At 41.6% G+C, this 105,596-nt stretch carries 107 protein-coding genes, 2 tRNA genes and 4 pseudogenes; 78 read left to right on the top strand and 35 right to left on the bottom strand.

Annotated elements, in window-relative coordinates:
• Positions 1–191: 191 nt before the first annotated feature.
• Positions 192–1,475: a bifunctional oligoribonuclease/PAP phosphatase NrnA gene (locus tag RM368_RS11500; RefSeq protein ID WP_322694188.1), complete on the bottom strand. Its 1,284-nt coding sequence runs from the start codon at positions 1,473–1,475 to the stop codon at positions 192–194.
• Positions 1,476–2,101: 626 nt separating this feature from the next.
• Positions 2,102–2,599, bottom strand: a complete 498-nt coding sequence (locus RM368_RS11505; protein ID WP_094349059.1) for an HNH endonuclease — start codon at positions 2,597–2,599, stop codon at positions 2,102–2,104.
• Between the two features lie 424 nt (positions 2,600–3,023).
• Between RM368_RS11505 and alr the strand changes: the two genes are divergently transcribed.
• The 8 genes from alr (at position 3,024) to RM368_RS11545 (ending at position 15,424) form a co-directional block, all read left to right on the top strand.
• Entirely contained in the window at positions 3,024–4,211 is a 1,188-nt protein-coding gene (gene alr, locus RM368_RS11510) for an alanine racemase (RefSeq protein ID WP_322694189.1), read from the top strand.
• A gap of 178 nt (positions 4,212–4,389) precedes the next feature.
• Positions 4,390–4,471 (top strand) — tRNA-Leu (locus RM368_RS11515).
• 882 nt (positions 4,472–5,353) lie between these two features.
• Positions 5,354–6,421 (top strand): response regulator, encoded by a 1,068-nt coding sequence (locus RM368_RS11520; RefSeq protein WP_322694190.1) that lies wholly within the window; start codon positions 5,354–5,356, stop codon positions 6,419–6,421.
• Positions 6,422–6,483: 62 nt separating this feature from the next.
• Entirely contained in the window at positions 6,484–6,861 is a 378-nt protein-coding gene (locus RM368_RS11525; RefSeq protein ID WP_322694191.1) for a response regulator, read from the top strand.
• Positions 6,862–6,865: 4 nt separating this feature from the next.
• Positions 6,866–7,363 (top strand): chemotaxis protein CheW, encoded by a 498-nt coding sequence (locus RM368_RS11530; protein ID WP_322694192.1) that lies wholly within the window; start codon positions 6,866–6,868, stop codon positions 7,361–7,363.
• A 61-nt stretch (positions 7,364–7,424) separates the two neighbouring features.
• The gene (locus tag RM368_RS11535; RefSeq protein ID WP_322694193.1) at positions 7,425–10,235 is read left to right on the top strand and encodes a methyl-accepting chemotaxis protein; all 2,811 of its coding nucleotides are present in this window, start codon (positions 7,425–7,427) and stop codon (positions 10,233–10,235) included.
• Between the two features lie 175 nt (positions 10,236–10,410).
• The gene (locus RM368_RS11540; protein ID WP_322694194.1) at positions 10,411–13,431 is read left to right on the top strand and encodes a hybrid sensor histidine kinase/response regulator; all 3,021 of its coding nucleotides are present in this window, start codon (positions 10,411–10,413) and stop codon (positions 13,429–13,431) included.
• Between the two features lie 871 nt (positions 13,432–14,302).
• Entirely contained in the window at positions 14,303–15,424 is a 1,122-nt protein-coding gene (locus tag RM368_RS11545; protein WP_322694195.1) for a hypothetical protein, read from the top strand.
• 141 nt (positions 15,425–15,565) lie between these two features.
• Here RM368_RS11545 and RM368_RS11550 read toward each other — a convergent pair whose 3' ends face one another.
• Complete coding sequence (locus tag RM368_RS11550; RefSeq protein WP_322694196.1) at positions 15,566–15,850, bottom strand: DUF427 domain-containing protein; 285 nt, start codon at positions 15,848–15,850, stop codon at positions 15,566–15,568.
• A 556-nt stretch (positions 15,851–16,406) separates the two neighbouring features.
• On the opposite strand from RM368_RS11550, the gene RM368_RS11555 reads away from it, so the two are divergent.
• The 9 genes and pseudogenes from RM368_RS11555 to RM368_RS11595 all read left to right on the top strand — a co-directional run bounded on the left by RM368_RS11555 (position 16,407) and on the right by RM368_RS11595 (position 22,283).
• A complete protein-coding gene (locus RM368_RS11555; RefSeq protein WP_322694197.1) occupies positions 16,407–16,643 on the top strand; it encodes a hypothetical protein in 237 nt (78 codons plus the stop codon).
• A 256-nt stretch (positions 16,644–16,899) separates the two neighbouring features.
• On the top strand, positions 16,900–17,301 hold the full coding sequence (locus RM368_RS11560; protein ID WP_322694198.1) for a hypothetical protein: 402 nt from the start codon (positions 16,900–16,902) through the stop codon (positions 17,299–17,301).
• A 242-nt stretch (positions 17,302–17,543) separates the two neighbouring features.
• Positions 17,544–17,744 (top strand): annotated as a pseudogene (locus RM368_RS11565) (hypothetical protein); the annotation flags it as partial.
• Positions 17,745–17,840: 96 nt separating this feature from the next.
• Positions 17,841–18,056, top strand: coding sequence for a hypothetical protein (locus RM368_RS11570; protein WP_322694199.1), 216 nt, complete (start codon positions 17,841–17,843; stop codon positions 18,054–18,056).
• A gap of 7 nt (positions 18,057–18,063) precedes the next feature.
• Entirely contained in the window at positions 18,064–18,489 is a 426-nt protein-coding gene (locus RM368_RS11575; protein WP_322672214.1) for a type II toxin-antitoxin system VapC family toxin, read from the top strand.
• Positions 18,490–18,686: 197 nt separating this feature from the next.
• Positions 18,687–20,255 carry a metallophosphoesterase gene (locus RM368_RS11580; RefSeq protein ID WP_322694200.1) on the top strand — a complete coding sequence of 523 codons (1,569 nt, stop codon included), beginning with the start codon at positions 18,687–18,689 and terminating at the stop codon, positions 20,253–20,255.
• A 156-nt stretch (positions 20,256–20,411) separates the two neighbouring features.
• Positions 20,412–21,170 carry a YebC/PmpR family DNA-binding transcriptional regulator gene (locus tag RM368_RS11585; protein ID WP_322694201.1) on the top strand — a complete coding sequence of 253 codons (759 nt, stop codon included), beginning with the start codon at positions 20,412–20,414 and terminating at the stop codon, positions 21,168–21,170.
• Between the two features lie 314 nt (positions 21,171–21,484).
• Positions 21,485–21,661 (top strand): hypothetical protein, encoded by a 177-nt coding sequence (locus RM368_RS11590; protein WP_322694202.1) that lies wholly within the window; start codon positions 21,485–21,487, stop codon positions 21,659–21,661.
• Between the two features lie 220 nt (positions 21,662–21,881).
• The gene (locus RM368_RS11595) at positions 21,882–22,283 is read left to right on the top strand and encodes a DUF4440 domain-containing protein (protein ID WP_322694203.1); all 402 of its coding nucleotides are present in this window, start codon (positions 21,882–21,884) and stop codon (positions 22,281–22,283) included.
• Between the two features lie 94 nt (positions 22,284–22,377).
• Here the strand turns inward: RM368_RS11595 and RM368_RS11600 are convergent, their stop codons facing one another.
• Entirely contained in the window at positions 22,378–22,689 is a 312-nt protein-coding gene (locus RM368_RS11600) for an RNA-binding protein (RefSeq protein WP_322672219.1), read from the bottom strand.
• Between the two features lie 627 nt (positions 22,690–23,316).
• Between RM368_RS11600 and RM368_RS11605 the strand changes: the two genes are divergently transcribed.
• Both RM368_RS11605 and RM368_RS11610 read left to right on the top strand, forming a co-directional pair.
• Positions 23,317–24,765 carry an efflux RND transporter periplasmic adaptor subunit gene (locus RM368_RS11605; protein ID WP_322694204.1) on the top strand — a complete coding sequence of 483 codons (1,449 nt, stop codon included), beginning with the start codon at positions 23,317–23,319 and terminating at the stop codon, positions 24,763–24,765.
• Between the two features lie 75 nt (positions 24,766–24,840).
• Positions 24,841–28,143 (top strand): efflux RND transporter permease subunit, encoded by a 3,303-nt coding sequence (locus RM368_RS11610; protein ID WP_322694205.1) that lies wholly within the window; start codon positions 24,841–24,843, stop codon positions 28,141–28,143.
• Between the two features lie 79 nt (positions 28,144–28,222).
• On the opposite strand, the gene RM368_RS11615 is transcribed toward RM368_RS11610, so the two are convergent.
• Complete coding sequence (locus RM368_RS11615) at positions 28,223–28,699, bottom strand: NAD(P)H-quinone oxidoreductase subunit N (protein ID WP_322694206.1); 477 nt, start codon at positions 28,697–28,699, stop codon at positions 28,223–28,225.
• Between the two features lie 998 nt (positions 28,700–29,697).
• Between RM368_RS11615 and rplC the strand changes: the two genes are divergently transcribed.
• The 31 genes from rplC (at position 29,698) to prfA (ending at position 47,917) form a co-directional block, all read left to right on the top strand.
• Positions 29,698–30,330, top strand: coding sequence for a 50S ribosomal protein L3 (rplC, locus tag RM368_RS11620; RefSeq protein ID WP_322694264.1), 633 nt, complete (start codon positions 29,698–29,700; stop codon positions 30,328–30,330).
• A 96-nt stretch (positions 30,331–30,426) separates the two neighbouring features.
• A complete protein-coding gene (rplD, locus tag RM368_RS11625) occupies positions 30,427–31,065 on the top strand; it encodes a 50S ribosomal protein L4 (RefSeq protein WP_322694265.1) in 639 nt (212 codons plus the stop codon).
• On the top strand, positions 31,058–31,372 hold the full coding sequence (locus RM368_RS11630; protein ID WP_069070779.1) for a 50S ribosomal protein L23: 315 nt from the start codon (positions 31,058–31,060) through the stop codon (positions 31,370–31,372). The genes rplD and RM368_RS11630 overlap by 8 nt, the downstream gene beginning before the upstream one ends.
• A 154-nt stretch (positions 31,373–31,526) precedes the next feature.
• Positions 31,527–32,390, top strand: a complete 864-nt coding sequence (gene rplB, locus RM368_RS11635; RefSeq protein ID WP_292864134.1) for a 50S ribosomal protein L2 — start codon at positions 31,527–31,529, stop codon at positions 32,388–32,390.
• Positions 32,391–32,496: 106 nt separating this feature from the next.
• The gene (gene rpsS / locus RM368_RS11640; protein ID WP_012410721.1) at positions 32,497–32,775 is read left to right on the top strand and encodes a 30S ribosomal protein S19; all 279 of its coding nucleotides are present in this window, start codon (positions 32,497–32,499) and stop codon (positions 32,773–32,775) included.
• 108 nt (positions 32,776–32,883) lie between these two features.
• Positions 32,884–33,240 (top strand): 50S ribosomal protein L22, encoded by a 357-nt coding sequence (rplV, locus tag RM368_RS11645; protein ID WP_069070777.1) that lies wholly within the window; start codon positions 32,884–32,886, stop codon positions 33,238–33,240.
• Between the two features lie 46 nt (positions 33,241–33,286).
• Positions 33,287–34,069 carry a 30S ribosomal protein S3 gene (gene rpsC, locus RM368_RS11650; protein WP_322694207.1) on the top strand — a complete coding sequence of 261 codons (783 nt, stop codon included), beginning with the start codon at positions 33,287–33,289 and terminating at the stop codon, positions 34,067–34,069.
• 73 nt (positions 34,070–34,142) lie between these two features.
• Positions 34,143–34,568: a 50S ribosomal protein L16 gene (gene rplP / locus RM368_RS11655; RefSeq protein WP_069070775.1), complete on the top strand. Its 426-nt coding sequence runs from the start codon at positions 34,143–34,145 to the stop codon at positions 34,566–34,568.
• Positions 34,569–34,571: 3 nt separating this feature from the next.
• Positions 34,572–34,802, top strand: a complete 231-nt coding sequence (gene rpmC / locus RM368_RS11660; RefSeq protein WP_322679494.1) for a 50S ribosomal protein L29 — start codon at positions 34,572–34,574, stop codon at positions 34,800–34,802.
• A gap of 6 nt (positions 34,803–34,808) precedes the next feature.
• Positions 34,809–35,057, top strand: coding sequence for a 30S ribosomal protein S17 (rpsQ, locus tag RM368_RS11665; protein WP_094349093.1), 249 nt, complete (start codon positions 34,809–34,811; stop codon positions 35,055–35,057).
• 46 nt (positions 35,058–35,103) lie between these two features.
• On the top strand, positions 35,104–35,472 hold the full coding sequence (gene rplN / locus RM368_RS11670; protein ID WP_099101129.1) for a 50S ribosomal protein L14: 369 nt from the start codon (positions 35,104–35,106) through the stop codon (positions 35,470–35,472).
• Entirely contained in the window at positions 35,472–35,825 is a 354-nt protein-coding gene (gene rplX / locus RM368_RS11675) for a 50S ribosomal protein L24 (protein ID WP_292729115.1), read from the top strand. The genes rplN and rplX overlap by 1 nt, the downstream gene beginning before the upstream one ends.
• 119 nt (positions 35,826–35,944) lie before the next feature.
• Entirely contained in the window at positions 35,945–36,493 is a 549-nt protein-coding gene (gene rplE, locus RM368_RS11680; protein WP_322684763.1) for a 50S ribosomal protein L5, read from the top strand.
• A gap of 20 nt (positions 36,494–36,513) precedes the next feature.
• The gene (gene rpsH / locus RM368_RS11685; protein ID WP_094349096.1) at positions 36,514–36,915 is read left to right on the top strand and encodes a 30S ribosomal protein S8; all 402 of its coding nucleotides are present in this window, start codon (positions 36,514–36,516) and stop codon (positions 36,913–36,915) included.
• A gap of 65 nt (positions 36,916–36,980) precedes the next feature.
• Complete coding sequence (gene rplF / locus RM368_RS11690; protein ID WP_322694208.1) at positions 36,981–37,529, top strand: 50S ribosomal protein L6; 549 nt, start codon at positions 36,981–36,983, stop codon at positions 37,527–37,529.
• 2 nt (positions 37,530–37,531) lie between these two features.
• Positions 37,532–37,894 carry a 50S ribosomal protein L18 gene (gene rplR / locus RM368_RS11695; RefSeq protein WP_322694209.1) on the top strand — a complete coding sequence of 121 codons (363 nt, stop codon included), beginning with the start codon at positions 37,532–37,534 and terminating at the stop codon, positions 37,892–37,894.
• Between the two features lie 93 nt (positions 37,895–37,987).
• Positions 37,988–38,515, top strand: a complete 528-nt coding sequence (gene rpsE / locus RM368_RS11700) for a 30S ribosomal protein S5 (protein WP_322665907.1) — start codon at positions 37,988–37,990, stop codon at positions 38,513–38,515.
• A 125-nt stretch (positions 38,516–38,640) separates the two neighbouring features.
• Positions 38,641–39,084 carry a 50S ribosomal protein L15 gene (rplO, locus tag RM368_RS11705; protein WP_322694210.1) on the top strand — a complete coding sequence of 148 codons (444 nt, stop codon included), beginning with the start codon at positions 38,641–38,643 and terminating at the stop codon, positions 39,082–39,084.
• A 74-nt stretch (positions 39,085–39,158) separates the two neighbouring features.
• Positions 39,159–40,469: a preprotein translocase subunit SecY gene (secY, locus tag RM368_RS11710; protein WP_322679500.1), complete on the top strand. Its 1,311-nt coding sequence runs from the start codon at positions 39,159–39,161 to the stop codon at positions 40,467–40,469.
• Positions 40,470–40,471: 2 nt separating this feature from the next.
• Positions 40,472–41,026: an adenylate kinase gene (locus tag RM368_RS11715; protein WP_322694211.1), complete on the top strand. Its 555-nt coding sequence runs from the start codon at positions 40,472–40,474 to the stop codon at positions 41,024–41,026.
• 222 nt (positions 41,027–41,248) lie between these two features.
• Positions 41,249–41,473, top strand: coding sequence for a translation initiation factor IF-1 (infA, locus tag RM368_RS11720; protein WP_006276978.1), 225 nt, complete (start codon positions 41,249–41,251; stop codon positions 41,471–41,473).
• A gap of 118 nt (positions 41,474–41,591) precedes the next feature.
• Positions 41,592–41,705, top strand: a complete 114-nt coding sequence (rpmJ, locus tag RM368_RS11725; RefSeq protein ID WP_015129703.1) for a 50S ribosomal protein L36 — start codon at positions 41,592–41,594, stop codon at positions 41,703–41,705.
• A gap of 108 nt (positions 41,706–41,813) precedes the next feature.
• The gene (gene rpsM, locus RM368_RS11730; protein WP_104906411.1) at positions 41,814–42,194 is read left to right on the top strand and encodes a 30S ribosomal protein S13; all 381 of its coding nucleotides are present in this window, start codon (positions 41,814–41,816) and stop codon (positions 42,192–42,194) included.
• A gap of 54 nt (positions 42,195–42,248) precedes the next feature.
• Positions 42,249–42,644 (top strand): 30S ribosomal protein S11, encoded by a 396-nt coding sequence (gene rpsK / locus RM368_RS11735; RefSeq protein WP_069070761.1) that lies wholly within the window; start codon positions 42,249–42,251, stop codon positions 42,642–42,644.
• 393 nt (positions 42,645–43,037) lie between these two features.
• Entirely contained in the window at positions 43,038–43,985 is a 948-nt protein-coding gene (locus tag RM368_RS11740) for a DNA-directed RNA polymerase subunit alpha (protein ID WP_322694212.1), read from the top strand.
• Between the two features lie 31 nt (positions 43,986–44,016).
• Positions 44,017–44,367 carry a 50S ribosomal protein L17 gene (rplQ, locus tag RM368_RS11745; protein ID WP_322694213.1) on the top strand — a complete coding sequence of 117 codons (351 nt, stop codon included), beginning with the start codon at positions 44,017–44,019 and terminating at the stop codon, positions 44,365–44,367.
• 109 nt (positions 44,368–44,476) lie between these two features.
• On the top strand, positions 44,477–45,346 hold the full coding sequence (gene truA, locus RM368_RS11750; RefSeq protein WP_322694266.1) for a tRNA pseudouridine(38-40) synthase TruA: 870 nt from the start codon (positions 44,477–44,479) through the stop codon (positions 45,344–45,346).
• Between the two features lie 107 nt (positions 45,347–45,453).
• Positions 45,454–45,909 (top strand): 50S ribosomal protein L13, encoded by a 456-nt coding sequence (rplM, locus tag RM368_RS11755; protein WP_322672303.1) that lies wholly within the window; start codon positions 45,454–45,456, stop codon positions 45,907–45,909.
• Positions 45,909–46,325, top strand: coding sequence for a 30S ribosomal protein S9 (gene rpsI, locus RM368_RS11760; RefSeq protein ID WP_190935522.1), 417 nt, complete (start codon positions 45,909–45,911; stop codon positions 46,323–46,325). Before rplM ends, rpsI begins: the two co-directional genes overlap by 1 nt.
• A 147-nt stretch (positions 46,326–46,472) precedes the next feature.
• Complete coding sequence (gene rpmE, locus RM368_RS11765) at positions 46,473–46,715, top strand: 50S ribosomal protein L31 (protein ID WP_322694214.1); 243 nt, start codon at positions 46,473–46,475, stop codon at positions 46,713–46,715.
• A 104-nt stretch (positions 46,716–46,819) separates the two neighbouring features.
• Positions 46,820–47,917: a peptide chain release factor 1 gene (gene prfA, locus RM368_RS11770; protein WP_322694215.1), complete on the top strand. Its 1,098-nt coding sequence runs from the start codon at positions 46,820–46,822 to the stop codon at positions 47,915–47,917.
• A gap of 9 nt (positions 47,918–47,926) precedes the next feature.
• Here the strand turns inward: prfA and RM368_RS11775 are convergent, their stop codons facing one another.
• Positions 47,927–48,373 carry a hypothetical protein gene (locus RM368_RS11775; RefSeq protein WP_322694216.1) on the bottom strand — a complete coding sequence of 149 codons (447 nt, stop codon included), beginning with the start codon at positions 48,371–48,373 and terminating at the stop codon, positions 47,927–47,929.
• Between the two features lie 240 nt (positions 48,374–48,613).
• Here RM368_RS11775 and RM368_RS11780 point away from each other — a divergent pair, with 240 nt between their 5' ends.
• Both RM368_RS11780 and RM368_RS11785 read left to right on the top strand, forming a co-directional pair.
• Positions 48,614–48,976, top strand: coding sequence for a helix-turn-helix domain-containing protein (locus RM368_RS11780; protein WP_193945773.1), 363 nt, complete (start codon positions 48,614–48,616; stop codon positions 48,974–48,976).
• Positions 48,977–49,071: 95 nt separating this feature from the next.
• Complete coding sequence (locus RM368_RS11785; RefSeq protein WP_322694217.1) at positions 49,072–49,530, top strand: DUF29 domain-containing protein; 459 nt, start codon at positions 49,072–49,074, stop codon at positions 49,528–49,530.
• Between the two features lie 94 nt (positions 49,531–49,624).
• Here RM368_RS11785 and RM368_RS11790 read toward each other — a convergent pair whose 3' ends face one another.
• Together RM368_RS11790 and RM368_RS11795 are read right to left on the bottom strand one after the other, a co-directional pair.
• Positions 49,625–50,299 (bottom strand): hypothetical protein, encoded by a 675-nt coding sequence (locus tag RM368_RS11790; RefSeq protein WP_322694218.1) that lies wholly within the window; start codon positions 50,297–50,299, stop codon positions 49,625–49,627.
• A gap of 104 nt (positions 50,300–50,403) precedes the next feature.
• Positions 50,404–50,550, bottom strand: coding sequence for a hypothetical protein (locus tag RM368_RS11795; protein ID WP_322694219.1), 147 nt, complete (start codon positions 50,548–50,550; stop codon positions 50,404–50,406).
• A gap of 98 nt (positions 50,551–50,648) precedes the next feature.
• Here RM368_RS11795 and RM368_RS11800 point away from each other — a divergent pair, with 98 nt between their 5' ends.
• The 6 genes and pseudogenes from RM368_RS11800 to RM368_RS11825 all read left to right on the top strand — a co-directional run bounded on the left by RM368_RS11800 (position 50,649) and on the right by RM368_RS11825 (position 56,654).
• On the top strand, positions 50,649–51,146 hold the full coding sequence (locus RM368_RS11800; RefSeq protein WP_322694220.1) for a hypothetical protein: 498 nt from the start codon (positions 50,649–50,651) through the stop codon (positions 51,144–51,146).
• 152 nt (positions 51,147–51,298) lie between these two features.
• A pseudogene (locus RM368_RS11805) lies at positions 51,299–51,817 on the top strand (Rpn family recombination-promoting nuclease/putative transposase); the annotation flags it as partial.
• Between the two features lie 155 nt (positions 51,818–51,972).
• The gene (locus RM368_RS11810; RefSeq protein ID WP_322694221.1) at positions 51,973–53,667 is read left to right on the top strand and encodes an ABC-F family ATP-binding cassette domain-containing protein; all 1,695 of its coding nucleotides are present in this window, start codon (positions 51,973–51,975) and stop codon (positions 53,665–53,667) included.
• A 221-nt stretch (positions 53,668–53,888) separates the two neighbouring features.
• Entirely contained in the window at positions 53,889–55,487 is a 1,599-nt protein-coding gene (gene gpmI / locus RM368_RS11815) for a 2,3-bisphosphoglycerate-independent phosphoglycerate mutase (protein WP_322694222.1), read from the top strand.
• 116 nt (positions 55,488–55,603) lie between these two features.
• A complete protein-coding gene (secG, locus tag RM368_RS11820) occupies positions 55,604–55,837 on the top strand; it encodes a preprotein translocase subunit SecG (protein WP_109011945.1) in 234 nt (77 codons plus the stop codon).
• Positions 55,838–55,847: 10 nt separating this feature from the next.
• Positions 55,848–56,654, top strand: coding sequence for a peptidase (locus tag RM368_RS11825; protein ID WP_322694223.1), 807 nt, complete (start codon positions 55,848–55,850; stop codon positions 56,652–56,654).
• A gap of 68 nt (positions 56,655–56,722) precedes the next feature.
• Here RM368_RS11825 and RM368_RS11830 read toward each other — a convergent pair whose 3' ends face one another.
• The 6 genes from RM368_RS11830 to RM368_RS11855 form a co-directional block, all read right to left on the bottom strand.
• The gene (locus tag RM368_RS11830) at positions 56,723–57,166 is read right to left on the bottom strand and encodes a DUF29 domain-containing protein (RefSeq protein ID WP_322694224.1); all 444 of its coding nucleotides are present in this window, start codon (positions 57,164–57,166) and stop codon (positions 56,723–56,725) included.
• A 221-nt stretch (positions 57,167–57,387) separates the two neighbouring features.
• On the bottom strand, positions 57,388–58,536 hold the full coding sequence (locus tag RM368_RS11835; protein ID WP_322694225.1) for a glycosyltransferase family 4 protein: 1,149 nt from the start codon (positions 58,534–58,536) through the stop codon (positions 57,388–57,390).
• A gap of 355 nt (positions 58,537–58,891) precedes the next feature.
• Positions 58,892–60,541, bottom strand: a complete 1,650-nt coding sequence (locus RM368_RS11840; protein ID WP_322694267.1) for an MFS transporter — start codon at positions 60,539–60,541, stop codon at positions 58,892–58,894.
• Positions 60,528–61,544 (bottom strand): DNA repair protein RecO, encoded by a 1,017-nt coding sequence (gene recO, locus RM368_RS11845; RefSeq protein WP_322694226.1) that lies wholly within the window; start codon positions 61,542–61,544, stop codon positions 60,528–60,530. Before recO ends, RM368_RS11840 begins: the two co-directional genes overlap by 14 nt.
• Before the next feature lie 119 nt (positions 61,545–61,663).
• Positions 61,664–62,344, bottom strand: a complete 681-nt coding sequence (gene deoC, locus RM368_RS11850; RefSeq protein WP_322694227.1) for a deoxyribose-phosphate aldolase — start codon at positions 62,342–62,344, stop codon at positions 61,664–61,666.
• Positions 62,345–62,514: 170 nt separating this feature from the next.
• On the bottom strand, positions 62,515–63,693 hold the full coding sequence (locus RM368_RS11855; RefSeq protein WP_322694228.1) for a DNA cytosine methyltransferase: 1,179 nt from the start codon (positions 63,691–63,693) through the stop codon (positions 62,515–62,517).
• 360 nt (positions 63,694–64,053) lie between these two features.
• Between RM368_RS11855 and RM368_RS11860 the strand changes: the two genes are divergently transcribed.
• From RM368_RS11860 to RM368_RS11885, 6 genes are all read left to right on the top strand, one after another.
• Positions 64,054–65,328, top strand: coding sequence for a glycosyltransferase family 4 protein (locus tag RM368_RS11860; protein ID WP_322694229.1), 1,275 nt, complete (start codon positions 64,054–64,056; stop codon positions 65,326–65,328).
• Between the two features lie 732 nt (positions 65,329–66,060).
• Positions 66,061–66,519, top strand: coding sequence for a ribosome silencing factor (gene rsfS / locus RM368_RS11865; RefSeq protein WP_322694230.1), 459 nt, complete (start codon positions 66,061–66,063; stop codon positions 66,517–66,519).
• Positions 66,516–67,016 carry a CGLD27 family protein gene (locus RM368_RS11870; RefSeq protein WP_322694231.1) on the top strand — a complete coding sequence of 167 codons (501 nt, stop codon included), beginning with the start codon at positions 66,516–66,518 and terminating at the stop codon, positions 67,014–67,016. The genes rsfS and RM368_RS11870 overlap by 4 nt, the downstream gene beginning before the upstream one ends.
• A 124-nt stretch (positions 67,017–67,140) precedes the next feature.
• A complete protein-coding gene (locus tag RM368_RS11875) occupies positions 67,141–68,094 on the top strand; it encodes an asparaginase (RefSeq protein ID WP_322694268.1) in 954 nt (317 codons plus the stop codon).
• Positions 68,095–68,141: 47 nt separating this feature from the next.
• Positions 68,142–68,218, top strand: a tRNA-Met gene (locus RM368_RS11880).
• A gap of 103 nt (positions 68,219–68,321) precedes the next feature.
• Positions 68,322–69,779, top strand: coding sequence for a YcjF family protein (locus RM368_RS11885; protein ID WP_322694232.1), 1,458 nt, complete (start codon positions 68,322–68,324; stop codon positions 69,777–69,779).
• 304 nt (positions 69,780–70,083) lie between these two features.
• Here the strand turns inward: RM368_RS11885 and RM368_RS11890 are convergent, their stop codons facing one another.
• On the bottom strand, positions 70,084–71,133 hold the full coding sequence (locus tag RM368_RS11890) for a sugar transferase (RefSeq protein WP_322694233.1): 1,050 nt from the start codon (positions 71,131–71,133) through the stop codon (positions 70,084–70,086).
• 198 nt (positions 71,134–71,331) lie between these two features.
• Between RM368_RS11890 and RM368_RS11895 the strand changes: the two genes are divergently transcribed.
• Positions 71,332–72,129, top strand: coding sequence for a 7-carboxy-7-deazaguanine synthase QueE (locus RM368_RS11895; RefSeq protein WP_322694234.1), 798 nt, complete (start codon positions 71,332–71,334; stop codon positions 72,127–72,129).
• 143 nt (positions 72,130–72,272) lie between these two features.
• Here RM368_RS11895 and RM368_RS11900 read toward each other — a convergent pair whose 3' ends face one another.
• Together RM368_RS11900 and RM368_RS11905 are read right to left on the bottom strand one after the other, a co-directional pair.
• A complete protein-coding gene (locus tag RM368_RS11900; protein WP_292729213.1) occupies positions 72,273–72,917 on the bottom strand; it encodes a DUF3318 domain-containing protein in 645 nt (214 codons plus the stop codon).
• A gap of 78 nt (positions 72,918–72,995) precedes the next feature.
• Positions 72,996–73,553: a hypothetical protein gene (locus RM368_RS11905; RefSeq protein ID WP_322694235.1), complete on the bottom strand. Its 558-nt coding sequence runs from the start codon at positions 73,551–73,553 to the stop codon at positions 72,996–72,998.
• Positions 73,554–74,247: 694 nt separating this feature from the next.
• On the opposite strand from RM368_RS11905, the gene RM368_RS11910 reads away from it, so the two are divergent.
• Complete coding sequence (locus tag RM368_RS11910) at positions 74,248–75,174, top strand: LysR family transcriptional regulator (protein ID WP_322694236.1); 927 nt, start codon at positions 74,248–74,250, stop codon at positions 75,172–75,174.
• A 51-nt stretch (positions 75,175–75,225) separates the two neighbouring features.
• On the opposite strand, the gene RM368_RS11915 is transcribed toward RM368_RS11910, so the two are convergent.
• Entirely contained in the window at positions 75,226–76,569 is a 1,344-nt protein-coding gene (locus tag RM368_RS11915; RefSeq protein ID WP_322694237.1) for a deoxyguanosinetriphosphate triphosphohydrolase, read from the bottom strand.
• A 210-nt stretch (positions 76,570–76,779) separates the two neighbouring features.
• Here RM368_RS11915 and RM368_RS11920 point away from each other — a divergent pair.
• Positions 76,780–77,010, top strand: a pseudogene (locus tag RM368_RS11920) (type II toxin-antitoxin system HicB family antitoxin).
• Positions 77,011–77,038: 28 nt separating this feature from the next.
• Here the strand turns inward: RM368_RS11920 and RM368_RS11925 are convergent.
• From RM368_RS11925 to RM368_RS11940, 4 genes are all read right to left on the bottom strand, one after another.
• Positions 77,039–77,656, bottom strand: a complete 618-nt coding sequence (locus RM368_RS11925) for a Uma2 family endonuclease (RefSeq protein ID WP_322694238.1) — start codon at positions 77,654–77,656, stop codon at positions 77,039–77,041.
• Positions 77,657–77,840: 184 nt separating this feature from the next.
• Positions 77,841–79,544 carry an ABC transporter ATP-binding protein gene (locus RM368_RS11930; protein WP_322694239.1) on the bottom strand — a complete coding sequence of 568 codons (1,704 nt, stop codon included), beginning with the start codon at positions 79,542–79,544 and terminating at the stop codon, positions 77,841–77,843.
• A gap of 296 nt (positions 79,545–79,840) precedes the next feature.
• Positions 79,841–80,971 (bottom strand): aldo/keto reductase, encoded by a 1,131-nt coding sequence (locus tag RM368_RS11935; protein ID WP_322694240.1) that lies wholly within the window; start codon positions 80,969–80,971, stop codon positions 79,841–79,843.
• A 190-nt stretch (positions 80,972–81,161) separates the two neighbouring features.
• Positions 81,162–81,659 carry a bifunctional nuclease family protein gene (locus RM368_RS11940; protein ID WP_322694241.1) on the bottom strand — a complete coding sequence of 166 codons (498 nt, stop codon included), beginning with the start codon at positions 81,657–81,659 and terminating at the stop codon, positions 81,162–81,164.
• 340 nt (positions 81,660–81,999) lie between these two features.
• Here RM368_RS11940 and RM368_RS11945 point away from each other — a divergent pair, with 340 nt between their 5' ends.
• A complete protein-coding gene (locus RM368_RS11945) occupies positions 82,000–82,680 on the top strand; it encodes a riboflavin synthase (RefSeq protein WP_322694242.1) in 681 nt (226 codons plus the stop codon).
• 72 nt (positions 82,681–82,752) lie between these two features.
• Here RM368_RS11945 and RM368_RS11950 read toward each other — a convergent pair whose 3' ends face one another.
• Positions 82,753–84,330 carry a M23 family metallopeptidase gene (locus RM368_RS11950; RefSeq protein WP_322694243.1) on the bottom strand — a complete coding sequence of 526 codons (1,578 nt, stop codon included), beginning with the start codon at positions 84,328–84,330 and terminating at the stop codon, positions 82,753–82,755.
• Between the two features lie 196 nt (positions 84,331–84,526).
• Positions 84,527–85,345, bottom strand: a complete 819-nt coding sequence (locus tag RM368_RS11955; protein WP_322694244.1) for a biotin--[acetyl-CoA-carboxylase] ligase — start codon at positions 85,343–85,345, stop codon at positions 84,527–84,529.
• 77 nt (positions 85,346–85,422) lie between these two features.
• Between RM368_RS11955 and pgeF the strand changes: the two genes are divergently transcribed.
• Positions 85,423–86,208 (top strand): peptidoglycan editing factor PgeF, encoded by a 786-nt coding sequence (gene pgeF / locus RM368_RS11960; RefSeq protein WP_322694245.1) that lies wholly within the window; start codon positions 85,423–85,425, stop codon positions 86,206–86,208.
• Position 86,209: 1 nt separating this feature from the next.
• Here the strand turns inward: pgeF and RM368_RS11965 are convergent, their stop codons facing one another.
• Both RM368_RS11965 and csaB read right to left on the bottom strand, forming a co-directional pair.
• Positions 86,210–86,662 carry a retroviral-like aspartic protease family protein gene (locus RM368_RS11965; RefSeq protein WP_322694246.1) on the bottom strand — a complete coding sequence of 151 codons (453 nt, stop codon included), beginning with the start codon at positions 86,660–86,662 and terminating at the stop codon, positions 86,210–86,212.
• A gap of 25 nt (positions 86,663–86,687) precedes the next feature.
• Positions 86,688–87,725 (bottom strand): polysaccharide pyruvyl transferase CsaB, encoded by a 1,038-nt coding sequence (csaB, locus tag RM368_RS11970; protein WP_322694247.1) that lies wholly within the window; start codon positions 87,723–87,725, stop codon positions 86,688–86,690.
• Positions 87,726–88,269: 544 nt separating this feature from the next.
• Between csaB and RM368_RS11975 the strand changes: the two genes are divergently transcribed.
• The 6 genes from RM368_RS11975 to RM368_RS12000 all read left to right on the top strand — a co-directional run bounded on the left by RM368_RS11975 (position 88,270) and on the right by RM368_RS12000 (position 92,786).
• Positions 88,270–88,980 carry a TVP38/TMEM64 family protein gene (locus RM368_RS11975; protein ID WP_322694248.1) on the top strand — a complete coding sequence of 237 codons (711 nt, stop codon included), beginning with the start codon at positions 88,270–88,272 and terminating at the stop codon, positions 88,978–88,980.
• A 209-nt stretch (positions 88,981–89,189) separates the two neighbouring features.
• Entirely contained in the window at positions 89,190–90,188 is a 999-nt protein-coding gene (locus tag RM368_RS11980; RefSeq protein WP_322694249.1) for a glycosyltransferase family 2 protein, read from the top strand.
• A 248-nt stretch (positions 90,189–90,436) separates the two neighbouring features.
• On the top strand, positions 90,437–90,772 hold the full coding sequence (locus tag RM368_RS11985; protein ID WP_322694250.1) for a DUF2499 domain-containing protein: 336 nt from the start codon (positions 90,437–90,439) through the stop codon (positions 90,770–90,772).
• Positions 90,769–91,065 (top strand): DUF3593 domain-containing protein, encoded by a 297-nt coding sequence (locus RM368_RS11990; RefSeq protein ID WP_322694251.1) that lies wholly within the window; start codon positions 90,769–90,771, stop codon positions 91,063–91,065. The genes RM368_RS11985 and RM368_RS11990 overlap by 4 nt, the downstream gene beginning before the upstream one ends.
• A gap of 104 nt (positions 91,066–91,169) precedes the next feature.
• Positions 91,170–91,943, top strand: coding sequence for a 1-(5-phosphoribosyl)-5-[(5-phosphoribosylamino)methylideneamino]imidazole-4-carboxamide isomerase (gene hisA, locus RM368_RS11995; protein ID WP_322694252.1), 774 nt, complete (start codon positions 91,170–91,172; stop codon positions 91,941–91,943).
• Positions 91,944–92,381: 438 nt separating this feature from the next.
• Positions 92,382–92,786, top strand: coding sequence for a hypothetical protein (locus RM368_RS12000; RefSeq protein WP_322694253.1), 405 nt, complete (start codon positions 92,382–92,384; stop codon positions 92,784–92,786).
• A 186-nt stretch (positions 92,787–92,972) separates the two neighbouring features.
• Here the strand turns inward: RM368_RS12000 and RM368_RS12005 are convergent, their stop codons facing one another.
• The 3 genes from RM368_RS12005 to RM368_RS12015 form a co-directional block, all read right to left on the bottom strand.
• On the bottom strand, positions 92,973–93,164 hold the full coding sequence (locus RM368_RS12005; protein WP_322694254.1) for a hypothetical protein: 192 nt from the start codon (positions 93,162–93,164) through the stop codon (positions 92,973–92,975).
• Between the two features lie 583 nt (positions 93,165–93,747).
• Positions 93,748–95,292, bottom strand: a complete 1,545-nt coding sequence (locus RM368_RS12010; RefSeq protein ID WP_322694255.1) for a hypothetical protein — start codon at positions 95,290–95,292, stop codon at positions 93,748–93,750.
• Between the two features lie 125 nt (positions 95,293–95,417).
• Positions 95,418–96,020, bottom strand: coding sequence for a DUF3318 domain-containing protein (locus RM368_RS12015; protein ID WP_322694256.1), 603 nt, complete (start codon positions 96,018–96,020; stop codon positions 95,418–95,420).
• 229 nt (positions 96,021–96,249) lie between these two features.
• Between RM368_RS12015 and RM368_RS12020 the strand changes: the two genes are divergently transcribed.
• Positions 96,250–96,510 carry a hypothetical protein gene (locus RM368_RS12020; protein ID WP_322694257.1) on the top strand — a complete coding sequence of 87 codons (261 nt, stop codon included), beginning with the start codon at positions 96,250–96,252 and terminating at the stop codon, positions 96,508–96,510.
• A 72-nt stretch (positions 96,511–96,582) separates the two neighbouring features.
• On the opposite strand, the gene RM368_RS12025 is transcribed toward RM368_RS12020, so the two are convergent.
• The 5 genes from RM368_RS12025 to RM368_RS12045 all read right to left on the bottom strand — a co-directional run bounded on the left by RM368_RS12025 (position 96,583) and on the right by RM368_RS12045 (position 102,279).
• Positions 96,583–98,262, bottom strand: a complete 1,680-nt coding sequence (locus RM368_RS12025; RefSeq protein ID WP_322694258.1) for an iron uptake porin — start codon at positions 98,260–98,262, stop codon at positions 96,583–96,585.
• A 132-nt stretch (positions 98,263–98,394) separates the two neighbouring features.
• On the bottom strand, positions 98,395–99,024 hold the full coding sequence (locus RM368_RS12030; protein WP_322694259.1) for a Crp/Fnr family transcriptional regulator: 630 nt from the start codon (positions 99,022–99,024) through the stop codon (positions 98,395–98,397).
• Positions 99,025–99,456: 432 nt separating this feature from the next.
• Positions 99,457–100,125 (bottom strand): phosphate signaling complex protein PhoU, encoded by a 669-nt coding sequence (gene phoU, locus RM368_RS12035; RefSeq protein WP_322694260.1) that lies wholly within the window; start codon positions 100,123–100,125, stop codon positions 99,457–99,459.
• Between the two features lie 28 nt (positions 100,126–100,153).
• A complete protein-coding gene (locus tag RM368_RS12040) occupies positions 100,154–101,473 on the bottom strand; it encodes a PAS domain-containing sensor histidine kinase (RefSeq protein ID WP_322694261.1) in 1,320 nt (439 codons plus the stop codon).
• Between the two features lie 53 nt (positions 101,474–101,526).
• The gene (locus tag RM368_RS12045; protein ID WP_094349166.1) at positions 101,527–102,279 is read right to left on the bottom strand and encodes a winged helix-turn-helix domain-containing protein; all 753 of its coding nucleotides are present in this window, start codon (positions 102,277–102,279) and stop codon (positions 101,527–101,529) included.
• Between the two features lie 513 nt (positions 102,280–102,792).
• Here RM368_RS12045 and RM368_RS12050 point away from each other — a divergent pair.
• The gene (locus tag RM368_RS12050) at positions 102,793–103,776 is read left to right on the top strand and encodes a hypothetical protein (protein WP_322694262.1); all 984 of its coding nucleotides are present in this window, start codon (positions 102,793–102,795) and stop codon (positions 103,774–103,776) included.
• A 53-nt stretch (positions 103,777–103,829) separates the two neighbouring features.
• Positions 103,830–104,909, top strand: coding sequence for a hypothetical protein (locus tag RM368_RS12055; RefSeq protein ID WP_322694263.1), 1,080 nt, complete (start codon positions 103,830–103,832; stop codon positions 104,907–104,909).
• A 356-nt stretch (positions 104,910–105,265) separates the two neighbouring features.
• Here the strand turns inward: RM368_RS12055 and RM368_RS12060 are convergent.
• Positions 105,266–105,596 (bottom strand): annotated as a pseudogene (locus RM368_RS12060) (hypothetical protein); the annotation flags it as partial.

The following is a 105,596-nucleotide window of genomic DNA, read 5'->3' on the forward strand; positions in this document are numbered from 1 at the left end:
GTGCAATTTATCTGGCTGCTTCTGTCATTTGGCTCAATTGATGACACGCCCTAGTGTAAATAACCTAGTTCAGCCTTCGTCATAAAACCCAAATTCCCGACTTTTATCAAAAATCGGGAAGGGATACTATCTGAACAAACACTTTAACTGCTGTATTAGTTAGGAGTTCTCCGCGTCTCCTTGAAATCTCTCTACTCCGATTGAATCGGGTTGTCTCTGGGGTTAACTAACCTCAGCAGTTTTTGCTTAATTTGAGCGTCGAATACTTCCCATTTCATTTTCGCATAGGCGGAATTTTCGTTACTGCCAGATAAGAAGCCCATCGGGATTTCAAAGCCACCTGCGCTTGTTCTTCCACCGCCGAAAAAGCGCCCTGTGCTATCTTGCCCAAAAGCTTCTTTGATGAATTCATCGGGGTCAAGGGTAAGTTTGCTAGTTCTCAGGGAGCCGATGACTATTTCCAGTTCTTCGTCTTCATCGTGAACAATGCCGTAAACTACGGCGGTGTGGACGTTTTCTTCGGTAACCAGAAAATCAGCCGCTTGGGGGATGGCGTCACGGTCTTCGTAGCGTAAATAGCCAACACCAGCAATGGAAAAGTTATTTTGGACGATGCGGTTTTTTAGCGATCGCTCGATCACATCCATTACCCGCTTGGAACGGTTCGCCTGTAAAATAGCATTCAACAGTTGAGCGTCATAAAATCGGCTTAAATACGCCGCTGCCATAAAATCTTCTTCTTGCGCTTGCATTAGCCGATCTGTATCCGATCGCAAGCCATGCATCAAGGCAGTAGCACATTTGACGTGTTGATTTATGCTGCTATCTAATGCCAATAATCCTGTTTGGAGGTATTGAGTAAAAATTGTTGCCGTTGCTCTTACATAAGGACGGATATCCTCAAACTCTGATTGCAGATCGCCTTGGATGCTGTGATGATCGACGAGTACCACTAAAGGAATTCCAGCCTGCTGCACCGTTGACAGTAGTTGTGAAGTGGTTCCCTGGTTGTCAATTAATACAAAACCTTGATAAGATGACAAATCTTTTGTTTTCAAGGTTTGGGTTGTCCAGCGTTGGATAGGTAAATTAGTCAGCCTTACCAAGGCAATATTTTCTTGATGGCTCAATGCACCAGCATAAATGATTTCACACTTGATATCATATTGCTGGGCGATTAACTGATAAGCCCAGGCGCAAGAAAGGGCATCAGGGTCAGGAAAATCTTGCAGAATTACCAGTTGGCGATCGTGTCGGTGTGCCAAAAGGGTTTTTTGCAGTTCTTCTGACTTTTGTTGTGCCAGAGAATTACTACGCTGACTGAGATATATCGCTCCATCACCTACCGATGGCGGTAATGACGGACTTTTAAATGCAACTTCCACTGGCGCTTTCTCGATTTCAGGTTCCTCTGGGTTTGGCTCTGTGGTCAACGACAAACTCTCAAACTGAGTAACGGGAGAATTAAAGTACATAGGGAACTTTTTTTAAGTGTGAGGCTCCTTTAATTCAGAAATACTACGAGCAGCAATTACCTGAATTTAGCCACATTAATTACGATCTTCGCAAAAATCTCAAGACATTGCACTATACATCTAAGTATATTTCTTGTCAGTAACAGCGCTCAACAATCAACTAACTTCCACTAAAGGGCATACAGCAAAGAAGTTTAGGATATTGGGCTGTATCTGGCAGCATAATGTTTTAGGAGTTTTGTTCTCTTTCGTAAATTCAATCAGCGAGATTTGTATCTAACTTAGGGTAGACTTACTATCTTATACTTGAGAATTAGTCCTTGATATTTGAAATATTCTTATGCTTAATATTCTCATTATTGTGACTATTGAGCAATTAACAATTATTTTTGTATCTCCTTTGAAGATTTTGCAAATTTAGACTAAAGTCCAAAGACTAAAGTCCAATGGAAAAAGCAAAAGACAGGGGGAGTAAAGAGCAAAAAGGAAACTCTATATACATACAACAAATTTAAAAGCTTGATATTTGATGCAATCGCCTTTGTTGCAAGCCACATAGCCACCAATTGGTTATCTCCCAAAGAAAGAGGTATTTCTTCTTTTTCCTTTGCTCCTCTGTTTTTTGCTCAAAGACCTATAACATATTTTTGCCACTCTGTATGCAGTCCACTCTTAAGATGTTTGCTGACCTCGAAATAGAGACTGCTATAAGGTTGGCGCGGGGGATGACGCAAAGGCATGTGAGCTTCGTGGGGAGTCCGACTGCCTTTTTTGACATTACAACGGACACAAGCGGTAACAATATTCTCCCAAGTATCGCCTCCGCCGCGCGATCGCGGTATTACATGGTCTAGTGTCAATTCATCCCCTGTGTAACCACAGTATTGACAGGCATGACCATCACGGTGCAATATATTTCGGCGAGTTAGAGGGATTTCTTTATAAGGAACGCGTACATAATGACGCAACCGGATCACGGTCGGCAACGGGAAATCCGTGTACAGAAATTTACCGTTGTGTTCCACGCGTTCTGCTTTGCCCTTGATTAAAAGAACTACAGCACGACGCCAACTCGTTATATTGAGAGGTTCGTAAGAGGCGTTTAAGACTAAAACCTTCCCCATTATTTGCGCTCAGGGTATGAGTTTTACAATATATTAACACAAATACACCCTGCTAGGGAGATGAGAAGAAATTATACTTTCGGAAGAATTTGAAAATTAAGTTATGAGTAAAAAGTTAGGAGTGAGGAGTGAGGAGTTAGGAGTTGTAAAGTCAAATTTATTACTTAATTAAAATTATTACTTAGACTGACGCAATCGCGCAGCGTCTCGTAGACAAGAACAAAGTGAAAAGTTGACCTGTAAGATTTACTTCTAACTCATAACTCATAACTCATAACTCATAACTTTTACTTTAGCACCGTAACATCTTGTATCAATTCCAATCTGAAGGTTAAACTTCCTATTTAATCTGATCTCGCTTTTAGGAGCGTGTATAGATAGATAATTTGCAAGTTTAGCCGTGGCGGGATAGGAGTCAGTACAAATGTTAAGTCGCAAACAAATCCCTGGTATAGTTCCTAATCAGCAGTGCGATACCTACGCGTGGTTTTCGCAACGAGCTTGGGTTGAAATTGATTTAGAGGCGTTGTCGTCCAATGTAAAGCAACTGGTGCAGTTTTTATCGCCGCGTACTCAGTTGATGGCAGTAGTAAAAGCTGATGCTTATGGACATGGAGCGGTAACAGTCGCTCAAATTGCCATCCAATCAGGAGCTAGTTGCTTAGGAGTGGCTACAGTTCCAGAAGCTATTCAATTGCGAGAAGGCGGGATTCAAGCGCCCATTTTGATTTTAGGGGCAACTCATACACTCGAGCAGATTCATGCGATCGCCCAATGGAAACTTCAGCCTACACTCTGTAGCCCTAAACAAGCTTTAGTATTTTCTGATACCTTAGAATCGATGAATCATGGTTCTCCAGTGCCCGTACATATTAAATTAGACACGGGAATGTCTAGATTGGGGACTGATTGGCGGCAAGCAGGCGAATTTGTGCAATTAGTGCAGCGCTTACCACATCTATCTATTGCCAGCATTTATTCTCATTTAGCGACAGCAGACGATCCCGATACCACGGCAATGGAAGAACAGCATAAACGATTTGAGGATGCGATCGCTCAAATCAAAACAATGGGAATTGAACCGCCTTGCTTGCACTTGGCAAACTCAGCCGCCACACTTACAAATCCAGCATTGCACTACGATATGGTGCGTGTAGGTTTAGCTGTTTACGGACTCTATCCAGCACCGCATTTACAAAATGCGATCGATCTCAAGCCTGTTTTGCAACTTAAGGCAAGAGTTACCCAAGTTAAAACAATTGCCGCAGGAACAGCTGTTAGCTATGGTCATAAATTTATTGCCCCGCGCGAACTTCGCCTTGCTGTTGTGGGAATTGGCTATGCTGACGGTGTTCCTCGCAGTCTTTCCAACAAAATGCAGGCATTAATTCGCGGTCAGCGCGTGTCACAAATTGGGACAATTACAATGGATCAGTTGATGCTGGATGTAAGTGCCATACCCAATATTCAAGAAGGAGAAATAGTCACCTTATTAGGAGAACAGGGAAAAGAACAAATTTCAGCGGATGACTGGGCAAAACAATTAAACACTATTTCTTGGGAAATTCTCTGTGGATTCAAGCATCGTCTGCCTCGTGTTGCAATTATGTAATTGGGCATGGAGAAGAGGCAGAGGGGTAGAAAGCAGGGAGCAGAGGGGAAAGATGTAATTTTTTATTCTTTCCATTGCCCCCGATAAGAATTTATTTTTAATCTATCCCTGCCTCCCCTGCTTCTTCCCCATTCCTTATTCCCAAAAATAATTTCTTATGGTATGATACTAAACTGATGCGGATGTGGCGGAATTGGCAGACGCGCTAGATTTAGGTTCTAGTTCCGAAAGGAGTGAAGGTTCAAGTCCTTTCATCCGCACTTTTGATAAATTAAATTGCCTTATCTAGGCTGGTACTTATACTTGAGTTAAAAGTTCAAGAATAGTTACCAGCCTATTTAAATATCGCTTAAATAAAAATATGTTTTGCCAGCATAGCTTCAAATACAAGAGGATATTTGAAAATTTGTTTGTGGTAAAATGCGCCTGTGAACAAGACAGGGAAAGACTTTTAACTCAATAAGTCTGTTCTCCAAATGATAGTAAACGTGTCAAAGTGCATAAGTCCTAATGAATTTAATAACCTACAATTTTCGTAGGTAGGATGTGTTAGGGACATAACGTACCATTCTGAGAACTTTCAGTACCTATTCTCGGCGGTAAAACACTCTGCAAAAAATAAGTTTTGCATTCTGTTTCACCTAAGTTATTAAATACAACTAACAAAAAATACATTTATTGCTTTCAATAAATAAGTGTTATTACTGTGGTCAACTTGAAGTTGCTCGATGCAAAGTGGCTTCATTCAGTCCTTACTTGTTTAAAAAATAAATTTTAACTAAGTGTAAATACAGAAGCTCAAAGAGATCGCCATTAATAAAATCAGTATTATTCCTGTGGTCAGATTGGGGTTACTCAATGGAAAGTGGCTTCATCTAGTCTTGACATTTTTATGTCTTATTTCTCGAAAGATGTTGATAAATCTCAGTAACACTAAGTAGATTAATCACAATTTACGAATTTACTAAGATTTGCTCATCTAAAATTAACGCTACTCTCGTTGAGTTTCACCACAAACCTAGATGTAAACTGATGTACTTTAAAATCCAAAAGTTTAATGCTTTTTACTTGATTTTGATTGTGGAATAACTTTACACGAATTTAGCTTACACGTATCGAATTTTAGCTGAAGTAAAAGCAAAATGAGCACAACTCCTATAGGTAGCTACAGGTTGTTCCAGAAACTACATCCGCTATCTCTGTTGGCACAATTAACAAGTCGGCGTGCTACGGGTTGCTTAAGCGTATTTACCGGGATAGTTTCTTGGTCAATCTATCTAGAGGACGGTAAACTTACTTATGCCTCCTATTCAGATAAACTCTTTGAGCGCCTTGACAGTCACTTACGGCGCTTGAGTCAGCAAATTCCTGCTCTCAACAGCGCCACTCGCGTACAGATGCGGCTGATGTTTGAGACGAAAAATGAACATCAATCAATACCAAATGCAGATTACCAAGCTATTTGTTGGTTAGTAAATCAGGACTATATTACCTCTGTGCAAGCAGGAAGCCTGATAGACGAATTAGCAAAAGAAGTAATGGAATCATTTCTATGTTTAAAAGAAGGTAGCTATGAATTCAGTCCAGAAAGCTCTTTGGATGAACTACCAAAGTTCTGTCAGCTGGATTTAAGGTTGCTTGTTGAACACTGTCAAAAACAGTTACGAAATCGGCAAAATATTCAGTCATCAATTCCGGCTGGTGGGAGTTCTCAAGTTTTTTCTACAACACAATCGTCTCAAGTTCAGCCACAGTTGCAAATAAAGATTGGGCAAAACTTGCCAATTCCAATCAATTTTGAGATTCCGGAAAATAATAAAACTCCTCAGTCATCTGTTGGCAAAAAACTATATACAATTGCCTGCATTGATGATAGCCAAACTGTTTTGAATTCTATCAAACACTTTTTAGATGAAAACACATTTTCAGTTGTAACGATCAACGATCCGGTAAAAGCTTTAATGCAAATTCTCCGGAGTAAGCCCGATCTGATTTTGCTAGATGTTGAAATGCCAAGTTTGGATGGCTATGAGCTATGTTCCTTATTACGTAAACATTCAGCTTTTAAAAATACACCGATTGTTATGGTGACTGGTAGAACAGGGTTTATCGACAGAGCAAAAGCTAAAATGGTCAGATCGTCAGGATATTTGACTAAGCCTTTTACACAATCAGAATTGCTAAAAATGGTTTTTAAGCATCTTGGTTGATTGAAATAAGGCAAATAAAAATAACAAAATATGTTTAATTTATTTTTTTAGGAGATTTGATAGTGAGCCTGACTTTGCTTGGCACAATTTTGATTGTAGAAGATTCTCCCAGTGAATTGGAATTAATGAGCCATTATCTTAAAGAGAGTGGTTACAACGTAATTAAAGCAAGTGGTGCAAAAGAGGGTTTAGAAAAAGCTGTGTTAGAAAAACCAGATGCGATCGTTACTGATGTAGTAATGCCAGAAATGAGTGGATTTGAATTGTGTCGTTCTCTGAGAAGAAATCCAATTACTGCAAAAGTGCCGATTGTGGTTTGTAGTTCCAAAAATCAAGAAATTGATCGTTTGTGGGCGATGAGACAAGGTGCAGATGCCTATATAACTAAACCTTACACCCGCGATCATCTCCTACGTACTATTAAATCAATGGTAATTTGAATCAATGACTAGTACAAACATTACTCTTTCTTCAAAACCAATCCCGAAGAATTTAGCAGATAGTTATCTGAAGTTTCAGCTAAATCAACAAACTACTGCTGTTTTATCAATGAAGCATACGCAAGAAGCAATTCTTGTCCCTGTTGAATCGATTACGTCAATACCGAATATGCCATCCTGCATATTAGGATTAATGAATTGGCGGAGTCGGATAATTTGGGTAGTTGATTTACCAAGAATGCTCAATTTAGAATCCCTAGACTATCGACTGCGACAATACAATGCGATCGTTATTCAAGTGGAATCATTGGTGTTGGGATTAGTTGTACAAGAAATAAAAGGTACAACGAAGTTCATAGTTGATGATATTCATTCTCCTATCGGACAAGTGACATCCAGTTTAGTTCCTTATTTATGTGGGTGTGTTGTGCAACAGGAAGAAATATTACTGGTATTAGATGCACAGGCGATTGTGCAATCTTCTATTCTCCGCAGTGATTAGGGTGTACTACTAAAAAAAGATTTTTAGTGTTCTTATTCACATACTTAGGAGAACTACTTTTATGTTTAATAAAACTAACACGAATCAAGGTAATAGCGGTCAAAATCGAGCATCGCTGATTTCATCTCAAAAAGCCATTGGAACTGTAGTAAAGCTACCAACTAAGCTGACTACTGAAAGTGCTAATAATTCTGCTTGGAATCAGGGGATTGCCTATTTTACCAGGCTGGGATTGGTTAAGAAAGCGACTATTTTAGCGATCGCAATCGGTACAATACCAGTTTTGGGCATCGGTGCGATCGCTTTTGGTTTTGCTAACAAATCTATTACTAAGCAAATTACCCAATCTCAACAAGCCGAAGCCACTGGATTGAGTGATAAAGTTAACCGCTTCATGCTGGGACGCTACGGTGATATTCAGGTAATATCAAACTTGCTATTTTTGACAAATTCTCAAGCTAGTATTAGTACTCAAGAAAAGCAAGCAGTTTTAGATCGGGTTGTCGAAGCCTACAAAGCTTATGACAGTATTGCTGTTTTCGATCGCCAAGGTAACTTGATTGTCCAGTCTACAGGCGAACCCCTGGAAAATCAAAAAGACCGCACCTATTTTCAAGACGCTTTACAAAAAGATACTCCTGTCATCAGCCAACCGGAAGCAGCAAAAAATACTGGTGTCGTAAGTATTTATCTAGCTGCACCTGTGAAAGAGACAAGAACGGGCCAAACTATTGGCGTGGTACAAGCACGTATGCCCGTAAAATCTTTAGAGGAAGTTACCAAAAACTACGCAGCCAACGGACAACAATACTATTTGCTTGATGCTTCGGGAACAGTTTTCTTGAGTCCCCAAAAGGAATTATTGGGGAAAGAGGCCAAGGCAGAGTATTCTAATTTACCTAAACTGTTAGCAGCCAAAAAGGTAAATAGTTTTATAGAAGTTCCGAAAACTCACAAAAAACAAGAACTAGTCAGCTATGTACCAGCTAGTACCTTAGATGGCTTACCCGATCTAAATTGGCAGGTACTTTTAGCTACAGATACCGCAACTGTATTTGAGCCGCAAAGACAATTGTTGTGGACTATAGCCATCGGTACAGCAGTGACAGCATTGATTGTAGGTGCGATCGCATCTCGGTTAGCTAAACTGACTACACTACCAATTCTCAATGCAACTGCGGCATTAGCAAAGTTAGGTCAAGGTAAATTTAATACCCGTCTGGAAATTGAAAGAGAAGACGAATTAGGGGTATTGAGTGCAAATATCAACCTGATGGCCGAACAATTGCAGGTCTTAGTTAAAGAACAGCAGCAAGAACTAGACGTTGAAGGGACAAAATTACTAGCAGATATTACCCTACGGATTCGGAAAGTTCTTAAAACTGAAGATATTTATCACGCAGCAGTCAAAGAAATTCAGCGAATCCTCAAAACAGACCGGGTAATCATTTATAGTCTGAATCCAGGTACTTTGACTGGCGTTGTCGTTGCGGAATCGGGAACTGATAATTGGCCCAAAATGCTGGGAGTGCAAATTGACGACCCTTATTTTAAGGAACATTATCTAGAAAGCGATCGCAATGAACAAGTGCAAGCAGTTGCCGATATTCATCAAGACCAAAGCCTGAAAAATGCCGACAGTTACATCCAACTGTTGGAAAAATTTGCTGTCAAAAGTCATTTAATTGTACCGATTCTTGCCCAAGAAAAACTTTTAGGTTTATTAATTGCTCATCATTGCGAAACTCCTCATGTTTGGCAACAGCCGGAAATTGACTTGTTTCAACAGATAGCAACTCAAATCGGCTATGCCTTAGAACAAGCCAAGTTATTAGAAGAGATAGAAAAAGTCAGAAATGTAACTATAAGTGGGTCAGACGAAACACTGCAACAACAACTTTTACAACTACTCAACGACGTAGAAGGTGCAGCCAGAGGCGATTTGACAGTGCGTGCAGATGTAACTGCTGGGGAAATTGGTACTGTTGCCGACTTCTTCAACTCCATTGTAGAAAGCCTCCGGGATATTGTTACCCAAGTTAAACAAGCTGCCATCCATGTAAATAGTGCCATTGGCTCTAACGAAGGAGCCATCCGCCACCTAGCAGAAGAAGCGCTAACCCAAGCTGCCGAAATCAACCGCACCCTTGATGCTGTTGACCAAATGACCCAATCCATGAAAGCCGTAGCCGAAAGTGCCGAAAAAGCCGCCTTCATTGCTAACCATGCTGCTCACACCGCCACCAATAGCGGACACGCGATGGATTTGACAGTACAAAATATCCTCTCTTTGCGAGAAACTGTGGGTGAAACTGCTAAGAAAGTGAAACGTTTGGGAGAGTCTTCGCAACAAATTTCTCGCGTGGTTTCCTTGATTAACCAAATTGCGATTCAAACCAACTTGCTTGCCATTAACGCCGGTATTGAAGCAGCACGTGCGGGTGAAGAAGGTCAAGGTTTTGCCGTAGTTGCTGAAGAAGTCGGCGAATTAGCAGTTAGGAGTGCCGCCGCAACCCAAGAAATCGAACAAATTGTTGAAAATATCCAACGAGAAACCAGTGAAGTGGTGCAAGCAATGGAAATAGGCACTACCCAAGTCGTAGAAGGTACTCGAATTGTGGAGGAAGCTAAACAAAGTCTGAGTGAAATTTTGGATGTATCTTCTCAAATTGACTCCTTAGTGCAGTCGATTTCTACCGCGACTGCATCTCAGGTTGAAACATCCCAAAGTGTTAGCCAATTGATGAAAGATATCGCTGCTATATCACAACGTAGCAGCGATTCTTCTCGCCAAGTTTCTGAATCTCTGCAACAAACTGTGGATATTTCCCAGCAGTTGCAAGAGACTGTCGAGGCTTTCAAAGTTAGTTAATGTTTGTCATTTGTCATTTGTCCTTTGTCCTTTGCGATTTGCTAGTGATGAATGATGAATGACTTTTGTTATTTGTCTGTTGTCATTTGTCCTTTGTCTTTTTACTAATGACTAATGACTAATGACTAATGACCAATGACCAATGACCAATGACCAATGACTAAGGACAAAAACCATGCTACAAGACAAAGAATTAGAAATCCAGATGCAGTTTCTGGAAGAAGCAACAGATTACTTAAATACCTTAGAAGGGGTATTGCTGGAAATTGATACTAGTAACCGCATCGATTTGGATAAAATCAATGCTGCACTCCGGGCCACTCATTCTATTAAAGGTGGTGCGGGGATGATGGGATTTAAATCGCTAAGTGATTTATCTCACCGTTTGGAAGATTCTTTTAAAGTTTTAAAAACTAAAAAAAATTCTTTAGAAATCGATACTCAGTTGCAAAGTTTATTGCTATCTGGAGTTGACTGGCTGCGTCAAATTGTAGAATTGCTTGCAGAAGGGAATGTTGTCGAAGATCAGTGGTTAGCAACTTTTTGTTATCCCATCTTCGATGAGTTGCACGATCGCTTGGGCGACCCCACCCCAGAAGATGCCTCAACTATGCTATCCCCAGAGGACGGGCAAGACGTTATTCCTTTGCTATTTGCCACAGAAGTAGAAGAGTGTTTGCAACGTCTAGAATCTATATTGGCAGATAGCGAACAAGCCGGATTGCATGAAAATATTGCGATACTAGCAGCTGAATTAGGCGGTTTGGGAGAAATGCTTCAGTTGCAAGCTTTTAGCAAGCTTTGTGAGTCGGTAACGCAGCATTTGGAAACTGTTAGTAGAGAACGCATTCCCGAAATTGCTCAGTTAGCATTGCAAGCATGGCGGCGATCGCAAGCTTTGGTGCTGACAAATCAGCTAGATAACTTACCTACAGCCATTGACTTGGTAACTTCGCAATCTCTACCGCTATTACCAGCAGAAGTGATACCACAACTTCTCCCTACAGATGTCCTCGATACAGAAATAGCGTCAACAGCTGTTTGGCAAGCAGAGATAACTCCAGAAACCTGGGTGAAAGATGAAGCAATTGCAGCCAATTTTACATTTGTAGATGCAGAATTTGCTGAGGATGTAAATGCTGTCAATGTCACCGAGCATAATACAATCTTTGCTAAAGAAGAGAATTCTCCAGATGGCAAATTTAGCGAAGGTAAAGGAGAGGCAGTTGCCGTTGCTAAAGAACGAGAAATTCATGAAAATAGCGTCCGAGTTCCTAGCAAACAGTTAGAGCAAATTAATGATTTATTTGGCGAACTGATTGTTCAGCGAAATGGCTTAAACTCACAACTAGAAAGATTACGCAAACTCGTTCGCAACCTTAACCAGCGAGTTCAAATTCTCGACCGCGAAAACCAAGAATTACGTATAGTCTCTGATAAGATTTCCACTCAAGCTACCATATTTAATGGGACGCATCTACCAGCTGAAAATGCCCACCAAGTACAAAATACAAACACAGAATTTGATGCTTTAGAAATGGATCGCTATAACGAATTAAACCTGCGATCGCAGGAAGTTATGGAAACCATTGTTCAGGTACAGGAAGTCACAACAGATGTGCAACTCAGTGTAGATGATACAGACCATATTGCTCGTAAACTAAACAAAACATCAAAACAGTTACAAACCAAGCTAAATCACATCCGAATGCGACCGCTGTCTGATTTAATCGAACGTTTTCCGAGAGCTTTACGCGATTTAAATGTCGAGTATGGCAAAAATGTTCAGTTAAAAATCGAAGGTGGCAACACTTTAATTGAACGCAGCATTTTAGAAGCTTTAAACGAACCTTTAATGCACCTATTAAGAAACGCTTTCGATCATGGTATCGAAGACTCTGCCACGCGTCGCCTTTTAGGAAAACCAGAACAAGGATTAATTGAAATTACAGCTACTCATCGCAGTAATCGCACCATCATCACCATCCGTGATGATGGTTGGGGCATTTCTCTAGAGAAAATTCGCACCCGCGCCCTAACTATGGGATTGGATGCTTCTTTACTCGCTAATGCTAGTGATGAAGAACTATTATCACTAATTTTTGAACCAGGTTTTACCACCTCTGAGCAAGTCACAGCATTATCTGGCCGCGGTGTCGGTATGGATGTGGTTCGCAATAATCTCAAACTAATTCGAGGAGATGTGAAAGTTGATACCGAACCAGGAGTTGGTACTACCTTCACCTTATCAGTACCGTTTACACTTTCCGTTGCACGAGTTTTGCTGGTAGAAATCAACAAAATTCTATTAGCATTTCCCACAGATGTGATTTCAGAAATATCTTTACTCCAAGACGAGCGAGTTTTTGAAATGGCTGGTAGCGAAGTTTTAAATTGGCAAGGAACCATGCTGCCACTGATTCGCTTAACTCGTTATTTAGAGTTTAATTGCCTACGCTACGATAGCGCAGAGTTGGAAATTCCGGCAGCCATTAGTACTAACAGTGTGTTAATAGTCAAAGGTAATAATCAGCCAGTCGCAATCCAAATAGATCGTTGCTGGGGCGAACAAGAAGTTGCGATTCGCCAAGTTGAAGGAAATATACCTTTACCTGAAGGCTTTAGCAACTGTACAATTCTCGGTGATGGTCGAGTAGTACCACTAGTTAATGTTAATGAGTTGCTGTATTGGATTGCTACAAATCAGCGGACTCCCAGAGGTACTCAATTACCATCAGCAAGGTTAAAAACACCATTCCTGATATTTGATGAAGAGAAAATATCAGCAGCATCTATTAAGCAAAAAGGTACAATTCTAATCGTAGATGATTCGATTAATGTACGCCGCTTTTTAGCTCTGACTCTTGAAAAAGGAGGGTACCAAGTAGAGCAAGCTAAAGATGGTCAAGATGCTTTAGAAAAACTCCATAGTGGATTAAAAGTTGAGGCAGTAATTTGCGATATTGAAATGCCTCGCCTTGATGGTTATGGCTTTTTAGGTAAGGTAAATTCAGACGCGGATACAAAAAATATTCCAGTAGCAATGCTGACTTCTCGTAGCAGCAATAAACATCGACAACTAGCTATGCAATTGGGAGCGCGGGCTTACTTTTCTAAACCTTATAACGAGCAAGAGTTACTGCAAACGCTGGAGGAAATAATTCATTCGGTTGCAGAACAGGCAGCTTCTAATTAAAAATTGTTAATTCATAATTAGGTTTTAGATATTTTTTTAGGTGCGTTATGCCAAAGGCTAATGCACTATTTGTTTTAACTTTTGGTGCCTTGGTGACTATAAGTCACGACTACACAGACTTGTGTTGAGCAGAGTCAAAATACAAAACCCGCCTGCGCGGGTTCAAAAACTGAGTTATATCAGTAATCATCGTCCAGCTTTTGCGTCATACTATTGGTGTGAATTGAAATAATTTTTACATAAACTCAATTTGTAGTGAATTTATGGTAACTGTAAGATTAACAGCTGTTGCTACTGCGTAGGCGTAGCCCGTTGTAGATATTGCAACTACACTTTAGACTAGAGTACAGGAAAAAAACACAGAAGCTGTCGTTATAAATAAAGTTGTTATCTTTACCAAGCTTGTCTCTTTGTTACCAACACAACTTGTTTTGTTACGAATGCTATCCGTTGGTAACGATAACTTATGCGTTCGTTACTAACACAACTCGTTTCGTTACGAATGCTTATCCGTTGGTAACGACACAACTTGTTTTGTTACCAATACAACCTGTTTCGTTACCAAAGCTTATCTATTTGTGCAAACACTTATGCGATTGTTACTACAACTTAAGCAAAACTTATCAATACAAATTCTAACCAAAGCTTAGAGCTATTTTCAGGTAAGCAGCAACATCAAGGAAAATGGACTTGCTACCTAAAATTTTAGGACAGAAAATGCTAAGATTCCAATCAAATAAGTTACGCAGGTTTTTGTATGGCTAAAACCAACAAAAATTAATTTATAAAGATGATTAGTATTCAGTTAAAAAATATAAGGCTAATATCCCAGATTTTTTGAATTTTTAAAAATTAATCCGAGGAGTTTTAGGTGACACAAAACAATAAAAAAAAGGCTATTGCTCAAGCTATTTCTACAGCCGTTGCTCTGGGTTTGGTGATAATGCAAGTGGAATCAGCACAAGCTGCTACCTTGGTGGTTAATAATCTCAATGATAGTGGCGTTGGCTCGTTGCGAGATACGATCGACATTGCAAGTAACAATGACGTGGTAAAGTTCTTATTGGGCAGTAATCCTAGTACAATTACCCTGACAAGTAGGGCACTTGCGATTGCCAAAAATCTCACTATTAATGGCCCAGGTGCTAACTTACTTACCATCAGTACCAGTAATCACTTACCTGTGTTTGACATTAACGCCGCGAATGTTGAACTTTCTGGGCTTGCGATCGCTGGTAATATCAATGCTTACAATTCTAATAACCTAACATTTACCAATACCACCATCAGCGGCGACAATTTTAAGATAGATAGTAACTTAAAACTTATCAATACCACTATCAACAGCGAGAATTTGGAGATCAATGGTGGACTAACAGGAATCGGTGATAATAATGTAACGACTCTCAGTAGGATCACCATTGGCGGCAATTTAACTAGTCCTAGCGGCAATTTAACTATCTCTACTAAGAGCCTGCGAATTAACGGTGGTAACATTATTAATTCAGAAGCAGGAGGCAACATAACTGTTACAGCCAAGAGCCTTGTCATCACAGGTGGTAGTCAGGTAACAATTCCTAATAGCACCGTAAATGGCAATGCTGGGCAAATTAACAGTGGTAGCCATAATTCAGAAGTAGCAGGCACCCTAACTCTTAACTCTGATACTTTGATATTGAATCCTGGTGCTATTATATCAAAACCAGTACCCGAACCAAGCGCGATCGCTGTTGGTAGCAATCATTCAGGAGCAGGAGGCAACATAACTCTTACAACCTCTAACCTGATTCTGAGAAGAGTACCCGAACCAAGCGCGATCGCTGATGATAGCAATAATAATTCAGGAGCAGGAGGTAACATAACTCTTACAACCTCTAACCTGATTCTGAGAAGAGTACCCGAACCAAGTGCGATCGCTGGTACTATACTTGCTAGTAGTCTGGCTTGGCTGGCGAAGACAAAGCAAGCAGCATTTCGCAAGGTGAAGGTATAATTACATATTAGAATAAATTCGCAAATAATTTAAATACGAAGCCCGCTCAGACTTCTATCTGCGCGGGCTAATTATTTTATGGGCAATTAGCCAGACGTAATATTAATGTCCCTGAAACTAAAATACTTCCAGGAACCTTTATTAAGCCTCAACCTTTACACCCTTCCAGAAGGCTACATAACCTTCAATATTCTTAGCCTTCTCCTTAGCGCTGGGATAATACCAAGCAGCATCTTTGTTGACTTGCCCATCAACTTCGATACTGTAGTAACTGGCAACACCTTTCCAAGGACAAGTAGTGTGAGTGTTGCTTTCAGTAAAGTACTGTTTGTTAATGGTGTCAACAGGAAAATAATGGTTGCCTTCCACAACTACAGTATTATCACTCTCGGCTAAAGTAGCTCCATTCCAAATTGCTTTCGGCATAAATGACTTTGTAAATAAACTATACATATAACATTTTGACACTATCAGCTTATTTGTAGTGAATTTCTGGAACCGTGACGCTGCCAAAATAGTTCAGATGTCACGAAGAGGCGATGAATTACAGGATTTTCCTCTAGATATTAATTGCAATCACTTTTATTTATCAATTTGAAAATTAAAAGCATTTGCTTACATCATAAAGATTTTCTAGCATATTGCTATGGAAAGTTTATTAGCCCAAACAAAGTTATATTTCGGTTGCTAGCCTTGAGCAAAAAATATCTAAATATGTAAGCGACGCTAACCACCTTAGATAAATGCTTGTCAGCTAAAGATTTTATTTAGCATATCTTTGCATTTTTTAATTTCTGAATAAACCTACTTTGAATGTTCAATTTGTCCAATTTGGGTTAATTAAACTCACGCGTTTAAGTAATTAAAAAAATCAGCCTATCAAATGAACTGATCCTAAAAGTTTGATATTAATAAAACAGTTGACTTTATTACTAGAGAATACTGATTCCAATTGCATTTTGTTCTAATTGAGGATAACTCTATGAAATTCACCAACTCGCTAAAATCTGCACATATTATTGCCTGGATTAACTCTATGCCTAAAATCACTTGCTTTCATCAAGTCAAGAATCACAATAGTCTATCAATAAACACATCTGTCAACTCTGAAACTTCCCCTAGCTATTCTACTAATGTCAATACTAATGTCAATTATCTCAAACCTTTTGATACTGCTTCTATTGCCTATTACATAATGGGTTTTGGTAATTTTGAATGAGCTAAGTTACTTCTGTGCTTTTGAGGTGTAGCTTATATCATTTTATCAATTACATTTTTGTTTACAAAATACTTAATTTTTATCCTGTCCAATTCGCTTAAAAGCTTATTTATTAAGCCTTGAAAAAATTATCTCAGTCAAATATGTGAGTAATAAATAAACAAATATGATGAGCTAATTACCAGATATTTAAATTGCTAAAAAAGAAGAATTTATTACTTAAAAACACTAATTAATTTCTACCGAGGATAAAATAATGAAATTCACGACTTTGCTCAATTCTGCACTTATCATTGCTTTTATGGCTTTTATGCCTGGAATTGCTGGCGCTCAAACAGTTAATACTAATAATGGTGGTGGACAAATAAATACAGATGTCAACTCTAATACTTTAGATAAAAATCCTACAGATACTAAATATCTGCAACCCTTTAATATTGCCTTTCTCGCTTATCAAGGTTATTTAAAAGAACAGGGTATTCCTAGTTATGGCACTTTGTTATTCAAATACCAAACTGGATACTTGACTGGGAAAGATGTGGTTCAGGCTGCTATTAGAGCTAAGAAGTTACCAGCGGAAGTTTTGAACGATCGAGGTTATGTCAACGCAGTTGAGTTACAGATGAAATCATTTGGCGATACTAATGATTCACAATAGACAATTTAGGAGTCCTGTAATCAATTTCCACATTTCCCTATAATTTTAGACACGATAAATCGCCGTCTCTACAATCATCAGCCTTTTGTCTTGACGGTGATTTATCGTGTCTGGGATAATACTTTTGTGACTTTCTTAAATACTTTGTTTGCAGCTATTGGTCGATTTATTCCGCTTTTGAGTTGATTAGGTTTGAAAGAAAGTTGCACACAGCGTTAGAATAACTGAAAATATAAGGAAAAACTGACATCGCAGATATAGTTTGTTATCTACTGATGCCAATGGTAGCTCTACACACCCTAAAGTTAGAAGTAGCAGTTGATTTAAAGCCAGAAGTTATTGAGAAAGTAGCAAAATCTGACTCTTCTTGGTTGACAAATGGACAGTGGGGTGTAATTCAGTTGGTAGTTTGGCAATTTTTGAAAAATCGAGATAATTTGTAAAACAAGTATACGTATCTTCACTACTTATAGGGTCGTTTACTCTACCAGTATTACCATAACCAGCTTAGGATAGACTAGAAGAACTTTCTAAGGAAAATGGTAGAAAAAATCACAGCTGTGTTTAATGGCCAAGTGTTCTATCCAGCTGAACCGATCGCACTGCCAATCAATACCCGCGTGCGAATCAGTATTGAAATTTTACCGCCCAGCGAACATGAAACGGTATCATTTTTGCAAACAGCGCGATCGCTCAACCTCGAAGGGCCGCCTGATTGGTCTGCCAATATAGATAAATATTTATACAGTAAATAAACTTTTCATGCATTCTGAAGTCTTTCTTGATACATCATTTGCCATTGCCTTATCTGCACCGAGCGATCGCTTGCATGACCGAGCCTTACATCTGGCTAAAATGTTACAAGCAGCAGAAACTCGTTTGGTGACAACACAGGCGGTGATGTTGGAAATTGGCAATGCCTTATCCCAACAACCTTATCGTCAGGCGGCAATCATATTATTAAATTCTCTAGTAGCAGACTCTAAAGTAGAAATTGTCCCCCTTTCTCAAGAACTTTACGAACGCGCTTTCCAGCTATATCGCGAACAAACAGAAAAAGAATGGGGATTTGTCGATTGCGTATCTTTTATTGTTATGCAATATAGCGGCATCACTGAAGCACTGACCGCTGATGAGCATTTTCAACAAGCAGGCTTTCGAGCATTACTGCGAGAAAATTTACCTTAAAGATTGGGCATTGGGCAAAACAGTTCCGAGTTGCGAGTAAAAAAAGTGAGATTCCCATTCAGCAAGCGCTAAACCATAGCTATCTGCTAACAGCACTCATTAAGGGCATTGGTTATTCACAAATGACAAATGACAAATGACAATTAAATATTTCGTTACAATCGGTGTGTGCGTTAGGCATTCAAGAGTTATCAGCCATGAAATTGATTTCCGATCCACCGATTCCTGTGAAAATTCAAAAGATGAAGGAACGGGTGCGGTGGATGCATCCAAGTTTTGTGCAACGGGGAATTGACCAAACCAGTCTAGTTATTGACGATCGCAGGCAAGATAATCCAGAATTTTCCTTTATGGTTATCGGCGATTCTGGTACTAAATCTCATTCTCGACACCACCCCCAACGAAAAGTTGCCGAACTGATGCTGACTCACCGCGATGATTGCAGCTTTGTGTTGCATACTGGCGATGTCATCTATGTGGTGGGTTCCCAAGAATATTATTCAACAAACTTTATTGAGCCTTACCGGGAATTTCTTGTCGGTGGTGACAACCCGAACAGCATTCCTTACGATCGTATGGTGTTTAATCTGCCGTTCTTGCCAGTACTTGGTAATCATGATTACTACGATGTACCGTTGATGTACCGTTTATTTACTGGCACAACATCGTCACTGCGTCGCCTGTTCCGCTACAAAGACATTGAGATTGGTTGGCATGGATCGTATCAAGGTAATGCTTATGCACGGGCATTTATGGACTACACTCAAGCGATGTCTCCACAAGAGTTAGAACGTCATTTAGATCGGCACTACACCGCAAAGACCGACAAAGGGCGCTGTTTGCGTTATGAACCCGGACAGTTTACCCGTTTACCCAATCGCTATTACACTTTTTGTTACGGCGGGATTGACTTTTTTGCACTGGATTCTAATACCTTTAATACACCATCACCATTACCTGCAACTCAAGAGGGAGAAATTTCCCGTCGGGAATTACAAAAGCGTCGCCAGGAAATAGATCGAGAAGAATTGGAGATTTTGGGAATATGCGATCGCCTCAACCCAGATAAACCCACGGAAGCGGAACAACTCGATGACCTTAGTGCCAAATTAGACCAAATCAACGAAATCAAAATCGATATTGAAAAACAACTAGCATCTCATCAAATGCCTGCGATCGATTTTGAACAACTTGAATGGTTGCGAAGCAGACTAATCGAATCTTGGAATAACTCACAGGTGCGCGGACGTGTAATCTTTTTCCACCATCCTCCCTACGTCACAGAAGCTACCAAGTGGAATCAGGCACAAACCTTGGCGGTTCGTCACCGTTTGCGCTGGGTCTTTGAACAAGTAGCAGAAACTCTTGGTACTCTAATTAAAGAACGTCCCATAGTCGATTTGATTTTAAACGGTCACGCTCACTGTTTGGAGCATCTTTGCACAACTGACACCGGATTTGCAGACTCGCATATTAACTGTATTATCTCTGGTGGAAGCGGTCATCGTCCCCGCTATCAACGGCGAGAAGGGACTGAATTAATGGAAACTTTTGCTGAGATTGCAGGTAAACCCACTCGGAAAGTTGCGGATTCAACGTTATTTGTGGGCCGTCATAACTACAATTTCCAGAACCGACTGCCTTATTCATGTGTGCGGATTGATGTTCAAGATGGTAGCCCGCCCAAGTTTATCATCAGACCGTTGATTACTGAACGGTTTGAACAAGAGTGGCATAACACGGAACTGGAACCTTTTGCGATCTAAACGGGATGCGAAGTAATTGAACTACACATTCCTCATCTCACTTGAAAATCAAATCTCAGCGCTGCATCTTAGCGAACTTTTACCAAATGCACCTTTGCATTCAGATAAAAGCTAGGTATATCCTAATCTTGAATAGAGTTACGATCGTCGCAAATTATGGCAGGACATAGTAAATGGGCAAATATTAAGCGCCAGAAAGCGTTAGTAGATGCAAAAAAGGGAAAAACCTTCACTCAGTTATCCAGGGCGATTATCGTTGCGGCTAGAAGCGGCGTCCCAGATCCGGCGCTGAATTTTCAACTCCGAACAGCAGTTGACAAGGCTAAGGCTGCAAGTATTCCCAATGATAATATTGAACGAGCGATCGCTAAAGGTGCAGGCACTTTTGGCGGCGATAGTGCTACTTTTGAAGCGATTCGCTACGAAGGTTATGGCCCTTGTGGTGTAGCGATTTTAATCGAAGCCCTCACAGATAATCGCAATCGCACTGCTGCTGACTTGCGTGTAGCTTTTAGTAAAAATGGTGGCAATCTTGGTGAAACAGGTTGCGTTAGCTGGATGTTTGAACAAAAAGGCGTTTGTGTTGTGCAGGGTGTACTTGACGAAGAACAGCTTTTAGAAGCATCACTCGAAGGCAGTGCCCAGTCTTATGAGATGACTGAAGATGAGATGGCTGAGGTTTTTACTGATATTGGAAATTTAGAAACCCTTAGTCAGACACTCAAAAATCAAGGCTTTAAAGTAACTGATGCCGAATTGCGCTGGATTCCTAGTAATAGTGTAGAAGTTACCGATCCCGATCGGGCGCGATCGCTTTTCAAGTTAATTGATACTCTAGAAGGCTTGGATGACGTGCAAAATGTCACAGCTAACTTTGAAATATCAGAAGAATTGATGTCTATTACCATTTCTTAATCAAAATTAACCCAAGTATCATAACTAAATTACAGCTATTTGGATGATGTCCAGATTGTTACATTTAAGATTGAAATACCAGCAAGTATTTTTTAGCTAAGTATTCCACGTCAGCCCATAGGATTCAATTAAGCTTTTTTGAAGAAAATTCTAGCTTGTAGAGACGGCGATTCATCGCGTCTCTTGCCTTAACCGAGTAAATCCTATATTTGACGAATCTAAAAATAGACATGAAAGATTCATATCAATTACAAACTTATGACATACCTCTATCAGATAGTTAAATTGTTGATTACCTAATGAGGATTTTTCAAGTGAATAAGTTCGCTAAAGCTTTACTTTTGGCTCTAATTTTGGCTGCACCTGTAACCGCTTTTGCATCTCAAGCTCAAGCTAAAACTATCCATCATCCTAGCGTAAAATCTGCTAAAGTTCATCACATTAAACATCACAGACATCATGCTAAAAAACTAGTTCATAAACACTTATAAATAGTTACTATTAGTCGTAAAAGTTTCTAGTAGTTCTGTAATCAAGTTTAGTGTTGGTTTCTCTGAAAAGATAACTGTATTATTTAACCCCGCTGGAATCCCTACCAATCAGCGGGTTTTTTTTATTAACTTGCTCAAGGGTACGATCGGATAAAAATCAAAGTTCAAAGCGATCGCCTAATCCTATCTGCTACCATTCAATTTAGTCTTCAAAACATATATGAAAGCAGACTATTTAGAAGAATCACTTTTTCGTGAGTTGGAGGAGCGTTTGCTTCAACCCAATGTCCGAAAGTCAGCGATAGATATCATAGATTTACTTGCTGACGAGTTCATTGAATTCGGAAGTTCAGGGCGTGTTTTTAATAAACAGCAAATTATCGAGAGCTTGCAGAATGAATCCATCCAACCTCTGACTCAAAGATTGATAACAGAATTCAAAATATTAGTTTTAGCAACAGGGGTTGTTTTAGTAACTTATCGTATAGTCAGACATATATCTGGGAAACAACCTGTTCATTCGTTGCGAAGTTCCATCTGGAAATTAAACAACGATCGATGGAAAATGATCTTTCATCAAGGCACTTTAGTTAGAGAATCATCAGTCCAGTATAATGAGTAATTGGCCAAAATTATTTAGAATCAAAGAGAATCAAAGTTTTGCATAAAAAAAGCTCAAGCATTCCTGCCTGAGCCTTTTCTAAATTCAATTAACCTTAGTAGCGGTTGTTGCTACGGTTGTAGCCGCCGCCACCACGGTTCCCAAAGGAACCACCACTTCTGTCTTCTTTGGGCTTGGCTTTATTTACTTTGAGGTCGCGACCAAGCCATTCAGCACCATCAAGAGCTTCAATAGCTTTCGCTTCTTCATCTTCTGAACTCATTTCCACAAAAGCAAAGCCGCGTAAACGACCTGTTTCACGGTCAGTGGGTAGTTGAACGCGCTTTACAGCACCATATTCTGCAAATACAGCACTCAGCGCATCTTGTGTAACATCATAGGAGAGGTTACCAACGTAAATTGACATCAAATGTCTCCAAAATCATAAGTTTGTAGAGATTTAGATTTCGGAGAGAAGTCTGTAATACCAAAAGGAAAAAGCCTGTCAATACTAAAAACAAACACTGTCGCCGAATTAATTCTCATTTCACTTGTCATGATGACATAGCAACCAACTTTCTGGGTAAAAGTTTGAAAAACTGTTATAAAAAGTTATATAAGCGGTTAATAGCTAGATGCTGGCTATTCTAAAAACGGGTGAGGCTAACTGAACCGCACCCACGAAATTGCTACATTAAATCTAGGGCGTGTCAGCCTAAGTCTAGTTACTTAATACTGCTCAGATTAGAAGTAGGGGTGTGAAAGTCTCGTATCTTCAGTAAATACAAGTCTTCTACTAAGGGCAGATTGCAAGAAATTTAAAAATATTTATACTAAGTTAAGCATTGCATCGTCAGCTAAAAAGCGGACGACTCAATTTAATGAGTTAAAGTGGTGAGAAATTTTTTCAAATAAAAAGTAATTTTTGATACAAAATTCTGCAAGAAGATAGCCAATTGACTCTCGCCGCTTTTCACTATTCATAATGTCTCAAAATTACTTGGTAATGCACGGCTGTTTAACCCAAAAAGCTCACCAAATACGCGAAAAATAAATGATTTTGGACAGAAATAAGCCGCACAAGCAGGCGAAAATCTCACCTTTGGCAGCCGCTAACCAGGTAATTAATACCCAGTTAAATTCAGTTATGAAGACTGATGTGGCTGTTGCAGATGTAAAAAATAGTTTTGACACAAAGGTGTCTTTTCCTTTTGCATCCAAATTATTGATTCCCTGTCTGCTGGGCATAGGACTGCTGACAGCGAATTGTGGAGCGCTACCCAAGGAAGAAGCGGCTGACGCACAATCTCAGAGTCCTGGTAGCGGACAACGTGGTGGTGCAACGGCTGTAGATGCGGCGATCGCTCGAACTGATACGCTACAAACACAACCAGAATACACAGGTAATACAACACCCTTCCGAATTGTGTCATTGCGATCGCAAGTAGAAGCTCGGTTGTTGGCTTTAAACCTTGATGTCGGCGATGCAGTCAAGCTTGGGCAAAACGTCGGGCGGTTAGATGATGCCATACTTTCGACCGAATTAAAGCAAGCAGAAGCAGAGCTAGCGGCCCTTAAATCAGAAGTAGCCAGGGCCACCAATCAGGTAAGCAATGCTCGTGCAGACGTTGAACGGGCGCGCCTAGAAGTAGTACAAGCTCAAGCAGACTCAGAGCGGCAGCAGAGGTTGTTCAAAGCTGGAGCGATCGCTGAACAAACTGCCCAGCAAGCACGTACCCAGGCACAAACAGCCGCCCAGGCACTCCGGGCAGCCCAAGAACAAGTTCGGACAGAACAGCAAGCCGTTGCTGCCGCCCAAGGTAGAGTACTTGCTCAACAGGCATTGGTTGCCCAAACCAAAGAGCGCAGGTCTTATACTCGGCTGGTATCTCCGATCGCTGGCGTAGTCACAGAAAAGGTGACAGAACCAGGCAACCTGCTGCAAGCAGGTAACGAAGTCTTAAAAATTGGCGACTTTAGCCGTGTCAAAGTCGTCGTCCAAGTTTCGGAATTAGAACTGGCACAAATTCAAGTTGGGCAATCTGTACAAGTCCGTTTAGATGCCTTCCCCAAAGAAACATTAATTGGCAGAGTTACCCGCATTTCCCCTGCTGCCGACGCTACAGCTCGCTTGATACCTGTAGAAGTAGTGATTCCCAACACTCAAGGTAAGATTGGTAGCGGATTACTGGCGCGAGTCAACTTTCAAAACCAGACTCAACAGCGGGTAGTAGTACCGCAAACAGCGATTCAAAAACAAGCAGGGGCAGCAAAGGCAGCACAGAAAGAGCAAGAAAACTCGTCGGGGACGCTATTTGTGGTGAAAGACACAGATGGTAAGACGAAAGTAGCGACGCGTGCAGTTACTTTAGGAAAAAGGGCTGATGGCAGAGTGGAAATTTTATCCGGTTTGCAAGCAGGAGAGCGCTATGTTGTTCGTAGTGGTAAGCCGTTAAAAGAAGGTGACACTGTAAGTCTTTCAATTCTTTCAGAAAAGCAATAGTAGGGTGGAGAGTAACCACCATATTAATGAAAAAAGTACTCAGTAGTCAGCACTTAGCACTTATCACTTAGTATCATGCAGCAGGCAAATAATAATAGTGGCAATAGCGGATTTAGCCTGAGTGCGATCGCTATCCGCCAACACATTGGCACACTCATGCTCACCGTGGCAGTAATTGTCATTGGGGTATTTTTTCTCACAACGATCCAAGTCGATCTCCTACCATCAATTACCTATCCTCGAATTGGGGTGCGGCTAGAAGCCCCCGGTATTTCGCCAGAAGTAGCAGTAGATGAAATCACCAGACCCTTAGAAGAGGCTTTAAGGGCAACTGAGAATGTAGTGCAAGTTTTTTCCCGCACCCGTGAAGGACAAGTCAGCCTCGATTTATACTTCCAACCAGGGGGCGATATTGACCAAGCTCTAAACGATGCAACTGCTGCTTTTAACCGAAATCGAGGACAACTACCAGATACGATAGAGGAGCCGCGCTTATTCAAAGTCGATCCTTCTCAATTGCCGGTTTATGAATTGGCGCTGACATCTGCCTCGTTACCAGGGAAAGATTTACGCGTATTTGCTGATGAAGAGTTAACGCGTGAACTCAGTGTAGTACCAGGAGTCGCTTCTGTTGACGTATCCGGCGGTGCAGAAGAAGAAGTACGAGTGCTTGTTGACTTAAACCGATTGCAAGCTTTGGGTGTCGGGTTAAATGATGTCTTAGATGAATTAACAGCCCGTAACCAAGATACTTCTGGCGGTCGGATTCTGGGGCAAAATTCTGAGCCATTGACTCGGACTGTCGGACGCTTCCAAAATGCTAAGGAAATTGAAAACCTTTCCTTGGAAGTTTCTTCCCCTGCCTCCCCTGCTTCTTCTGCTTCCCCTGCTTCCCCTGCTTCCCCTACACCTTCCCGCCGCGTCTACTTGCGAGACTTTGCAGAGGTAATTGATGATACAGAAGAACAGCGAGTATTTGTTTACCTCAACCGTCAGCCTGCGGTGAAATTTTCAGTCCAAAAGCAGCCAGAGGCCAACACGATCGCAGTTGTAGATGCTGTTAAGCGGCGAATCGAACAATTACGGCAATCAGGTTTAATTCCAGCAGACATGACTTTGAGTCCCACCACAGATGAATCTGTCTTCATCCGCAATTCTTTAAATGATGTGATCTTTTCGGGGATTTCTGGGGCATTGCTAGCAGCAGCAGCAGTATTGTTATTTTTGGGATCGTTCAGGCAAACATTTATTATCAGTTTGACGATTCCACTGTGTACTCTAGCAGCGATCGCTTTAATGAAAATCTTTGGTTTAACCTTGAATGTATTCAGTTTGGCAGGTCTGACATTAGGAGTCGGTCAAGCAATTGATACATCGGTTGTGATCTTAGAGAACATTTCCGAAAAAGCGGGGATGACTCCCAATCAGAGGGAGATGCAGGCAGGGGAGCGGGGGAGCAGAGGAGCAGAGGAGAAGGGGAGAAATTCCAAATTCTTTATAGACAGTGCGACTACTGCTTCCCAAGAAGTAGAATCTGCTTTAGTTGCTGCTACGGGTGCCAACTTAGTTTCTGTAGTGCCATTCCTCTTAATTGGCGGCTTTATTGCACTGCTATTTAATGAACTGATTCTGACAATTAGCTTCGCAGTCGCAGCATCTCTTGTGGTTGCGATTACAGTAGTGCCGATGCTGTCTTCTCGACTTTTGGGAATCCGCTGGTCTAGTCGGATTAGTGAATTTTGGCTGCTTAGACAGTTTAATCACCGATTTGAAGATGCGACGCGGGGATACGGTAACTTCTTAACCAAGGTCTTACGCTATCGCTTTTTCGTAGTAACTGCTGCTTTGGTAATTTTAGGCGGCAGTAGCTTCTTCATGTTTGGTCAAATTCCCCAAGAAATTTTACCCCGCATCAGTACCGGACAAGCTACCTTGAGAGCGCAGTTTCCTCCCGGTACACCTTTAGCAACTTCTGAAAAAGTTATGCAAATTGTCGATGACATTTTGCTCAAACAACCGGAAACCGAGTCTGCTTTCACAACTGTGGGTGGTAATTTATTTGGCAGCAGTACTACAGAAAATCCTTTACGTGCCAGTAGCACTATCAATTTAAAACCAGGCACAGATGTTGAAGCCTTCGTCAAAAAAGTAACTCAAGAATTTAACAAACTCAACTTAGCAGGAATTCTGCTGCGCCTCAATCCTGGTCAAGTGCGGGGTTTAATCTTGAGTAATTCTCCAGTGCAAGGGTCAGAAGTTGACGTGATTCTGCAAGGTGAGAACGAAGAAAACTTAACCCAAGCAGGCGCTCAAGTGCTGCAAGCATTACAAGAAAGAGCAAAATTAGCAACATTCCGACCAGATGCCGACCCCCGACAACCGGAAATCCAAATTCGCCCCGACTGGGAAAGGGTTTCAGCTTTAGGGTTGAGCGCCGGACAAATTGGTGCAACAGTTCAAACAGCAATTGAAGGTTCAGTTCCCACGCAAATTCAACGCGGTAATCGTTTGGTTGATGTGCGGGTGCAGCTAAATAAAGAAGCGATTCAACGTCCTTCCCAGCTAGAACAATTACCGCTATTTACAGAAAACAATCAACTAATTCGCCTTTTTGATGTTGCGAAGATTCAAGAAGGTCAAGCGCCTGGTGAGGTGCAACGGATTAATCAGCGCCAAGCTTTTATTGTCGCAGGAAATCTCAGTGAAGGAGCTAGTCTTGGTGAAGCAATCGCAGAAGTCAATCAGGTACTCAAGGATGTAGACTTACCTGATGGTGTTTCAATTGTGCCTAGTTCTGCCCAAGAAACTAATCAACAACTTCAGGATGCTTTAAAAACTTTGGGGGCGTTGGCGACGTTCTTAATCTTTGTCGTTATGGCGGTACAATACAATTCGCTAATTGACCCATTGGTAATTATGTTCACCGTACCACTGGCGTTAGCTGGCGGAATTTTTGGACTTTACATTACCCAAACTGCAATTGGCGCAACTGTAATTGTTGGTGTCGTCCTGCTGGTGGGAATTGTGGTGAATGCAGGGATTCTAATGGTGGAACTGGCGAATCAAATTCGAGAAGAAGTTGGTTGTACTCGCCAAATTGCGATCGTGAAAGCTGCTCCTCAACGTTTGCGCCCAATTATCATGACTACAGTCACTACTATTTTGGGACTGTTTCCTTTGGCATTGGGCATTGGTGAAGGTTCTGAATTTTTGCAGCCTTTAGGAATTGTAGTTTTCTTTGGGATGGCGATCGCAACAATGCTGACATTATTTATCATCCCCTGTTTTTATATTCTGCTGCACGATTTGCTAGGTGGAAATTGGGCAAAGCCAGTGTTAATCCGATTGCGTGGAGTGACGAAAAAACTTATTAGCTAACGATCGTTGCTGATTGAATTGAGTCATTAGTCATTAGTTATGAGCAAATGACTAATGACTAATGACTAATGACAAAGGACTAACTAGCTAACAGAGTTTTTTCTAGAGAAGTCCAACGGAAAGAGCGATCGCCACCCCTCTCAATGATTATTCTCACTCGTGGTTCTAGTTGAGGCAAATTCGTCAAATACTCAAGTTCTTCATTTGAAAGAATATGCCCTTCAATAATCCACAAGACCAGCCCCTTAGACTTTGGTGGTAGCTGTTCTAGATGAGAATTGAGAATTGGGGGTAAATAGTACACATGACCCACTGCGGCACCGCTACCAGTGCTTTTTTTTCCAAGATGAGGAGGTCTGACTCCATGAATTCTTGTGAGATACGCAGCTAAATCACCCAGTCCTTTAGCAGTAATGTGGAGGGTAGTATAGCCAGCTGCCCGTAGTCGGCGCTGATATCGACCTTCATAACCTCCTTCCAGAGGTACATACACTCCTAAAGCGCCAAACTTTTCCAGATCGCGGATTAAACCATTGCCAGTGGTAATTAGTGCCATAGATTTTCGTCTTATCCCACTTAGATATTTCTATTATTTACCCTGAACTGATAGATTAAAAGCATTTTTTTGGGCATTGAAAAGAGGCAGAGGGCCAGAGGACAGGGAGCAGAGGGGAAAGAGCAGGCAGAAGGCAGAGTTCTAAAATGTTTGAATTTTGAATTGATTTCTCCCCTTGTTCCCTGCCCCCTACTCCCTAAAAATAACTCTATAAATTACTGGACAAACATAAATAAATAATTTATATTATTAGATTGTGACCAAAAATGCAAATTAGGTTAACTTTTTACTGTCATTCTGAGGTAGTGCTAGCATCAAAAGCTAATGACTTAATCCAAATTGGATAATCTATGCTCAGAGCGATCGTAGACTGGTAAACTAAGAAAGCTTTCAGGTCAACATTAGAGCTTATGGAAGAATAACTAAAGTTAATCCTAAGCTCCAAGGTACGTTTACTCCTGTGCCTCAAAAAAAAGCAGGCAAAAGCTTAAACAATAGTTTAAGGTGTTTAAGGAAGTAAAAACTGAGCAGCAATGTTGGTTTCATGGCATTACGTCAGTCTCAGTTAACGGATACTGGGCGGTAATAACCGCTTAAGTCCAACTGCAACACGGCAGTAGCCAATCTCCAAGAAGCCGCCTTCGGGCGCGTACAAATCGGAAAACCTGCCGACAGCGCTGCCTCCAGAAAGTGCCAGAGCAATTGCTTGGACGAAAGCATTGCTGCACGCAGCTTAAAGCTGTAGCGCCTTGCATTGATTCCAGAAGTTACTCCTTCCCAAGAGAAGAGACTTGTGGCTGTTCTAGCGATCTAGTGAGTGAAGCTAAACAGATTCACCAAGCAGTAAGGACACGGTTTGTTGTGTCCAAAAGCATTTGGAACGGTTTATTGAAACCATTCCAAATTTCGCAGGCTAACTCAGCCTAAACTGATGCGTACAAAGCGTGTCCTCTAGAGTCCAATTCCAAGGTCAGCAAGTAGAAGGAGAACCAGTTACTGTGTCTGTAGGTATTCTCGGCACCAAGCTGGGCATGACCCAAATATTTGACGAAGCAGGAGTGTCTATTCCTGTAACTGTCATTCAAGCAGGGCCATGCACCGTTACACAAGTTAAAACGAAAGAAACCGACGGTTACTTTGCCATTCAAGTTGGTTATGGCGAAGTCAAACCCAAGGCACTAAACAGACCATTATTGGGTCATTTGGCTAAATCATCTGCCCCAGCATTGCGTCACTTAAATGAATATCACACCGATAGCTCTAGTGATTATGCTTTAGGTCAAGAGATTAAAGCAGATATTTTTAGCGCAGGTCAAATTGTCGATGTCGTCGGTACAAGCATTGGTCGCGGCTTTGCGGGAAACCAAAAGCGCAACAACTTTGCTCGTGGGCCCATGTCACACGGTTCCAAAAATCATAGAGCACCCGGTTCAATTGGTGCTGGTACAACACCCGGTCGTGTCTATCCAGGTAAGCGGATGGCAGGTCGTTTAGGTGGAAAACGTATTACAATCCGCAAACTGACCATAGTGCGAGTCGATCCAGAACGCAACTTATTGCTAATTAAAGGAGCCATTCCTGGTAAACCAGGCGCTCTAGTAAGTGTTGTGCCGGCAAAAATAGTGGGATAGTCAAAAGTCATTAGTCAGTAGTCATTAGTCAAAAGTCATTGGCTAAGGACAAAAGACAAATGCCAAATGACAAATGACAAAGGACAAATAACAAAAATGGTTGAAAGCGTAGTTAAAAATTGGCAAGGAGAACAGGTCGGCGAGACGACCTTCGAGTTGCGCACTGCCAAAGAAGAAACAGCGTCTCATATTGTACACCGCGCCTTAGTACGGCAATTGACCAATGCTCGTCAAGGAAATGCCAGCACAAAAACTCGTGCAGAAGTCAGGGGTGGCGGTCGTAAACCTTGGCGGCAAAAAGGTACAGGTCGCGCTCGTGCAGGGTCTATTCGTTCGCCATTGTGGCGTGGTGGTGGTGTAATCTTTGGGCCAAAGCCCAGAGACTTCGACCTGAAATTGAACCGCAAAGAGCGGCGTTTAGCACTGCGGACAGCATTTGTCGGTCGCATTGACGACTTGATCGTAGTAGAAGAATTTAGCACCGAGCTATCTCGCCCCAAAACTAAAGAATTAGTAGCAGCGCTTGCCCGTTGGGGAGTAGTACCAGAAAGCAAGGCACTGTTAATTTTGTCTGAAATTGCGGATACAGATAACGTTTATTTATCAGCCCGCAACATTGAAAATTTAAAACTAATTGCAGCCAACCAGCTAAATGTTTTTGATTTACTGCACGCTGACAAAATTGTAGTTACGGCATCAGCCCTAGAAAAAATTCAGGAGGTCTACAGTGCCTAGCTTTGACCCCCGCGACCTTGCCGACTTAGTACGTCGTCCAATCGTCACCGAGAAAGCGACCATCTTAATGGAGCAAAACAAGTACACCTTTGAAGTAATTCCAAAGGCATCTAAGCCAGAAATCAAGGCTGCGATCGAAGACTTGTTTCAGGTGAAGGTTGTAAAAGTCAACACCACTCTACCACCGCGCAAAAAGCGGCGCGTTGGTAAATTTATTGGTTATAAACCCCAATATAAGCGAGCGATCGTCACTGTCGCACCTGGGGATGAAGACAAGATTAGACAAGTTCTATTCCCAGAAGTCTAAAAATTTTAGATTTTAGATTTTAGATTTTAGATTGAGGAGTTTACTGAATAAGTACCGAAAATGGTGGCAATTAGTTAAACACTCATTAGATTCAAAATCCAAAGTTCAAAATCCAAAATTAAGTAAATCCAAAATCCAAAATCCAAAATAGATTATGGGTACTCGTTCTTATCGCCCTTATACCCCCAGCACTCGCCAAGTTACAATCTCTGACTTTGCGGAAATTACCAGAAGCGAACCAGAAAAATCCTTAACTACCTCGAAGCATCGCGCCAAAGGTCGGAACAATCACGGGCGGATTACTAGCCGTCGTCGGGGTGGCGGACACAAACAGCTTTATCGGATCATCGATTTTAAAAGGGATAAACATAATATTCCGGCAAAAGTCGCAGCAATTGAATACGATCCTAACCGTAACGCCAGAATTGCCCTTTTGTATTACCAAGACGGCGAAAAACGGTACATCCTTCACCCCAACGGGTTGAAAGTTGGAACAATAATTATTTCTGGGCCTGAAGCTCCCTTTGAAGATGGTAATGCCTTACCTCTCTCGAAGATTCCCTTGGGTACTAGTGTTCACAACGTAGAATTCACTCCTGGTAAAGGTGGTCAAATTGTCCGTGCTGCTGGTGCTAGCGCCCAAGTCGTGGCAAAAGAAGGTAATTATGTAACTCTCAAGTTACCTTCAGGAGAAGTCCGCTTGATTCGACGCGAGTGCTACGCCACCATTGGGCAAGTAGGCAACACCGACGCGAGAAACCTGAGTGCAGGTAAAGCCGGACGAAATCGCTGGAAAGGTCGCCGTCCTAAGGTTAGAGGTAGCGTCATGAACCCAGTGGATCACCCACATGGTGGTGGTGAAGGTAGAGCGCCTATCGGGAGATCGGGGCCTGTTACACCTTGGGGTAAACCTACATTGGGTGCGAAGACACGCAATCGCAAGAAACTTAGCAGCAAGTTGATTGTACGTCGTCGTCGTAAGTCTTCTAAACGCGGTCGCGGTGGTCGTGAATCTTAAAGAGTTAGAAGTTATGAGTTATGAGTTATGAGTTGAATCTAACTTATTAACTCTCACTCCTAACTGCTCACTCCTAATTCTTAAATCCTAAATCCAAAATTGAACTATGGGTCGTTCTCTAAAAAAAGGTCCTTTTGTTGCGGATCATCTCCTAAAAAAAATTGAAAAGCTCAACGACAATAACAGAAAAGAAGTTATTAAAACTTGGTCAAGAGCTTCGACAATTTTGCCTCTAATGGTAGGACATACCATAGCTGTTCACAACGGACGCCAACACGTTCCCGTTTTTGTCAATGAACAGATGGTAGGACATAAGTTGGGTGAATTTGCCCCGACACGCACCTACAGGGGTCATGGAAAAAGCGACAAAAAAGCAGGTAGGTAGTTATTAGTCATTGGTCATTTGTCATTTGTCATTGGTCATTAGTTATTAGCTTTCGACAAAAGACAAAGGATAAAGGACGAAGGACGAAGGACACAATTGGAGAAAATTATGGCTACTAATACTACTGAAGTAAAAGCGATCGCTCGTTTTATCCGCATCTCGGCTTACAAGGTGCGTCGGGTACTCGATCAAATCCGCGGGCGATCTTACCGAGAAGCGTTAATCATCCTGGAATTCATGCCCTATCGCGCCACTGAACCCATATTGAAGGTTCTCAGAAGCGCTGCTGCCAATGCCGAACACAACGCTGGGTTAGATCGGACTCAACTTGTAATTACTCAGGCTTATGCCGATCAAGGGCCGCCGTTGAAGCGCTTTCAACCAAGAGCGCAAGGTCGAGCTTACCAAATTCGCAAGCCGACGTGTCATATTACCGTAGCTGTTGCAGCTGCTCCAGAAAAATAAACACGTTATAAATTGCGTAAAGTAAGAAATTTTAGAGGAAGCATTTGTGGGACAAAAGATTCATCCAGTTGGTTTTCGCCTGGGTATTACGCATGAACATCAATCCCGTTGGTTTGCTGTTCCCGATCGCTATCCAGAACTTCTCCAAGAAGATCACAAACTGCGTCAATACATAGAACAAAAGCTGGGTAGACAGGCTCAAAATAACGCCGGAATTTCCGAAGTACGGATTGAGCGCAAAGCTGACCAAATCGACTTAGAAGTACGCACGGCTAGACCTGGGGTAGTGGTGGGTCGTGGTGGACAAGGTATCGAATCCTTACGTACCGGACTCCAAGGATTGTTGGGTAGTAATCGTCAAATTCGCATTAATGTAGTTGAAGTTCAACGAGTTGATGCTGATGCCTACCTAATTGCCGAATACATTGCTCAACAATTGGAACGTCGGGTTTCCTTTCGGCGGGTAGTACGGCAATCGATTCAACGTGCCCAACGCGCTGGTGTCCAAGGTATTAAAATCCAAGTTAGCGGTCGCCTCAACGGTGCAGAAATTGCCCGGACAGAGTGGACTCGTGAAGGTAGAGTACCTTTACATACCTTACGGGCTGACATTGACTACTCTTATTGCACAGCAAAAACTGTTTACGGTATTTTGGGTATCAAAGTATGGGTGTTTAAAGGAGAAATTATTCCTGGACAGGAACCAGATCCACTACCACCCGCAAGCCGCGATCGCGAACGCGAACCCCGCGATCGCGAACGCGAACCCCGTCGTCGTCAACAACAACGTCGTCGCCAGCAATTTGAAGACCGCTCAAACGAAGGATAAATCGTCATTAGTCATTAGTCATTAGTAAATGGCAAATGACAAATGACAAATGACAAATGACAAATGACAAACCATGTTAAGCCCTAGAAGAACTAAATTCCGCAAACAACAGCGGGGACGGATGGAAGGACTAGCCAGCCGTGGTAGTACCCTCAACTTCGGTGATTTTGCCCTCCAAGCTCAAGAACCTGCTTGGATTACCTCGCGTCAAATCGAGGCTTCCCGTCGGGCAATGACTCGTTATATCCGTCGGGGTGGACAAATCTGGATTCGGATTTTCCCTGATAAACCTGTAACCATGCGTCCTGCTGAAACCCGGATGGGTTCCGGTAAAGGTAATCCAGAGTTTTGGGTAGCTGTAGTCAAGCCAGGACGAATTTTGTTTGAAATCGGTGGAGTTTCTGAAGAAATCGCTCGTGAAGCGATGCGTTTGGCTTCATTTAAACTACCCATCAAAACTAAGTTTATTGTGCGCTCTCAACCACAGGAGCAGGAGTAGCTTATGCCTCTTCCTAAAATTTCAGAAGCTAGAGAATTAAGCGACGAGAAGCTTTCTGATGAAATTGTCGCGACCAAAAGACAACTATTTCAGTTGCGCTTGCAAAAAGCCACCAGACAATTAGAAAAGCCCCATCAGTTCCGACAATTGCGCCACCGCCTAGCTCAATTGCTGACGCTAGAAACAGAACGCAAACGGGCAGCAAGTCAATCGGCTAAAGAAGAAAAAAAGTAGGAGATTATGGCAGTTAAAGAACGAGTTGGCTTGGTAGTGAGCGATAAAATGCAAAAAACTGTGGTAGTCGCCATAGAAAACCGCGCTCCTCACCCCAAGTACGGCAAGATTGTGGTTAACACCCAACGATATAAAGTTCACGACGAAGAAAATCAGTGTAAAGTAGGCGATCGCGTTCGCATTCAGGAAACTAGACCCCTGAGTAAAACCAAGCGCTGGAAAATCACAGAAGTCCTGAACGTCAAACCTACTTAAACCTCATCGTTGTTAGAAACTAACAACATTACAAGAGAGAATAATTGTGATTCAACCCCAGACTTACCTGAATGTCGCAGATAATAGCGGCGCCCGCAAACTGATGTGCATCCGCATCTTAGGCGGAGGCAACCGTCGTTATGGTTTTATTGGCGATAAAATTATCGCAGTTGTCAAAGATGCTACACCCAATATGGCTGTGAAAAAGTCTGATGTGGTGGAAGCAGTAATTGTTCGGACTCGGAAAGCTGTAAATCGCGATAGCGGCATGAGTATTCGCTTTGATGATAACGCTGCTGTAATCATCAACAAAGACGGTAATCCCAGAGGCACACGGGTTTTTGGCCCAGTTGCACGGGAACTGCGCGACAAAAACTTCACCAAAATTGTTTCTCTGGCTCCGGAGGTGCTTTAATGGCAACCAAACAGGGTACGCCCAAAGTATTCCACAAAATGCACGTCAAAACTGGCGACACCGTACAAGTGATTGCTGGTAAAGACAAAGGAAAGGTTGGTGAAATTATCCAAGCACTTCCTCAACTGAGTAAAGTCATTGTCAAAGGTGTCAACATCAAGACCAAGCACGTCAAACCCCAGCAAGAAGGGGAATCGGGGCGAATTATTACCCAAGAATTCCCGATTCATAGCTCCAACGTCATGCTTTATTCCACCAAGCAAAACGTTGCCAGTCGTGTTGGTTACACCTTTACCTCAGAAGGCAAAAAGGTGAGAAAACTCAAGAAAACTGGCGAAATTTTAGATAAATAGTGATTAGTCATTGGTCATTTAGTCATTAGTTATTAGTAAAAAGACAAATGACAAAGGACAAATAACAAAGGACAATAAAAGTTCCCTGACCAAGCCCAGGGATATCAGGACAAAAAACTATGGCGACAACAAGACTCAAAACCTTATATCAAGAGACGATCGTCCCCAAACTGATTAATCAGTTTCAATATACCAACGTTCATCAAGTACCGAAATTAGTAAAGGTTACGATTAACCGAGGTTTGGGTGAAGCAGCTCAAAATGCGAAGTCACTAGAGGCATCCATCAATGAGATTGCCGTAGTAACTGGTCAAAAACCAGTAGTGACACGAGCGAAAAAGGCGATCGCTGGCTTTAAGATTCGTCAAGGGATGCCTGTAGGGATCATGGTGACACTCAGAGCCGAACGGATGTATGCCTTTTTCGATCGGTTAGTTAGCCTGTCACTACCCAGAATTCGAGATTTTCGCGGCGTTAGCCCCAAAAGCTTTGACGGACGCGGTAACTACACTCTAGGTGTGAGAGAACAGCTAATTTTTCCAGAAGTCGAATACGACAGCATCGATCAAGTGCGTGGGATGGATATTTCCATCATCACCACAGCAACAAACGACGAAGAGGGACGCGCCTTACTTAAAGAATTAGGAATGCCCTTTCGCGATCAATAAGTTCATCTATAGAGGGAACGATGGCGGCTAACGACACAATTGCAGATATGCTGACGCGCATCCGCAATGCCAACCTGGCGCGGCATCAAACTACACAAGTGCCAGCGACAAAATTGACCCGAAGCATTGCCAAAGTGCTACGGGAGGAAGGCTTTATTGCTGAAATCGAAGAAGCAGAAGAAGGGGTAAAACGCAATCTGGTGATTTCCCTGAAATACAAGGGTAAAAACCGTCAGCCTCTGATCACCGCTTTAAAGCGAGTGAGTAAGCCTGGCTTGCGTGTTTATTCAAATCGAAAAGAATTACCAAGGGTACTAGGCGGCATTGGCATTGCCATTATTTCTACATCCAGTGGCATTATGACTGACCGCGAAGCGCGGCGTCAGAACTTGGGTGGCGAAGTACTTTGTTACGTTTGGTAGTCATTGGTCATTAGTCATTTGTCATTAGTAAAAGACAAAGGACAAATAACAAAGGACAAAAAGTCATGTCACGTATTGGTAAACGTCCAATTACTATTCCCGCCAAAGTTCAAGTGGCGATCGATGGTACGAATATTGTGGTGAAAGGCCCGAAAGGAGAACTTTCTCGCACTCTCAGAGATAATGTCTCACTCTCTCAAGAGGGGGAAATATTACACGTAAATCGTCAGGATGAAACTCGGATATCAAAGCAATTGCACGGCTTGAGCCGCACTTTAGTTGCCAACATGGTCGAGGGAGTTTCCCAAGGTTTTCAGCGCCGTTTGGAAATTCAAGGTGTTGGTTATAGGGCACAAATTCAAGGGCGTAACCTAATTTTAAATATGGGTTACAGCCATCAAGTGCAAATTGAACCACCAGATGGAATTCAGTTTGCCGTAGAAGGTACCACTAACGTTATTGTTAGCGGCTATGACAAAGAAATCGTCGGTAACACAGCCGCAAAAATTCGTTCTGTTCGTCCACCAGAACCTTACAAAGGTAAAGGCATCCGCTATGCCGGTGAAGTAGTCAGACGGAAAGCTGGTAAGACTGGTAAGGGTGGTAAGAAGTAGAAATGAAACTTACTCGTAGAGAATCAAAAAACCGTCGTCATCGACGCGTTCGTGGCAAAGTTGTTGGCTCCCCAGAACGTCCGCGTTTATCCGTATTTCGTTCTAATGAGCATATTTATGCCCAGATAATTGATGATACTCAACATCAAACCATCGTGGCCGCATCGACTGTAGAACCAGAGTTGAAATCTAGTTTAGCGTCATGTGCAAACCGCGATGCATCGGTACAAGTTGGTAAGTTGATTGCAGTGCGATCGCTAGAAAAAGGCATCACCAAAGTAGTCTTCGATCGCGGTGGTAACTTATATCATGGTCGTGTCAAAGCACTCGCTGATGCAGCACGCGAAGCTGGTTTAGATTTCTAAATTAGTCCTTTGTCATTTTTCTTTTGTCCCTTGTATAAGAGCTAATGACTAATGACTAATGACTCATGACTCATGACTAAAGAGGCATAAATTATGGCAACAGAGCGTAAAAGTAGAACAAAGCGTGCCAAAAAAGAAGAAACCACTTGGCAAGAGCGGGTTATCCAAATCCGCCGCGTAAGTAAAGTGGTTAAAGGTGGTAAAAAACTCAGCTTCCGAGCGATCGTTGTCGTTGGTAACGAACGCGGTCAAGTTGGAGTCGGAGTAGGCAAAGCTTCAGATGTAATAGGTGCCGTTAAAAAAGGTGTAGCCGACGGCAAAAAACACCTCATTGATATCCCAATCACCAAATCCAACTCCATTCCCCATCCTATTGATGGTGTCGGTGGCGGTGCAAAAGTGCTTATGCGTCCAGCCGCACCTGGTACTGGGGTAATTGCTGGTGGTGCTGTACGAACTGTGTTGGAATTAGCCGGAGTTCGTAACGTCCTAGCCAAGCAACTAGGCTCAAACAATCCGCTCAATAATGCTAGAGCCGCAGTTAATGCCTTATCTACACTGCGTACCCTTTCTGAAGTCGCCGAAGATCGCGGTATTCCTATTCAAAATCTCTACATCTAATTTAGTCATTAGTCAGTAGAGACGCGATTAATCGCGTCTGTACGATGGTCATTCGTGAATAACAAAGGACAAATGACAAATGACAAAAGACAGATGACAAACGACAAATGAGAACTTGATAACTTATGAGACTCCATGATGTTAAGCCGCAAAAAGGCTCAAAGAAACGCAAGCGCCGTGTAGCCAGAGGTATTTCTGCCGGTCAAGGTGCTAGTGCTGGTCTAGGTATGCGGGGTCAAAAATCTCGTTCTGGTAGTAGTACACGACCAGGTTTTGAAGGTGGTCAACAGCCATTGTACCGCCGCCTACCTAAGCTGAAGGGCTTTCCGATTGTTAATCAGAAGATTTACACTACGATTAATGTAGAGAAGCTAGCCTCCCTTCCCGCGAATACGGAAGTAACTTTGACCTCATTGAAAGCCGCAGGTATCCTGACTGCTGTCAAAGGGCCATTGAAAATTTTAGGTAACGGGGAATTGAGCATTCCGCTCAAGGTACAAGCGGCAGCTTTCACAGGTTCAGCTCGTAGCAAAATTGAGGCAGCTGGTGGTAGTTGTGAAGTCTTATGAGTGAGCCGGAACAGCGCACTTAAATGCAAGCCAACTCGCTGCCAGTGCTTGGTTCACTATAAAGGTAGCACTCTATGATCAGTCGAGATAAAGCCCCAACGGCTCAAGAAACTTTTATGCAGATGGCGCAGGCAGCTGGCCTCAGAGGTAGGCTGCTTGTCACTGTCGGTATTTTAATTTTGGTTCGCCTGGGTATTTTCTTACCCGTGCCAGGGATTGATAGACCGAGATTTGCCGAAGCCATATCGGGCAGTAATTCCATATTCGGCTTATTGGATATATTTTCTGGGCGAGGACTTTCAACTTTGGGAGTCTTTGCTTTAGGAATTTTGCCCTTCATTAATGCGTCTATTATCATCCAATTGCTCACCGCGGCGATTCCATCTTTAGAAAATTTACAGAAAAATGAAGGGGAAGCCGGTCGGCGAAAAATATCGCAAATTACCCGCTATGTAACTGTAGGTTGGGCAATTCTTCAAAGTACAGCTTTTTCGGCATTATTCCTCCAGCAATTTGCCCTCAAGCCAGGGCCTATATTTGTCGCTGAAACTGCGATCGCTCTAACTGCCGGTTCGATGTTCGTCATGTGGGCATCAGAACTAATTACAGAACGGGGTATTGGGAACGGGGCATCATTGTTGATTTTTGTCAACATTGTTGCCTCATTACCAAAAGCTTTAGGCGATACCATCGACTTGGTGCAAGTCGGCGGTCGGGAAGCAGTGGGTCGCGTAATCGTGTTGATCTTAGTTTTCCTCGCAACAATTGTTGGTATTGTGATTGTGCAGGAAGGAATGCGCCGCATCCCAATTATTTCGGCTCGTCGCCAAGTAGGTCGGCGAGTTTTGGCAGAGCAACGGAGCTATTTGCCACTGCGGCTAAATCAAGGCGGCGTGATGCCAATTATTTTTGCTGCTGCCATCCTCAGTTTGCCACTGCTGATCGCCAATTTTACTAAAAATGCCGATTTGGCGAATATAGTTAACACTTATTTGAGTCCAAGCGGTTCTAGCTCCTGGGTCTATGCCTTGGTCTACATGGTTTCCATTGTTTTCTTTAGCTACTTCTATTCTTCGTTGATTCTCAACCCGGTAGATGTGGCGCAGAACTTGAAGAAAATGGGTTCTAGTATTCCTGGAATTCGTCCCGGCAAGGCAACTAGCGAGTATATCGAACGCGTGTCAAACCGACTAACTTTTTTGGGTGCGATCTTTTTGGGCTTCGTCGCTATTATCCCCACAGCCGTGGAAAGCGCTTTGAATGTAAAAACTTTCCGGGGCATCGGTGCGACATCTTTGCTGATTTTAGTTGGTGTGGCAATTGAGACAGCCAAACAAGTTCAAACTTATGTTATCTCTCAGCGCTATGAAGGAATGGTGAAATAATAGTGACGCGATTAATCTTCTTGGGACCACCTGGAGCGGGTAAAGGAACACAAGCTCAAACTTTGGCTGAACACTTGAATATCCCCCATATTTCCACTGGGGAAATATTAAGACAAGCCATGAAAGAGCAGACTCCTTTAGGAATTAAAGCTCAAAGCTATGTTGATAGTGGCGAGTTAGTACCCGACCAGCTAGTGCAAGATTTGGTACAGGAGCGCCTCGGTCAACCAGATGCCAAAAATGGTTGGATTCTTGATGGCTTTCCCCGGAAAGTGACCCAAGCAGCTTTTCTGGAGAAGTTACTAGAAGCAATACATCAAGGTGGTGAAAGGGTAGTCAATTTAGATGCACCAGATGAAATTGTCATCGCGCGTTTGCTAGCTAGAGGACGAAAAGATGATACTGAAGAAGTGATTCGTCGTCGTTTAGAAGTGTACCGCGCGGAAACTGCACCTTTAATTGATTATTATGGCGATCGCAAAAAACTCCTAACAGTCAATGGCAATCAGTCCCAAAAAGATGTCACTGGTGAACTACAAAAGGTAATCGCTTCCTGAAAAAGAGAGGGCAGGGCATGAGGGAGACAAGGAAGCATGGGAGGAGCTACAGTAATTCTTTCCCAATGCCCCATGCCTAATGCTCAATGCCCTATACCAAAAAAAAGATCAATTTTAGCTAAGATATATTAATAAACTGTTGATATATTTCTTAAAATGTGTTTCTTTGCAGATGAAGCGCTGCAACTGAACACGAAATTGTTGAGTTGAGGAAAAAACAAATTGTCTAAGCAAGATTTGATTGAAATGGAAGGCACGGTTACAGAGTCCTTGCCCAATGCGATGTTTCGTGTTGACTTGGACAATGGCTTTAACGTGCTAGCACACATTTCCGGCAAGATTCGCCGAAATTATATCAAGATTTTGCCCGGCGATCGCGTCAAGGTGGAGTTAACCCCCTACGACTTGACCAAAGGCAGAATTACCTATCGACTACGAAAGAAGTAACTATAATGTAGAGAATTTTACCATAAAACCATTTTTTTGACTGTTTATTAGTCATTTAACTGGATTGATTTCCCTATAAATGCTATAATTTTATATTTGGAGTCAAAAAATAAAAGGCATGAAAGTTAGAGCCTCAGTCAAGAAAATTTGTGAAAAATGTAACGTGATCAAACGTCGTGGTCGCGTCATGGTGATTTGCGTGAACCCCAAGCACAAACAACGTCAAGGATAACGCTCTTACCAACAGAGCTAGTTGCAGGACGCACATATCATTAAAACGAAAAGACGCTCACGTTTTTCAAACCAACAGTAATTGCGAAAACAATAGGGAGAGTTCATTGTGGCACGTATTGCCGGAGTAGACCTTCCACGCGATAAGCGCGTCGAGATCGGTCTGACTTACATCTACGGAATTGGGTTATCACGCTCTCAAGAAATTATAGCGGCTACTGGTGTGAACCCAGATACCCGCGTTAAGGACTTAAGTGATGCCGATGTGACAGCCCTACGAGGGGAAATAGAAACCAACTATCAAGTTGAAGGCGACTTGCGGCGCTTGGAGTCTTTGAACATCAAGCGCTTAGTTGACATTGGTACCTACAGAGGTCGTCGTCATCGTATGGGCTTACCAGTCAGAGGACAAAGAACTCGCACCAATGCCAGAACCCGTAGAGGCAGAAGGCAGACAGTGGCCGGGAAGAAGAAGGCTCCAGGGAAATAATTTTGCAACGCTTGCTAATCCGAGCAAGTTTTACCTTAAATCAACTAAACAAGTATGGCGAGACAACCAACTAAAAAAACCGGGAGCAAGAAGCAGAAACGGAATGTACCCAGTGGAATGGCCTACATCCAATCTACTTTCAACAATAGCATTGTCACCATTACCGATCAAAATGGAGATGTCATCTCCTGGGCTAGCGCTGGTTCTAGCGGTTTTAAGGGAGCAAAAAAGGGAACTCCCTTTGCAGCGCAAACCGCAGCTGAAAGTGCAGCTCGCCGAGCTATCGATCAAGGAATGCGTCAAATTGAGGTAATGGTCAGTGGCCCAGGAGCAGGTAGAGAAACCGCTATCCGGGCACTTCAAGGAGCAGGACTGGAAATTACACTGATTCGGGATATTACCCCGATTCCTCACAATGGTTGTCGTCCACCCAAGCGCCGTCGAGTTTAAACACCAAAACTTGGGCAGTGAGGACGAAAAGTTACAGCCAGCAATGACCGCTTGAGCGTCTAACGTTCAAAATGTCATTGAATTAAAGCTTGGGCGACCAGAAGGGTGTCAGATTTTCCCGTCAGGAAAGCTGTTAAACTTCGGGCTACCCAAAATATTATTAATCAATTTTGGATTTTAGGTTTGCGATTTTAGATTGAACCCGACTATAAGGGTGCTGGGCCTCGTGGATTTTAAGTTGATGATTTAAGATTTGTTCCGCCAATAAGAGGTGGAGCATGAACGAAAGAAGCACAATCCAAAATCCAAAGTCCAAAATCGAAAATTGGCAATCAATTCTGGAGGCAATTGATTTGTCTGCTAGCAGCACCTTAGAAAAAGGGAGGCTCATCCGTGGCGCAGTTTCAAATTGAATGTGTAGAGTCGAATACCGAAGAAAGTCGGAACCATTACAGTAAATTTGTATTGGAACCTCTAGAACGCGGTCAAGGAACAACTGTTGGCAACGCACTGCGGCGGGTTTTACTGTCTAATTTAGAAGGTACAGCAGTTACAGCAGTGCGGATTGCGGGTGTTTCACATGAATTTGCCACAGTTCCGGGCGTGCGGGAAGATGTGCTGGAAATCCTCATGAGAATGAAGGAAGTTATCCTGAAAAACTATTCTTCGCAGCCCCAGATTGGTAGATTACTTGTTAGCGGCCCAGCAACAATCACTGCGGCACATTTTGATTTGCCCAGTGAAGTAGAAGTCATCGATCAGACCCAGTATGTAGCCACCATCGCTGAGGGTGGAAAGCTGGAAATGGAATTTCGGATCGAGAAAGGCAAAGGCTATCGCACTGTAGAGCGAGGACGTGAAGAAGCCACATCGTTGGATTTTCTTCAAATTGACTCGATATTTATGCCGGTGCGAAAAGTCAACTACAGTGTTGAAGAATCTCGTGGGGAAGGTTTGATTCCAAAAGACCGACTACTGTTGGAAGTTTGGACAAATGGCAGTGTTTCTCCTCAAGAAGCACTATCTTCTGCTGCTGCGATCTTGGTAGATTTATTCAACCCGTTGAAGGACATCTCCCTAGAACCAACAGACACAGGTTCGGATATTCCAGACGACCCAACTGCCCAGATACCCATCGAAGAGTTGCAACTTTCTGTGCGGGCATATAACTGTCTCAAACGGGCACAAGTTAACTCTGTGGCAGATTTGTTGGATTATACCCAAGAAGACCTCTTAGAAATTAAGAACTTTGGGCAGAAGTCAGCAGAAGAAGTCGTGGAAGCTTTGCAGCGACGCTTGGGCATCACCCTGCCAATGGAAAGAGGCTCGAAACACCCTTAAGAAAAACCTTCATAATTCATAGTGCATAATTATGCGTCACCGTTGTCGCGTCAAAAAACTCAGTAAACCAGCCGATCAACGTCGTGCTTTACTGCGATCGCTCGCCACCGAGCTGATCCGTCATGGTAAAATTACCACCACTTTAATGAGAGCGAAAGTTCTGCGAAGTGAAGTGGAAAAAATGATTACACTAGCCAAAAATGGCTCCTTGGCAGCACGCCGCGAAGCTCTTGGCTATATCTTCGACAAACAACTGGTTCATGCTTTATTTGAGCAAGCTCCAACTCGATATGGCGATCGCCAGGGCGGTTATACCCGCATCCTGCATACCGTACCGCGTCGAGGTGATAATGCAAAAATGGCAATAATTGAATTGGTTTAAGTCATTGGTCATTGGTCATTGGTCATTAGTCATTAATCATTAGTAAATAACAAAGGACAAATGACAAAGGACTACTGACAAAAGACAAATGACAAAGGACAAAATCTGTATGTTAGAAAGCCACCAGCCTACACCAACTCATCGAGTAGCCTTGGTAATCCAATACCTGGGCACTCATTTTCATGGCTGGCAAAGGCAAAAACAACACCGGACAGTCCAAGAAGAGATCGAAATTGCGATCGCGACTATTCTTGGGCATCATGTAACACTACATGGGGCTGGGCGAACCGATTCAGGAGTTCACGCTGCTGCTCAAGTAGCCCATTTTGAAGCTACAGGTTTTATTCCGCCTCACAAGTGGGCAACAATCCTCAACAGCTACCTGCCACCAGATATATTAATCAGGGCTTCAGCTAGTGTCGATAACCGTTGGCACGCTCGCTTTAGTGCAGCCTATCGACGGTATCGCTACACAATATATACTGAAGATCGGCTTAACTTGTTTGTAAGACCCTTCAGTTGGCATTATTATTATGCACCCCTGGATGAATCTTTAATCCAAGCTGCCTTGAAACCTCTCTTGGGAAAACATCACTTAGCTGCTTTTCACCGTGCAGGCTCAAAGCGATCGCATTCCTGGGTAGAGGTGCAAGCAGCAGAGTGTCGTCGCAGTGGGCCATTTATCCATATTGAAATACAGGCAGATGGATTTTTGTATGGCATGGTACGGCTGTTGGTAGGGATGCTGGTACAAATAGGTTCTGGAGAACGAACACTTTCTAGCTTCACCGAACTCTGGAAAGAAGAACGTCGGGAAGAAGTGAAATATGCCGCACCGCCTCAAGGCTTGTGCTTGTTGCGAGTCGGCTATCCCGATTTTCCCTTTCCAAAAGAGATTTGGTACGACACCTTGCCAAAGTTCGTCACTAGTCAAGAGTCATTGGTCATTAGTCAAGAGTCATTAGTCATTGGTCATTAGTGAATAACTAAGGACAACTGACTTTGGACAAAGGACAAATAACAAATGACAAAGGACAAATGACTAATGACAAATTAAAAATGACAAAGGACAAATGACAAATGACAATAGTTAAAACATACCTTCCTTCTCAAGCAACCCTTGAGCGTGAGTGGTACATAGTAGATGCCACCGATAAACGCCTCGGTCGCCTCGCCAGCGAAATCGCTCAGGTATTAAGAGGCAAAAAGAAACCCGAATATACGCCTCATTTAGATACAGGTGACTTCGTAATCGTCATCAATGCCGAGAAAGTAGCAGTTACAGGCAAAAAGCGCACTCAAAAGCTTTATCGCCGCCATTCTGGTCGCCCTGGTGGGATGAAAACCGAAACTTTCGCTAAACTGCAAGAGCGCATACCAGAGCGGATTTTAGAACAAGCTGTTAAAGGTATGTTACCTAAAAATAGCCTCGGTAAGCAGTTGTTCACCAAGCTGAAAGTTTACGCTGGACCTACCCATCCTCATGATGCTCAAAAGCCTAAAGAACTAAAAGTTAGTACAATTCCTGGAGAAGAAAATTAATGGTAGTAGCAGATGCTAATAGCGGTCGCGCCGTATACTGGGGTACTGGCCGTCGTAAGAACGCAGTAGCACGGGTACGCTTGGTTCCAGGCACCGGTCAACTGATTGTGAACGGTAAAGATGGAAATTTGTATTTCCAATTCAACCCCAACTACCTGGGAGTGATTAAAGCACCCCTGGAAACTCTAGGTTTAGAAAACGAATATGACATTTTGGTAAAAGCAGAAGGCGGCGGCTTGACCGGACAGGCTGATTCTGTTCGTTTGGGAGTTGCACGTGCTTTGTGCCAACTCGACCCAGATAACCGCCCACCTTTGAAAACCGAAGGTTATTTGACTCGCGATCCCAGAGCAAAAGAGCGGAAGAAATATGGTTTACATAAAGCTCGGAAAGCGCCTCAGTACTCTAAGCGTTAGAGCATTGGGTATGGGTGAAGAAGGTGATAGATTACAGGGGATAGGTAATAGTTTTCTGTTACCTGTAACCTGTTCCCTTCTCCCTTCTTCTAGCTGCAATTGAAACCTGAAAGTTATAATTTATATAGATTCATCACAAAAGGAACAATGGCTAAAGCTGATATTCACCCCAAGTGGTATCCAGATGCTAAAGTTTACTGCAACGGTCAAGTCGTTATGACCATTGGCTCTACCAAGCCAGAATTGCATGTAGATGTTTGGTCTGGAAATCACCCATTTTACACCGGCACTCAGAAGATTATTGACACTGAAGGTCGAGTAGAGCGCTTCCTCCGCAAGTACGGTATGAGCAGCACTCAAGCATCTAGCGACGATCAAAACAAAAAGTAGCGGGTTGGCTCTGCTGTTAACGACGGCCCTGCATCAGCTGGGTCGATTTTCATTTATATGCTCGAGCCAATTTGTTATTTTTTTAAGGAGCGATCGCACTCGTCATGGCTGAATCATACTTACTGGACAAACTAAAATCCGTTGAACAAACTTTTAATGAATTAACACGTCGTCTTGGCGACCCCGATACCGCTAGCAATCCTGATGAGTATCAAGAAATTGCTAAGTCTCGTTCTTCTTTGGAAGAAGTAGTTAATACTTATGAAATTTGGAAAACAGCCCAAGAAGACTTGACAGGAGCGCGTCAGGTTTACAAAGAATCTGCAAGTGACCCAGAGTTGCAAGAAATGGCAGCACTGGAAGTAAAAGAACTTGAAGAAAAAATAGAACATTTAGAGTCTCGCTTGAAAGTCTTGCTGCTACCACGCGACCCCAATGATGAAAAGAATATCATGTTGGAAATTCGCGCTGGCACTGGTGGCGATGAAGCAAGTATTTGGGCTGGCGATTTGATGCAGATGTACACCCGCTATGCCCAGACTCAAGGTTGGAAAGTTTCTCTGGTGAGCGAATCTCGTGGAGAAATGGGTGGCTGGAAAGAAGTCATTCTCGAAATTAAAGGTAATAACGTTTACAGCCAGCTCAAGTTTGAAGCTGGTGTACATCGCGTGCAGCGCGTGCCGGCAACTGAATCTGGGGGACGGGTTCATACTTCCACAGCTACCGTAGCAATTATGCCAGAGGTGGATGATGTGGAAATTCACATTGACCCGAAAGATATTGAAATGACTACAGCCCGTTCTGGTGGTGCTGGTGGACAAAACGTCAACAAGGTGGAAACAGCCGTTGACTTGATGCACAAACCAACGGGAATACGCATTTTCTGTACAGAAGAACGCAGCCAGTTGCAAAACAAAGAACGGGCGATGCAAATTCTGCGGGCGAAGTTGTATGAAATTAAGTTAAGCGAACAACAAGAAGCTGTAACTTCCATGCGGCGATCGCAGGTTGGTACTGGATCGCGATCGGAAAAAATTCGCACCTATAATTATAAAGATAATCGCGCTACCGATCATCGGTTAGGTCAGAATTATTCTCTTACCCCTGTTTTGGATGGTGATTTAGAGACACTTATTCAATCTTGTATATCTCTAGACCAGCAAGAACGTCTCGCGGAGTTAGCGACTTCTGCCGCTAACTAATTTTTGCTGTTAAATATTATGTAAAACCACTTGTTGTACTGTTGCTTTTAACACAGACAGGTGGTTTTCTAATATTGCGTGGAGTGTATCTTCTATTTCACTGGGATAATGGTAATAAGCAAATTCGTACTTCATAAGGTAATTTAACTTTGCCCATTCCTTCAGGGTTTGGCAGGTATAAATTAGCTTTTGGGCTTCTTCTTGCCAACGTGCAAAAATCCGGTAGCTAAAAAAGCTGCTGCATATATTGCCTTTTTCATCCCAGTAGGAAATACATACTTGATGCTTCAAAAGGTGGATTTTTTTGATTTGCTTAACATCGTAGCCTTTAACTTTTAAAGCTTCTTTGGTTTCTGCGTCAGAAATGTTCCACTGTTCTGGTTTAATTTTATTAGTGGCTATAAGGTTTTTACCTTTGCGGCGATATTGGTTAATTTTGCGCGGCTTGCGAGACATGATGCACCTTCGATATTATTTCTTCGCAACAAAGTCTAGCTACTAGCACAAGCGCTGTAGCAAACTAAGTTTTTTGGGTTGATTAAAGATAGATGGATTATTCTACTAGCTTGATGCCTGTAGTTGCCGATTTACAACCAGAGATATAGTTTAGTACTAAAACACAAGGCTGTCAATATAAAAGTAAACTTGTATTATTGAAAGTAAACTTGTACATACAGTTGGCTAGCTATATAAGCAGTGAAGATCGAAAGCAAACAAAAACTGATTGAAATCATTAAACTAGCTCGCGGTTCAATGAGTCAGCGAGCCTTTGGTAAGCTTTTGGGAGTATCTGCTACTGCTGTTCAGATGTGGGAAAAAGGTGTGAAGGTTCCAGATACAGAAAATTTGGCTCGAATCGCATCGAAAGCAGGCTACACAATGGAAGAGTTAATCAGCTGCATTGATGGCAAGCCAATTCCAGAAACTTCAGATTTGAGTCTGATTCTGAGACAAATCCAGCACATGCCTCTTAGCCAAGTGGCTCAAATTGTGCAAGCTGCGGCAGATAGATTGGCGGCTGTGGCTGAAGCATCCGGAGATGAAGCGAAGGCCAGTTAAATAATTCGTAATTCGTAATTAAATTTTTTAAGGGCGATTTAGCGCAAAATCGGATCAAACTAGCTTGTGGTTTCTTGCTGTCAAGATTCAACCCTATGGACAAACCTTTTTTGTACGATCAGGACTTCTATGGCTGGACACAGCAGCAGGCTAAAGCGTTAGAGCAAAGGCTAGTTATGGAACTAGACTGGGAACACCTGCAAGAAGAAATTCAAGCTTTGGGGAGACAGGAGTATCGGGAACTCGTGAGTCGTCTGAGTGTATTACTCGGTCATTTCTTGAAGTGGGAGTATCAACCCGAACAACGTTGTTGCAGTTGGTTTTTAACAATTCGAGAACAGCGCCGCGCCATTCATAGGCATCTGCGGCAGAACCCTAGCTTAAAGTCTCGAATAGAAGAAGCCTTGTTAGATGGCTTTGAAGTGGGTGTTGATTTGGCGCTACGAGAAACTAACTTACCATTACGAATTTTTCCAGAGCATTGCCTTTATTTGTTTGATGATGCGATCGCAGACCATTTCCTATGCGATACTCGTCAAGACTGGGAAGGCTAATTCCTACCATTTTTTTGCCAAAGGTACTTAAGACATTACCAATCCAAAATGGTAGTTAGTTAATGATGACTAGGAAATTTAGGTGATACTCTGGTCATACGAAAGCAATATAGTCAAGCCCCACAAAATCATCGCGTTGACAATTGAAGCGACTCAATCTGGTAGCTGCATAAGCCTGCTGTTCATATAGGAAGTCTTCTACAAAGCTATATGAATTCTCTATTTCTCTTGCTGTCAGTTGCCGGAACTTTGACTCAAATAGGTGTGGTTCAACAGTCCGTTCTGGCGCGTCCACCAAAGCTTCATCATGAGTATCTTGCCAGATATCCTCATCAAACTCGAGACGCTCCATCATCTCGCCGTTCTTCCAATAAGCGTAACCAATGGTAAAACCACAATCATCAACCCAGTAGTAAATTGTTCGGGTGTGTAGCTGTTGAGAAAGGGACTGAGCCTGCAACTCCCAATTCCACGAACTAGTTACAAAGCGGTCAGAAGAATCATCAAATGTGTCAGTGGGAACAGGGGTATACTTATCGGTCATAGATGCATCTAAAATTTCAGTCCATAAGTGTCCTCGGAATTGGAACACCAATAGTCCAGGATTTTGAATATTTTGGTTATCAACATCACGTTCCCATCGCACCCCCAAAGATGCCAAAATTTCACCTACTTGGTCAAAAGGGGCATCTACCAGCAATCCTTCAGCAATTGTATCTATGTCCTCCAATCCATAGCGTTCTTCAATGGGAGGGTTTTCTGAAATCATAGTCCGAATTTTAGAGAAGAAGAACGATCTGCTGGAAGAGGATCAAAAAACTCTGGGGGATAACCAGTAAATCTGTTCTTATTTAGAAGGATACCATGCCCCATCTATAAATTCTTCTTTGTTACAACTCCATTAGTATTTCGTAGACAAGCTACCATTTGGTATACAGCAACTGGAGTAAAGGGAATACCAGGAGTTTCACCTGCGTACTCTAATACACTTTTGGTGATACCGACATTCGATGTGGTCACGATCTACCTCATGTGATTAGGGAACGCTATAACCAGTGGCAGTTAAAGAATAAAAGGTTTTAAAATGATGCAATCTTAAAATATTTAGGGGTGGAGCTATGTCGCTACGCAACGAACCATTAGATTGGCATTTTGAATCAAATGAGCCTTATATACCAATTTATCATAAAGGTGATTTAGTGGGATTTTTTAAACCAGAATATGCTGGCGAAATTATTAAGTTTCTAAATGAAGAAGAAGTTTTAAAAAAAGCACTAAAAATGGCTTGTACTGATTTAATTAAAAAACTGGGAGGCGATACCAGGAAAGTATATTATTTAATGGAAAAATATGTAAAAACTAGTGAGCGTCCAAAGCATGGAACTAGAGCGATCGCAGTTTTACTTCAAGATCGGCAAAAAGAGCTTGACTTGAGTAACCAGGAGTTTGCAAAATTCTGCGATACCTTTAAATTATCTCCTACGGAACTGAATAATATTTATGCCGGAGAAGCATTTGATGATAATTTATTAGCACCCCTTTCACGTATATTAGGGATGGCAAAAGAGCAGTTGCTGAAAGTGCGAGATGGTTCTGAAGAATCAAGTAACACATGAACAGCAAATCAAAATTTTCAAATGATAGAAAATTTTGAAAACAGACATCATCTTTTATCGGCTGTTTCAAGAATTCCCTGATATATTCTTTGAAGTTATGAACTTGGAATTTTGAATTTTGAATTTTGAATTTTGAATTCCCCGAAGGGGTTGACTGGGATGCTGTGGTTTTATACCCCAACAGGAATGTAGATACAGGAGATATCAAACATTACCGTGAGTTTTTCACAAGTGGGCGCGTCAGGCGCATTTATTTAGATGAATTAGGTGAAAATGCATCGCTTCCAATTGGCATTGCAACTGCTAAATTAGTAATCGCAACCGACGATATAGCGATCGCTAAAGCTTGGGTGTTGATAGACAGAACCAAGTCCGAGATAAACTCACTACCAAAACAACAGCAATTATTACAATTTATAGAGACTATTTTGGCTTACAAGTTTCCCACAATGAGTAGGGAGGAGATCGAGCAAATCTTTAGCTTAAGCGAGTTAAAGCAAACCAGATTTTATCAGGAAGCCTTTCAGGAAGGTGTAGAACAAGGTAAGGTTCAAGGGAAACTAAAAGCAGTACCAGCAATGTTGGCAGCAGGGTTGACTGTAGAACAAGTAGCACAAGCGTTAGATTTGAGTGTCGAAGAAGTTAGACAAGTAACACAAAGCCACCCTTAAGATAGATGTGGTAAATTTTATCCGTAGCTCAAGACAAATTTGGTTTGCAGCTTCCAGACATTTTCACGACAAATTTATAGTTAATTTTTGTTAATATTAGAGGCGGTGTTAGTACTTCGTCCTCAACCACCCACTCCCTACCTGAGAGAAACTTAATGCTGCGACTAGAACATATAAGTAAAATTTATCCCACAGGCGAAGTTCTCAAAGATATCAACTGGGAAGTTAAACCAGGCGATCGCATTGGCTTAGTCGGTGTCAACGGTGCTGGAAAATCTACCCAACTCAAAATTATCTCTGGGGAAATTGAACCCACCGCAGGCGAAATTATTCGTCCTAATAGCTTACATATAGCCTACCTCAACCAAGAGTTTGAAGTAGACCCTACCCGCACCGTTAAAGAAGAATTTTGGACTGTCTTCAAAGAAGCCAACGAAGTACAGTTAGCTCTGGCACACATCCCACAAGAGATGGAAACGGCTAACCCAGATCAACTGGATCGGCTGATCGAGAAATTGGATCGCTTGCAGCGCAAATTTGAAGCCTTGGATGGCTACAACTTAGATGCACGCATCGGGAAAATTTTACCAGAGATGGGGTTTGGGCTAGAAGATGGCGATCGCCTCGTCAGTGCCTTCAGTGGTGGTTGGCAAATGCGGATGAGTTTAGGTAAAATTCTGCTGCAAAAACCTGACTTGTTGCTGCTGGATGAACCGACTAACCACCTAGATTTAGAAACCATTGAGTGGTTGGAAAATTACCTCAGAGGGCTGGTTACGCCGATGGTAATAGTCTCCCATGACCGGGAGTTCCTTGACCGCCTCTGCACTCAAATTGTGGAAACTGAACGTGGCGTTTCCAGTACCTACCTTGGTAACTACTCGGCATATTTAGAACAAAAAGCCGAAAGTCAATCAGCACAACTGAGTGCTTACGAACGTCAGCAAAAAGAATTAGAGAAACAGCAAACCTTTGTTGATAGATTCCGCGCCAGTGCTACCCGCAGTACCCAGGCAAAAAGCCGAGAAAAGCAACTCGAAAAAATTGAGCGTATTGAAGCACCTATTGCTGGGGTAAGAACTCTACATTTCCGTTTTCCACCTGCACCTCGCAGTGGACGCGAAGTAGTGGAAATTCAAGATTTAACTCATCTTTATGGTGATAAAATCCTGTTCTTGGGAGCAAATCTCTTAATTGAAAGAGGCGATCGCATTGCTTTCCTTGGCCCCAATGGTGCTGGAAAATCTACCCTTCTGCGCGTAATTATGGGTATGGAACCACCCACAGAAGGTATTGTTAAATTAGGGGATCATAACGTTATTCCTGGTTACTTTGAGCAAAATCAAGCTGAAGCTTTGGATTTGAAAAAAACTGTCATGGAAACTATCCATGACGAAGTTCCCGACTGGGATAATCAAGAAGTCCGCACACTTTTGGGACGCTTCTTATTTACTGGAGACACAGTATTTAAGGCAGTTGGGGCATTAAGTGGAGGAGAAAAAGCTCGTTTGGCATTGGCAAAAATGCTCTTACGTCCTGCTAACCTACTAATTTTAGATGAGCCGACAAACCACCTAGATATTCCAGCTAAAGAAATGCTGGAAGAGGCGCTCCAAAACTATGATGGCACGGCAATTGTAGTCTCTCATGACCGCTACTTTATTTCTCAAGTAGCAAATAAAATCGTCGAAATTCGTGATGGCGAATTCCGCGTCTATTTAGGAGATTATCATTACTATCTCCAGAAAATTGCCGAAGAAAAAGAACAGGCAAAGTTAGCTGCAATAGAAGCCGAAAAAGCAGCGAAAAAAGCGGCTAAAGCTGCTAAAGCTTCTACGAAAAGGAAATGAGAAACTAAAAAATGGCTTAGTAGTAGCGTTTTAGCGCTATTACTAAGTAATCACTCCTTATGAGTGTTCCAAAACGTCACAGGAAAATTACTAAAATTTAAAAAATATTTCCAAAAACCGCAAGTCCTTCGTAAAAGAAGTTAATAAGCAAAAATTCACTTGCGGCGTGGATTAGCAGTGGTATCATTCGGGTATTACAAAAAGTAAAGGGCAATTTTACTATGACCAAAGCACCTGTTGCTCCTGTGGTGCTAGTCATTTTAGACGGATGGGGCTACTGCGACCAAACGCGAGGAAACGCCATTATTGCTGCTAAAACTCCCATTGTGGACAGTTTATGGGCAGCTTACCCGCATACCCTCATCCACACATCAGGAAAAGCCGTAGGGTTGCCAGAAGGTCAAATGGGCAACTCGGAAGTTGGTCATTTGAACATTGGTGCTGGGCGAGTGGTACCGCAAGAACTTGTACGCATCTCCGATGCAGTCGAAGACGGTTCTATTGCCTTAAACCCAGCACTCCTCAAAATTTGCCAAGAAGTTCGTTCTCGGAATAGCAAGCTGCATCTAGTCGGGCTTTGTTCTGAGGGAGGGGTACATTCGCATATCACCCATCTATTCGGACTACTTGACTTAGCCAAGAACCAGCAAATTCCAGAAGTTTGTATTCATGCCATCACCGATGGTCGTGACACCGCCCCAACTGACGGTGTAAGAGCGATCGCGCTGCTACAAGATTATATAGACCGCATAGGAATTGGGCGCATAGTTACCCTCAGCGGTCGCTACTACGCGATGGATCGCGATCGCCGCTGGGATCGAGTCAAACGCGCCTACGACATGATGATACAAGATAGTGTTGGTAATGGTCTCAAGGCTGTGGAAGTCTTGCAAGCATCTTACGACCAAGGGATAAAAGATGAATTTGTCAACCCAATCAGAATTGCTCCCGGTGCAATAGAACCAGGGGATGGGGTGATATTTTTCAACTTCCGCCCCGATCGCTCCAGACAACTGACTCAAGCTTTGGTCAGTCCCACGTTTAATGGTTTTGAAAGACAGCAAATCACACCTCTGTCTTTTGTCACCTTTACGCAGTACGATCCAGACTTACCCGTGGCTGTAGCCTTTGAGCCTCAGAATCTCAGTAACATTCTGGGAGAAGTTATAGCCAATCATAGTTTGAATCAGTTCCGCACCTCCGAAACAGAAAAATATGCCCACGTCACCTATTTCTTTAATGGGGGTCTGGAGGAACCTTTTACCGGAGAAGATCGGGAACTAGTAAGCAGCCCGATGGTAGCAACTTACGACCACGCCCCAGCAATGTCAGCAGCAGCAGTTACAAATGTAGCGATCGCTGCGATTCAAAAGGGTATATATTCCCTAGTTGTGATTAACTATGCTAACCCAGACATGGTAGGGCATACCGGTCAAATCGACGCTACCATTACAGCAATTGAAACAGTCGATCGCTGTTTGGGACGTTTGTTAGAGAGCGTTATCAAAGCTGGTGGTACAACAATTATTACTGCCGATCACGGCAACGCTGAGTATATGCTAGATGAAGGGGGTAATCCCTGGACGGCTCATACCACTAACCCAGTCCCCTTCATCTTGGTGGAAGGAGAGAAAGTTAAAATCCCTGGATATGGTACAAATGTCGAACTGCGAAGCGATGGCAAGCTATCCGACATCGCCCCCACGATTCTAGAGATTTTACAGCTGCCTCAGCCACCAGAAATGACCGGGCGATCGCTGCTAAAAACAGCAGAATACGAGCTACAACGTACTCGCACTCCCGTGCAAGTAGGGCTGTAAAAGATTGCTGAGTATAGACGCGATTAATCGCGTCTGTACAAGAGTTAGGAGTTTACTAAAAACTCCTAACTTTTGAATTCTGTTTTTTGAAACTTTTTATAAATGAGATTCCTACCATGACAGTTAGTAATATCGTGCAAGGCATTTGGGCATTTTCCGCCACTGGTTTGATTATCTTGGTTTTACTGCATAGTCCTAAAGGTGATGGCGTTGGCGCTATTGGTGGACAAGCCCAGCTATTTAGCAGCACCAAAAGTGCAGAAAACACCTTAAACCGAATTACTTGGGCATTGACAGTAATTTTTCTCGGTTTAACAGTAGTTTTAAGTGCTGGTTGGCTACCTAAATAAGGATAGGTAAATGGGGAAAAGAACCCAACACCGGATACTTAACACCCTAAGAAATTTAATTTCACGACGGTTAATTACAGCTCTTGCCTTGTTTATTGGCACAGGGCTGTTAATCATTTTTACTAATATCCAGTTGAGTAATGGGTTTGCAATAGTACCAGAATATGTACATTCAGATTTAATAATTTCTCTCGGCACTTCCCCAAAACCCCATCCCTTACCACCCACACTGGCGCAGTGGCAAGATAACACTAACAGTGGTGACTACTTTTCCCAAATCACAACAACCCAAGTTGGTTATTTAGTCTGGTCACAATTTCCTGTTCGAGTTTACGTAGAACCACCAAAATCTGTCAGCGAAAAACAAGCTCAAGCATGGGTTAATGGTGTCTTGCAGGGTGTACAGGAGTGGAGTACTTATTTACCTTTAACAGTAGTCGAACAGCCAGAAGTTGCTGATATTACGATTGTCCGAAAAGCGCCACCTCTACAAATTTTGCCTGGTAGTAATATACCCCGTGCGCGATCGGCCCAAACTACTTACGAGTTATACACCAGCAACAAAATTTTATCCCACCGCTTCACCATCTTGTTAAGCCCCAGTCAAACAGGTAAATATCTCATTGCAGCTACCCGCCACGAATTCGGTCATGCGTTAGGAATTTGGGGTCATAGTCCGCTACAAACTGATGCGCTATATTTTTCTCAAGTTCGTAACCCGCCGTCTATTTCTGCTAGAGATGTAAATACTCTAAAGCGGGTTTATGAACAGCCAACTACTTTGGGATGGTCTTTAGTGAATAATTCAGCGACTTAATTTTATGGTGTTGCTGAGTTAAAATATGAATATGTTTTATATAATAAAAAATCAAACAAAATTTAAGATTAAGGCAACCAATTTTTATCCAAAATTTGCTCTAAGGAATAAGGACATGATTCAGGTAAATTGGTTAAGTTTGTTTTAGCTTTAACATAATCTAAAGCATTGCTATAAATTCTGCTGAAATTATCCTCTAAATGTTTGCGTATATTGGTGCTTAAATCTTCATTGATTTGATTACGAACACTAATAATTTCTGCTGCCCAATGATTAGCATTTCTTGGCTTTTCTAAATCCCAATATTGATAAAGTAATAAATGTCTAATAATCTGTTCTAATAAACTTCTTACTCGCCTTTTTTCATTCTTCGCCAAATCTTCCAATTCTTCTATTAAGTTTTCATAGTCAATGTCTGCTAATTGTCGATTTTTGAGACATTTAATAGTCTCCTCTAACCATTGCAAGTAATTAGATTCATATAATGTTTTTATGTTGATGATTGCAGTCATTTTGTAATTTTTTAGCTTTAATTTACTATTAATTAGTATTTCATATTAACTAATTTATTAATTTTTGCTGATAATTGCCCAGAAAAAAAGATACACAGCACTGATAAGTTAAGTCAGAAGATATCCAGCGACTCCCAGAAGTTTGTATTTTACCCGATCGCACTCATTGATTACCATCTGAGAATTTAGAATTAGAGTGCGATCGCACTTTTTCCCTTTCCCTACGCTCTACGACTTAGTGGTAGAGGTCGCTGTGCTAAAACTCCTTTATAAAGTTCTTCCAGCAGACTAATATTTTTACTAAGGGTATAGCGGTCTAATACACGCTGTCTAGCTTTTTGCCCTAGTAGGGTTGTTAACTCTGGATGGTCTTGCAGCACTGGTAAGAGGGTTCTCAATTGCGATCGCGCTGTTTTGGTACTAATAACTACACCTGCACCCTTTTCTAATACTTCTCCATCTGCACCCACATCTGTTGCTAAACAAGCTAACCCACATGACATTCCTTCTAACAGAGATAGGGATAAACCCTCTACCAATGAAGGCAAAACAAATACATCTGCGCCCCGCAAAATTTCGATGCGTCGGTCTTCATCAGCGACAAATCCCAACCAGATAATGCCGTATTCTGAACCAAAAAACGGCTCTAAGGAAGACTTTAAAGGGCCGTCGCCAACAATTAGCAACTTCGTACCAGGACTCATTGCCGACTGCTTCCAAGCCCGAAGGAGCGCTTCAACATTTTTCTCTGGCGCTATGCGACCCTGATAGACAAATAAACGTTCGGCTTTAAATTCTGCTTTGATTTGAGAAAATCCTGGAGAATACTTGGCAGTATCAACACCATTGGGAATTACGGCAATATTTTCTTCTCTTACACCCATCCCTGCCAATAATTCTCGCTGAATTTGGGAAAATACAATCACGCGATCGTAGTTAACTAAAAAAGGCGCGTAGAGCTGATAAGCCAAAAGTTGTGTTCCTGATACCAGCTTTGCTCCCTTGCCAGCAAATGGTGTGTGAAAAGTAGCAACTAGGGGCAACCTCAGTTCTTCACAGATTTCCGGTAGAAAAAAGTCTAGAGGAGATAACGTTAAGGAAGCATGTACTACATCTGGTTTGATTTCCCGCAGTGAATCGGTTAAAACTTTGGTGGCTTTAAAAGTGGGAATTGTGTAAACCTGGGACTTGTAAATGAAAGGTAGGGAAACCTCTCGAAGATTTGGCCAATTATCAGGTTCAGACTCTTCCTGGGCGAAGTGAAGAAAGCTAACTTGATGTCCCCTATCTAGCAAGGCATTTGTAATTTCTCGACTGTAGGTGACATTGCCGCAAAAGGGTGATTTTTTTCCAATCCAGGCTATACGCATTCTTTATTTAGCTGTAAGAAAAGCGGGTTAAATCTATTACTTGGTGTCCTTTGTGATTTTTATTTTATCTAGCTATACTTGCTGGTTTTTTTATTTATTAAAAATTTCCACAACTTTCTACTAGTTTAAAAGCTTATTGTCAGCTAATTAAACCAGTGGATTTATGGCTTTATTTATTTTAGTTATAAGTTGTTAATTTCTGATGTTTAAACAACTTATTCTGACTTATGTCAGATTCATATCCGGCAAGTATGTGATAAATTTTCACTGGCAACAGTTTACCATGAACACAAAAGCTTTAAGTAAATTATTAATTACATCAAGGTAATGAATAATAACTCTTGTTAGCTGATAACTACTTGTGTGAGTTATACCAAGTTAATATACCTCCTGAAAAGACGATCGCAGCTAATCCTAAAAAAACTACTTGTAATCCCAGAAAGGTTTCTGCGACACCAGCTAATGCTAAAGGTAAGGAGAGGGCAATATTAATTACATTGTTCTGTAAGCCAAAAACTTTACCACGCATTTCTGGAGGTGTTTCTGTTTGGATTGCGGTTTGCATGGGAATTCCGACTAGTGCCCCAAAGATGCCCACTAGCGCTACCAGTAACAATACGAGCCACAATTGAGTTGTAAATACTGACAGACCAATCAGGGATGCGGCCATACCCATACAACCGCACAGACTTAGCTGAGTATAGGAGAAACGTTGACCAAATTGACCAAGAATTGTTGCTCCAGCAGCAATGCCAACACCGCCAGCTGCTAGTAAAAAGCCGAACTGGGAGGCTTTCATATTGGGAATTATTTCTGCCATCCGAACAGCTAGAACAGTTAATGCTGCAAAGACAGAAAACAAGATAATCAGTTGAAGCAAAGCATTACGGACGCGATGATTTGCTTTGAGATAGGCAAAACCGTCTCGCAAGTCAGAGAATACGTGAGGGAATTCTGTATCGGGGTGGTGTTTTTCCTTAGTTGCCAGGATGAACAAAATTATTCCAGCGATCGCATAACTGCCACCTACTAAAAGTTCTTTGCCCAAATTACCACTACCACCAACTTGCAGCCAAAGTCCATCAGCGATCGCTAATAACGGTTCTCCAACAGCAAACCCAACAATCACCGATGCCATCATCGTTGTTGTGTAAAGCGAATTAGCCGAGAGTAAATGCTGTTCTTCTACAATCAAGGGAATTGCCGCCTGTTCTGCCGGGGCAAAAAACTGCGTCAAAGTCGAAACCAAAAAAGTCACACCCAAGATAATTACAAAACCCACTGGCAGCAATCCTATGGGTTTCCAATCATGAGTCAACCACAGCATGAAGGGAATTGACAAAACCAGAATGCCGCGCCAAATATTTGTTGCTACCAGCACAGCCTTTTTCGACCAGCGATCGACAAACACCCCAGCAACGGAACCAAACAATACGGCTGGAATAGTAAAAGCCATCATCAAGACTGATACCCAACCACTAATACTCTGATTGCTTCCTTGAAACTGAGTATTAATCAAGGCAATCATCAGTACCAAATAAACTTTATCTGCTAGTTGAGAGAAAACTTGACCGCCCCAAAGAGCCAAGAAATTAGGATTTTTTAATACAGGTAAAAATCCTAGCTGTTTTATATCCTCTGTAATAGCTTCTCCACCTGAACCCGACCCATCTAATTTCGGTAATTCTTTCTCTGGGATAGTAGCTACTGACAAATTCTGCCCATTACGAAGCCCATTGCTATCTACCTCAGCAGTGGTTAATTTGTCCTCAGATTGTGTTTCTGATTGGCTTGTAACATCAGTTTTTGGGATCTCTGTTGTCCAACTTTGATCGTTTTTAGAAACGTCTTTTGGGGACATTTCTTGGCCATTCATTTGACTAGGTGTACACTTGGGAACAGCACTCAAGTGATTTCTGAGTGTAGGATCTGATACTCTATTCTGTTTTTTGGCGAGGCTAGGTGACAAAGGCAGGATTTTTTTATCCAAATCAGACGGTTGCATCATGGTTGGCAGCAAAATAAGAGTCGATCAAGGTAGCAGAGCGAATAGGGCGACCTAATTGATACTGAGCATACTGGCGCAAAATCTGCTCAACAGATAACCAGTTACGATCTCTAGCACCATCAATTTGCATTATCTCTGGTTGTGACAGATGTTGAAGCAAAGCTAGTTCCATAGCACCCAAACGACTAGAAATCACAGGTATTTCTTGCCGATGCATAACAATTGTTTGGGCATTGGGGAGCCAGTGCGTTGCGGAGGTTTCCTCCGTTGAAGCAACTGGCGTCATTGGGAATGGAGCATTGAGCATTGCGGATGGGGCATTGGGCATTGGGTATTGGTTATTAATCTCTCCCTGCTCCCCTGCTCCCCTGCTTGTCTGCCTCTGTGCCCTTATCTCCCTTTCTCCTTTTTTTCGCAAACGTTCTCTAGCTTCTAAGGAAACCGTTCCACCCGCAGGGATGCTAAATCCTACTTGCCAGTTGGGGTCTGTGAAGTCTGGCTTCAGGGAACGTTGAGATAGGCAGCAGATTTGCACTTGTGGCGTCAGTCCTGCTAAGGCTAAAAGGTGAAACACAGCATGAGCTAGATGAGCTAAAACACCAGATAGATTTGCACTAGACACTGCCTCTAAGCGATGGAGATGTTCATTGAACAAATCATAAAGTTCTTCTTGGGGTTGTTCGCTCAAAGCTTCACACAGAACTATTTCTGCTAAATATTGACTAGCAGCCAGTTTTCCCAAATCTTTAGCTAAACCAGGATAAGTTTTTAACGTCTGTGCTTGAGTAATTTTATCAAGCGATCGCCCTTTGGCAATCAATAGTTCATTCACAACGAACATTCCACTCCTACCGCCCAGGCTGGAGTTGTGCTTACGCGACCCTGGAGCCACGGCTCGAATTAGACCGAATTCTCGTGTCAAAATCGTCACTATTTTATCCGATTCTCCTAGCGCCTGGGTTTTAAGATTAATACCAGTTGCTTTGTAGGTTCTACTCATTACTCATTACTCATTAGTCATTAGTCACTAGTCATTAGTAGTTATTTAGTCATTAGTCATTGGTCAACGGTCATTAGATTAGGACAAATGACAAAAGACAAATGACAAAGGACAAATGACTATTCACCCTTTCCCAAGTTATCGCGCTGACGGATCAAATCCATACCGCGAGATGTGCCTAATCTAGTAGCACCTGCTACGATTAAGTCTAGGGCTTGATTGATAGTGTGAATACCACCTGAAGCCTTAATTCCCACTTTTTCTTTTGCCAATTCCTGCAAAAGTCGTACATCTGCCACTGTGGCGCCACCATTCCAACCTGTACTAGTTTTTAAGAATGCTGCTCCCGCCTCCATAGCTATTTCAGCAGCTATTTTCTTCTCTGCATCTGTCAACAGGTTAGTTTCCAAAATTACTTTGACTGTTTGCCCAGTCTCTTCGCAAATTTCGGCAATCTCCCGATGGACTTTTTCAGTTTTGCCAGCTTTCAACCAGCCCAAGTTCATGACTACATCCAACTCAGTGGCCCCACTATCCACCGCTTCTTGAGCTTCATACAGTTTCACTGCTGAAGTCGTTGCACCAGAAGGAAAGCCTATCACCGTACAAACTTTCGGGTTTTTACCGTGGAGAAGTTCAACTGCTTGCTTAACATTAGCGGGGAACAGACAAACTGCTGCAAAGTTGAATCTATATGCTTCTTCACACCATTGCTCAACCTGCTCTGGAGTAGCCGTTGGCGTTAACAGTGCGTGATCGATAAATGGCGCAATATCAATATCTGGATAGTCTGCTGCCATCGTGTCTTCTGCCAGTGATTGATTATTAAACTTTATAAAAAATTAAAACATTTCTTATATATATATTAAACCACATTTATTACGAGTTTATCCTGAAAACAAGTTGCTGAATTGTCTTTAATATCGGCTTTACAGATATCCCAGGATTACTACAAGTGTTTAAGTTAACGCTAAGTAGTAGTAATACTGGGAATATAAAGAGGTTTGTTTGCACTATTTGTTAAGAAGTTAATAATACTTTGAGCCAATGCCTGCGATGCCAAATATGGAACACCATTACCAATAGTTTTAAACATATTAGTGAGTGACATATTTTCTGGAAGTACAAAATTTGCAGGTAAAGATTGGATAGCTAAAGCTTCTGCTACAGAAATCCGTCGAACTTTGTAAGGATGTAAATGCACTTCATTATTTCCATAGCAAGCTGTCGGAGAGTAACGCCATCTATGCAGACGTTTGAAAGACTTTTTAGAATCATCTCCTTCATCAATAGCAGCAAATTTTGTGATCCCTGCCCTTGGTTGAAAGCAGTTTTCAGTATTGGGATGTTTCAGAACATTATTTTTTCTAAACCAGTATTCAACTGTTAATTCTTCAGGTATATTATCAGGACAAGGTATTAAAGAATTTTCTTGGAATGGTTCACACTTACACCAAGGGTAAGCAAAGGCTTTTTCGTGAGGATATAAAATATAATTATCCCAAGGAAAATATTCCTCATGTAGTAACTTTTCACTATCGATTTTGATTCCTATGTTCTGAAGAAAATTCTTTTTGAAACCAATTAGAATAATTCTTTCTCTATGCTGGGGTACGCCATATTCGATAGTATTAATTAATCGTTCTGTTAATATATATCCTGATTCCTGCAATTTTTGCTTGAGCAATTCAAAAAATAAACGATGTTTTGTAGTCTTCCATAAACCCTTAACGTTCTCAAATAAAAAGAAGTCGGGAAGATTTTGGCAAATTAATTCAATATATGAAGCAGAAAGTTGACCATTATCTCCTAAACTTCCTCGATTTTTTCCACCAATAGAAAAATCAGGACAGGGAGGCCCGCCGATGAAACCAATTATATGATGAGATTTGCGACAGTCTTTGACTAATTCTTGAAGGTGTTGTGCTGCTTTTCCGGTAATAAGATTTGTTACATCGGCTGCTTCACCGTGATGATATCCATATTCGGGCGATCGCATTTTCAAAACTTCTCGTGAATAGCGATAGGCGGCGATAAATGGGGCGAAGATTTCATTGACATAAACAATATTAAAACCGCTGGTTTCAAAACCTAAATCGAGGAAACCTGAGCCAGCAAAAAAAGAGAAAATACAAGGGCGATCGCTCATTGAATTACTAGTACGAGCAAAAAGTATTATTAATATTCAGATTCTAGGAAAATGGTTTATGTACGTAACTTATACTAACTATCCCAAATTTGATTTAAGGGTTGACAAAAACTAATATACTTAGGGGTTCTACGTAAGTACCAATTAAAAAATAACAATTGAAAAACTGCTTAAATAGTCAAAAAAATTTACAGTTCCTCTAAGTATTACATCTTAAAGTTTACTCAATCTTTAAGGAAAATACCTGACAGAAAAAGAGTCTGGAGTCACAATTAAATATAGGGGTTTCCAAGCCCAAATGATATTTCAGACAAATATTTGTCATTAAATAAAAAGCCGGGGTACTTCGGACTAAATTTTATGCGGATTTTAATTTACTCCTACAACTACTATCCAGAGCCGATTGGTATTGCCCCACTAATGACTGAACTAGCAGAGGGACTAGTGAAGCGTGGGCATCAAGTGCGCGTAGTTACCGCTATGCCCAACTACCCTGAGCGGCAAATTTATCAGGAATATCGGGGTAAGTGGTATGTCAACGAATACAAAAATGGCGTTCAAATTCAACGCAGTTACGTTTGGATTCGTCCCCAACCCAACCTATTAGATCGGGTGTTACTAGATGCTAGTTTCGTTGTCACTAGTTTTGTACCCGCCCTCATTGGTTGGCGCCCAGATGTGATTCTCTCAACATCCCCATCCTTGCCAAGCTGTGTACCAGTTGCTCTTTTAGGATGGTTACGTGCTTGTCCTGTAATTTTAAATCTACAAGATATCTTACCAGAAGCAGCCGTCCATGTCGGTCTATTGAAAAATAAATTACTTATCCGATTGTTTACATTATTAGAAAAATTTGCTTACCGCACTGCCACTAAAATTAGCGTCATTGCCGATGGGTTTGTGGAAAATTTGCGATCTAAAGGCGTAGAAGCTGACAAAATTGTGCAAATTCCCAACTGGGTTGATGTAAATTTTATCCGCCCTTTGCCTAAAGAAAATAACCCTTTCCGTACAGCACATAATCTAAACGGCAAATTTGTAGTACTTTATTCAGGTAACATTGCCCTAACCCAAGGCTTAGAAAGCGTTGTCAAAGCTGCTTCTGTGTTGCGCGATATCCCAGATATTGTCTTTGTCATCGTTGGAGAAGCAAAAGGTTTACAGCGATTACAACAGGAATGTCTAGACTGCGGTGCAAATAATGTGTTATTACTGCCATTTCAACCCCGCAAAGATTTACCACAGATGTTAGCAGCTGCGGATATTGGTTTAGTGGTACAAAAGAAAAATGTTGTATCCTTCAATATGCCGTCAAAAATTCAAGTGTTACTTGCTAGTGGAGGGGCCTTAGTTGCTTCTGTACCCGATAATGGTACGGCAGCAAGAGCCATCAAACAAAGTGGCGGCGGAGTTATAGTTCCTCCAGAAGATCCCCAAGCTTTAGCGATGGCAATTTTAGATTTGTACCAAAACCCCGAAAAAGTTAAAACTCTGGGTTATAAAAGTCGCCAATATGCCGTTGAGCAATATGCTTTTGAGCAAGCTTTAAATCAGTATGAGTCCTTGTGTTACTCATTGACAGCAGAACGTAGAGCAATTCAATCTACAGGCATAGTTACGAAACAAGAAGTTTAATCTTTGCTGCAAAGTTATGTTACATCTGTAGAAATTACGATTATACCCTCATATCTAAATATTAGGAGTTCTCAAGAGTAGCAAATTTTACTATTAAAAATATAAAAATAGACAAACAGGTTGTCAGGTGGATTGTTGAACTAAAAATCTTGTGGTTCACTTCATTCAATAGACCTCTTGCAAAAGTCCCTAACTCCCCACCCCCCAACCTCTCCCCAAAGCATCCGAGAGAGGAGCGTTTGCTTTACTCAAATGCGGGGTGGGGTTCTTTATTTTTGATTTATGCAAGAAGTCTAAACCGTGAGTTACTGCTTATAAAGTATATATTAATACTTTTGCGTGTATAATAAATCGGACTTTTGCTAGACCAGTAATTAGTATGCTGTGTTGGATCGTAATTTTTAGCAGACAGCGTAAAGCGTAGATGTGTAGTTACCTGCAAATTACTAGCTTTAGATTACATATTATGCTGTTTGATTAATCTGCAATTATTTTCGCTGTTAATTCCTGCTGCAAAGCTATTGGTTGATTGATCGCTGCACAATAACCATCAGATTTTCAGCTGTTGCGGATATCGAAATCTAAACAGCCAATTATCAAACTAATCCCATAGACACCTGTTTTTTTGTTAGTATTCAAAAAAACCTATTGGCATATTTGTCAGATCAATTGTTCGTTGTTTGTAAGTAAATGTCAACAATTGTTTCAAAAGAAGAAAGTACCTGAGGTTTAATGACTGATTATTTCCAAGGAAATTTCCCATTGCAATCTGTCCCACTGACGAAGAGTGCGGTAATAAGCCACGGCCAAACCGAAGAGGCGAGCGAAAAATTAGCTGCAACTATCGCTGTTGCGGCATCAGATCGCAAAGCAGGTGAGATTCTATTGCTCAAAGTAACAGAGGTATCCTACCTGGCGGATTACTTTGTGATGATGACTGGCTATTCTAAGGTACAGGTAAGGGCGATCGCTCAAGCAATTGAAGGAAAAGTCGAAACTGAGTTGCAACGCCGTCCCTTAAGGACAGAAGGAAAAGTCGAGGGCAATTGGGTACTACAAGATTACGGTGATGTGATCGTTCATATCATGATGCCCAAAGAACGGGAGTTTTATAATTTAGAAGCGTTCTGGATTCATGCAGAACGTATTTCCCTTCCAGAATCTGATGAAGGTGAGGGTAAGCCAACATGATTAGGTCTTCGGTTTCTAATTGCCCAGTTCCTACAGACCAACAACCACTCAATGAATACGAAGAGTTAAAAACTTCCTGGCTGTTTCGTGATACTACTTTACACTGGCGCGAGTATATCACGAAACTTGTTTGGATTTGGGGTTTATCTTGGCTCTTCGCAGGGCCTATAGCTGCGGCAAGTTTTCCTCCTCACAAGTATATTGCACATTTTATCCTTTGTGGTGCAGCAGGAGCCAGTGTCGGGTTAGTGCTGATACTGGTAAGGTTATACTTAGGCTGGTTCTACGTGTGCGATCGCCTTTGTAGTCCCACAGTATTTTATGAAGAGTCCGGCTGGTACGACGGTCAAACTTGGACTAAACCACAGGAAGTCCTGAACCGCGATCGCTTAATTGTCTCATACGAAATCAAACCCATTTTGCGGCGGTTACAATTTACCTTCGCTGGGTTGGCGGGAATGTACGTTATTGGTACTATAGGTTGGCATTTGTTTTAAAGAGTCATTGGTCATTAGTCATTAGTCATTAGTCATTGGTCATTAGTAAATAAACAAAGGACAAAGGACAAAGGACTAATAACCAATGACTAAATTAATTAAAAAAGGTGATAAATATAAACCCATGACAATGGGAAAACGAACTCAAGCCACAGCACTGGAAGTCCGGTTGCTGCGGGAAGGTATTATTGAATCCAGGCATATAGTCCAAGCTGTTGTCTGCGACGAACGAGGACGGGTTCTAACCGTTGCCGGAAATTCTGAAACTGCTGCATTTATCCGTTCAGCCCTCAAACCGTTTCAGGCACTTGCTGTCACCACCACAGGTACACTGGAACGCTATCAACTCAGCGATCGCGACTTAGCAATTATCACAAGTTCTCATAAAGGAAGAATAGATCAAGTCCGACAGGTATTTAACATCCTTTGGCGGGCCGATCTTGACCCGACTACACTTCAGTGTCCAATTCCTGAAGATAAACACAGTCCTCTGGAATACAATTGCTCTGGAAAACATGCCGGAATGTTAGCTGTTTGTCAGCAACGCCATTGGCCTTTGAATAACTACTTGGATCGCAAGCACCCAATACAGCAGTTAATTTTGGGCAAGGTAGCAGAGTTGCTGCGAATGCCAGCCGCAGAATTTATCAGCGCTCATGACGACTGTGGCGCACCAACTTATCTGATGCAACTCGGTCATATGGCATCTTTATATGCACTGCTAGCCTCTAGTACCAACTTGGATATGGAGCGCATTGTCCGTGCTATGACTCATCACCCCGCGATGGTCGCAGGAGATGGAGAATTTGATACGGAACTGATGCGCTTAACTCCAGGAGAAATAGTCAGTAAAACTGGTGCTGAAGGAGTGCAGTGCATTGGTAGACTCGGTGAAGGCTTGGGATTGGCAATCAAAGTCATGGATGGGGCAAAACGAGCAAAATATGCCGTGGCTATTCACTTACTCCAGCAAATGGGGTGGATTAGTCCCAGCGCCGCCGAAAGCCTCTCAGAAAAGTTTGTCACCTTGGGAAAATACAAGCGTTTAGAAGTAATTGGAGAATTATCATTTTTGTAGTTGCCAAACTCTTGACTATTAGGTTATGCTATAAAAGTTAAGAGCAACGCGGGATAGAGCAGCCTGGTAGCTCGTCGGGCTCATAACCCGAAGGTCAGTGGTTCAAATCCACTTCCCGCCACCACATAAAAAATAAAACAAAACCCTACAATCAATAAAGATTGCAGGGTTTTGTTTTATTTTGATCTATTCTGGAAGAAATAGCCATCCAAAAAGCGCGGAGAATCATGGTTGTGAAGTTGCAGCGACCAATTTTAGTGGGAGGATTGGGACTTTCCTTTTCCCTGTGGATGTTGGACAGTTGGCACGATTCTATAGTGCAGGTGGGTGAATTCGGTTTGTTAAGTGTCTTAGCTGTCGGTGGTGGTTTGTGGTTATTCCAGCAAAAACGCTCCAAAGACAGTTTAGAACAGCTAGATGGTATGGTGGTAGATCGGACAACAGTGGAAAGTGCGATCGCTAAAACTGAAACTGTAATTAACCAACTAGCACAAGAAACAGAAAACCATCCAGCCTTAGAGACACTCAGAGAACAAGTTGCCCAATTGTTGCTGGAATTAGACAGGCAAAAAATTACAGTAGCTGTGACTGGCGGTAAATCCGTGGGTAAAAGCACTTTAATTCAAGTGCTAGAGCAAAATCTAGAGACACAAAATTTCGTATCTCTACAAGAGACACCACCTTTATTTAGAGAAGTGGGTGAAAACTCAGATGCAGCTATTTTGGCAGAAGTAGCAAAATCTGATTTTGTGCTATTTCTGACAAACGGTGATTTGACAGACTCAGAATTTCAAACCTTACAGCAGCTAAAGGCAGCAAATCAGCCTAATATGCTGGTTTTCAACAAACAAGACCAGTATTTAACTGATGAAAGCGCCAACATCTTTAATCAATTGAAACAGCGGATGCAGGGAAATGTAGTTGCAACTGCGGCCTCTCCCATTGCCATTAAAGTCCGAAAGCATGAGGCTGATGGTTCTGTGCAAGAGTGGATGGAACAACCAGCAGCAGATATACAGCAATTAACGCACCAGTTGGGTGAAGTTTTGGCACAGCAAGGACAACGGCTAGTTTGGTTAACAACCATGAGGAAAGCCGGATTGTTGAAAGCTGAGGCGAAAAATTGGCTAAATGAAACCAGACGCGATCGCGCCACCCCAATTATTGAACAATATCAGTGGATAGCTGCTGCTGCTGCCTTTGCTAACCCAGTACCAGCCTTTGATATTCTGGCAACTGCGGCAATTAATGCCCAAATGGTAATAGATTTGGGTAATATCTATCAGCAAAAATTTTCTCTAGAACAGGCACAAACCGTAGCTGGAACAATGGGAAGTTTAATGCTGAAATTGGGTTTAGTTGAACTTTCTACAAAGGCGATTAGTACTGTTCTGAAAAGTAATGCCATTACCTTTGTTGCTGGTGGCGTAGTGCAAGGAGTAAGTGCAGCTTATCTAACTAGAGTCGCAGGGTTAAGTTTAGTTGAGTATTTCCAACAGCAGGAAATAGCGATAGATTCTGGAACTGGTTTGAATTTGGATAATTTGCGGCAAACCTTGCAAAAGGTATTTCAGCAAAATCAGCAGATTGGTTTTTTGCAGGGTTTTGTTAAGCAAGGCATGAAGCGTTTGTTGCCAGAAGTGCAGCCCGTTGAAGTAGTTAATGTTCAGAAGGCAATGGGATAATCTTATACACAGGATTACCAAATTTGAGATTTTGAATTTTGGATTTTGGATTGAATGATTCAAAATCCAAAATTAATTTTAATCCCTGATTTTAAGAGTGGATAAAAATACATAAACATCTTTGTTTTTATCAAGAGGATTTATCTTTGGGATCGGTCTAAAATCTTAAATATAAACTTAGCTGACACTTGCTTAATGTAGTAAATAAAACTAAAATTTACCCAAGCCTATTTTAGGCTTGGGTGTATTTAAGAATATCGTGAGAGTTGCGAGTTTTCAAAAAATTGTGAATAAGGATAATTAGCTAAACAGCACCACTGTTTCTATTAAACAGAATAGCTATAGTTTTGAAAATTAGCTTTAAATCGTACACTAAACTCCAATTTTTTTGATACTGCAAATCCAGACGAATTACATCTTCAAAACTACGGACTGTAGAACGCCCATTTACTTGCCATTCGCCAGTCATACCGGGTTTGACATCTAAACGTTGCCACTCTGGTACTTCATAACGTTCCACTTCATCGGGTGTAGGTGGTCGAGTGCCTACTAAACTCATCTCTCCTTTGAGAACATTCCAAAATTGGGGTAATTCATCAAGACTAGTTCGCCGTAAAAAGCGCCCTACCTTAGTAATTCTGGGGTCATTCTCATTTTTGAAAAAAGCACCTTGCACTTGGTTTTTAACTAAGGATTTCTTCGCTTCTGCATCCACACACATAGAGCGGAATTTCCAAATCTTAAACCGCTTACCCATCCAGCCACAGCGGGTTTGACAAAAGAAAATCGGCCCGGGATCGTTAATTTGAATCGCGATCGCAATTGGAATAAACAAAATTCCTGTAATTAATAAACCAATCACTGACCCGACAATATCTAAGAACCGTTTCATCCAAGAAACCATAGAAGGGTGAGTAGTGGGTAACTGCTCTACTTTACGGGAAGTTGTCTTCCGATTATCTAGTACGTCATTTTGTTCTATTAACGGCCTATCCTCCACAAGCTCTAAAGGAAAAACCTGATCCAACCCTGTGAGTTTTAGAACTGCCATGACTTGAGGTGTTACATTCCGCAGTGTTAATGTAATACCCTGAGTCTGAGCGTATTTAAAATTACTTACCAGGGCACCTAAACCACTACTATCGATAAAAGTAGTTTGGTGAAAATCAATAATGATTTGCTTAGGATGTGAATTGGGCTGGATTAAGCCTTGGCAGGTTTGCTTAAAGCCTAAAGCCTCCAGCACGCTCAACCGCGTCGGCACCTGCACTATAGCCATGTCGTTTAGGGAATTAACTGGAAAATCGACCTCTGTCGGTTGGCTAGTCATGAAGCTCTGCACTTTCGTTGCCATGTATAATGTAATATGCCAAACATTACTTTGTCCTACAAAATTACTTAACCTAATATCGGAATTAGTGGTAATTAGGACTAACTACTATTTACCGGGGCTGAGATTGGAGATCGCTAGCGACGATTCACAATAGAACAAGAAGCCAAAAAATATCCTTGCTGTTGTGCCGACGCAGCGCGATCGCGTTGCTCTCATCAAATGATTGCTAAAAATACGGTTACACCTACCGCACGCCTGATTGAGGTCTTTTCTGCCATTCAAGGGGAAGGACTGAATGTAGGGACACGTCAGATATTTATTCGTTTTGCTTTGTGTGATTTGCGCTGTCACTTTTGTGATAGTGCCCACACTTGGAGTGCACCTACAACTTGTCGGATAGAGCGATCGCCTGGATTGCGCGACTTTGAAATTCACTCTAACCCTGTCTCATTACCCATATTACTCGAATGGGTGGAACAGCAAAATCTACCTTGTCTACACGATAGCATTAGCTTAACTGGCGGCGAACCACTTCTTCATGCCTCATTTTTAACGCAGTTTCTACCCCAAGTACGAGCTATAACTGGTCTACCTATATACTTAGAAACTGGCGGACATCGCCCAGAACAACTAGCAATGATTCTCCCATACTTAGACTCTGTAGGTATGGATTTCAAATTGCCCTGTGTTAGCGGCGAAAGTCATTGGCAAGAACATAGTAAATTTCTCCAGTTATGTTATGACTCATATTTAAATGTTTTTGTCAAGATAATTGTGTCTCAAGACACAGATCCTGCCGAGTTGGAACGTTCAGGTTCTTTGGTGGCAGAGGTTAGTCCAGATATCCCAGTATTTTTACAACCTGTCACGCCTTTGGCAGTATCAGAACAATTTTCTCCAGTAACTGTACTTGCGCCTTCCAGCGATCGAGTTTTGAGATGGCAAGCTTTAATGAAAGGGTTTGTCAAGCACGTCCGCGTGATCCCCCAGACACATAAAATGCTGAACCAGTTGTAAAATTTTAGTTTGATAAAGATGTAGTCAAGAAAAAAGTAAGATTTTATGAAATGGTAATTGGGCTGTTGCCTCTTATGAATTAGGAAGGTGGCAGCCCAATTACTAGCAGCAGGGCTGATTTATTCCATTTCAAATAGAAGTTGCTATAGTGCGCCCTCATCTGGAGCTTTGGATTTAGCTTTTGCCTTATTGGCACTGCGTTTGAGGGCAGAGAGCCTTGCTTCGTATCTCGACCGTTGGCGCTTACTAGGAGTATTATCAATCAGGGTTTTCAAGGCGCTACCGAGACTCTTGTAGGCATTGGGGAGGCTATAACCAAAACGAGTTGCTAAAGCGATCGCTTTCTCATCAGCATTGAGCAATTCTCTTAGTTGCTTTTCCCCATTATTCTTTTGGTACAGTCGCCAGCCTGACACGCCACAAAGCGACAAAGCTAACACCAGCAGCAATCCATCTTGTACCCACAATTCCCCTACAGCACCACCTAAACCGATGGCTAGTGCTGCCATTTCCCAACCATCTTTAGGAATTGTGTCATTTTGAACGCGAGCAACCTCATGCCAGAACAGCAGATTACGCTGATCCATTGCGAGGGCATCCCATTTCACCAAATCAATTTGAATTTCTACCTGGTCTTTACCAATTTCTTCGCAGCGAACCAGGGGTGGATTGACCTCAGTTGTGCCTTCAACCGTGACCCAGCTTTGCAGTTCTGGTGGTAGTAAGGCTTTCAACCGCCGGAGTTCGCTCATTTCCGCTTTAGCAGAGGAGGTTGCATAGGATGTCATAAATATCCAGCCCCAGAAAATTTCAGTATATAGTGAGGGTATCACTTTGGAGTATAGCTATTTAAGTAACGATCCGTCTCACTCACTAGGAAAACTTCCTCGCTTTTTTCGCGCTTCCATTGCTTTTTCTAGTAAATCTAACAATCCTGGGGCTTCTTCTTGGATACTGAGTAATAGTCTTTCCCCAAGTTCTATATTCCCCGGATCGAGGCCTGTTGCCATCACTTCTGTCAGGCGAGGTATTGCTATGCCATCCACAATCTGAATTAATCCACTCAGACAACGGTGAAATTGTCTTTCTGTGAGAATTGAGTCTTCTAAAGGAAACTCAATAATGGCACGGATTTCGCCATCGGATGGGTCATATTCCCATTGCAACATTTTAGTTTCCCAGGAAATGGCAAGCATTGTCTGGAGGATAGCTGCCTTGTGAGGATGGTCTTGGATTCCTCCCAGAACTTGAGGGGCAAATACCCGAAAAAATTTTCCTTCTTCATCCAGTTGGACAACTATTAGGAAATCTTCTAGATTATCAGCCTCCACACCTGTTATAATTCGGTCTTCTTCATCATCAAAACGGTAGTCCCAACCAAGGTTGTCTAAATAGTTGGCAATCTGTTTGAGGTTAGCTCCCATAAAAGCCTCATAAGGAACGTGGAGCAGTTGTTACCAGACCTAGTTTAACCTGCTAGGGGTAGTTGTTTGGGTTGGTATGGATACTTCCGATCGCATAGAAGTATGCAATTAAGGTATTGGGCATGGGTTATGGGGCATAGGGCATTGAAAATAAGAAAAATAGACGTTGGTCGGCCTTATGAATGATATTTTTTGAATGACTCTTGCTGATTCTTAAAGAAACGATCGTTACTGTTTTTCAAATGTTAGCCACTCAAGGATATAGTCTTAACTCCCTTAATTTTTAATTTTTGATAATTTGAATTAATCTCTTGCTAGAGCAAGCATAGTGGCACAATTTGTAAGCTAATTGAAATATCAAGCCAAGTTTAAATAGTTTTTTTCACATAGCATCTGAGTTTTTGGAAAATAAATATACGTAAAAGCCTCAATTAATAATTTTTTAAACAAATAAACTTAGCCTAGTAACTAATACAGTTTTGTATTAGAACTAACTAATTATTTTTCCAAAATCATTGTAAATATCAATGTTTCTTGACTAAAAACATCAATAATTTTTATGCATAAATCAGCATTAATGATAGCGATCGCACCTCTAATTTCTGTTAAAAATTCTCTAAAAACTCTGCACTACATTGCGTTTCTCTGCATTTATATATTTATAGTAAATTGAAACTTATAAAATATTGAAAAAATGGAACTGCGACATTTGCGCTACTTTATTGCTGTCGCTGAAGAACTGCACTTCAGTAGAGCCGCCGAGCGACTGCACATTGCTCAACCGCCCTTAAGCCAACAAATTCAGCAATTAGAGGCGCAATTGGGGGTAGAACTGTTTCACCGTAAAACCAAACGACAGGTGGAACTAACAGAAGCAGGACAAGTTTTTTTGCAAGAAACTTATCAACTTTTAGCTCAACTCCAAAAAGCAATTGAGCTAACCCAAAAAACGGGAAGAGGTGAAAAGGGACTACTGCGAATTGGGTTTACCAGTTTGGTAACTTATGATTTGCTTCCTGTGATTTTGCGGCGATTCCAAGAACAGTTTCCAGAAGTAGAGTTGGTATTGCAAGAATTAACCACAACTCAGCAAGAGCAAGCGTTACAAGAGCGCCGCATTCATGTAGGTTTTGCCCATCCGCCCTTAGAAGACAACACACTCAATCAAGAGTGCATTCAGCAAGAAGCTTTAATTGTGGCTATGTTAAAAACTCATCCTTTAGCTGAACAAGAAAAGATTTCAGTGCGATCGCTAGTAAACGAAAACTTTATCATGTTCCCTCGCCATTTGGGGCCCGGACTTTATGACCAGATCGTAAGTCTTTGTCAGCAAGGAAACTTCAGCCCAAAAGTAACTCAAGAAGCGATTCAGATGCAGACGATTATCGGATTGGTTTCAGCAGGAATGGGGATTGCGATCGCACCGTCTTCATTGCAAAATCTTCAGAGAACTGGTGTAGTTTATCGTACTTTAGAAGAGAAAACACCATTAGTAGAAACGGCTATAGTGTGGCGGGAAGAAGATATGACACCTGTGCTAAGGGAATTTCTACAAGTTGTCAGAAGTATCTACGGTTACAAGAGCGATCGCTTTTTATCAGATTTAGGGAGGGTTAACTAGCACCGTAGTGATTTTATCTAAGTTATTGGGGATGGTGCGATCGCAGCCACTTTATCCCAAGGAAATACCGCTAAATTGTTGGAATAAACGGGTAGCGTAAGAATCAGTCATGCCAGAGATATAGTCTGTAACTCTAAGAATTTTGTTATAGGTATCTTCGTCCGAATTCGGATTATTATATTCTTTGGGAAGCATATAATAGACCAAATTACCTTTCTTACTGTTGTGCAGGACGGCATTAACAAATTCAGTAAATAGTTTCCCTAACACTTCATACCCAGCAATCTGGATACTAACAACATCAGGATGTTGGAAAACAGCCGTACGAGTTTCCTTTCCAATTTCTTCTAGGTGGTTTGCATAAGTGCTTAGAGATAACAAGTCCTTATCAAACTCTCCAGAAAGTATATCTTCTTCGTGTTTCAGGAAAATATTACTTGCCTCATTTATGAGTTTATTGATAGCTAAAGCCCGCAATCGCTTAACTATTTCTGTATTGCTTTCACCATGTTCTTGAATATCTTTATTTGCAATATTTGCAACTACGTTAAGTAATTCCTTAGTTTTGTCAAATGGGATGTAACCCATACGATGGCCATCTTCTACATCAACAATTGAGTAACAAATGTCATCTGCTGCTTCAACAAGAAAAGCAAGTGGATGTCGAGACCACCATGCTGCATTATCATGATGGCGAATTAGACCAACCGTTTCTGCTACTTCAGTAAATAAATCTTTTTCTGCCTGGAAAAAACCATATTTTTTAATACTTTTACCTGAGTAACCGTTAAAAATAGATTTTGGTAGAGAAGATTCTCTAGGGTACTTTGTGAAAGCAGCTAAAGTTGGGCAGGTTAGTTGCATTCCGCCTTTTCTGGGGGGCATTTCAAGCTTGGTTAGAATACGAAAGCCTTGTGCATTACCTTCAAATGAATCAAAGTCAGCTTTTTGAGACTTGCTGAGAAGTTCTTCGCCTACATGATTAACAGTGTTGTACCATGATTCAAATCCTGTACGAATAGCATCCTCTCCAGAATGGCCAAAAGGAGGATTCCCAATATCATGAGCCAGACAAGCAGCAGATACGATATCACCAAAGTCTGAAGCACGTAACCCATCCTGATTAAAGTCGTATTTTTTTACAATTGCCTCACCCACTATTCTGCCAAGGGAGCGACCGACGCAAGACACTTCAAGGCTATGAATGAGACGAGTACGAATGTAATCATTTGTGGACAAAGAAAAAACCTGAGTTTTATCTTTGAGACGACGAAAAGGTGAGGAAAACACTAGGCGATCATAGTCTCTTTGAAAGGGAGTACGATCAAACTGGAGATTTTCCGCGTCAGTCTTGCCAAGTCTTTTTGGTGTCAGGAGTTTCTTCCAATCCATCATTACTGTGTTATTTGAAAGTAGTTAGACAATGCCCCCTAGCTCGAAGGAATGGGCAATGCCACATTGTAACTCTACTTGTCAATAAGTAAAAATTTATTCTATGCCATCAAATCACTTTAAGTAATAACCACAGTTTAAATTACTCAACTTCAACTGTGAATGCCAAGTCAATCGTGTTTTGAAGCAACTAGGAGAAATAGCGGAAGAATAATGAACGATCGCTATAGTATGGTAATTCAATAGTCAGATGAGGATAATTGCTACTTAGTACACTTACCGAAATTCCCTTGGCAGCAATTCCACACTCATGGTAAGAGTTATGAAGAAGCCGCTAAACACGGGCAAGAGGTAATTGAATCTCTGATTGAATGGTATGAAGAGCAAGGAAAACCTTTGCCAGAGCCAATTACTTTTCCTCAAAAACCGTTAAAAGTTGCTTAAATCTTTTTAAGATACAGGGCATCGCACCTTACCCCAATTGCTCAACATCAGCACTTTCGCCTTCCGACTCAACAGGCTCAAACTTCACCTTGTTGTACAAATCTTGTAGAGAAATCTCAAATGGTACGGTTACAAGTGCGATCGCTTCATCTTCTTCATCATATTCACGAAGCGTCCATTGCTTTTTCCCGGTTTTGGAAAATTGATCTACATGAATCCGAGTTTGGTCAATTAATAGATATTCTTGAAAGGTAGAAATAGTCCGATAAGCATGAAATTTATCCTCGCGATCATAGCCTTTGGTCGATTTTGATAAAACCTCAACAATAATCTGTGGATTCAGAATTATATCCTTTCGGTTGTTGAAATACTCCGGTTCACCCGCCAGAATCATCACGTCTGGATAAGTATAGGTACGCTTTTGGAGTATCCATAAACGAACATCACCCATGAAAACGCGGTAATTCTGCTTTTTAAAAGCAAAATTCAACTCAGTACTTAAGTTAAGTGCTATTTGATTGTGATTTACTGTTCCACCCGCCATAGGAATTATTTGCCCGTCAATGTATTCACTTTTGTAGTCAGCAGCTTCTTCTAGCTCTAAATATTCCTCTGGGGTATAGTATCGCTGTTGTGTTATTTGCATAGTTTTACCGGATAACAATGTTTAACAATACGGATCGTCTAGGCACTAAAGATATTTTATCCATGTTGACCAAACTAGTTAACAGGTTAGATAGAGGTTTTATGTGCTTTCTACAAAGTAAGCGTAGGCGCAGCCCAATCTTGGCATCGCTATCTCAATTCACAAAGTCTGCTAGCTTCTTTTCCTATTGATAACCAGCAGCTTGTAAGAGAAACAACTTGGCATAACGTCCTCCTAGCTGTAACAATTCTTCGTGAGTTCCCTGTTCTATAACTTCGCCGTTTTCTATTACTAGAATTTTGTCAGCCATTCGTACCGTCGAGAAGCGATGGGAAATCAAAAGTACCATCTGATTTTGAGTAATCGCGCGAAAATGATTGAAAATTTCAAACTCAGCTTGGGCATCTATTGCTGATGTTGGTTCATCTAACACCAAGATATCTGCTTGCGATCGCATAAAAGCACGAGACAGTGCAATCTTCTGCCACTGTCCCCCAGAAAGTTCTTGTCCTCCTTTAAACCAACGACCAAGTTGAGTCTGAAAGCTTTGAGGTAATTGGTCAATAAAAGATTGGGCCATGCCTTTTTGGGCAGCAGTTTTCCACTGTATTTTGTTTTCGAGATGTTCTACATCGCCCACGCCAATATTCTCTCCCACAGTGAACTGGTAGCGGACAAAGTTTTGAAAAATCACACCAATGCGACGCCGCAACACATCAACATCCCATTCCTGCAAGTCCAAGCCATCTAAGAAAATTCGCCCGGAGTCCGGGGTGTAGAGTCGGGTAAGTAATTTGATTAAAGTAGTTTTACCGGAACCGTTTTCACCCACAATCGCCAGTTTCTCTCTGGGTTTTAAGTGCAGCGAAATGTTTCTCAATGCTGGTTTGGAACTTCCCGGATAAGTAAATGAGACATTCTCAAAACGGATACCATCTTGGGAATTTAAACCAATGGTTGCCTTACCCCAAGATTTTGGTACTTCTTCTTCTAGAAAATCGTAGAGATTTGATAAATATAGGTTGTCTTCATACATTCCTCCAATAGAAGTGAGGGCATTGGAGAAAGTAGATTGGCCTTGGCGAAAAACGGTGAGATACATTGTCATATCTCCCAAGGAAATCTTACCTAACACTGTTTCCAATACAATCCAAGCATAAGCTAGGTAAAAAGCACCAGTACTGACCAAACTCAAGAGATATCCCCACAATCCTCGCCGCAGAGTTAAATCGCGGTCTTCGCCATATAGTTGATCGAACAGGCTGCGATAACGTCCTAGCAGCATCTCTCCCAACTGGTAGAGTTTAACTTCTGTGACAAAATCTTCTCTTGCTAGCAGATTTTCTAAGTAGTTTTGTTGACGGGTTTCTGGCGCACGCCAACTAAATAAACGAAAGGCTTCTCCAGCAAATTTTGTTTCGGCAATAAATACAGGCATAGCTGCCAAAATCAGTACCACCACTGCCCAAACTGAGAAATTTACCAGCAAAATCCCGTAGGTGATTAAGGATAGGGCATTTTGCACTAACCCAAAGGTGCGGTTTACTAAGGAAAGGGGACGAACCGATGCTTCTCGTCGAGCATTGGTCAATTTGTCATAAAATTCTGAGTCTTCAAATTGCCTAAGATCCAGTGTCAGCGCCTTTTCTAAGATGAGTACATTTACTCGCTGACCCATTAGCGCCCGCAATAACGACTGACAAATGGTGATTCCCCGTTGACTGCCTGCCAGTAAAATTACAGCGATCGCTTCTAATCCTACATAAAATAACGAGGGATAAATATTGACAAAGCCATCGCTTTGTGTATTAGCTTGAGATGCAAATACCACTGCATCAACAATTAACTTACTAATGTAGGATATCGCCGCCGGTAAAAGACCAGCCATTAAAGTTAAACTAGCCAGAAAAATAGTAAGCGATCGGCTAGTAGTCCATACTAAGCTTACAGCCCGTCCACTGTAGCGGAAAACCGTCAGTGATTGGCGTAGGATATTTCTTTTTTTTTAATTTTCATCTTTTTTGGTGAGACACCCCAGCTTGGGCGGATCTTCCTGACTCTATTAATCTTTATATAATTTTAACAATAAAGAACTCAGAACTCAGGAGCTAGAATGACGAGTATGCGACTGGGTGGTGAATACCATGCTGAAGTTAACGGATATTCTGACTCCTGTTTACATTTTTATCCCCACAATCTCCTACCTGCTTTCCCATTTAATTTTTGGTGAGTATCTTTTAACAAAGCTGGAATATTTAACTTTTCTGGACAGCGAGGCAAACAGTCACCGCATTCTGTACAACGGTTGCCTTTCATTCCAGGGAACCAGTGACCGGCATTTTCAAACATTCCGTAACGATATTGACCATAGTCTTTCATCTCGTATGCTACGGCAAGATTACGTAACCGCAATACCTCTGGAATATTGATATTTTCTGGACAAGGCAAACAAGCATAACACTGGCTACAATTATCATTTTCCAAAGCAATTTTTTGATGATTTTCTAACCGCCAGAAAGTGGAAATTTCTGCTGATGTTAACTCTCCATCATGGTCAGCAATTTGCAAAGGTTCTCTTAATTCACCTGGGTTAGCTGGCCCTATACTCAAAGTAGTAATACGGCGATCTGCAAGTAAAAATCGATAATTCAACTCTAAGGGTGAATACGGATAACACAGGTCTTTTAGAGTTTGTGGTGGTGTGTAGAGTCGTCCTCCCTTATCAGCAGGGGAAATAATGAAAACGCCCATATCCTTTTCAGCAGCTAGTTGAATTGCTGGTGCGTGCCGTTGAAAAAAATAGTAATAATGCAGATTGACAAATTCAAATAAATCTGTGTTGATTGCTGCCTGAATTACCTCTAATGACCCGTGAGTGGAAAAACCAACGTGTCGTACTCGACCATCACTAACAGCTTCCTCTACTGCTTGCATACAGCCATTTTTGGCTTGCACCCATTCCAAATGTTGCCAAGTGTTCAAACCATGAACTCCTAAGCAATCTAAATAATCTAGCTGTAATCGTTCTAGAGATTCGTCGATGCACCGACGCATGGTGTCAGCATCTGCTGTGGCTGAGATTTTGGTAGTGACATAAAGCTTTGTTCGAGGTACTGATAACCCAGCTTTTAACGCCCTACTAAGATACTCCTCGCTTTTGCCATAACCTCTGGCGGTTTCTAGATGATTAATTCCTAGCGCTAAGGCTTGTTCGATGGTCTGATGAGCATTTTCAAAATCAGCCAAGTAGCGCATCGTTCCCAAGGAAAAAACCGAGAGGTGCAGATTCGTTTTTCCAAAGCGTCGGTATTTCATTTTTAACAAAGAGTTAGGAGTTACGAGTTATAAGTTAGGAATTGAAAGAAGTAAATCATAACTCTTTACCGGAGGCGGAGCGTCTCCGGCTCTGCTCCTAACTTTTTTTGCTTACGAGTTAAGAGTTGAAGCAAAATAACTTATAACTCCTGTACAGACGCGATTAATCGCGTCTCTACTCATAACTTTACTAGCTGTCGTCATTACCAAAGCGCTTGATCAAATCTTCAGGACGGAGATTAGAAATAAATTCACGGAACGCTTGCTGTTCGGCTTCATCTGCATCGCGATCGACAGGGATAGAAGCATCGGCAATGACTTCTTCCATTACCCAAATGGGAGTATTTGTACGGAGGGCAATAGCGATCGCATCGCTAGGACGCGCGTCAATTTCTTTTTTGATTTCGCCTTGCTGGACAATTAAAGCTGCATAAAATGTATCCTTTTGCAGGGAATGAATAATCACCTTTTCTAGAGTCATGTTCCAAGTCTCTAAAATATTCACAATCAGGTCGTGAGTTAAGGGTCTGGGAGGCTTCTGATTCTCCAGCGCGCCCATAATTGCCCTAGCCTGTTCCTGACCAATGTAAATTGGCAAAGCCCGCCGATCTGAAGAATCTTTCAAAAGGACGATCGGGCTGCGGGTTATGGCATCTAATGCTATGCCAGCGACTTTCATTTCAATCATTGCCTAAGCCTCTACAATGCTTTGAGAGTCTTGGATGCCATGTAATAAATAGCACCCATTTTTAGGCGGTTTGGTGACAGTAATAAACATAAGCATTCGTTCTCTATAATTGCTTCTATTAAACTCCGAACTTGTGGTGAAAACCAGAGTAAGTCGAATTGGTCTTCTTAGAGAATAACCTTCTTACCCAAGTATGCCCTGTGAAGGATGCTAATGTGTTAATATTCCTATGCAAAAAAAAGTCAGAAAATATACTTGGATGTTCGAGATTTATGTGACAATTACCAATTGATTCCAGGCAAAATTAGGCAATAAATAGAGTTAGTTTAACAAAAAAGCCGTGTTTACAGGATTAATCCAGGCATTAGGAACGATGGAACCCTTAGGGGGCGATTCTTGGCAAATTACTTGTGTAAGCCATTCGGGTGAAGTAATTATGCAAGATTTGGCTTATGGTGACAGTGTTGCTGTAGATGGTGTTTGCCTGACAGTGGAACAAGTTTTAAAAGAAGGGTTTATTGCCACGGCTTCACCGGAAACTCTACGCCGGACAACCTTGGGAGGTGAGCAAACCCAACGGAAATATGTCAATTTAGAAGCGTCGTTAAAGGTAGGCAGCAAAGTTGGCGGTCATTTTGTGATGGGTCATGTAGACGGCATCGGTCGATTGCTAGTGGCAGAACAAACGGCTAGTTCTTGGGAAATGACCTTTATTGCATCCGAGGCGATCGCACGGTACATTGTCCCCAAAGGTAGCATTGCCGTCAATGGCGTCAGTCTCACAGTCGCCGCTTATGAGCCAGAACTCTCTCAATTCACAGTAGCGGTAATTCCTCTGACATACAGCGAGACAAATCTTCGCTATTTGGTTTCTGGCAGTTTGGTGAACTTAGAAGGGGATATTCTCGGCAAATACGTCGAAAAATTCCTTTCTTCTGGCAACCCCCACACCAGAGCTAATGATGACAATAGTATAGATGGCATTACACCCGCATTCCTAGCAGAACACGGGTATTTGTAATTAAAAAAGTTAGGAGTTAGGAGTTAGGAGTTTTAAATTCATAACTCTTCACTCCTCACTCCAAACTTTCTTCTAACTGCCTGGTTCCTGGCTCACCTGAGCGGTTTGCAAACCCCGCACTAACTGACTGAGGGCACTTTGTAATTCCACGCCTGGGTCAGAAGCAACCCACCCATCTTGTGTCAGGTGACGAACTTCAAAGTGCAGGTGAGGGCCTGTGGAGTTCCCAGTACTGCCAACTCGCCCGATGACAGTTCCAGGCTGTACCCACTGACCGGGTTGAACAAGGATTTCTGACATATGACCGTAGAGAGTTTGTTCAGCAGATTTGTGATTTAGGATAACAGTTAAACCATAACCACCCACCCAATTAGCAGTTTCCACTTGACCCGCAGCAGCTGCCAAAACTGGTGTTCCTGTAGGCGCACCCAAGTCTGTACCAGCATGGAAGCGTTGAGTACCTGTGATTGGATGAATTCGCCAACCAAACAAAGAAGTAATAGGAGCGGGAATAGATAGGGGATACATCATTCCCGTACCACTATAAGCTACTCTCCCCATATAGGGAATTTGTGGCAATACTGATGCCAGTGAGAAGTCGTAAGCTACGTTGCTGGGGCGGGGTGCTATGTTACCATCTGCCATTGGTGGCGGTAAAGTCCCACCACTCGGTGCAATGGGAGCTGCACTCACTGTTGTCGGGCTGAATTCAGCTGGAGTCGGGATAAACCGATTCGGGCGAAATGCGCTCTTGGTGACGACACCGCTAGAACCACTTTGAGCAGCACGCCATCTACTAGTATTGCCAGTAGTTGCAATTGGCCGCACGGGCGTAACTACTGGTAATTGGGCGTTTTGACTTCTTCTGAGCCAATTAGGTGCTGGTTTACCATTAGAATTAGCTACACTTTTTTGGGGTACTTTGGCGCAAACGCCGCCTAATACACTTTGCCCTGATGGCAAAATGGCTCGACAACCACTGGAGCGTTCTGTAACAATTACAGAGTTTGGTGCTTGATAAGTAGCTGTTGCACCACTGTCGTAACTATTAGGATCGATATAAGCGTTATTATAATCCTTGGTTTTTTGTGCGGTTGCACTAACAGGGCTGTTAGAGTTATTTGATGGTTGAGCAACTACTGGAAGTTTTTCAGGTGCATAGCGGGTAGGGATGTTGAGTTTTTCCTGTCTCACCCTTACAGGAGTAACCTGGGAGGCTTCTACTTTAGGCTTTGACTGTCTGATAATCACAACAGGTTCAGCAGCTTCGATTTTGGGTGTATACTGCCTAACTGGCTCTTTTGATTGAGCAACTTCTGGCTTGGCTAGTCTTTGTCTGAGTCTGGCTCGCCGTTGGGAAAATTCCGGTTGCGCTTGAGCGGCTTCCGGCGACGCAACAGCCTGTTTTTTAAAAGTCGAGGCTTTAACTGGATTTGTAACTGCTGTTGGTTGAGAACTTTCAACAGTGGGAACGATGTTGTCTATTTGTGCTTCCGTTTGGGCAAACACGAAGCCACCGCTAAGGAGGCTAACGCTACTCAGCCAACAGAGGCTCTGAGCTGGTAGCGTTGAGGCAAAACGTTTTTTTGTTAGACTTTGCTGCCATAAGTAATGCAAACGATGATCGGCAGAATTTTTGCGCTGCGTCATTTGTTCTCTCAGTTGTGTGTAATTGCCTAAAGAGATGATGCTAGTACAGCACGGCGTAAATAAACCACCCATTCAAAATCAACGAAACGCTTACGCTGTATTCATTTTGAATTTTGAATTTTGAATTTTGAATTCCGCCTTGCGGTGCTAGTGGTTTGTCTTGCCCCAAGAGCGAAATTTTGAACAAACCTCAAATTTAAACGGAAGATTTATGGTACCCCAAACTGATTGTACCGGGTTCAATATAAATTTCCGGTGTAATTAATTCCTTTGTATCATGTGTTTCTAAATCAATTCGTAAATTTCCTTGAGATGTCACCCCAACTACAGTACCTAAAAGATTATTGACGTACACCCGATCGCCTATGTTTGTAAACAATTCTAAATAGCGAGACAAGAGTATATTTACTCCTTCTTGTTCAAGGCACTCCATACCGGATTCTATTCCTAATAAGACTTTAGAGGTGAGCATTTCCAGACACGAAATTGGTCTGAAATCTTGGGAAGCTTGCCACGATTCCAGATTGATTCCAGTTTCTGGTACTGGGTTTATCCAGTTAATACCAACACCAATTACTGCTTGGGTAATTTTTCCTTTGTTTACTTTGGTTTCTGTCAAAATGCCGCCTAGTTTGCGACCATTTAAAACTAAATCGTTAGGCCATTTTATCCCAACATCTATACCGCATTGGCGCAATTGCGACGCAATTCCCCAAGCAGTAGCAAAAGTTAGCTGATAGCTGTCAGTAGCCTCTATTTTGCGATCAAAAGAAATCGCTACGGAAACATATAATCCCCCAGCCGGAGAAATCCACTGGCGGCCCCATTGTCCTCGCCCAGCAGATTGCACAGTTGCAATTACTACTGTCCCTGAAATAGCCCCTTGGTTGAGTAAGTTCCAGAGGGTTTGGTTGGTTGAGGAGACGCTTTCAAAAAAGTGAAGAGAAAATGGTAAATATGTATGCTTACGCCCTGCTTGCAAGGCTGCTTCCAAGTTTTGCAAATTAAATCCCACAGCAGTTAACCCAAATTCCGTTGTTCAAGTTAGCATTGATTGGCTGATGAGTGATTTCTGTTTAGGTTTGGTTGAAGATGCACACTTGGCACTGGCGAAATTGGGAAGGACTGCCCTATCTAACTTGTAGTATTTTGGAACATTGGCATCACGGCTTCTTTACCCAGCAGTTTTGGCCGCGATCGCCACAAGTTATTACAGAAGTATTGCAACCAGAGGCATCAGTCTATCGCTTAAAGCAGGTTCATGGCAATACTGTTCTCACCCCCCAAGAAGTTGAAAGCTTCTTAAGTTCTGCTGAAGAGGATTTCGCTTCGGCAGATGGTTTAATCAGCGAACTGCCTCTCCAAGCGGTTTGGGTCGCTAGCGCAGATTGCACACCCGTGCTAATTGGGGATGTGCGAACTGGACAAGTGGCAGCATTACACGCGGGTTGGCGGGGGACTGCTAAAAAGATTGTTCCCTTGGCGCTCGCTCGATTACAATCTCAAGGCAGCAAACTCGATGATTTGAGAATTGCAATGGGCCCAGCGATCGCTGGTGAGGTTTACCAAGTCTCGATTGAAGTGGCTGCCGAAATCGGGGCTAGTATTGTATCACACGATGACGAAGAAAAAATTGTAACTGCATTACATGAGTTACCAAATTCACCTTTGCTAGAAGATCCAAATCCTGGCAAGGTACGGTTAGATGTGCGGCGAGTAAATACCTTACAACTGGAAAATATGGGGATTAGTGCAGAACAAATTGCGATCGCACCTTATTGTACTTTCCAAACTCCAGAGCATTTCTTTTCTTATCGTCGAGAGAAAGAAAAAAAAGTACAGTGGTCAGGGATTGTCAGCAGCAAAATGAGTCACTAGCCTATATTCTCATTACAGGATAGTTAGGATGTTCGGGATTCGGGATAAGTCGTTGATTTCTACAGTCCACCAGTAAATCCAGCGTTTCTAGAACCGTCTGTCCAATCAAAACTATATCGCCTGTAACTAATGTGGCTTCGGTAGTTTCTCGTCCTGCCAATTCAATAATTACGGGTTCAGTTACTCCTATAGATTCTTCACTACCGTTGGCGTATTGAGCAATCTGCTGTCCTCGAATTCTTAGACCAAGTTGCTCAACAATAGATATGGGTAGTACAGTACGTACTGCCCCGGTATCCACTAATGCGTCTGTTTCATACACTCGCAGCATATTTGGATTTAGCATTCCTCGGCTGACAAGTGCTTCATCAATGGCATTGGTGAGCTTGATTTTGACGCGAACTGCACCCATAGGTTCATTGCTGGCAGAATTGGCACGATTGAGGTCTACCATAATCTGTGTAATTTTGTAAAATTCTTTAATTCAAAGCTTCACTCAACAACTCGCAGTGCAGTAAAGCGCCATCCACCAAAGATTGGATTTTCTCTGATGATAAAGGATCGCCATTGGCGTAATGATCCATCCAAGTCAGACCAATCAAATTGGGGTCATCTGGTAAACTCGCTAAATCCCATCCAGGCATTTCTAAGTCTTCCATGAGACGATTTACTTTGGGGTCATAACTAAGAGCAAAGCAGCGACAACCTTCAGCCGCAGCCATAATTAAACTGTGCAGGCGCATCCCAATCGCCATTTCCACGCCGCGAAACACACCTTTTAAAAGTTGCGGATCTGACAAACACAATATCTTGCTAACATCTTTAAGATGTGGTTGAATAGCTTCGGCAATACTTAAATCTTCACTTTTTTGAAACGGTAGTAATAAAATAAAAGCCTGCGTAGCTTTTTGAAAGTCAACCAAAGCGCGAGTTAAGTTTGCTAAACGTGTTTCTGTAAGTTGGGGATGCGATCGCAACGTTACTGCAACTCTCGGCGCAGGTAAATCCCAAAGTCCTGGAACTGGTTGAGATTCCAACGCCCAAACCGGGTCAGGAGCTATAATACAAGGAATTTGCCAATCAGATAATAAAGCCGCACTGGCGCGATCGCGGACACTAACTTTGGTACAATTCTTAAAGGTTTGCCGTGCTAACCAACGAGTTTGTGGACGCACCAAAGGGCCAATACCCTGCGCCCAAGCAACAGTTTTCAAACCCATTTTCTGCGCTAATGCCATCAGTCCCCCATAATAAAATGGGCTGATAGTGCTAGTAACATCTTGAATGAGACTCCCGCCGCCCCAAATTAAGGCATCACATGAGCGTAAAGCTTGTAGTACATCTAAGGGAGCCATGCGATCGTAGGTTTCTACATTGTAGCGATCGCGGGTTTCTTTTGGATTACCAGAAAGCACCACAGGCGTTACGTGAGATGGCAACATTTGCAAAAGCGTTGCCAATAAAGCTTCGTCACCACCATTACCTTTACCGTAATATCCAGACAATAATGCCCGCATTTTGACCATTTTGGATTTTGGATTTTGGATTTTGGATTAATTAATAGCTATTGTTAAATAAATCTCTGTCTCCCATATAGATGGTAACGTCAGAGAACTAGTGTCACAGATGTCTATAGCAGACTTGTCCTAAGCAGGATAGCAGGCGCTATAATTACTTACATTTTTTCAACTCCGAGGTGTTCACTTCCGGTTTCATCGACAAAAGTCTTGCTAGCTTGCGGTTTTCTGGTCTATGCTTGAATACTTTGATACTTGGATAAAGGTTGCGATCGCTTCTCTTTAAAACTAGCTAATACAATAGACCTCTTGCAAAAAGAACTTTTGCAAGAGGTGGGAAAAGGGAAAAGGGAAAAGGTTAAAGGGGAAAGGGAAAATAACAAACCTTTCCCCCTTTCCCCTTACCCTTTTCCCGACAATGCCAAGAAGTCTAATAGACATCTAGTGAAAAATCCTTGTAGAAACTCGAAATTTCGCGTCTCTACAAGGATTTAAATTTTCAAAAGATGGGTTTTGTTACACAAAAAGTAGGAGTAGAGTTCTAATGTGGAACTTGAAAACTGGTATTTTGCTACTGACGCTGAGTTGCATAATTGCAACTGGTATAACCGTATATCTTCTTGGCGGCATTGAACCAGTACAAATTCAAGCTTTGCTGAAATCTTCTGGTATTTGGGCACCGATTATTTATATTGCTTTGTACGTTGTGGCAACCATGTTAGTTTTGCCCTCAACGGTACTAAATTTGACTGGAGGTGCCATTTTTGGCCCTTGGCTGGGTACTGTCTGGACTAGTGTTGGAGCAGTCATTGCGGCAATAATTGCCTTCGTTTTTACTCGAACTATTGGACGCAAAGCAGTTGCAGAACGACTAGCAGGACGCTGGCAAGCTATGGATGCTGAGGTGCGTCGTGGAGGGCTTTTTTATATGTTTGCCATCCGATTAGTACCAATCATGCCCTATGGCTTGGTCAACTTTGTCGCGGGACTGACTTCGATCGGTTTTAAAGATTATGTTCTCGGTACAACACTTGGTACTGTTCCTAGTGTCTTACCTTTTGTACTACTAGGTAGTTCTGGTCTGAAGGCAGTGAATACGGGCGATTTTTTGCCGCTAATACTTGCATTAGGCTTAACTGGAACACTGGTAGCAGGGTCTACTTGGTATCGTCATCGTCGAACTTTTGCCAAAAAAGCTGTAGAAAGCCTGAAAAAATTAGACTCTTCAGATAACATAAATCCGAAGAATAAATAAAGTATGAGAATGAAACTTGAGTGTTGCTAGGTATACTGTGAACCACAGCTTTTCGATCGCAAGCAGCCTGTTATCTTATACCAATTTGAAAAATGATTGCGACAGATGGAAAACTGAAACACTTATCCAATGGAGATTTCACAATCCAAAATCTAAAATCTAAAATCCCAAATGGTATTAGTTGTAAAAAAATTAAACAATATTTTTAGATGCTACCAAAGTATTCATTCATTGTTCCAATTTATAACGAAGAAGAAATTATTCCAGAACTATACCGCAGACTGAGTGCAGTAATGAATCGGATGGATGGGCTTGTCGAATTAATTTTTATTAATGATGGTAGCCGCGATCGCTCCCTACAATTATTACGAGACCTCCATCAAAAAGACCCGCGCATTTGCTATCTGAGCTTTGCTCGTAACTTTGGCCATCAAATTGCCGTAACTGCTGGTCTTAATTTTGTCCGGGGTCAAGCTATTGTCATCCTTGATGCAGACTTACAAGACCCACCAGAACTAATCCCCGACATGGTTGAAAAATGGCGACAGGGCTATCAAGTCGTCTACGCTCAACGCACTCAACGCCTTAAAGAAAGATGGTTTAAGCGTTTTAGTGCCTATTTCTTTTATCGTATCCTTAAAAAGCTTGCAGATGTAGAGATTCCTACTGATACTGGTGATTTTTGTCTAATGGATCGGCAGATTGTAGATATTCTCAATTCTATGCCAGAACGTAACCGCTATATTCGTGGTTTGCGTTCTTGGGTTGGCTTTCAGCAAACAGCAATTCAGTTCGAGCGCAACCCCCGCTTTGCTGGGAAAGTTAAATACACTTTTAGCAAATCCTTAGCCCTTGCTATCAATGGTCTAGTGTCTTTTTCAATAGTGCCACTGCGGTTATCAACCTACTTAGGCTTAGTAGCCGCGGCGGTGGCCATCTTCATGGCTTTATTAGTCTTGTATTGGCGTCTTTTTGTCCCCCATTCGCCTTTAACTGGGTTTACGATTATTTTGATGGCAATTTTCTTTCTCGGCTCTGTGCAGTTAGTCAGTGTTGGCATCTTAGGTGAATATATAGGGCGCATCTACGAAGAAGTTAAAGCCAGACCCCTATATACTTTGGCAGAAGTAGGTGGTTTTGAGCGCAAATCCTTCAACTCAACGAGCAATTCTGACAAACTAGATAATTTAGAAGATGCTTATAAATAAGAATCTCTATACTGCTGGGTTAAAGGGAAAAGAGTAAGGGGAAAAGGAGTAGAAGGCTCGATATATAAGGTTTTTTCCCTTTTAACATCAGTCCCTTTCCCCTAAAACCCGACAAGTATTGATAAGAATCTTTATTTGGCGTTGCATAATCAAGGTTTGTTTAAACAAATATAAAATTCAATATATATATCACCTTGACAGTGTTACTCTCCACTCCAAATCCCTAACTCCCAACTCCTAACTTTCTTATGCACGCCCTTTCAATTCCTACCTGGATTATTCATGTTTCTAGCGTTATAGAGTGGATTGTCGCCATTTGGTTAATCTGGACTTACGGCGAACTGACTAATAACCGCAGCTGGTGGGGATTATCCCTGGCGATGTTACCAGCTTTAGTTAGCGCTATGTGTGCCTGTACCTGGCATTATTTCGACAACGCCGAATCTTTGGAATGGCTGGTAACGCTTCAAGCTACCATGACTTTAGTTGGTAATTTTACACTTTGGGCGGCGGCGTATTTAATTTGGCGTTCTACCAAATCAGTTAACACTGTTGAACCAAACCCTATCAAATCAGAGCAATGATTTCTAAAGAAACCCTGTTTGCACTTTCACTGTTTCCCTATTTGGGTTTCTTGTGGTTTATCAGCCGCAGTCCGCAAATGCCGCGTTTGGCGTTGTATGGATTTTACGGCACTCTCGTCTTTGTTGCCATTACCATCCCGGCGGGGATTTATGCTGTATTGCATTATGGCGAGTCTTTGGCCAATGTGGATTGGTTGCACGGTGGTGCAGAAGTATTTTTGACGCTTTCTAACATCTTGCTTGTGCTGGGTTTTGGGCAAGCTGTAAGGCAATTACAAATGAAAAGTCATTAGTCATTAGTCATTAGTCCTTGGTCCTTTGTAAATACAAATGACCAAGGACTAAGGACAAAGGACGACTTAGTGTTTGATTGCAATAAGTTATGAGGAAGAAGTAAATGGACGTAATTCCAGCGATTGATTTACTAGAAGGTCACTGTGTGCGACTGTATCAGGGAGACTACGATCGCTCGCAAGTTTTTAGCGAAAATCCTGCTGATGTTGCCAAACAGTGGGTAGATGAAGGTGCTACCAGATTGCATATAGTTGATTTAGATGGTGCCAAAGCAGGTAAAGTAGTAAATCTGGGGGCAATTGAAGCGATCGCTCAAGCGGTGTCAGTGCCCATTGAAATTGGTGGCGGATTGCGCGATCGCACCAGCGTACAACAAGTATTTAATCTAGGTATAAAGTGGGCGATTCTCGGAACCATTGCCGTAGAACAACCCCAGTTAGTGCAAGAACTCTGCCAAGAATTTCCCGAACAGATTATTATCGGTATTGATGCCCGTAACGGTCGAGTCGCAACTCGCGGCTGGTTAGAAACCTCAGAAGTTTTAGCAACTCAACTGGCTGTACAAATGCAAGAATTGGGCGCAGCCGCCATAATTTACACAGATATCCACCGGGATGGTACACTTACAGGCCCAAATTTAGAAGCTTTGCGAGAACTTGCAGCAGCAATTTCCATCCCGATAATTGCTTCTGGCGGGGTAAGTTCTGTCACCGACTTGTTGAGTTTGTTGGCGTTAGAACCTCAAGGCGTGACTGGCGTAATTGTCGGACGTGCCTTGTATACTGGGGATATTTTACTCAAAGAAGCATTACGAGCGATCGGGCCGGGACGAATTCAGGATATTCCACCCAATCTCGGTTTTTCTACCTTTGCTTGACATTTTCTTGGCAAGTTCGACAAATAGACCATCTTGTAGAGACGCGATTCATCGCGTCTTTAGCCAAGAATGTATTGCAATCATTAATTAAATTGGTATTAGTTTAATTAGTTTGACAACTATCTTTAGATAGATAAGGTAAATACTACATTATTTCTGATTACAAATCCCTTGTTAATTGTGAAAAATCTATACTCATATTTGATTGATTTTGTCAAGATGTAATTCCTTGTATGATTTAAAAAATCAGTAAGGCCTTCTCTGGACTGAATTTATATTCATGCTTTCAGTAGATGTAGTTATGACTTTGCAAATGCAATAATGAATATGTTCTCAAACAATATAGTTGCTATGATCCAGATAAAAAATTCAAATTTTATCAGACTCTAGTAACTTTGGTTTTTAGAAAATTGTTTGATGTTTTGAGAAGGTAACACAATGAATAAAATCCTAAAACGCGCACTTTTACCCAGCCTCATGGCTGCAAGTTTAGCTGGTGTAACCTTAGTTCCCGCCAAACCCGCTGCTGCTGATGACCAAGTACTAAGAGATGCAGGTATTGGAGCTGTTACCAACGTTGTAACCGGAGCTGTTAGGGGAAATGGCAGTGTATTAGGGAATGCTGTTAAAGGTGGTGTCACTGGTGCAACCGTCAATGGTGCAAATGGTCTGAGAAATACTCGCAATCGCCGTCACCGGAACGCTGCTCAAGATGTCGGAGTCGGTGCAGGGGCTAGTGCATTGACTGGTGTAATTACTGGCGATAAAAGAGATACCCTTGGCAATGCTATTGATGGTGCAGCCGTAGGTGGAGCAATCCATCTATTAACCAATGGTAAATAATTGGTAAATTCATCAACTGAAATTTTTTCCCACTGTTAACGAACTTATCCTTCCCTAATTGCTCTCCTTTGTAAAACGAACAAACCTAACCTCGCTTCCCTATTAGGGAAGCGAGGTTGTAGGTTAAATTTATTTGAGATATATACCACCGTCAGGATTGGATGACGTTAGGTTTAATAGTAATCCCTAGCCCTTCAACGCCTTTCTAAAGTTTCGACGATAAGACTGATTTGTAATAAACAAAGCTGGCCATAGCAAAGATAAACCAATCCGATTAGTCAAAGTTGGATTAAAATTAGTCCGTCCAAACCCATTCCAAAATTTCCAAGCGCCGCCTCCGTAAACCACTATCAAGCCAATAAAAATTAAGGTACTCATTCCCATCAACTCCGTTAGTAACTGACAGAATTTAAGTTAAGTTTTACCACACGAGGTAATCACTTCATAAGTAACACCGAGAAAGTATGACAAAACTCCCCAGGTTTTGATATCTAAGTCAGTTAAACACACATTCTCTTATTCCAGTGTAGATTAGCCTCACGCATCCCAGCTAGTTATCAGGGATGGCAAGCTAGTCAAAGGATGCAAAAGCGTTATTTTTGAGGTGTTTTGGCGACACATTTTGCTTGTATAACAATTAAGCCCTTAGTTTTTAAGACAGAACAGTACTGTAAAATGGCTAAGAAAGCAGGATTAGTTCCTTGCTGTAGCTTTAATGAAATATCTTTTGTTATCAATAGCCACTGGATACAACAAGTATTTATAGGGACAAATTCAAATGTTAATGCTGATTCTCTAGTACAAAAAAGGTATCCGCTCAATAAATCGGGGCGAACTACCAGTTCAGGAACGAGTTTATGCCATTTCAGCCTTGTCACTGAGCGATTTACCCCGGATTATTGAGCGGTTATCAAAAAAGTGTATCCTATATTAAACTACAAAGTTCTGTGGTGCATTATTCTTATACTTCATTTACCCAATAAAGATAATATCTTTCATTATCCACCCAGCCTCTCTGAAAATCTTTAATCGGAACAATTTTCAAATCATTGCGGTTGACATTCAGTTTTTTATTTAAAATCAGCAAAACTTTCTTTCGCTCATCTTGATTTTGAAGTAGAGAATTAATCTGGCTTAATATCTCTGCTTGTTCCACTTCTTGACGACCTTTTTTAAATAAAGTAAAGCTTCCCATTTTTGCAATTTCTGGATAGTAAAATTTTCGATTCAGATAACCCGATAAAGGAGCCATATTCGCATCTCGACTGGCAACAATAAACTCATTATCTAATCCAGATTTGTGAATATATTGGGCTGTTTCGCGACTAGCAGAAAATGGTATAACTAAATCTCTGGAAAAACTATAAATTCCTCCCCCCAACTGGACATAAAGAATGAGCATCAAAGCCAGATAATGCCATTTGTGAATATATGTAATTGAACGTGTAGAAATAGATATTTTATTAAGTAAAAATATAGACTTTTGATAATAACTTCCCAACCATAAAGCTGCTATGAAAACTAAATAAAAATGTCCAAAATGCCGTGGCATACCTAAAAATCTCAAGTATGTAAAGGCAAATAATATACAATTGCCTATCATGTAGAAAAAGAAAACAACTGGCTTTTCAGATAACTTTATTAAAGTTAAAACTACAAAAAATAAAGCAATTGTCGCACAAACAATTAAATCCAGCCATCTTTTATGTGTAGGAATAATTAATAAATAACTACCAAATATTCTGCCAATACTTCTTAACAGATGACGGATATCTAATTCTGTTAGCCAACCATTATTTAACCCACCGTGAAGATAACTATCTGTCGGAGGAGTAATAATATAAATAGATAAAAGAAAAGATAATGTGATAATTAAAATACTTAAAAATAAGTCATACTTTTTGGTTTGACTAAAATAATGCTGCCGATGTTCGCTATCAAAACAAAATTCAACTAGCAAAGTTAATAATAAAGAAAATGATAATAGTAAACCATAAGCACTACTATTTGCTAGTAAACCCAATAGAATTGCCAAATAAGCATAAGTTATTTTTCTAGATGCAAAAACTGTACAAAAGGCAAAAACAAATAACATACTAAAGGCATAGTTTCGAGAAATCAAAAGATATTCATAAAAAGGAAAGAATCCAAAGGAAAATAGAATTTTTTGTTGATAGTTAAAAGGGCTATACAGACAAAAAAGTGTAACTGCAACAACAGTAATTGCCAAATGGAAAATTTGCATAATAATTGGATTCTCGGCTATTTTTATCAGAATTGCCAGAGAAAAGTACCATAGAACAGGATGACCTTCATAATGAATATTTGCAATTAAATCCCCGAACGATTCACTATCTCTGACAATCAGCCAGGGATTTAGTTCATCTCGCCACATTGAATGGTTCAGAATACCTATTAAACCAAGAAAAGAAAAAAGAATAATAATAAACCAAGAAGACTTCAAAGGTAATTTTGAAGTATATTTGCTAATTTTATTATTTAACATTGTTAGTTCAGAATCCAATTTATTTGGAACGGCAAGATTGCTGTAAATGCGATTATCATCAGATATTTTTCTGATTCTTTAACTATTCAGACAGATGAATTATGAATTCTGATTATTACTTATTTTTACTTATAACTTTCTGGTATACCTACTGGTGATAAACCTGCGATCGCTCGTAAGTTTTGGCAACGAATCAACTCAGTAAAATTGAAACTGGAACGTCCTTCAATTTTGGCTACCGCTTCAATTGCTGATAATAGGTGCTGTGCTGCTTCAACTTCTGAATAACCACGCCGCTGTGCTATTTTAATTGCGGCTGCATCAGCATTTAACTCTGACTCTTGAGATTTATTAGTGCGCCAGATCCGAAAAGCAGCGATCGTACTTAATCCCCCAGCGACAGCAACGCCCACTACATCTGACTGTGCTGCTTCCAAGAATCCGCCTAACAGCCCAGCCAACACCACGCCTTGATAAATGTCGGGTTTAAACCACTTTACCCCCGTCAACCAGCTAACCATCTGCAACAGCAGCAAGTCTCGTTGCGGCTTTGTCAGGCGACGCCACAAATCAAAATTAATATATATCGGTCGCGCTTGGTTCCAGGGTTGGGGAAAGGAAGCGTCAATTACTTTTGCTTGCTCTGGCTTACTGACGATTTTTGTCGTCATCCGACCAGAAGCAGGCATCACATCTAACAAACGGCGAATTTCAACATTTGGCTCCATAAATTTAATTATTAGCCATAATGTGCATAGTAACTAGGTGTGTAAAAAATAAAGTTTTCGTGTTAACCTTTGATTTATGAGATTTCACAGTCTTGAATAAATTCAGATCGATCTATAAGAATATTTATTCAGCAGTTTGATAGTATGGCGGGATTTTATAGTATTCCTTTGCCGCCAAATTCCAAACCTCAAAGTTTTAGCTTGCCATTAAGACTATATTTGTAACTACATGGACGCTTTTGCTACCCTCCCACCTGAATGGACGAATAAGGCAATACATGCATACAATTTTTGCTGTCCTAACTGCCACTCAAGTAGCCTAGAAGCTGAGAAAGTTTGGCTAAATCGGCGATCGCCTGTACTTACGGAAGACCGTCGTCGCAAATGGCAAGAGTTCTATTACTGTCACTGTGGTTCTGTGTGGTGGGCTTGGAGTAGCGATCGCCCCCCAAAAGATGTATCCAATCAGCCAGATTACCATCCTACATAGCTAATTTTCTTCCTAAACAAAACCCCACCTCAAAGTGGGGTTTTGTTTATCTAATTCTGAGCTTTGCCAATTTTAGAAGGTGAAGGTAGTACGTAGAGTACCTACATATTCTGTGTCGTTAGCGTCGTTGTGCTCTGGATTGAAGATTACCAACAAGCCAGGTGTTACCTGAATATTATCGGAAATCTTGTACTTATAAAGACCCTCTAAGTGATAAGAAGTACTGTCGTCAAAAGTAGTATTGCCAGCGACATTTTTGATGCTACCACCAGTAACTCTGGGTGGTTGACCAAAGATCACACCTAAAACGTTGCCTTCGCCACCAAAGTCTTTCAAAGCAAGCGCTCCAGCCCAGTACCAAACATCGGCGTCTGTACCCGCATTAGCACCAGTAAGAGCATCAGCAGTTGTATAACCTCCCCAACCACTAATGGCCAAGGTAGAGCCTAGTTGGAAGGTAGCTTCTATACCGTAGTTATTGGATTCAGTGCGAGTACCAGCTCCAAAGGGGTTATTGGCAAAAGCGCTACCTGTTCCTTGGAAGAGACTGTTGGCAGCATTACCAGCGAAGTAACTATGGGCGTAGGTTAGACCAATATTGAAGGCTTTGCTGGGTTTGAAAGTTAATTGACCAAAGATGGTGTTATCACCATCGAACAGCCCATTATTAATACCGGGATTATTAGCACCAAAGATACCATTAGTACCACTTGAAGGCGCTAAATAAGCACCAGTCAAACTGATAGCTTTGTTAGGATTTAAAGTAACAGTCAAAGCAGCAGAATTTTGGCCTTGACGGTAAATAGGGCTAAAACGTCCATAGCGAGAGAGCGCACCTCTAGCAGAGCTTGCAAAGTCAGGGTTGAAGGTGTTTACGTTTTCGTATAATTCACCACCACTAGCGTCAACTTTGACACGCACCGCGTCAGAAAAGTTGAATGCATAGTTGATTTTATCAATCACAACCGCGTTGCCGTTATCACCATCAAAAGCCAAGCGGGTCATGTTAGTACCAGTACCGGTTGCAACACCACCAGCAACGCTACCAACATTAGAAATGGTATTGTTAGCATTCAAACGAATTTGCAACTGGTCTGTACCAGTGAAACTGCTTAACAAGTTCAAACGAACGCGATCGCTAAAAGTAGTGTTATAGTTCAAATCTTGAGTAGGAGCACCACCAGGAACTGCTCTACTGTCACCAAAAACATCAGACACTGCGAAAATTGCTTCTCCAACCAACTTGGTCGTAGTGGAGAACTGATTAGCTTCCAACTCAGAAGTGCGGGCTTCTAATCCATCTACACGACCGCGCAGAGTTGCTAGTTCCGCAGAATATTCTTCTTGCAAGCGCTGTAAAGTAGCTAAATCTTGTTTACTGACCAAATCGGCAGTAGCTGTGGCAATCAGTTCGTTAACCCGATCCAAACAGGCATTCAAACCTGCGGCAAATTCATAACGGGTTAAAGCACGATTTCCACGATAGGTACTGTTAGGATAACCTGCAATACAGCCGTAGCGCTCAACTAGAGATTGTAAAGCTTGGAACGCCCAATCTGTAGGCTGTACATCCGAAAACTGAGAAACTGATGTTACCTGACTCATGTCGTTAGACTCTTGAGTTTCAGATAACTCGCCAACATTTGTTACCTGTTCGTTAACTTCAGCAGCTAAGGCACTATTAGCAACGAAAAATGTAGCGGCTAATACAATTGGACTAACCTTAAAAAGATTCCAGAATCGTTTTGTCATGTTTTTTGTTTCACTCACACCTACAATAATCCAGCCATGAGATAATGCTTTAAACACTTCTCTTTTGTGGATTTTACACACAATCACAGCAACGATTATACATTTACCCTGTGATTATTACAAGCAATTCATTTAACATGCTGCTGAACTATAGTTTTTAATTAATTTATTTGGTAATCGCAAGATAATGCGGCGTTTGTGACGTACAACTATTCCTTCTTCTTCTAACTGCTGTAAGAGTCGAGTAACAGTTACTCGCGTAGTATTTAAAACTTCAGCAATATCCTGATGGGTAATATTTAAATCAATTAGCTTGCCCTTATCTATATCACGTCCAAATTTTTCACTTAACCAGACTAAAAACTGCCATAAGCGTAGCGAAATTGGTTTTTGATGCACAATGCTTAGTAGATCCTCTGCTTGTTGAATATGAGACAACAAAGCATTAATATCTTGATGCCACAAATGAGGCGGCACAATGCTTACTTCTACGCCCGTGAGACATTCAATCTGGTAGGGTTTCACCTTAGACAAAGGATAGCCAATCAGATCCCCTAGTCCCCAATAACCAAGAGTGATAAATGTTCCATCTTCACTCCACGTTAAGGTACGAACTGCACCATATTCAATTCGCCAAATTACGTCATTGTCAGGTGGAATTACTTCCCGACGGGTAAATATCTGTTGGGGTAATTGTTCGTCCAAAGCAGAACCATTTACCACGGTAGAAGAGTTTGAAGTAGGACTTGGGGAATACATCATTAACCGTAACTACATAATTATCAGGGAATCTCGCTATTTACAATGATTAAGAAACTCTAATAATTTGTATCAAAATTTACCTGTCTTAACTGAAAGTCTATTCTTCTCAATTCAGAGCTAGGAACTAACTCAAAATCTTCTGATGGTAACAACTTTTACTTAAGGAATTTATCAGTGAGATATAGCCAAAATTTTTAGTTGTTTATCCGCTACTTTAATTGTGTAAGTTTAAGAACAGGTAAGCTTTTAGTAAAATATTTAGTTAACTTATTTTTTATTATTTGGTATTTTCTGAAGACTAAGTAAGTATGTAGGCGCAAAAATTATGAAGATATGAGGGTGGAATGGCACTTACTAAATCGCTGGATTTAGATCCCCAACTTCTTACAGACATCTGGAGGGTAGAAGTCGGGGATCTTTGCAGCATATCAATTAGGAGCGTTGACCGGTGACAACATATGCTACCCTTTGACCGATATTCGTAGCGTGATCTGCCATACGTTCCAGACAACGAATTGCCAGTGCTAGTAGTATAATTGGCTCGACTACACCGGACACATCTCGTTGTTGGGCTAAAGTCTGATAAACGCGATCGTAGGCATCATCTACAGTATCATCCAGATGCTTTAAACGGCGTCCACCGGCTTCATCGAAATCTCCTAAAGCCTTTAAGCTAGTTGCCAGCATCGCCTGCGCGTGAAGGGACATAGCTTCAATGTCGGGCATTGACGTATGAGGCGCGTAAGGAAAAATTTTAATCGCAATCTCAGCTAAATCCTCAGCATAATCGCCAATGCGCTCTAAATCTCGCACCAACTGCATAAAGGCACTCAAGCAGCGCAAATCTGGAGCTGTAGGCGCTTGTAGCGTCATAATTGCCGTACAGTCTGATTCGATTTGACGATAAAAGCGATCGATCTTTTTATCTAATCGGGGGAGTTCTTCAGCTGCTGTTAAGTTACGAGCAAATAACGCTTGGTGGCTGAGGCGAAATGATTGTTCTACCAAGGCACCCATGCGTAATACATCCCGTTCTAAGCGCCTAATGGCGCGTGCGAGTTGTGGTCTTTGAGGATTGGGAGTATTATCGACGGCTTTCACACTTGTTGTCTCAAACGTGAAGATATTACTAACTATAGTCTTGGCTTAGGGAGTTTGCCATAACTTCAGGAAATTGGAGTTGCATCCACGCACCACCAGTTTCTGGATGGTTCATTGCTTTGATTGAACCACCGTGGGCGATTAGAATTTGCTCAACGATCGCTAATCCTAATCCATTGCCAACGATCGCTCCTATAGAGTTACTATCTTGGGGGGAATGAGTTCGAGCTTTATCTCCTCGATAAAATCGCTCAAAAACGTGGGGTAAATCTGCTTCCGAAAAACCGACTCCAGAATCAATAAGATTTATTTCCAAGATTGAGGAAGCAGGATCGTTATCCTTTGTTGATAATATTTTCGCTTCAACATAAATACTTGTGCAAGGAGGACTGTATTTAATGCTATTGTCTAACAAATTCAGAAAAACCTGGTAGATCCGGGGTTTATCTGCCTTAATCCACAGATTTTCGGGGCCAGAATAAGAAAAAGACAGATGTTGGCGTTGTGCCAAAGGTTCTAGTGTTTCCCAAACAGATGTAATCAGCGATCGCAATTCTACAGCTTTGGCTTGCAATTGCATATTTGGGTTTGCTTCCATTTGGGTAAGGTCTAACCAGCTTTGCACTAAGTTGATCAGTCGGTCGACTTCTTGCATCAGGCGGTTAACCCAGCGATTTAAAGGTGGTTCTAAACGGTTTTGTAAAGTTTCTACAACCAAACGAATTGAAGTCAAGGGCGTTCTGAGTTCGTGTGCTAGATCGGAAAAAGAGCGATCGCGTGCTTGATTTATATCTAATAGGGGTTGACGATTTTCTAAAAATACTCCCACTTGTCCATTGGGTAAAGGCAAGCTAGAGGCCCGCAAAGCCAGAGATTTGATTGTTGCCATCTCTGCTGCATCATCACAAGAGGGATGAAATACCCATTCTCCCGTCTGGGGTTTTTGGCGATCGCGAGTTTGCTCAATTAAATGGTCGAGTTCATAAGACCTGACCAACTCCAATAACAAGCGCACCTGTTCTGGTTGCCACCTTTGCAGATACAAAATTTCCTGCGCCTGTCGATTACACCACAGCAGTTGATTTTCCTCATCCACCTGCAAATATCCCACTGGAGCAAAATCTAGCAAGTCTTGGTAAGTTTGCAACGACTGTTGCAAATCTTGCCGCTGCTGTTTCACCATCGCTATTTCCTGCCGCAACCCAGGAATCAGCAGCAGTCCCATCTTATAAGAAGGCGAGGTCAACGGTCGAAGTAAGCGGCCCAGGTAGCGGTTAAGTTGAACCTGTTGCCAAACCCAAAACCCAATGCCTACCGCTAAACCCAGAAAAAATCCCAATAAAAGCATTTGAGTTGTTAGTTTCTTGGTGACTACTAAAAACTAACAACTATCCCAACTAATTATCCAAACCTATAGCCAAAACCTCTTACAGTCACAATATATTCGGGATGACTGGGGTCTTGCTCTAATTTTTCGCGCAACCACCGAATGTGAACGTCTACAGTTTTACTATCGCCGACAAAATCAGGCCCCCAAACCTGATCGAGCAATTGCTCCCGTGACCATACCCGACGGGCGTAACTCATAAACAATTCCAGCAAGCGGAACTCTTTGGGAGAAAGACTCACTTCTTGACCGCGAACTAGCACGCGACATTCTTGGGGATTTAAGGAGACATCCTTAAATTTTAATACTGGTATTGGTGGTAAATTACTTAAGCGTTGGCGGCGGAGTAAAGCGCGACAACGAGCCACTAACTCGCGCATACTAAAGGGTTTGGTCAGGTAGTCATCTGCACCCACCTCTAACCCCAAAACACGGTCAGTTTCACTACCTTTAGCACTGAGCATTAAAATAGGTACTGGGTTGCCTTGATGACGCAGCAAACGGCAAATATCTAGCCCATTGATTTGCGGTAGCATCAAATCAAGAATGACCAGATCGAAGGGAAGTTCCCCTGAATTGGTTTCAAAACTTTTAAGATACTCTATAGCAGACCGCCCATCGGGGGCAGTTATCACCCCATAACCTTCTTCTTCCAGAGCTACAGCTAGCATTTCCTGGATTAATTCTTCATCTTCTACTACTAGAATACGGCTGGTTTGTCCAATGTCCGTTCTGGCAGAGTATTTGGTCGATTCACTGGTATACATTGATATCACAAAAGTCTAGGACTGTGCTTGTATCAATTAGGATGATTAAGTCTATTATCTCGCCTTACTGCAACTGCGCTTCTACTAAGGTTAATTCTTTTAGATTTTATTTACATAAAGTAACATACACCACAGCAGTCTCTTAAATCATAAATCACTGTGTCTGCAAGCTTCTAAATAGTTTTTTAATTAAAAACTTTGAATTTTCGATTCTGTCTTCACAAAATGGAAAGGCATTATTGCATGAAGGATTATCTTGACAGAGGAGATTAGTTTAGGTATATTTATCTTAGTACAAAAATACTACTATCTCCAAAGGGAAAACTATAGCTGAAAAGCAGAAAGACATATATGTGGAAAATTCGTACCCACTAAGTGTCAGATGTGGATCATTTCAGTATTTCCACCGCGTTAAAAATGTTGATTAAAAGGCTACTCTGATGTCTGCATAGGGTAGTCATTGGTATGGCTTGCTACCCAATAAATCATTTGCCTATTGAAGGGAGTTGGAAGATGACTACAGTTGGAGTCAAAGACAGCAAACAACAACTAATGCAAGCATTTCAACAAATTATTATCCAAAGAAAAAAACTTGAATCTAAAATAGCAACCAAACAAGAGGAAGCAGAAAAGGCAAAAAGTCAAGAAATTCTGCAAACAGCTTCTGCATATACAGTTGATAGTATTGTCAAAGGTTTAGCTGATTTACAATTAGAGTTTGGCAGTATTCTTAACGGATTATCCGAAAAACTAGCTCAGGAAAATTCCAAGTTAGATGAATTGAACCGAGCTATAGAAATTGAAACCCAACGTCTACAAGAACTGCAACAAATTAGAGTGGTAGCAGATACTTTAGACGTTTTAAGTCAAGAACACCAAGAAAAATTAAAAATTCTCGAACAAGATACTATTAGCAAAAGGGAAGCACTAGAGAAAGAAATTACAATCAGGCGAAAAGAATGGCAAAAAGAACAAGCAGAGTATGAAGAAAAATTTCAAGCATACAATGATTTATTAACCAAAGAGCGCCAGAAAGAACAAGAAGAATTCCAGTATAAGTTAGAAACTACTCGCAAACTCAATACAGACAGCTACGAAGGGATAAAGCGCCAACAACAAAGGGAAATACTAGAAAAATCTCAAAATAAAGAGAAAGATTGGGCAGAACGAGAAAAAATCTTCGCTGAACGCCAACCACTCTTTGCAGATTATGAACAAAAGGTAACTACATTTCCTAGCGAACTTGAAGAAGCAGTTAAGAAAGCTAGAGAAGAAGCAATTAAAGAAACAAGCCAAAAAGCTAAAATTGAGGCTGATTTATTTGAAAGAGAATGGGAATCTAACAAACAGAGCTATGAACAAAAAATTCAATCTCTGGAAGAAACAATTAAGAAACAATCAGAGCAAATAGAAGGCATTTCTGCTCAATTGCAAACTGCATTAAAACAAGCACAAGACTTAGCTATGAGGGCTTTTGGTAGTTCTAACCCTAAATAGTTGTGAGTTCGTAGCATCTTAATTATTTTGAATTCCTGAAGAGGAGGTTTGTTGTGGTGGGGAAAAAACCGACTGATAAGAATACTAAAGTAGAAATTCTTCAGGCGTATGAAGAGTTGGCAAAAGAAAAAGCAGCATTGAAATCAGAACTTGATAAAGTTGGCAAAGAAAACCAGTCTGGAACTAAAGAACAGCCTAAATTAGAACAAAAAATAGCTATGAATCAGCTTTCTAGTGTCCAACAGAAGATGAACAATACAATTGAAAGCTTGGCAAAGATTCAATTAGGTTTTGGCAGTGCTGCTAATGAATTATCGGAACAGCTAACCACAAAAGCCTCTAAGTTGGAAGAAATCAGGCGAACTTTAGAAGAAGAAATCCAACAATTAACACAGCTGCATAATTTAGAAATTTCTGATGATATCTTGGATACTCTCATCCAAGCCTATGAAGATAATACTAAAGCTTATCAGGAAGAATATAACCAACGTTCTGAAGTGTTATTCCAAGAAATACTAGAGCAAAGAAATACTTGGGGAAAAGAACAAGAGGAACAGCAACGGGCAATAAAAGAACGAAATGAAAACTTGAATAAAACTCGGCAACGTGATGCAGCAGAGTACAAGTATAATCTAGAACTCCAGCGGCAACTGCAAAATGACGAATACGAGCAACAGCAAAAAGCGTTATATAAGCAATTAGAAGAATTACTACAAGAAACAGAAAAGCAATGGGCTGAACGGGAGAAAGCGATTTCTGAGAGAGAGAAACAATTTGAAGAGTTAAAAGCCAAGGTAGAGGCTTTTCCGAAAGATAAAGAAGCAGCCATAAAAAAAGCTACAGAAGAAGGTAAAAGCATCGCCCACTACCAAGCTAAAGTCAAATCAGATTTATATTCTAAGGAAGTGGAAGGCCAAAAACGTTTCTATGAACAAAGACTGCAATCTTTAGAACAAACTATTACTAATCAAGAAACGCGAATTCAAAATCTTTCTAAACAACTTGAATCCGCTCTCAAACAAGTTCAGGATTTGGCAGTTAAAGCTATTGAAGGTACTTCAAATGTTAATTCATATCAGGCTATCAAAGAAATAGCTTTAGAACAAGCAAAGACTCAAGCAAAAAATAAATAAGCTGATTTATTTTTGATAAAAATTGCAGAGACTTAATTGAATTTAAGTCTCTACAAGTAACTTTAATAATTTTTATTCGGTTTTCTTTGGTTTTTTGAGGTCTGGGGGAGGTTGTACTTTCTTCTTTGTTGCGCTAACCTGCGTTTGCTTCAATGCTTTGTTGGAATTTTGTTCTTGACTAGACATAATACTAAGTTTTAATATCCATATTACTGGTATTCTTGATTACATGAGTATATCATAGAGAATTTAAGTTTAACTGAAAAAATTTAGTAAATAATGTTACCTCTGTAGGAACCTTCACTTTTAATAGGATAAATACAAAGGTTTACGAGCTATACAATGTATCGGCGATTCTACTCCAATAGCTTGCGGATATGCTTTGGGATATAATTCCAATTCCACTTGGGATTATTCTCTATGTTGATATCCTCCAGTAATTTCAAATCGCAAATACTATCTGGCAAAGACTCTAACATATTGTCACGAGCATCTATATATTGAAGATTTTGTAAATTGCCAATGCTTTCTGGTAAATCTCTTAAAATATTTCCTCTGATATTTAAGAATTCAAGACTTTTTAATTCACCAATACATTCTGGCAAAGACGTAAAGTCACCATATTCAAGAGAAAGGGAGCATCCAGTTTTGGAAGATTTACCATTTCTGAGAAAATGTAGAAGGAAA

The organism is Nostoc sp. DedSLP03, assembly GCF_034530815.1.
Taxonomy (GTDB): domain Bacteria; phylum Cyanobacteriota; class Cyanobacteriia; order Cyanobacteriales; family Nostocaceae; genus Nostoc.

What these genes read in the sequence shown, in the direction of transcription:
- RM368_RS11500 (WP_322694188.1), bottom strand. Translation starts at nt 1,475, where the DNA reads ATGTACTTTAATTCTCCCGTTACTCAGTTTGAGAGTTTGTCGTTGACC.
- RM368_RS11505 (WP_094349059.1), bottom strand. Translation starts at nt 2,599, where the DNA reads ATGGGGAAGGTTTTAGTCTTAAACGCCTCTTACGAACCTCTCAATATA.
- alr (WP_322694189.1), top strand. Translation starts at nt 3,024, where the DNA reads ATGTTAAGTCGCAAACAAATCCCTGGTATAGTTCCTAATCAGCAGTGC.
- RM368_RS11520 (WP_322694190.1), top strand. Translation starts at nt 5,354, where the DNA reads ATGAGCACAACTCCTATAGGTAGCTACAGGTTGTTCCAGAAACTACAT.
- RM368_RS11530 (WP_322694192.1), top strand. Translation starts at nt 6,866, where the DNA reads ATGACTAGTACAAACATTACTCTTTCTTCAAAACCAATCCCGAAGAAT.
- RM368_RS11535 (WP_322694193.1), top strand. Translation starts at nt 7,425, where the DNA reads ATGTTTAATAAAACTAACACGAATCAAGGTAATAGCGGTCAAAATCGA.
- RM368_RS11540 (WP_322694194.1), top strand. Translation starts at nt 10,411, where the DNA reads ATGCTACAAGACAAAGAATTAGAAATCCAGATGCAGTTTCTGGAAGAA.
- RM368_RS11550 (WP_322694196.1), bottom strand. Translation starts at nt 15,850, where the DNA reads ATGCCGAAAGCAATTTGGAATGGAGCTACTTTAGCCGAGAGTGATAAT.
- RM368_RS11555 (WP_322694197.1), top strand. Translation starts at nt 16,407, where the DNA reads ATGAAATTCACCAACTCGCTAAAATCTGCACATATTATTGCCTGGATT.
- RM368_RS11560 (WP_322694198.1), top strand. Translation starts at nt 16,900, where the DNA reads ATGAAATTCACGACTTTGCTCAATTCTGCACTTATCATTGCTTTTATG.
- RM368_RS11570 (WP_322694199.1), top strand. Translation starts at nt 17,841, where the DNA reads ATGGTAGAAAAAATCACAGCTGTGTTTAATGGCCAAGTGTTCTATCCA.
- RM368_RS11575 (WP_322672214.1), top strand. Translation starts at nt 18,064, where the DNA reads ATGCATTCTGAAGTCTTTCTTGATACATCATTTGCCATTGCCTTATCT.
- RM368_RS11580 (WP_322694200.1), top strand. Translation starts at nt 18,687, where the DNA reads ATGAAATTGATTTCCGATCCACCGATTCCTGTGAAAATTCAAAAGATG.
- RM368_RS11585 (WP_322694201.1), top strand. Translation starts at nt 20,412, where the DNA reads ATGGCAGGACATAGTAAATGGGCAAATATTAAGCGCCAGAAAGCGTTA.
- RM368_RS11595 (WP_322694203.1), top strand. Translation starts at nt 21,882, where the DNA reads ATGAAAGCAGACTATTTAGAAGAATCACTTTTTCGTGAGTTGGAGGAG.
- RM368_RS11600 (WP_322672219.1), bottom strand. Translation starts at nt 22,689, where the DNA reads ATGTCAATTTACGTTGGTAACCTCTCCTATGATGTTACACAAGATGCG.
- RM368_RS11605 (WP_322694204.1), top strand. Translation starts at nt 23,317, where the DNA reads ATGATTTTGGACAGAAATAAGCCGCACAAGCAGGCGAAAATCTCACCT.
- RM368_RS11610 (WP_322694205.1), top strand. Translation starts at nt 24,841, where the DNA reads ATGCAGCAGGCAAATAATAATAGTGGCAATAGCGGATTTAGCCTGAGT.
- RM368_RS11615 (WP_322694206.1), bottom strand. Translation starts at nt 28,699, where the DNA reads ATGGCACTAATTACCACTGGCAATGGTTTAATCCGCGATCTGGAAAAG.
- rplD (WP_322694265.1), top strand. Translation starts at nt 30,427, where the DNA reads ATGGTTGAAAGCGTAGTTAAAAATTGGCAAGGAGAACAGGTCGGCGAG.
- rplB (WP_292864134.1), top strand. Translation starts at nt 31,527, where the DNA reads ATGGGTACTCGTTCTTATCGCCCTTATACCCCCAGCACTCGCCAAGTT.
- rpsS (WP_012410721.1), top strand. Translation starts at nt 32,497, where the DNA reads ATGGGTCGTTCTCTAAAAAAAGGTCCTTTTGTTGCGGATCATCTCCTA.
- rplV (WP_069070777.1), top strand. Translation starts at nt 32,884, where the DNA reads ATGGCTACTAATACTACTGAAGTAAAAGCGATCGCTCGTTTTATCCGC.
- rplP (WP_069070775.1), top strand. Translation starts at nt 34,143, where the DNA reads ATGTTAAGCCCTAGAAGAACTAAATTCCGCAAACAACAGCGGGGACGG.
- rpmC (WP_322679494.1), top strand. Translation starts at nt 34,572, where the DNA reads ATGCCTCTTCCTAAAATTTCAGAAGCTAGAGAATTAAGCGACGAGAAG.
- rpsQ (WP_094349093.1), top strand. Translation starts at nt 34,809, where the DNA reads ATGGCAGTTAAAGAACGAGTTGGCTTGGTAGTGAGCGATAAAATGCAA.
- rplX (WP_292729115.1), top strand. Translation starts at nt 35,472, where the DNA reads ATGGCAACCAAACAGGGTACGCCCAAAGTATTCCACAAAATGCACGTC.
- rplE (WP_322684763.1), top strand. Translation starts at nt 35,945, where the DNA reads ATGGCGACAACAAGACTCAAAACCTTATATCAAGAGACGATCGTCCCC.
- rpsH (WP_094349096.1), top strand. Translation starts at nt 36,514, where the DNA reads ATGGCGGCTAACGACACAATTGCAGATATGCTGACGCGCATCCGCAAT.
- rplF (WP_322694208.1), top strand. Translation starts at nt 36,981, where the DNA reads ATGTCACGTATTGGTAAACGTCCAATTACTATTCCCGCCAAAGTTCAA.
- rplR (WP_322694209.1), top strand. Translation starts at nt 37,532, where the DNA reads ATGAAACTTACTCGTAGAGAATCAAAAAACCGTCGTCATCGACGCGTT.
- rpsE (WP_322665907.1), top strand. Translation starts at nt 37,988, where the DNA reads ATGGCAACAGAGCGTAAAAGTAGAACAAAGCGTGCCAAAAAAGAAGAA.
- rplO (WP_322694210.1), top strand. Translation starts at nt 38,641, where the DNA reads ATGAGACTCCATGATGTTAAGCCGCAAAAAGGCTCAAAGAAACGCAAG.
- secY (WP_322679500.1), top strand. Translation starts at nt 39,159, where the DNA reads ATGATCAGTCGAGATAAAGCCCCAACGGCTCAAGAAACTTTTATGCAG.
- rpmJ (WP_015129703.1), top strand. Translation starts at nt 41,592, where the DNA reads ATGAAAGTTAGAGCCTCAGTCAAGAAAATTTGTGAAAAATGTAACGTG.
- rpsK (WP_069070761.1), top strand. Translation starts at nt 42,249, where the DNA reads ATGGCGAGACAACCAACTAAAAAAACCGGGAGCAAGAAGCAGAAACGG.
- rplQ (WP_322694213.1), top strand. Translation starts at nt 44,017, where the DNA reads ATGCGTCACCGTTGTCGCGTCAAAAAACTCAGTAAACCAGCCGATCAA.
- truA (WP_322694266.1), top strand. Translation starts at nt 44,477, where the DNA reads ATGTTAGAAAGCCACCAGCCTACACCAACTCATCGAGTAGCCTTGGTA.
- rpsI (WP_190935522.1), top strand. Translation starts at nt 45,909, where the DNA reads ATGGTAGTAGCAGATGCTAATAGCGGTCGCGCCGTATACTGGGGTACT.
- rpmE (WP_322694214.1), top strand. Translation starts at nt 46,473, where the DNA reads ATGGCTAAAGCTGATATTCACCCCAAGTGGTATCCAGATGCTAAAGTT.
- prfA (WP_322694215.1), top strand. Translation starts at nt 46,820, where the DNA reads ATGGCTGAATCATACTTACTGGACAAACTAAAATCCGTTGAACAAACT.
- RM368_RS11775 (WP_322694216.1), bottom strand. Translation starts at nt 48,373, where the DNA reads ATGTCTCGCAAGCCGCGCAAAATTAACCAATATCGCCGCAAAGGTAAA.
- RM368_RS11785 (WP_322694217.1), top strand. Translation starts at nt 49,072, where the DNA reads ATGGACAAACCTTTTTTGTACGATCAGGACTTCTATGGCTGGACACAG.
- RM368_RS11790 (WP_322694218.1), bottom strand. Translation starts at nt 50,299, where the DNA reads ATGATTTCAGAAAACCCTCCCATTGAAGAACGCTATGGATTGGAGGAC.
- RM368_RS11800 (WP_322694220.1), top strand. Translation starts at nt 50,649, where the DNA reads ATGTCGCTACGCAACGAACCATTAGATTGGCATTTTGAATCAAATGAG.
- RM368_RS11810 (WP_322694221.1), top strand. Translation starts at nt 51,973, where the DNA reads ATGCTGCGACTAGAACATATAAGTAAAATTTATCCCACAGGCGAAGTT.
- gpmI (WP_322694222.1), top strand. Translation starts at nt 53,889, where the DNA reads ATGACCAAAGCACCTGTTGCTCCTGTGGTGCTAGTCATTTTAGACGGA.
- secG (WP_109011945.1), top strand. Translation starts at nt 55,604, where the DNA reads ATGACAGTTAGTAATATCGTGCAAGGCATTTGGGCATTTTCCGCCACT.
- RM368_RS11825 (WP_322694223.1), top strand. Translation starts at nt 55,848, where the DNA reads ATGGGGAAAAGAACCCAACACCGGATACTTAACACCCTAAGAAATTTA.
- RM368_RS11830 (WP_322694224.1), bottom strand. Translation starts at nt 57,166, where the DNA reads ATGACTGCAATCATCAACATAAAAACATTATATGAATCTAATTACTTG.
- RM368_RS11835 (WP_322694225.1), bottom strand. Translation starts at nt 58,536, where the DNA reads ATGCGTATAGCCTGGATTGGAAAAAAATCACCCTTTTGCGGCAATGTC.
- RM368_RS11840 (WP_322694267.1), bottom strand. Translation starts at nt 60,541, where the DNA reads ATGCAACCGTCTGATTTGGATAAAAAAATCCTGCCTTTGTCACCTAGC.
- recO (WP_322694226.1), bottom strand. Translation starts at nt 61,544, where the DNA reads ATGAGTAGAACCTACAAAGCAACTGGTATTAATCTTAAAACCCAGGCG.
- deoC (WP_322694227.1), bottom strand. Translation starts at nt 62,344, where the DNA reads ATGGCAGCAGACTATCCAGATATTGATATTGCGCCATTTATCGATCAC.
- RM368_RS11855 (WP_322694228.1), bottom strand. Translation starts at nt 63,693, where the DNA reads ATGAGCGATCGCCCTTGTATTTTCTCTTTTTTTGCTGGCTCAGGTTTC.
- RM368_RS11860 (WP_322694229.1), top strand. Translation starts at nt 64,054, where the DNA reads ATGCGGATTTTAATTTACTCCTACAACTACTATCCAGAGCCGATTGGT.
- rsfS (WP_322694230.1), top strand. Translation starts at nt 66,061, where the DNA reads ATGACTGATTATTTCCAAGGAAATTTCCCATTGCAATCTGTCCCACTG.
- RM368_RS11870 (WP_322694231.1), top strand. Translation starts at nt 66,516, where the DNA reads ATGATTAGGTCTTCGGTTTCTAATTGCCCAGTTCCTACAGACCAACAA.
- RM368_RS11875 (WP_322694268.1), top strand. Translation starts at nt 67,141, where the DNA reads ATGACAATGGGAAAACGAACTCAAGCCACAGCACTGGAAGTCCGGTTG.
- RM368_RS11885 (WP_322694232.1), top strand. Translation starts at nt 68,322, where the DNA reads ATGGTTGTGAAGTTGCAGCGACCAATTTTAGTGGGAGGATTGGGACTT.
- RM368_RS11890 (WP_322694233.1), bottom strand. Translation starts at nt 71,133, where the DNA reads ATGGCAACGAAAGTGCAGAGCTTCATGACTAGCCAACCGACAGAGGTC.
- RM368_RS11895 (WP_322694234.1), top strand. Translation starts at nt 71,332, where the DNA reads ATGATTGCTAAAAATACGGTTACACCTACCGCACGCCTGATTGAGGTC.
- RM368_RS11900 (WP_292729213.1), bottom strand. Translation starts at nt 72,917, where the DNA reads ATGACATCCTATGCAACCTCCTCTGCTAAAGCGGAAATGAGCGAACTC.
- RM368_RS11905 (WP_322694235.1), bottom strand. Translation starts at nt 73,553, where the DNA reads ATGGGAGCTAACCTCAAACAGATTGCCAACTATTTAGACAACCTTGGT.
- RM368_RS11910 (WP_322694236.1), top strand. Translation starts at nt 74,248, where the DNA reads ATGGAACTGCGACATTTGCGCTACTTTATTGCTGTCGCTGAAGAACTG.
- RM368_RS11915 (WP_322694237.1), bottom strand. Translation starts at nt 76,569, where the DNA reads ATGATGGATTGGAAGAAACTCCTGACACCAAAAAGACTTGGCAAGACT.
- RM368_RS11925 (WP_322694238.1), bottom strand. Translation starts at nt 77,656, where the DNA reads ATGCAAATAACACAACAGCGATACTATACCCCAGAGGAATATTTAGAG.
- RM368_RS11930 (WP_322694239.1), bottom strand. Translation starts at nt 79,544, where the DNA reads ATGGCTGGTCTTTTACCGGCGGCGATATCCTACATTAGTAAGTTAATT.
- RM368_RS11935 (WP_322694240.1), bottom strand. Translation starts at nt 80,971, where the DNA reads ATGAAATACCGACGCTTTGGAAAAACGAATCTGCACCTCTCGGTTTTT.
- RM368_RS11940 (WP_322694241.1), bottom strand. Translation starts at nt 81,659, where the DNA reads ATGATTGAAATGAAAGTCGCTGGCATAGCATTAGATGCCATAACCCGC.
- RM368_RS11950 (WP_322694243.1), bottom strand. Translation starts at nt 84,330, where the DNA reads ATGACGCAGCGCAAAAATTCTGCCGATCATCGTTTGCATTACTTATGG.
- pgeF (WP_322694245.1), top strand. Translation starts at nt 85,423, where the DNA reads ATGCACACTTGGCACTGGCGAAATTGGGAAGGACTGCCCTATCTAACT.
- RM368_RS11965 (WP_322694246.1), bottom strand. Translation starts at nt 86,662, where the DNA reads ATGGTAGACCTCAATCGTGCCAATTCTGCCAGCAATGAACCTATGGGT.
- csaB (WP_322694247.1), bottom strand. Translation starts at nt 87,725, where the DNA reads ATGCGGGCATTATTGTCTGGATATTACGGTAAAGGTAATGGTGGTGAC.
- RM368_RS11975 (WP_322694248.1), top strand. Translation starts at nt 88,270, where the DNA reads ATGTGGAACTTGAAAACTGGTATTTTGCTACTGACGCTGAGTTGCATA.
- RM368_RS11980 (WP_322694249.1), top strand. Translation starts at nt 89,190, where the DNA reads ATGCTACCAAAGTATTCATTCATTGTTCCAATTTATAACGAAGAAGAA.
- RM368_RS11985 (WP_322694250.1), top strand. Translation starts at nt 90,437, where the DNA reads ATGCACGCCCTTTCAATTCCTACCTGGATTATTCATGTTTCTAGCGTT.
- RM368_RS11990 (WP_322694251.1), top strand. Translation starts at nt 90,769, where the DNA reads ATGATTTCTAAAGAAACCCTGTTTGCACTTTCACTGTTTCCCTATTTG.
- hisA (WP_322694252.1), top strand. Translation starts at nt 91,170, where the DNA reads ATGGACGTAATTCCAGCGATTGATTTACTAGAAGGTCACTGTGTGCGA.
- RM368_RS12000 (WP_322694253.1), top strand. Translation starts at nt 92,382, where the DNA reads ATGAATAAAATCCTAAAACGCGCACTTTTACCCAGCCTCATGGCTGCA.
- RM368_RS12005 (WP_322694254.1), bottom strand. Translation starts at nt 93,164, where the DNA reads ATGAGTACCTTAATTTTTATTGGCTTGATAGTGGTTTACGGAGGCGGC.
- RM368_RS12010 (WP_322694255.1), bottom strand. Translation starts at nt 95,292, where the DNA reads ATGTTAAATAATAAAATTAGCAAATATACTTCAAAATTACCTTTGAAG.
- RM368_RS12015 (WP_322694256.1), bottom strand. Translation starts at nt 96,020, where the DNA reads ATGGAGCCAAATGTTGAAATTCGCCGTTTGTTAGATGTGATGCCTGCT.
- RM368_RS12020 (WP_322694257.1), top strand. Translation starts at nt 96,250, where the DNA reads ATGGACGCTTTTGCTACCCTCCCACCTGAATGGACGAATAAGGCAATA.
- RM368_RS12025 (WP_322694258.1), bottom strand. Translation starts at nt 98,262, where the DNA reads ATGACAAAACGATTCTGGAATCTTTTTAAGGTTAGTCCAATTGTATTA.
- RM368_RS12030 (WP_322694259.1), bottom strand. Translation starts at nt 99,024, where the DNA reads ATGATGTATTCCCCAAGTCCTACTTCAAACTCTTCTACCGTGGTAAAT.
- RM368_RS12040 (WP_322694261.1), bottom strand. Translation starts at nt 101,473, where the DNA reads ATGCTTTTATTGGGATTTTTTCTGGGTTTAGCGGTAGGCATTGGGTTT.
- RM368_RS12045 (WP_094349166.1), bottom strand. Translation starts at nt 102,279, where the DNA reads ATGTATACCAGTGAATCGACCAAATACTCTGCCAGAACGGACATTGGA.
- RM368_RS12050 (WP_322694262.1), top strand. Translation starts at nt 102,793, where the DNA reads ATGACTACAGTTGGAGTCAAAGACAGCAAACAACAACTAATGCAAGCA.